This window comes from Micromonospora sp. NPDC005205 (assembly GCF_040608275.1).
Classification (GTDB): Bacteria; Actinomycetota; Actinomycetes; order Mycobacteriales; family Micromonosporaceae; genus Micromonospora.
In genome coordinates, this window is record NZ_JBEXHV010000016.1 from 1 (window position 1) to 110,270 (window position 110,270).

The 110,270-nt window shown below is 71.4% G+C and carries 107 protein-coding genes, 1 tRNA gene and 5 pseudogenes (1 of these 113 running past the window's edge); 47 read left to right on the top strand and 66 right to left on the bottom strand.

All coding sequences use genetic code 11. From position 1 onward, the window contains the following. Window positions 1-148: 148 nt before the first annotated feature. The 11 genes and pseudogenes from ABZU43_RS24950 to ABZU43_RS25000 all read right to left on the bottom strand — a co-directional run bounded on the left by ABZU43_RS24950 (window position 149) and on the right by ABZU43_RS25000 (window position 10,785). Window positions 149-1,150 (bottom strand): amidohydrolase family protein, encoded by a 1,002-nt coding sequence (locus tag ABZU43_RS24950; protein ID WP_355008898.1) that lies wholly within the window; start codon window positions 1,148-1,150, stop codon window positions 149-151. Further along, a complete protein-coding gene (locus tag ABZU43_RS24955) occupies window positions 1,150-1,674 on the bottom strand; it encodes a 3-hydroxyanthranilate 3,4-dioxygenase (protein ID WP_355008899.1) in 525 nt (174 codons plus the stop codon). The genes ABZU43_RS24950 and ABZU43_RS24955 overlap by 1 nt, the downstream gene beginning before the upstream one ends. Continuing rightward, window positions 1,671-2,093 (bottom strand): RidA family protein, encoded by a 423-nt coding sequence (locus ABZU43_RS24960; RefSeq protein ID WP_355008900.1) that lies wholly within the window; start codon window positions 2,091-2,093, stop codon window positions 1,671-1,673. Before ABZU43_RS24960 ends, ABZU43_RS24955 begins: the two co-directional genes overlap by 4 nt. Then, complete coding sequence (locus tag ABZU43_RS24965) at window positions 2,090-2,863, bottom strand: fumarylacetoacetate hydrolase family protein (RefSeq protein ID WP_355008901.1); 774 nt, start codon at window positions 2,861-2,863, stop codon at window positions 2,090-2,092. The genes ABZU43_RS24960 and ABZU43_RS24965 overlap by 4 nt, the downstream gene beginning before the upstream one ends. Beyond that, on the bottom strand, window positions 2,860-3,942 hold the full coding sequence (gene dmpG / locus ABZU43_RS24970) for a 4-hydroxy-2-oxovalerate aldolase (protein ID WP_355008902.1): 1,083 nt from the start codon (window positions 3,940-3,942) through the stop codon (window positions 2,860-2,862). The genes ABZU43_RS24965 and dmpG overlap by 4 nt, the downstream gene beginning before the upstream one ends. Next, on the bottom strand, window positions 3,939-4,874 hold the full coding sequence (locus ABZU43_RS24975; protein ID WP_355008903.1) for an acetaldehyde dehydrogenase (acetylating): 936 nt from the start codon (window positions 4,872-4,874) through the stop codon (window positions 3,939-3,941). Before ABZU43_RS24975 ends, dmpG begins: the two co-directional genes overlap by 4 nt. Then, entirely contained in the window at window positions 4,871-5,668 is a 798-nt protein-coding gene (locus tag ABZU43_RS24980) for a fumarylacetoacetate hydrolase family protein (protein WP_355008904.1), read from the bottom strand. Before ABZU43_RS24980 ends, ABZU43_RS24975 begins: the two co-directional genes overlap by 4 nt. A gap of 20 nt (window positions 5,669-5,688) precedes the next feature. Next, entirely contained in the window at window positions 5,689-7,170 is a 1,482-nt protein-coding gene (locus ABZU43_RS24985; RefSeq protein WP_355009000.1) for a 2-hydroxymuconic semialdehyde dehydrogenase, read from the bottom strand. Window positions 7,171-7,193: 23 nt separating this feature from the next. Beyond that, window positions 7,194-8,531 carry an NAD(P)/FAD-dependent oxidoreductase gene (locus ABZU43_RS24990; RefSeq protein WP_355008905.1) on the bottom strand — a complete coding sequence of 446 codons (1,338 nt, stop codon included), beginning with the start codon at window positions 8,529-8,531 and terminating at the stop codon, window positions 7,194-7,196. 74 nt (window positions 8,532-8,605) lie between these two features. After that, window positions 8,606-9,907: pseudogene (kynU, locus tag ABZU43_RS24995) on the bottom strand (kynureninase); the annotation flags it as partial. Continuing rightward, window positions 9,883-10,785 carry a tryptophan 2,3-dioxygenase family protein gene (locus ABZU43_RS25000; RefSeq protein WP_355009001.1) on the bottom strand — a complete coding sequence of 301 codons (903 nt, stop codon included), beginning with the start codon at window positions 10,783-10,785 and terminating at the stop codon, window positions 9,883-9,885. The pseudogene kynU and the gene ABZU43_RS25000, both read right to left, overlap by 25 nt. A 148-nt stretch (window positions 10,786-10,933) precedes the next feature. On the opposite strand from ABZU43_RS25000, the gene ABZU43_RS25005 reads away from it, so the two are divergent. The 3 genes from ABZU43_RS25005 to ABZU43_RS25015 all read left to right on the top strand — a co-directional run bounded on the left by ABZU43_RS25005 (window position 10,934) and on the right by ABZU43_RS25015 (window position 13,027). Next, window positions 10,934-11,389, top strand: coding sequence for an Lrp/AsnC family transcriptional regulator (locus tag ABZU43_RS25005; RefSeq protein ID WP_355008906.1), 456 nt, complete (start codon window positions 10,934-10,936; stop codon window positions 11,387-11,389). Between the two features lie 264 nt (window positions 11,390-11,653). After that, the gene (locus ABZU43_RS25010) at window positions 11,654-12,178 is read left to right on the top strand and encodes a hypothetical protein (protein ID WP_355008907.1); all 525 of its coding nucleotides are present in this window, start codon (window positions 11,654-11,656) and stop codon (window positions 12,176-12,178) included. Window positions 12,179-12,253: 75 nt separating this feature from the next. Then, window positions 12,254-13,027, top strand: a complete 774-nt coding sequence (locus ABZU43_RS25015) for a class F sortase (RefSeq protein ID WP_355009002.1) — start codon at window positions 12,254-12,256, stop codon at window positions 13,025-13,027. A gap of 23 nt (window positions 13,028-13,050) precedes the next feature. Here ABZU43_RS25015 and ABZU43_RS25020 read toward each other — a convergent pair whose 3' ends face one another. The 3 genes from ABZU43_RS25020 to ABZU43_RS25030 all read right to left on the bottom strand — a co-directional run bounded on the left by ABZU43_RS25020 (window position 13,051) and on the right by ABZU43_RS25030 (window position 14,709). Continuing rightward, on the bottom strand, window positions 13,051-13,461 hold the full coding sequence (locus ABZU43_RS25020) for a type II toxin-antitoxin system VapC family toxin (RefSeq protein ID WP_355008908.1): 411 nt from the start codon (window positions 13,459-13,461) through the stop codon (window positions 13,051-13,053). A 55-nt stretch (window positions 13,462-13,516) separates the two neighbouring features. After that, window positions 13,517-13,795, bottom strand: coding sequence for a type II toxin-antitoxin system prevent-host-death family antitoxin (locus ABZU43_RS25025; RefSeq protein WP_355008909.1), 279 nt, complete (start codon window positions 13,793-13,795; stop codon window positions 13,517-13,519). 89 nt (window positions 13,796-13,884) lie between these two features. Next, entirely contained in the window at window positions 13,885-14,709 is an 825-nt protein-coding gene (locus tag ABZU43_RS25030) for a MerR family transcriptional regulator (RefSeq protein WP_355008910.1), read from the bottom strand. A gap of 3 nt (window positions 14,710-14,712) precedes the next feature. On the opposite strand from ABZU43_RS25030, the gene ABZU43_RS25035 reads away from it, so the two are divergent. After that, window positions 14,713-16,293, top strand: coding sequence for a DUF6194 family protein (locus tag ABZU43_RS25035; protein ID WP_355008911.1), 1,581 nt, complete (start codon window positions 14,713-14,715; stop codon window positions 16,291-16,293). A 15-nt stretch (window positions 16,294-16,308) separates the two neighbouring features. Here ABZU43_RS25035 and ABZU43_RS25040 read toward each other — a convergent pair whose 3' ends face one another. After that, on the bottom strand, window positions 16,309-16,845 hold the full coding sequence (locus tag ABZU43_RS25040; protein WP_030333470.1) for an HNH endonuclease: 537 nt from the start codon (window positions 16,843-16,845) through the stop codon (window positions 16,309-16,311). Window positions 16,846-17,310: 465 nt separating this feature from the next. Between ABZU43_RS25040 and ABZU43_RS25045 the strand changes: the two genes are divergently transcribed. The 3 genes from ABZU43_RS25045 to ABZU43_RS25055 all read left to right on the top strand — a co-directional run bounded on the left by ABZU43_RS25045 (window position 17,311) and on the right by ABZU43_RS25055 (window position 20,493). Further along, entirely contained in the window at window positions 17,311-18,321 is a 1,011-nt protein-coding gene (locus ABZU43_RS25045; RefSeq protein ID WP_355009003.1) for a mechanosensitive ion channel family protein, read from the top strand. Between the two features lie 233 nt (window positions 18,322-18,554). Next, on the top strand, window positions 18,555-19,940 hold the full coding sequence (locus ABZU43_RS25050; RefSeq protein WP_355008912.1) for an MFS transporter: 1,386 nt from the start codon (window positions 18,555-18,557) through the stop codon (window positions 19,938-19,940). Window positions 19,941-20,064: 124 nt separating this feature from the next. Then, the gene (locus tag ABZU43_RS25055; RefSeq protein ID WP_355008913.1) at window positions 20,065-20,493 is read left to right on the top strand and encodes a globin; all 429 of its coding nucleotides are present in this window, start codon (window positions 20,065-20,067) and stop codon (window positions 20,491-20,493) included. A 6-nt stretch (window positions 20,494-20,499) separates the two neighbouring features. On the opposite strand, the gene ABZU43_RS25060 is transcribed toward ABZU43_RS25055, so the two are convergent. The 4 genes from ABZU43_RS25060 to ettA form a co-directional block, all read right to left on the bottom strand. Continuing rightward, complete coding sequence (locus tag ABZU43_RS25060; RefSeq protein ID WP_355008914.1) at window positions 20,500-21,084, bottom strand: YbjN domain-containing protein; 585 nt, start codon at window positions 21,082-21,084, stop codon at window positions 20,500-20,502. 131 nt (window positions 21,085-21,215) lie between these two features. After that, the gene (locus ABZU43_RS25065; protein ID WP_355008915.1) at window positions 21,216-21,965 is read right to left on the bottom strand and encodes a hypothetical protein; all 750 of its coding nucleotides are present in this window, start codon (window positions 21,963-21,965) and stop codon (window positions 21,216-21,218) included. Beyond that, window positions 21,962-22,408 carry a thioesterase family protein gene (locus ABZU43_RS25070; protein ID WP_355008916.1) on the bottom strand — a complete coding sequence of 149 codons (447 nt, stop codon included), beginning with the start codon at window positions 22,406-22,408 and terminating at the stop codon, window positions 21,962-21,964. The genes ABZU43_RS25065 and ABZU43_RS25070 overlap by 4 nt, the downstream gene beginning before the upstream one ends. A gap of 12 nt (window positions 22,409-22,420) precedes the next feature. After that, a complete protein-coding gene (ettA, locus tag ABZU43_RS25075; RefSeq protein ID WP_355008917.1) occupies window positions 22,421-24,097 on the bottom strand; it encodes an energy-dependent translational throttle protein EttA in 1,677 nt (558 codons plus the stop codon). A 210-nt stretch (window positions 24,098-24,307) separates the two neighbouring features. Between ettA and ABZU43_RS25080 the strand changes: the two genes are divergently transcribed. The 4 genes from ABZU43_RS25080 (at window position 24,308) to otsB (ending at window position 29,121) form a co-directional block, all read left to right on the top strand. Continuing rightward, window positions 24,308-24,592, top strand: a complete 285-nt coding sequence (locus ABZU43_RS25080) for a hypothetical protein (RefSeq protein WP_355008918.1) — start codon at window positions 24,308-24,310, stop codon at window positions 24,590-24,592. Then, window positions 24,585-24,971 carry a hypothetical protein gene (locus ABZU43_RS25085; RefSeq protein WP_355008919.1) on the top strand — a complete coding sequence of 129 codons (387 nt, stop codon included), beginning with the start codon at window positions 24,585-24,587 and terminating at the stop codon, window positions 24,969-24,971. Before ABZU43_RS25080 ends, ABZU43_RS25085 begins: the two co-directional genes overlap by 8 nt. Before the next feature lie 143 nt (window positions 24,972-25,114). Beyond that, the gene (locus tag ABZU43_RS25090; protein WP_030333449.1) at window positions 25,115-26,515 is read left to right on the top strand and encodes a trehalose-6-phosphate synthase; all 1,401 of its coding nucleotides are present in this window, start codon (window positions 25,115-25,117) and stop codon (window positions 26,513-26,515) included. A gap of 41 nt (window positions 26,516-26,556) precedes the next feature. After that, entirely contained in the window at window positions 26,557-29,121 is a 2,565-nt protein-coding gene (otsB, locus tag ABZU43_RS25095) for a trehalose-phosphatase (RefSeq protein WP_355009004.1), read from the top strand. A gap of 105 nt (window positions 29,122-29,226) precedes the next feature. Here the strand turns inward: otsB and cobA are convergent, their stop codons facing one another. The 3 genes from cobA to cobC are packed head-to-tail and all read right to left on the bottom strand — an operon-like array spanning window position 29,227 to window position 32,775. After that, window positions 29,227-30,549 carry a uroporphyrinogen-III C-methyltransferase gene (cobA, locus tag ABZU43_RS25100; RefSeq protein ID WP_355008920.1) on the bottom strand — a complete coding sequence of 441 codons (1,323 nt, stop codon included), beginning with the start codon at window positions 30,547-30,549 and terminating at the stop codon, window positions 29,227-29,229. Window positions 30,550-30,589: 40 nt separating this feature from the next. Then, window positions 30,590-31,690, bottom strand: coding sequence for a nicotinate-nucleotide--dimethylbenzimidazole phosphoribosyltransferase (cobT, locus tag ABZU43_RS25105; RefSeq protein WP_355008921.1), 1,101 nt, complete (start codon window positions 31,688-31,690; stop codon window positions 30,590-30,592). After that, complete coding sequence (cobC, locus tag ABZU43_RS25110) at window positions 31,690-32,775, bottom strand: Rv2231c family pyridoxal phosphate-dependent protein CobC (RefSeq protein ID WP_355008922.1); 1,086 nt, start codon at window positions 32,773-32,775, stop codon at window positions 31,690-31,692. Before cobC ends, cobT begins: the two co-directional genes overlap by 1 nt. Window positions 32,776-32,896: 121 nt before the next feature. Here cobC and ABZU43_RS25115 point away from each other — a divergent pair, with 121 nt between their 5' ends. Then, window positions 32,897-35,026, top strand: coding sequence for a transglycosylase domain-containing protein (locus tag ABZU43_RS25115; protein ID WP_355008923.1), 2,130 nt, complete (start codon window positions 32,897-32,899; stop codon window positions 35,024-35,026). An 84-nt stretch (window positions 35,027-35,110) separates the two neighbouring features. Here ABZU43_RS25115 and ABZU43_RS25120 read toward each other — a convergent pair whose 3' ends face one another. Together ABZU43_RS25120 and ABZU43_RS25125 are read right to left on the bottom strand one after the other, a co-directional pair. Then, a complete protein-coding gene (locus tag ABZU43_RS25120; RefSeq protein ID WP_355008924.1) occupies window positions 35,111-35,680 on the bottom strand; it encodes a GNAT family protein in 570 nt (189 codons plus the stop codon). Beyond that, on the bottom strand, window positions 35,677-37,080 hold the full coding sequence (locus ABZU43_RS25125; protein WP_355008925.1) for a cobyrinate a,c-diamide synthase: 1,404 nt from the start codon (window positions 37,078-37,080) through the stop codon (window positions 35,677-35,679). Before ABZU43_RS25125 ends, ABZU43_RS25120 begins: the two co-directional genes overlap by 4 nt. Window positions 37,081-37,285: 205 nt before the next feature. On the opposite strand from ABZU43_RS25125, the gene ABZU43_RS25130 reads away from it, so the two are divergent. Then, window positions 37,286-38,107, top strand: a complete 822-nt coding sequence (locus tag ABZU43_RS25130) for an SURF1 family protein (protein ID WP_355008926.1) — start codon at window positions 37,286-37,288, stop codon at window positions 38,105-38,107. 10 nt (window positions 38,108-38,117) lie between these two features. On the opposite strand, the gene ABZU43_RS25135 is transcribed toward ABZU43_RS25130, so the two are convergent. From ABZU43_RS25135 to ABZU43_RS25155, 5 genes are all read right to left on the bottom strand, one after another. Then, window positions 38,118-39,710, bottom strand: a complete 1,593-nt coding sequence (locus tag ABZU43_RS25135) for an ATP-dependent DNA ligase (protein ID WP_355008927.1) — start codon at window positions 39,708-39,710, stop codon at window positions 38,118-38,120. A gap of 91 nt (window positions 39,711-39,801) precedes the next feature. Next, the gene (locus tag ABZU43_RS25140) at window positions 39,802-40,008 is read right to left on the bottom strand and encodes a hypothetical protein (protein ID WP_030333429.1); all 207 of its coding nucleotides are present in this window, start codon (window positions 40,006-40,008) and stop codon (window positions 39,802-39,804) included. 77 nt (window positions 40,009-40,085) lie between these two features. Then, window positions 40,086-41,429, bottom strand: a complete 1,344-nt coding sequence (locus ABZU43_RS25145; protein ID WP_355009005.1) for a dipeptidase — start codon at window positions 41,427-41,429, stop codon at window positions 40,086-40,088. A gap of 36 nt (window positions 41,430-41,465) precedes the next feature. Beyond that, window positions 41,466-42,611 (bottom strand): M48 family metallopeptidase, encoded by a 1,146-nt coding sequence (locus tag ABZU43_RS25150; RefSeq protein ID WP_355009006.1) that lies wholly within the window; start codon window positions 42,609-42,611, stop codon window positions 41,466-41,468. A gap of 67 nt (window positions 42,612-42,678) precedes the next feature. Beyond that, complete coding sequence (locus ABZU43_RS25155) at window positions 42,679-43,323, bottom strand: hypothetical protein (protein WP_355008928.1); 645 nt, start codon at window positions 43,321-43,323, stop codon at window positions 42,679-42,681. A gap of 357 nt (window positions 43,324-43,680) precedes the next feature. Between ABZU43_RS25155 and ABZU43_RS25160 the strand changes: the two genes are divergently transcribed. After that, entirely contained in the window at window positions 43,681-44,082 is a 402-nt protein-coding gene (locus tag ABZU43_RS25160) for a rhodanese-like domain-containing protein (RefSeq protein WP_355009007.1), read from the top strand. Between the two features lie 194 nt (window positions 44,083-44,276). On the opposite strand, the gene ABZU43_RS25165 is transcribed toward ABZU43_RS25160, so the two are convergent. From ABZU43_RS25165 to ABZU43_RS25175, 3 genes and pseudogenes are all read right to left on the bottom strand, one after another. Beyond that, entirely contained in the window at window positions 44,277-45,836 is a 1,560-nt protein-coding gene (locus tag ABZU43_RS25165) for a cobyric acid synthase (RefSeq protein WP_355008929.1), read from the bottom strand. Window positions 45,837-45,985: 149 nt separating this feature from the next. Next, window positions 45,986-46,948, bottom strand: a pseudogene (locus ABZU43_RS25170) (cobalamin biosynthesis protein); the annotation flags it as partial. A 215-nt stretch (window positions 46,949-47,163) separates the two neighbouring features. Further along, on the bottom strand, window positions 47,164-47,961 hold the full coding sequence (locus ABZU43_RS25175; RefSeq protein ID WP_355008930.1) for a single-stranded DNA-binding protein: 798 nt from the start codon (window positions 47,959-47,961) through the stop codon (window positions 47,164-47,166). A 303-nt stretch (window positions 47,962-48,264) separates the two neighbouring features. Here ABZU43_RS25175 and ABZU43_RS25180 point away from each other — a divergent pair, with 303 nt between their 5' ends. Together ABZU43_RS25180 and ABZU43_RS25185 are read left to right on the top strand one after the other, a co-directional pair. Beyond that, window positions 48,265-48,684 carry an HPF/RaiA family ribosome-associated protein gene (locus ABZU43_RS25180; RefSeq protein WP_355008931.1) on the top strand — a complete coding sequence of 140 codons (420 nt, stop codon included), beginning with the start codon at window positions 48,265-48,267 and terminating at the stop codon, window positions 48,682-48,684. 150 nt (window positions 48,685-48,834) lie between these two features. Continuing rightward, window positions 48,835-49,773, top strand: a pseudogene (locus ABZU43_RS25185) (alpha/beta hydrolase); the annotation flags it as partial. Between the two features lie 253 nt (window positions 49,774-50,026). Here ABZU43_RS25185 and ABZU43_RS25190 read toward each other — a convergent pair. Next, a complete protein-coding gene (locus ABZU43_RS25190; protein ID WP_355008932.1) occupies window positions 50,027-50,722 on the bottom strand; it encodes a hypothetical protein in 696 nt (231 codons plus the stop codon). A gap of 160 nt (window positions 50,723-50,882) precedes the next feature. Between ABZU43_RS25190 and ABZU43_RS25195 the strand changes: the two genes are divergently transcribed. After that, window positions 50,883-50,955, top strand: a tRNA-Arg gene (locus ABZU43_RS25195). A 224-nt stretch (window positions 50,956-51,179) separates the two neighbouring features. Further along, the gene (locus ABZU43_RS25200) at window positions 51,180-51,920 is read left to right on the top strand and encodes an LPXTG cell wall anchor domain-containing protein (RefSeq protein ID WP_355008933.1); all 741 of its coding nucleotides are present in this window, start codon (window positions 51,180-51,182) and stop codon (window positions 51,918-51,920) included. 150 nt (window positions 51,921-52,070) lie between these two features. Here ABZU43_RS25200 and ABZU43_RS25205 read toward each other — a convergent pair whose 3' ends face one another. Further along, a complete protein-coding gene (locus ABZU43_RS25205; RefSeq protein ID WP_355008934.1) occupies window positions 52,071-52,373 on the bottom strand; it encodes a MerR family transcriptional regulator in 303 nt (100 codons plus the stop codon). 706 nt (window positions 52,374-53,079) lie between these two features. On the opposite strand from ABZU43_RS25205, the gene ABZU43_RS25210 reads away from it, so the two are divergent. Both ABZU43_RS25210 and ABZU43_RS25215 read left to right on the top strand, forming a co-directional pair. Beyond that, window positions 53,080-53,577: a SigE family RNA polymerase sigma factor gene (locus ABZU43_RS25210; RefSeq protein ID WP_355008935.1), complete on the top strand. Its 498-nt coding sequence runs from the start codon at window positions 53,080-53,082 to the stop codon at window positions 53,575-53,577. Next, window positions 53,577-54,620 carry a hypothetical protein gene (locus ABZU43_RS25215; protein WP_355008936.1) on the top strand — a complete coding sequence of 348 codons (1,044 nt, stop codon included), beginning with the start codon at window positions 53,577-53,579 and terminating at the stop codon, window positions 54,618-54,620. The genes ABZU43_RS25210 and ABZU43_RS25215 overlap by 1 nt, the downstream gene beginning before the upstream one ends. Window positions 54,621-54,628: 8 nt before the next feature. Here the strand turns inward: ABZU43_RS25215 and ABZU43_RS25220 are convergent, their stop codons facing one another. After that, a complete protein-coding gene (locus ABZU43_RS25220) occupies window positions 54,629-55,063 on the bottom strand; it encodes a VOC family protein (RefSeq protein WP_355008937.1) in 435 nt (144 codons plus the stop codon). Window positions 55,064-55,094: 31 nt separating this feature from the next. Then, window positions 55,095-56,078 (bottom strand): hypothetical protein, encoded by a 984-nt coding sequence (locus tag ABZU43_RS25225; RefSeq protein WP_355008938.1) that lies wholly within the window; start codon window positions 56,076-56,078, stop codon window positions 55,095-55,097. A gap of 328 nt (window positions 56,079-56,406) precedes the next feature. On the opposite strand from ABZU43_RS25225, the gene ABZU43_RS25230 reads away from it, so the two are divergent. The 4 genes from ABZU43_RS25230 (at window position 56,407) to ABZU43_RS25245 (ending at window position 60,264) form a co-directional block, all read left to right on the top strand. After that, entirely contained in the window at window positions 56,407-57,585 is a 1,179-nt protein-coding gene (locus ABZU43_RS25230) for an ATP-binding protein (RefSeq protein WP_355009008.1), read from the top strand. Between the two features lie 49 nt (window positions 57,586-57,634). Beyond that, complete coding sequence (locus tag ABZU43_RS25235; protein WP_355009009.1) at window positions 57,635-58,783, top strand: hypothetical protein; 1,149 nt, start codon at window positions 57,635-57,637, stop codon at window positions 58,781-58,783. After that, on the top strand, window positions 58,756-59,469 hold the full coding sequence (locus tag ABZU43_RS25240; protein ID WP_355008939.1) for a response regulator transcription factor: 714 nt from the start codon (window positions 58,756-58,758) through the stop codon (window positions 59,467-59,469). The genes ABZU43_RS25235 and ABZU43_RS25240 overlap by 28 nt, the downstream gene beginning before the upstream one ends. Window positions 59,470-59,541: 72 nt before the next feature. After that, window positions 59,542-60,264 (top strand): hypothetical protein, encoded by a 723-nt coding sequence (locus ABZU43_RS25245; protein ID WP_355008940.1) that lies wholly within the window; start codon window positions 59,542-59,544, stop codon window positions 60,262-60,264. Window positions 60,265-60,379: 115 nt separating this feature from the next. Here the strand turns inward: ABZU43_RS25245 and ABZU43_RS25250 are convergent, their stop codons facing one another. The 4 genes from ABZU43_RS25250 to ABZU43_RS25265 all read right to left on the bottom strand — a co-directional run bounded on the left by ABZU43_RS25250 (window position 60,380) and on the right by ABZU43_RS25265 (window position 64,282). Next, a complete protein-coding gene (locus ABZU43_RS25250) occupies window positions 60,380-61,132 on the bottom strand; it encodes a lysophospholipid acyltransferase family protein (protein WP_355008941.1) in 753 nt (250 codons plus the stop codon). A gap of 99 nt (window positions 61,133-61,231) precedes the next feature. After that, entirely contained in the window at window positions 61,232-63,292 is a 2,061-nt protein-coding gene (locus ABZU43_RS25255) for a glycogen debranching N-terminal domain-containing protein (RefSeq protein WP_355008942.1), read from the bottom strand. Continuing rightward, on the bottom strand, window positions 63,292-63,663 hold the full coding sequence (locus ABZU43_RS25260; protein WP_355008943.1) for an SCP2 sterol-binding domain-containing protein: 372 nt from the start codon (window positions 63,661-63,663) through the stop codon (window positions 63,292-63,294). Before ABZU43_RS25260 ends, ABZU43_RS25255 begins: the two co-directional genes overlap by 1 nt. 202 nt (window positions 63,664-63,865) lie before the next feature. Next, window positions 63,866-64,282 carry a CBS domain-containing protein gene (locus ABZU43_RS25265; protein WP_355008944.1) on the bottom strand — a complete coding sequence of 139 codons (417 nt, stop codon included), beginning with the start codon at window positions 64,280-64,282 and terminating at the stop codon, window positions 63,866-63,868. Window positions 64,283-64,393: 111 nt separating this feature from the next. Between ABZU43_RS25265 and ABZU43_RS25270 the strand changes: the two genes are divergently transcribed. Further along, a complete protein-coding gene (locus ABZU43_RS25270) occupies window positions 64,394-64,975 on the top strand; it encodes a nucleotidyltransferase family protein (RefSeq protein WP_355008945.1) in 582 nt (193 codons plus the stop codon). Between the two features lie 150 nt (window positions 64,976-65,125). On the opposite strand, the gene ABZU43_RS25275 is transcribed toward ABZU43_RS25270, so the two are convergent. The 4 genes from ABZU43_RS25275 to ABZU43_RS25290 form a co-directional block, all read right to left on the bottom strand. Continuing rightward, on the bottom strand, window positions 65,126-65,566 hold the full coding sequence (locus ABZU43_RS25275) for a PPOX class F420-dependent oxidoreductase (RefSeq protein WP_355009010.1): 441 nt from the start codon (window positions 65,564-65,566) through the stop codon (window positions 65,126-65,128). Between the two features lie 166 nt (window positions 65,567-65,732). Continuing rightward, the gene (locus tag ABZU43_RS25280; RefSeq protein ID WP_355008946.1) at window positions 65,733-66,758 is read right to left on the bottom strand and encodes an aspartate-semialdehyde dehydrogenase; all 1,026 of its coding nucleotides are present in this window, start codon (window positions 66,756-66,758) and stop codon (window positions 65,733-65,735) included. 212 nt (window positions 66,759-66,970) lie between these two features. After that, complete coding sequence (locus ABZU43_RS25285) at window positions 66,971-68,308, bottom strand: pitrilysin family protein (protein ID WP_355008947.1); 1,338 nt, start codon at window positions 68,306-68,308, stop codon at window positions 66,971-66,973. Beyond that, complete coding sequence (locus ABZU43_RS25290) at window positions 68,305-69,594, bottom strand: pitrilysin family protein (RefSeq protein WP_355008948.1); 1,290 nt, start codon at window positions 69,592-69,594, stop codon at window positions 68,305-68,307. The genes ABZU43_RS25285 and ABZU43_RS25290 overlap by 4 nt, the downstream gene beginning before the upstream one ends. Window positions 69,595-69,696: 102 nt before the next feature. Here ABZU43_RS25290 and ABZU43_RS25295 point away from each other — a divergent pair, with 102 nt between their 5' ends. Beyond that, on the top strand, window positions 69,697-70,446 hold the full coding sequence (locus ABZU43_RS25295) for a phosphodiesterase (RefSeq protein ID WP_355008949.1): 750 nt from the start codon (window positions 69,697-69,699) through the stop codon (window positions 70,444-70,446). On the opposite strand, the gene ABZU43_RS25300 is transcribed toward ABZU43_RS25295, so the two are convergent. Then, window positions 70,413-70,631 (bottom strand): hypothetical protein, encoded by a 219-nt coding sequence (locus ABZU43_RS25300; RefSeq protein ID WP_355008950.1) that lies wholly within the window; start codon window positions 70,629-70,631, stop codon window positions 70,413-70,415. The genes ABZU43_RS25295 and ABZU43_RS25300 overlap by 34 nt on opposite strands. A 273-nt stretch (window positions 70,632-70,904) precedes the next feature. Between ABZU43_RS25300 and ABZU43_RS25305 the strand changes: the two genes are divergently transcribed. From ABZU43_RS25305 to ABZU43_RS25315, 3 genes are all read left to right on the top strand, one after another. Continuing rightward, window positions 70,905-71,999 carry a 3-deoxy-7-phosphoheptulonate synthase gene (locus ABZU43_RS25305; protein ID WP_355009011.1) on the top strand — a complete coding sequence of 365 codons (1,095 nt, stop codon included), beginning with the start codon at window positions 70,905-70,907 and terminating at the stop codon, window positions 71,997-71,999. 389 nt (window positions 72,000-72,388) lie between these two features. Beyond that, window positions 72,389-72,622 carry a hypothetical protein gene (locus ABZU43_RS25310; RefSeq protein WP_355009012.1) on the top strand — a complete coding sequence of 78 codons (234 nt, stop codon included), beginning with the start codon at window positions 72,389-72,391 and terminating at the stop codon, window positions 72,620-72,622. A 24-nt stretch (window positions 72,623-72,646) separates the two neighbouring features. Continuing rightward, window positions 72,647-72,841, top strand: a complete 195-nt coding sequence (locus tag ABZU43_RS25315; RefSeq protein WP_091405645.1) for a hypothetical protein — start codon at window positions 72,647-72,649, stop codon at window positions 72,839-72,841. 51 nt (window positions 72,842-72,892) lie between these two features. Here the strand turns inward: ABZU43_RS25315 and ABZU43_RS25320 are convergent, their stop codons facing one another. Genes ABZU43_RS25320 through ABZU43_RS25330 form a run of 3 tightly spaced genes read right to left on the bottom strand, consistent with a single transcriptional unit; the run spans window position 72,893 to window position 74,159 of the window. After that, window positions 72,893-73,429 carry a DUF1360 domain-containing protein gene (locus tag ABZU43_RS25320; protein ID WP_355008951.1) on the bottom strand — a complete coding sequence of 179 codons (537 nt, stop codon included), beginning with the start codon at window positions 73,427-73,429 and terminating at the stop codon, window positions 72,893-72,895. A 53-nt stretch (window positions 73,430-73,482) separates the two neighbouring features. Then, window positions 73,483-73,821: an SRPBCC family protein gene (locus ABZU43_RS25325; RefSeq protein WP_238678168.1), complete on the bottom strand. Its 339-nt coding sequence runs from the start codon at window positions 73,819-73,821 to the stop codon at window positions 73,483-73,485. Further along, entirely contained in the window at window positions 73,821-74,159 is a 339-nt protein-coding gene (locus ABZU43_RS25330; protein ID WP_355008952.1) for a DUF6158 family protein, read from the bottom strand. The genes ABZU43_RS25325 and ABZU43_RS25330 overlap by 1 nt, the downstream gene beginning before the upstream one ends. A gap of 134 nt (window positions 74,160-74,293) precedes the next feature. Here ABZU43_RS25330 and ABZU43_RS25335 point away from each other — a divergent pair, with 134 nt between their 5' ends. Together ABZU43_RS25335 and ABZU43_RS25340 are read left to right on the top strand one after the other, a co-directional pair. Continuing rightward, window positions 74,294-74,716, top strand: a complete 423-nt coding sequence (locus ABZU43_RS25335; protein ID WP_355008953.1) for a hypothetical protein — start codon at window positions 74,294-74,296, stop codon at window positions 74,714-74,716. A 25-nt stretch (window positions 74,717-74,741) separates the two neighbouring features. Next, entirely contained in the window at window positions 74,742-75,074 is a 333-nt protein-coding gene (locus ABZU43_RS25340; protein WP_355008954.1) for a DUF3817 domain-containing protein, read from the top strand. Between the two features lie 316 nt (window positions 75,075-75,390). On the opposite strand, the gene ABZU43_RS25345 is transcribed toward ABZU43_RS25340, so the two are convergent. Then, the gene (locus ABZU43_RS25345; protein ID WP_355008955.1) at window positions 75,391-75,912 is read right to left on the bottom strand and encodes a DUF6232 family protein; all 522 of its coding nucleotides are present in this window, start codon (window positions 75,910-75,912) and stop codon (window positions 75,391-75,393) included. 501 nt (window positions 75,913-76,413) lie between these two features. Between ABZU43_RS25345 and ABZU43_RS25350 the strand changes: the two genes are divergently transcribed. Beyond that, a complete protein-coding gene (locus ABZU43_RS25350; protein ID WP_355008956.1) occupies window positions 76,414-77,391 on the top strand; it encodes an NlpC/P60 family protein in 978 nt (325 codons plus the stop codon). Between the two features lie 72 nt (window positions 77,392-77,463). Here the strand turns inward: ABZU43_RS25350 and ABZU43_RS25355 are convergent, their stop codons facing one another. The 4 genes from ABZU43_RS25355 to ABZU43_RS25370 all read right to left on the bottom strand — a co-directional run bounded on the left by ABZU43_RS25355 (window position 77,464) and on the right by ABZU43_RS25370 (window position 81,782). Further along, window positions 77,464-78,453, bottom strand: coding sequence for a sigma-70 family RNA polymerase sigma factor (locus ABZU43_RS25355; protein ID WP_355008957.1), 990 nt, complete (start codon window positions 78,451-78,453; stop codon window positions 77,464-77,466). Between the two features lie 384 nt (window positions 78,454-78,837). Beyond that, window positions 78,838-79,779 (bottom strand): N-acetylmuramic acid 6-phosphate etherase, encoded by a 942-nt coding sequence (murQ, locus tag ABZU43_RS25360; protein WP_355008958.1) that lies wholly within the window; start codon window positions 79,777-79,779, stop codon window positions 78,838-78,840. Then, window positions 79,776-80,690 (bottom strand): MurR/RpiR family transcriptional regulator, encoded by a 915-nt coding sequence (locus ABZU43_RS25365; RefSeq protein WP_355008959.1) that lies wholly within the window; start codon window positions 80,688-80,690, stop codon window positions 79,776-79,778. Before ABZU43_RS25365 ends, murQ begins: the two co-directional genes overlap by 4 nt. 75 nt (window positions 80,691-80,765) lie before the next feature. Then, window positions 80,766-81,782 carry an NAD-dependent epimerase/dehydratase family protein gene (locus ABZU43_RS25370; protein WP_355008960.1) on the bottom strand — a complete coding sequence of 339 codons (1,017 nt, stop codon included), beginning with the start codon at window positions 81,780-81,782 and terminating at the stop codon, window positions 80,766-80,768. A gap of 158 nt (window positions 81,783-81,940) precedes the next feature. Between ABZU43_RS25370 and ABZU43_RS25375 the strand changes: the two genes are divergently transcribed. Continuing rightward, a complete protein-coding gene (locus ABZU43_RS25375) occupies window positions 81,941-82,633 on the top strand; it encodes an SDR family NAD(P)-dependent oxidoreductase (protein WP_355008961.1) in 693 nt (230 codons plus the stop codon). Here the strand turns inward: ABZU43_RS25375 and ABZU43_RS25380 are convergent. Next, window positions 82,618-83,286 (bottom strand): thymidylate kinase, encoded by a 669-nt coding sequence (locus tag ABZU43_RS25380; protein WP_355009013.1) that lies wholly within the window; start codon window positions 83,284-83,286, stop codon window positions 82,618-82,620. The two genes, ABZU43_RS25375 and ABZU43_RS25380, sit on opposite strands and share 16 nt — an antisense overlap. A 119-nt stretch (window positions 83,287-83,405) precedes the next feature. On the opposite strand from ABZU43_RS25380, the gene ABZU43_RS25385 reads away from it, so the two are divergent. The 5 genes and pseudogenes from ABZU43_RS25385 to ABZU43_RS25405 all read left to right on the top strand — a co-directional run bounded on the left by ABZU43_RS25385 (window position 83,406) and on the right by ABZU43_RS25405 (window position 85,912). Further along, on the top strand, window positions 83,406-84,053 hold the full coding sequence (locus tag ABZU43_RS25385) for a nucleotidyltransferase (RefSeq protein WP_355008962.1): 648 nt from the start codon (window positions 83,406-83,408) through the stop codon (window positions 84,051-84,053). Then, a complete protein-coding gene (locus ABZU43_RS25390; protein WP_355008963.1) occupies window positions 84,050-84,325 on the top strand; it encodes a hypothetical protein in 276 nt (91 codons plus the stop codon). Before ABZU43_RS25385 ends, ABZU43_RS25390 begins: the two co-directional genes overlap by 4 nt. Window positions 84,326-84,335: 10 nt before the next feature. After that, entirely contained in the window at window positions 84,336-85,112 is a 777-nt protein-coding gene (locus tag ABZU43_RS25395) for a metallophosphoesterase (protein ID WP_355008964.1), read from the top strand. Further along, a complete protein-coding gene (locus ABZU43_RS25400) occupies window positions 85,103-85,246 on the top strand; it encodes a GPGG-motif small membrane protein (protein WP_007464364.1) in 144 nt (47 codons plus the stop codon). Before ABZU43_RS25395 ends, ABZU43_RS25400 begins: the two co-directional genes overlap by 10 nt. A gap of 176 nt (window positions 85,247-85,422) precedes the next feature. Continuing rightward, window positions 85,423-85,912, top strand: a pseudogene (locus tag ABZU43_RS25405) (TspO/MBR family protein). A gap of 51 nt (window positions 85,913-85,963) precedes the next feature. On the opposite strand, the gene ABZU43_RS25410 reads toward ABZU43_RS25405, so the two are convergent. Beyond that, on the bottom strand, window positions 85,964-86,737 hold the full coding sequence (locus ABZU43_RS25410; RefSeq protein WP_355008965.1) for a peptidoglycan DD-metalloendopeptidase family protein: 774 nt from the start codon (window positions 86,735-86,737) through the stop codon (window positions 85,964-85,966). Window positions 86,738-86,987: 250 nt separating this feature from the next. On the opposite strand from ABZU43_RS25410, the gene ABZU43_RS25415 reads away from it, so the two are divergent. From ABZU43_RS25415 to ABZU43_RS25435, 5 genes are all read left to right on the top strand, one after another. Further along, window positions 86,988-88,334, top strand: coding sequence for an ABC transporter substrate-binding protein (locus ABZU43_RS25415; RefSeq protein WP_355008966.1), 1,347 nt, complete (start codon window positions 86,988-86,990; stop codon window positions 88,332-88,334). Between the two features lie 71 nt (window positions 88,335-88,405). Further along, the gene (locus ABZU43_RS25420; protein WP_355008967.1) at window positions 88,406-89,452 is read left to right on the top strand and encodes a sugar ABC transporter permease; all 1,047 of its coding nucleotides are present in this window, start codon (window positions 88,406-88,408) and stop codon (window positions 89,450-89,452) included. A 1-nt stretch (window position 89,453) separates the two neighbouring features. Then, complete coding sequence (locus tag ABZU43_RS25425; RefSeq protein WP_355008968.1) at window positions 89,454-90,422, top strand: carbohydrate ABC transporter permease; 969 nt, start codon at window positions 89,454-89,456, stop codon at window positions 90,420-90,422. A 68-nt stretch (window positions 90,423-90,490) separates the two neighbouring features. Beyond that, window positions 90,491-91,537 (top strand): LacI family DNA-binding transcriptional regulator, encoded by a 1,047-nt coding sequence (locus ABZU43_RS25430; protein WP_091405707.1) that lies wholly within the window; start codon window positions 90,491-90,493, stop codon window positions 91,535-91,537. Window positions 91,538-91,567: 30 nt separating this feature from the next. Continuing rightward, window positions 91,568-93,241 (top strand): glycoside hydrolase family 13 protein, encoded by a 1,674-nt coding sequence (locus tag ABZU43_RS25435; protein ID WP_355009014.1) that lies wholly within the window; start codon window positions 91,568-91,570, stop codon window positions 93,239-93,241. 125 nt (window positions 93,242-93,366) lie between these two features. Here the strand turns inward: ABZU43_RS25435 and ABZU43_RS25440 are convergent, their stop codons facing one another. From ABZU43_RS25440 to xylA, 3 genes are all read right to left on the bottom strand, one after another. Further along, complete coding sequence (locus ABZU43_RS25440) at window positions 93,367-94,800, bottom strand: MFS transporter (RefSeq protein WP_355008969.1); 1,434 nt, start codon at window positions 94,798-94,800, stop codon at window positions 93,367-93,369. Between the two features lie 95 nt (window positions 94,801-94,895). Further along, the gene (gene xylB / locus ABZU43_RS25445) at window positions 94,896-96,323 is read right to left on the bottom strand and encodes a xylulokinase (RefSeq protein ID WP_355008970.1); all 1,428 of its coding nucleotides are present in this window, start codon (window positions 96,321-96,323) and stop codon (window positions 94,896-94,898) included. A gap of 9 nt (window positions 96,324-96,332) precedes the next feature. Then, window positions 96,333-97,520, bottom strand: a complete 1,188-nt coding sequence (xylA, locus tag ABZU43_RS25450) for a xylose isomerase (protein ID WP_355008971.1) — start codon at window positions 97,518-97,520, stop codon at window positions 96,333-96,335. 78 nt (window positions 97,521-97,598) lie between these two features. Here xylA and ABZU43_RS25455 point away from each other — a divergent pair, with 78 nt between their 5' ends. Together ABZU43_RS25455 and ABZU43_RS25460 are read left to right on the top strand one after the other, a co-directional pair. Continuing rightward, a complete protein-coding gene (locus ABZU43_RS25455; protein ID WP_355008972.1) occupies window positions 97,599-98,837 on the top strand; it encodes an ROK family transcriptional regulator in 1,239 nt (412 codons plus the stop codon). 93 nt (window positions 98,838-98,930) lie between these two features. Beyond that, window positions 98,931-99,005, top strand: a pseudogene (locus ABZU43_RS25460) (hypothetical protein); the annotation flags it as partial. Between the two features lie 47 nt (window positions 99,006-99,052). On the opposite strand, the gene ABZU43_RS25465 reads toward ABZU43_RS25460, so the two are convergent. After that, on the bottom strand, window positions 99,053-99,679 hold the full coding sequence (locus ABZU43_RS25465; RefSeq protein ID WP_355008973.1) for a MarR family transcriptional regulator: 627 nt from the start codon (window positions 99,677-99,679) through the stop codon (window positions 99,053-99,055). Window positions 99,680-99,776: 97 nt separating this feature from the next. Between ABZU43_RS25465 and ABZU43_RS25470 the strand changes: the two genes are divergently transcribed. Next, a complete protein-coding gene (locus ABZU43_RS25470; protein ID WP_355008974.1) occupies window positions 99,777-100,907 on the top strand; it encodes a PP2C family protein-serine/threonine phosphatase in 1,131 nt (376 codons plus the stop codon). A 7-nt stretch (window positions 100,908-100,914) separates the two neighbouring features. Here ABZU43_RS25470 and ABZU43_RS25475 read toward each other — a convergent pair whose 3' ends face one another. The 7 genes from ABZU43_RS25475 to ABZU43_RS25505 form a co-directional block, all read right to left on the bottom strand. After that, on the bottom strand, window positions 100,915-102,381 hold the full coding sequence (locus ABZU43_RS25475; protein ID WP_355009015.1) for a sugar transferase: 1,467 nt from the start codon (window positions 102,379-102,381) through the stop codon (window positions 100,915-100,917). Window positions 102,382-102,612: 231 nt separating this feature from the next. After that, window positions 102,613-104,370 (bottom strand): substrate-binding domain-containing protein, encoded by a 1,758-nt coding sequence (locus tag ABZU43_RS25480; RefSeq protein ID WP_355008975.1) that lies wholly within the window; start codon window positions 104,368-104,370, stop codon window positions 102,613-102,615. A gap of 158 nt (window positions 104,371-104,528) precedes the next feature. Continuing rightward, window positions 104,529-105,566, bottom strand: coding sequence for a lactonase family protein (locus ABZU43_RS25485; RefSeq protein WP_355008976.1), 1,038 nt, complete (start codon window positions 105,564-105,566; stop codon window positions 104,529-104,531). Window positions 105,567-105,653: 87 nt separating this feature from the next. Beyond that, window positions 105,654-106,256 carry an ATP/GTP-binding protein gene (locus ABZU43_RS25490; protein ID WP_355008977.1) on the bottom strand — a complete coding sequence of 201 codons (603 nt, stop codon included), beginning with the start codon at window positions 106,254-106,256 and terminating at the stop codon, window positions 105,654-105,656. Next, a complete protein-coding gene (locus ABZU43_RS25495; RefSeq protein WP_355008978.1) occupies window positions 106,237-106,626 on the bottom strand; it encodes a DUF742 domain-containing protein in 390 nt (129 codons plus the stop codon). Before ABZU43_RS25495 ends, ABZU43_RS25490 begins: the two co-directional genes overlap by 20 nt. Further along, window positions 106,616-107,038 (bottom strand): roadblock/LC7 domain-containing protein, encoded by a 423-nt coding sequence (locus ABZU43_RS25500; RefSeq protein WP_355008979.1) that lies wholly within the window; start codon window positions 107,036-107,038, stop codon window positions 106,616-106,618. The genes ABZU43_RS25495 and ABZU43_RS25500 overlap by 11 nt, the downstream gene beginning before the upstream one ends. After that, a complete protein-coding gene (locus ABZU43_RS25505) occupies window positions 107,038-109,542 on the bottom strand; it encodes a nitrate- and nitrite sensing domain-containing protein (RefSeq protein WP_355008980.1) in 2,505 nt (834 codons plus the stop codon). Before ABZU43_RS25505 ends, ABZU43_RS25500 begins: the two co-directional genes overlap by 1 nt. A 287-nt stretch (window positions 109,543-109,829) precedes the next feature. Between ABZU43_RS25505 and ABZU43_RS25510 the strand changes: the two genes are divergently transcribed. Further along, on the top strand, window positions 109,830-110,270 hold the 5' portion of the coding sequence (locus ABZU43_RS25510; RefSeq protein WP_355008981.1) for a hypothetical protein. It continues 153 nt past the right edge of the window; 441 of the gene's 594 nt are visible here — the first part of the coding sequence; it begins with the start codon at window positions 109,830-109,832; its stop codon lies off the right edge, out of view.

A 110,270-nucleotide genomic window follows, 5' to 3' on the forward strand; every position in this document is an offset into this window, starting at 1 on the left:
GCCAGGCACCATCCACCGGCAGACCCAAGATCCCTACCAACTGACACATGTATCGGGACTTCACCACTGACAGATGTCATGGGACTGAATAGTCACGCTCGAACGGAAAGTGTCCAAGATCTGCGCATGCCGGCGACGTGAGCCGCGCTCAGCCGTGCAGGAAGCGCAGGGCGTTGGTGGACAGGAGCTTGTCGCGTTGGTCCTCGCTGAGGAAGTCGGCCGCGTGAACCACCGCGCCGGCCGGCCGTTCACCCAGCGGGTACGGGTAGTCGCTGCCGACCAGCACCCGATCCTCCCCCAGGGTGTCGACCAGCAGCCGCAGGGCGGGCGGCGCGAAGACCACCGAGTCGACGCTGAACCGGTCGAGGTAGCTGCTGGGCGGGCCGGCGGACGCGCCCCGGACCAGGTCGCCACGGCGGTGCCAGGCGTTGTCGGCGCGGCCGAGCCAGAACGGGAAACTGCCGCCGCCGTGCGCGAAACAGATCCGCAGCGTCTCGGGCACCCGGTCGAAGACACCGCCGAGGATCATCGCCAGCACCGACAGGTGCGTCTCGGCGGGCATCCCGGTGAGCCAGCGGGCCATCCAACGGTCCAGTCGTGGCCCGCCCGGCATGTCCCACGGGTGGACGAAGACGGGTGCGCCCACCTCGGCGCAGTGCTGGAGGAAGGTGACCACACCGGAGTCGTCCAGGTCCCGGTCGCCGACGTGGTTGCCGATCTCCACGCCCACGTGCCCGGCGGCGAGGCTGCGGTCCAGCTCGGCGCAGGCGGCGTCCGGGTCCTGGAGCGGCACCTGGCAGAACGGCACCAGCCGGTCACCCCCGGCCGCGGTGACCTCCAGGGTCAGGTCGTTGAAGATCCGGGCGACCTTCACCGCCTGGTCGGCCGGGCGGTCGTAGCTGAAGAAGACCGGGGTGGGCGAGACCACCTGCACGGCCACGCCGTCGTCGTCCATGTCGGCCAGTCGGCGCGACGCGTCCCAGCACTCCGCGCCGACCGGGCGGAACTCCGTCTCCCCCACCATGATCATGGCGGCGCGCTCGGAGTCGACCCGCAACCACGGCCAGTCGGACCCGCCGCACGCCGCGCCGAGGTCCGGCCAACCCTTCGGTACGACGTGCGTGTGCACGTCCACCACGCCTGCGGGCATCAGCCCTTGCCCGGGTGCAGGGTGCCGCAGTTGGCACAGGTACGCGCCGACTCGTCGGCGTAGAACGCCTGGAACACCGGCGGCAGATCGGCGGCGATGTCGCGGACCTGCAACTCGACCTCGTGCACCTTGTCGCCGCACTCCGGGCAGTACCACTGGAACGTCTCCAGGGTGCCCTCCTCACGGACCCGCTCCACGACCATGCCGATCGAGCCGGCTTCCGGCCGCTGCGGCGAATGCGGGGTGTTTCGCGGCAACATCCACATCTGCCCCTCGCGCACGTGCACGGTGCGCGGCCCTTCCGGGGTGATCAGGTTGATGTGCATGTTGCCCTTGACCTGGTAGAAGAACTCCTCGTACGGGTCCACGTGGAAATCGGTGCGCTGGTTGGGCCCACCCACCACCATCACGATGAAGTCGTCCCCGCCGGGGAACATCTCCTTGTTGCCCACCGGGGGCTTCAACAGGTGCTGGTTGTCGGCGATCCAGCCCGGAAAGCTGAACGGCTCGGCGATCTCACTCACGACTGACCTCCCGAGGGAAGAAGGGCCACGGCCTGGATTTCGATCAGCAGGTGCGGGTGCGGCAACTGGTGTACCGCCACCGTCGTACGGGTCGGTCCGGAGGCGTCGAAGAACTCGGCCCACACCTCGTTGTAACCACCGAAGTCGTTCATGTTGACCAGATAAGAGGTCACCTGGACGAGGTCGTCGAGGTCCGCGCCGACCGAACGCAGCAGATCCCGCACGTTCTCGATGACGGCCCGCGTCTGCACCCGGATGTCGAGGTTGGTGGTGCCGAACCCGTCCACCTCGACGCCGGCGAAGGTGTTGTCCGCGCGCCGCGACGACGTACCGGAGACGAAGACGAAGCCACCGGCGACCTTGACGTGCGGAAAAGCCCCCCGCGGGACGGCGTTCCCGGCCACCACCCGGGCGGTCACGACGACGCCCGCAGCGAGGCCGTGCCGAGCTTCTCGACGACGGCGCGGACGTGGGCGCCGGGACGCAACGGAACAGCGGCGGTGGCGGCACCGGCCAGGAAGACCCAGCCGGACTCCAGCCGCACCCCGTGCCGGCCCGCCAACCGGATGCCCTCGTCGAGCGCCCGGCGCGGATCACCGAGGATCGCCGCCGTCGAACCGACCTGCGCCACCCGCCCGTCGACCTCCAGCAGCACGCCCAGGTTGTCCAGCCCCGCCGGCACCGGCGACCACGGCCCGACCACGAAGGCGGCGGCCGAGGTGTTGTCAGCGACCACGTCGGGCAACGAGAAACGGAAGTCCGCGTACCGGGAGTCGATCAATTCGATGGCCGGGGCTACCGCGCGGACCGCCGTGGCGAAGTCGCCGACCGGCTCGCCCGGCTCGGGCAGCCGGTCCAGCAGGAAGGCCACCTCCGGCTCGACCCGGGGATGGATGTACGCGGCCGGGTCCACGGCACCGCCGTCGGGCACCCGCATCGCGTTGGTGAGCCGCCCCCAGATCACCTCGTCCACGCCGACCTGGGCCATCTTCGCCCTGCTGGTCAGCCCCATCTTCAACCCGACCAACCGCTCACCGGCGTTCAGCCGGCGTTGCAGCAACGCGGCCTGCACGGCGTACGCGGTGTCCACGTCGAGGCCGGTCTCGGCGGCGAGTTGCGGGATGGCGGTGGCCGTGTCGGCCGCCGTGCCCAGCTTCTCGGCGATCCCGACGATGTCCACGCCGATCATGCTGTGCCACCTTCCGTTCGCGACTGCTCCTTGTCGGCCAGGTCGAGGGCCACGTCCACGATCATGTCCTCCTGGCCGCCGACCATCCGGCGGCGGCCCAGCTCGACCAGGATCGACCGGACGTCCACGCCGTACTTCGCGGAGGCCCGCTCGGCGTGCCGCAGGAAGCTGGAGTAGACACCCGCGTACCCCAGGGAGAGCGTCTCCCGGTCCACCTGGACCGGCCGGTCCTGCAACGGGCGGACGATGTCGTCGGCCGCGTCCATCAGCGCGAACACGTCACAGCCGTGCTTCCAGCCGTGCAGCTCGGCGACCGCGACGAAGACCTCCAGCGGCGCGTTGCCGGCGCCCGCGCCCATGCCGGCGAGGGAGGCGTCCACCCGGACCGTCCGACCGTGCACCGCGTCGGGGCCGACCGGCGCGGACCCGGTGACCCGACCGTGCTCGACGGCGAGCACGCTGTTGGCCACCCCGAGTGACAGGTTGTGGTGCGCGTGGATGCCGATCTGCGTCTCCGGGGCGAGGACCTGCCGGTACGCGTCGACCCGCTGCGCCACGTCGGACATCAGCAGCCGACCGCCGGAGTCGGTGACGTAGACGCAGTGCGCCCCGTACGACTCCATCAGCTTGGCCTGCCCGGCCAACCCGGCCGGATCGTTCATGTGCGACATCATCAGGAACCCGGCGACGTCCATGCCGTTCTCCCGGGCCCACGAGATGTGCTGGGCGGAGATGTCCGCCTCCGTGCAGTGGGTGGCGATGCGCACGCTGGTCACCCCGAGCGCCTTCGCCGCCTTCAGGTCGGCGATGGTGCCGATCCCGGGCAGCAGCAGCGTGGTCAGCTTCGCCGTGGTCAGCACCTCGGCGGCGGCGGAGATCCACTCGGCATCACTGGCCGCGCCGTGGCCGTAGTTGACGCTGGAACCGGCGAGCCCGTCACCGTGCGCCACCTCGATGGCGGCCACCCCGGCGGCGTCCAGCGCGGCGGCGATGGTGCGTACCTGGTCGACTGTGTACTGGTGGGCGATGGCGTGCATGCCGTCGCGCAGCGTCACGTCCTGGATGTAAAGGTCGGTCATGGCGCGGCCACCTCCGAGGAACGCAGGGCGACCAGCCGCTCCGCGGTGCGCAGCGCGGCGGAGGTCATGATGTCCAGGTTCCCGGCGTACGCGGGCAGGTAGTGCCCGGCGCCGGAGACCTCCAGGAAGACCGACACCTGAAGAGCGGTGAGCCGCCGCCCGAGCGTCGGCAGGTACGCCTCGACCCGGTCGAACTGCACGTCCTGCTTGAGCCGGTAACCGGGGACGTACTCCTGCACTGTCGCCACCATGTCCGCCACCGAGGCGGCGATGGCGTCGGTGTCCGCGTCGGCGTCCGGGCAGAGGCAGTAGACGGTGTCCCGCATCAGCAGCGGCGGGTCCGCCGGGTTCAGCACGATGATCGCCTTACCCCGCTCGGCACCGCCCACCACCTCGATGGCGCGGGCCGTGGTCTCGGTGAACTCGTCGATGTTGGCCCGGGTTCCCGGCCCCGCGGACTTCGACGCGATCGAGGCGACGATCTCCCCGTACGCCACCGGGGTGACCCGGCGTACCGCGGCGACGATCGGCACTGTCGCCTGTCCGCCACAGGTCACCATGTTCACGTTGGGCTGATGCAGGTGCTCGTCGAGGTTGACCGGCGGCACCACGTACGGGCCGATCGCGGCCGGGGTCAGGTCGACCACGGTGCGGCCGAGGGCGCGCAGCACCTCGTCGTGGCGTCGGTGCGCGCCGGCCGAGGTGGCGTCGAACACCAACTCGACGTCGGCGAACTCGGGCAGCGCGACGAGCCCGTCCACGCCGTCGGCGGTGGTGGCGACGCCGAGCCGGCGAGCACGCGCCAGGCCGTCGGAGGCCGGGTCGATACCGGCCATCGCCACCATGCGCAGGCTGTCGCTCAGCCGCAACACCTTGATCATCAGGTCGGTGCCGATGTTCCCGGAACCAAGCACCGCTATACCGGTGGTCACGCGGAGGTCTCCTTGCTGAAGCAGGTGCGCACCGAACCCAGCCCGGAGATCCGGGCCTCGTACGCGGCGCCGGGGGTGACCGGCACCATCGGGCCGAGCGCCCCGGAGAGCACCACGTCCCCGGCACGCAGCGGGTCACCGGCGCGGGCGAGGGTGCCAGCCAGCCACAGCAGGGCGTGCAGCGGGTTGCCCAGGCAGGCGGCGCCCGCACCCACCGAGACCGGCTCGCCGGCGTACTCCAGCACCATCCCGCACAGTCGCAGGTCCACGTCGGCGAGCCGGCGCGGCGTGGTGCCGAGCACGAAGAGCCCGCTGGAGGCGTTGTCGGCGATGGTGTCCACGATGGAGATGTCCCAGGCGGCGATCCGGGAGTCGACGATCTCGATCGCCGGCAACACGTGGTCGACCGCGCGGATCAGGTCGACGGTGGTGAGCTGCGGGTTCGGGAGATCCTTGTCGAGAACGAACGCGATCTCCGCCTCGACCCGAGGCTGGAGCAGTCGGTCGATGGGCACCTCGACCCCGTCGCCGACCGCCATGGCGTCGGTCAGCATGCCGAAGTCCGGTTGGAACACCCCGAAGGTCTCCTGCACCGCCCGGGAGGTCAGCCCGATCTTCGCGCCGACCCGGCGTTCGCCGCGGCCCTGCCAGGCCCGCGCCTGGAGTTGCTGCACGCGGTACGCGGCCTCGACGTCGCCCTCCGGCAGCAGCCGGCCCCGAAGCGGCGCGCACGGCTTACCGGTGCTGCGGGCGTCGGCCAGCTCCCGGTTGGCGGCCTCGATGTCAGCTTCCATGCCCGCTCCCTCGCTACGGCTCACGACAGGTCCACGCAGACGTTCGTGAGTTCGGAGTAGAAGTTCAGCGAGTGCACGCCGCCCTCGCGACCGATCCCGGACGCCTTCACCCCGCCGAACGGGGTACGCAGGTCCCGCAGGAACCAGGTGTTGACCCAGACGATGCCGGCGTCGAGCCGGGCGCCGGCCCGGTGCGCGACGCCCACGTCCCGGGTCCACACGGTCGCCGCCAGGCCGTACTCGGTGCCGTTGGCGAGGGCGTACGCCTCGTCCTCGGTGTCGAACGGCGCGACGTGCACCACCGGGCCGAAGATCTCCTCGCGGTTGGTGCGGGCGTCCGGGCCGAGCCCGGTGAGCACCGTCGGCTGCACGTACGACCCGCCGTCGCGGGTGTCGCCGAAGGTGGGCGTACCGCCGCCGGTGAGCACCTCGGCGCCCTCGGACCTGGCCAGCTCGTACGCCCCGAGCACCTTCGCCCGGTGCTGGTGGGAGATCAGCGGCATGGTGGCGGTCGCCTCATCGGTCGGCCAGCCGTACGCCAGCTCGCCCGCCCGCTTCGCCAGTCGGGCGGTGAACTCCTCGAAGACTGGCCGCTGCACGTAGATGCGCTCGGTGCAGAGGCACACCTGACCACCGTTGGTGAAGCTGGACCGCACCGAGCCGGCCACCGCGGCGTCCAGGTCGGCGTCGGCGAAGACCAAGCCGGCGTTCTTGCCGCCGAGTTCGAAGCTCACCGCCTTCACCCCATCGGCGGCGGCCCGCATGATCGCGCCGCCGGTGGCCGACTCGCCGGTGAAGGTGATCGCGTCGACGCCCGGGTGGCGGGTGAGGAACTCGCCCGCCGAGTCCGGCCCGAAGCCGTGCACCAGGTTGAACACACCGGCCGGTACGCCAGCGGCGGCCATCACCTCGGCGAGCACCGTCGCCGAGGCGGGAGTCTCCTCGCTGGGCTTGACCACGACGGCGTTGCCGCAGGCCAGCGCCGGAGCCACCTTCCAGGTGAGCAGCAGCAACGGCAGGTTCCACGGCACGATGACCGCGACCACGCCGACCGGCTTGCGCAGCGCGTAGTTGAGTGCCCGACCGCCGGTCGGGGTGACTGTGGTGAACGACTCGGTGGGGGCGGTCGCCACGATCTCCGCGAACGCGCGGAAGTTCGCGGCGCCGCGCGGGATGTCCAGGGTGCGGGCCTGGGCGATGGATTTGCCGGTGTCGGCGACCTCGGCGGTGACCAGGTCGTCGAAGCGGCGCTCCAGCTCGTCGGCGACACGGCGCAGCACCTCGGCGCGCTCGCGCTCCCCCATCCGGCCCCACGGCCCCCGCAGCGCCGCCCGGGCGGCGGCCACCGCATCGTCCACTGTCGACTGCGATGCCTCGTCCACCTCGAAGACCTGCTCCCCGGTGACTGGGCTGGCCTTGGCGAACGCGTTCCCGCCGTCGACGAACTCACCGGCGACGAAGTTACGCAACCGCTGCGGACCACTCGGCGCGTGGCCGGCCATCAGCCGCGGATCCCAGTTGCCGGTCATGCGCGCCTCCCTCGGCCCAGTGCCGCGCCGATCACGCCGACCAGCAGCAGCGCGGCACCGCCGACGACCGCCCCGAGCACCAGGTGCTGTTGGCGCACCCGGCGGCGCACCTGGGCGTACGGGGTGGTGGAGAACGACACCAGCTCGTACTGGGAAACGTACCGGCCGGGCAGTGCCCGTTCCAGTGCGTGCTCCACCCGCCGTCGGGTCTGGAAAACAGGGGAGGCGACCTTGTCCCGCATCTCCACGAAGTTGGTCAGCGCCATCGCCGCGATGGCCTCGGCGTTCTCCTGCCGGCGCCGCTGGAACAGCGGCAGCGCCGCCAACCAGTCGTCGGCGCACTCGTCCAGGCAGCGGTCCAGCTCCACCACGTCCTCGAAGGCGCAGTTGGCGCCCTGACCGTAGAACGGCACTATGGCGTGCGCCGCGTCGCCGAGCAGGCCGACCTTTCCGCTGACCTGCCACGGGGTGCAGCGCACGGTGCCGAGCACGCCCACCGGGTTGTGCTGGTAGTCGTCGACCAGGTTCGGGGCCAGCGGGACCACGTCCGGGTAGTGCTCGGTGAAGTGCCGTTCGATCTCCGCCGGGCTGGTCAGCGAGGCGAAGCTGCCGGCACCGTCGTTGGGCCAGAACAGCGTGCAGGTGAAGGAGCGGTCCGGGTTCGGCAGCGCGATCATCATCGAGGTGCCGCGCGGCCAGATGTGAAGCGCGTCCGGGTCCAGGGCGAAGTCTCCGCCCAGCGGCGGAATCGTCAGCTCCTTGTAGCCGTAGTCGAGGAAGTCCACGCTCTCGTTCAGCAGCCCGTACGCCAGCAGTTGCCCACGCACCGCGGAGCCGGCGCCGTCGGCGCCCAGCACGACCGACGCCTTCGCCGCGACCGTGCCCTGCGGGGTCTCGAAGCTCAGGGCGCCGTCGGTCGGGTCGAGCCCGACCAGCCGGTGGTCGAAGACGACCCGCACGCCCGGCAGCGCGGCGGCCTCGTCCAGCAGGGCGTTGTTCAACGCGCCCCGGCTGATCGAGTTGATCGCCCGGTCGCCGGCCGCGCTGTACGACTGGAACTGCTGCTCGCCCTCGACCGGGTGGATCATCCGGCCGCGCATCGGCAGCGCGTCGGCCATCACCTGCTCGGCCAGCCCGATGCGGCGCAGGGCGTCCAGGCCGCGCTCGGAGAGCGCCAGGTTGATCGAGCGACCGCGTTCGGCGGTGCCGGCACGCGGGTCGGAGCGGCGCTCGTAGAGGGCCACCGGGTAGCCGCGCCGGGCCAGGAAGCAGGCAGCCAGACAGCCGGCCAGCCCGGCACCGATGATCGCGATCTCGTCACGCCGCGCGGTCATGCTGAGCCGCCTTTCGTTCGCGACTGCGGGGCTCGCGACCCCGGCTCACTCCTCGCGCTCACAGAGGTCGCCCCCACCGTTGCGGCGAGCGCCGCGGCGGCCCGCCAGCAGTCGAGGTACGTGGAGTACAGCGGCACCGGGGCGAACCGCACGACGTCGGGTTCGCGGGCGTCGGCGATGACCCCGTGTTCGTACCGTAGGCGTTTGGTCAGCTCGGCGGCGCTGCCCGACCCGATGCGCACGGAGAGCTGGCAGCCTCGGCGGGCCGGGTCACGCGGGGTGACCACCCGCAGCGGCCGGCCGACGGTCACCTCGGCGAGCAGTGACTCCAGCCAGCCGGTGAGGCGCTGGCTGCGCGCGCGCAGCGCGGTCATCCCCACCTCGTCGAACAGCTCCAGCGAGGTACGCACCGGGCCCATCGCGAAGATCGGCGGGTTGGAGATCTGCCAGGCCTCCACAGTGGCCGGTGGTCGGGACACCGGCGTCATCTCGAACCGGGTGGCCGCCGCTGTGCTCCACCACCCCTCGAACCGCTGGAGGTTCTCGTCGCCGAGGTGACGCTCGTGCACGAAGACGCCAGCGAGGGCACCCGGGCCGGAGTTCAGGTACTTGTAGGAGCACCACGCGGCGAAGTCGACGTCCCAGTCGTGCAGGGCCAGCGGCACGTTGCCGACCGCGTGGGCCAGGTCCCAACCGACAACCGCACCGGCGGCCCGGCCGGCAGCCGTGATCGCGGGGATGTCCAGCAGCTCACCGGTGAGGTAGTTGACCCCGCCGAGCAGCAGCAGCGCCACCCGGTCGCCCTCGGCGGCCAGGTAGTCGGTCACGTCCTCGGTACGCAGGGCGTCCTCACCCGCGCGCGGACGCAACCGGACCACTGTGTCGTCCGGGTCCAGGCCGTGGAACCGGGCCTGGCTGCGCACGGCGTAGCTGTCCGAGGGGAAAGCAGCGTCCTCGATGACGATGCGGGTGCGCGCGCCGGCCGGTCGGTAGAAGCTCACCATCAGCAGGTGCAGGTTGACGGTGAGCGAGTTCATCACCACGGCCTCCGCGGGCCGGGCGCCGACCAGTCGCGCGGCCGGCCCGGTCAACAGCTCGTGGTACGGCAGCCAGGGGCGCTCCGCCTCCAGGTGCCCCTCCACGCCGAGCCGCCCCCACGCGTCCAGGTCGGCCAGGAGTTCGTCGCGGGTGGCCCGAGGTTGCAGGCCGAGCGAGTTGCCGGCCAGGTACGCCGACTCGGGGTGGTCGCCGCCGTCGGCCGGCGGCACGTGGAACAGGTGCCGGTGACCGGGGTCGGCCTCGTCACGGCGATGCGCTTCTTGTTCTGGGGTTTGCATGTCTCGCTCTCCGGTCACATCGCGGTGCGGGCCGACCATAGCTCCGGGAAGACCACCCGGGCCATGCTGCGCTGCAACCACGCCAGGCCGGCGGAGCCTCCGCTGCCGACCTTGGCGCCCATCGTCCGCTGCACCGCCTTGACGTGGTTCCAGCGCCAGTCGCCGAACTCCTCGGCGACAGCGCTCAGCGCCTCGCCGAGCAGCCGCAGGTGATTGTCGGGGCTGGCGTCGTCGTAGATCCGCACCCAGGCCGCCTCCACCAACGGGTGCGGGTCGTGTTCGACGGCCACGTCCCGGTCGAGCAGGTCGGCGGGGAGGTCGAAGCCGCGCCGGGCGAGCAACGCGAGCACGTCGTCCCAGATGCTCGGGGTGGTCAGCGCGGCGCTCAGCTCGGCATGCACCTCGGCCTGCCGGCGGAACGGGCGGATCAGCGTCGGGTCGCGCAGCCCGAGCAGGAACTCCAACTGCCGGTACATCGCCGACTGGAAGCCGGAGGCCTCACCGAGCAGATTGCGGAACCGGTTGAAGTCGGCCGGGCTCATCCAGCGCAGGCCCTGCCAGGCGGCGTTGAGCCCCTCCAGGTGCAGTTTGGCTCGGCCCAGCGGGGCCAACGCCTCCCAGATCTGGTCGGCGTGGATCAGCCGCTGGGTCTCGCGCAGCTCGTGGCAGGTCAGCCCGAAGTACAGCTCCATGATCTGGCTGACCATCAGGAAGGACATCTCGCCCGGGTCGCTGCTGAGCGGGTGCTGCATCTTGTGCAGAGCGCTGGCCTGCACATACGCGTCGTACGGCACCATGTCGGCGAACTCCAGCGTCGGTTCGCCACCGGTGCGCTCCGCCTGCGCGACACGCTGCCCAGGGGTCACCGGTCGCACCGTGGCGCGGCGGTTCGGCGCCCGCCGCTCCGTCTGATCCACCATCTCTTCTCCCTCCCCCGGACTAGCCGACGTCATGATCTCGCGGTCGGATCGGCCTGCGGAATGCCGAATCAACGGCTTCCGCCGGCTTCTCCTGGCAAACCAAAGGCAACTAGGCGAAGTCGGTTCACGAAAGTAAGGTCTGAGCGTGGACGACATGGACTGGGCGCTGCTGCGCGAGTTGCAGGCCGACGCGCGGCTCTCCTTCAGCGAGTTGTCCCGGCGGGTGCACCTGTCGCCACCGTCAGTAGCGGAGCGGGTTCGCCGGCTGGAGGAGGCCGGGATCATCACCGGCTACCACGCCCACGTCGACCTGAGCCGCGCCGGCCGCACAGTGGTCGCGCTGATCCGGATGTCCTGCTACGGCGCGCGGTGCATCCTGCACGACCCGGCGGTGGCCGACTGGCCGGAGATCCTGGAGATCCACCGGATCACCGGGGACGCGTGCAGCGTGCTGAAGGTGGCGGCCGGCTCGATCGGCGCGTTCGAGGGGGTCATCGACCGGCTCGCCCCGTACGGCCAACCGTCGAGCACGATGGTCCTCTCCTCCCCCCTGAACTGGCACCCCGTCACACCCCTCCCCCTCCCGTCCCCGCCCCGCTGACGCAACCCCTCCCTCCCTGCGCCCTCCCCACGCCCTCCCCTCCCTCCCCAACGCCCTCCCCCGCCCTCCCCTGCGTCGATCTTGCAGTTTCTGCTGCCTTTATGTTCTTTGTGCGGGCATTCGTCGGTGCAGAAAGTGCAAGATCGCGGGTTGGGGCGGTCGGGTGAGGGCGAGGGCCGGGCGGGTTTGGCTTCGGGGTGCGGGGAAAGCAGCGCGCGTGCCCAGGGGAGGGTTCCGGCGGTCGTCGCCGGTTGGGGGGAAATCATGCAGGCAGTCCGCACGATCAACCGCGCGCTCTCGTCCGCACTGACACTGGTGGGACTGGTCGGGGCGTTCGTCCTGTTGTCGGTCGCACCGGCGCGAGCCGGCGAGAACGTCTTCGTCGAGGTGACACCCAACAGCGTCCAGGCCGGCAGCCGGGTCAGCATCAAGGCGAGCTGCGACAACGACAACAACAACAGGCAGTCCAGCGTGCACTCCGACGCGTTCGGGTCCGTGACGCTGAGACCCGACAAGGGCTTCCTCACCGCGCAGGCCACTGTTCCACGCGACAAACCGGCCGATCAGTACCCGGTCGACCTGCGGTGTGAAAACGGACAGACGTCGTCGACCACGCTGACCGTGCTGAACATGGCCTCACCCAGCAAGGGCCCGGCGACCGGTGGTGGTGGGATGGCCGGCGGTCGCGGCACCGGCTCGCTGCTGGTGTTCGGTGGCGTGGCGTTGGTGGCCACCGCGATCGTGCTCGGGATGGCCGGCGGCCGACGTCGACCGGGAGCCGGCTCCTGAGCCGGATCACCCATGACCCGCAGATCCGCGCGGGCGCGGCCGGACCGCCGCGCCCGCCTCCGGGCCGGGCCGGCGCTGCGCGCGTCCGGCCGGCTGGTGGCCCGCGTCTCCGGACGGCTGCGACGGGTCGCCGGGCAGGCCGTTTCGGCAAGCGTCACCACCACCGATCCGGCCGCCCGTCCGCTACCGCCGCGACCTCCGGCCGGGCCCTCGTCGGCCCGCCACCGGTTCGTTACGAGCCCCGGGTTGCCGGTGCTGGCCATCGCCGCGTTGATGGTGCTGATCGTGGCGATGCTCGGCGTCGAGCAGGTGACCGGGATGAGCCTGCTGCCGGATCGGCTCAGCGCCGGGCTGCGACCGCCGCCGAAGAAGTTCCCGGTGCTGCCGGCCGCCGACCCGACCAGCCTCGTCATCGACAAGATCGACGTACGGGCGCCCGTACACGACGTGGGTATCGCCCCGGACGGCACGATCGCCGTGCCGGACGCTGCCCGCGCCCAGGAGGCCGGCTGGTACGACCAGGGGCCCACCCCGGGCCAGTACGGTCCAGCCGTGATCGTCGGGCACGTCGACACCACCAGCGGGCCGGCGGTCTTCCACAAGCTCCGCGAGCTGCGCTCCGGTGACGAGATCGAGGTCACCCGCACCGACCAGCGCGTGGCGGTCTTCGAGGTCAACTCGGTGGAGAAGTTCGACAAGGGCCGACTGCCGGTGGACGAGGTGTACGGCGACTTCAGCCGCCCGAGCCTCCGACTGATCACCTGCGGCGGCCAGTGGGTCGGCGGCGAGACCGGCTACGCGGACAACGTGGTGGTCTTCGCCTCGCTGGTCAAGGAGCGTTCAGGGTGAGGTCGGGCAGATCGGCACGGGGGTCAGTTCTGCCCTGGGCTTGCCACGGGCAACCCTGCGGCCTTGGCGCACTCGAGCAGTCGCCGGTCATAACTGACGAATGCGATGAGCGCCGCTCCGGACTCGTTTGTCAGAACCTGGGCCGTGGCAAGGTGGATGGCGTCGAGGCTGCGTAGCGTGGGCTCGGCGAACGCGGCTGCGGTCGCACGGACAGTGCCGTCGATCTCCAGCCGGAAGAGACGCCCGACGGCCGCCGGAACGCCAATCAACGCTTGCGGGGCTGATCGGCGCAACGCTCTGGGCACTTCAACCTCGACGAGGGCTGAGGAAACCAGCGGGACGTCACCGTAGCCGTTGAGCCAGGCGACGAGGTCGGCGCTGTACGCCTCCTGACGAACAAGCTTGACGACCGCAGCGGAGTCAAGATAGATCACCAGCGCTCCTCGTCGCGCATCTCGGCGAGGGCGGCAGCAGCGGAGTCAAGATAGATCACCAGCGCTCCTCGTCGCGCATCTCGGCGAGGGCGGCAGCAGCGTCCACGTCCTCAGCACCGAGCTTGGGCGGAAGCGGAACAGGACCGCCGCCGGTTGGAGCGACAGCCCGCCCCGCCGCGACAAGCTTGGCCAGCACCGACCTGTCGTCACTGACCGGAACCAGTCGGGCGATCGGGTGCCCGCGATCGGTGATCTCGACCGTCTCCCCGCCCCTCACCCGAGCCAGCACCTGACTCGTGTTCTGGTTCAGCTCTCGAACCCCGATGCGCTCCATGGAGATAGTGTAGAACTAAATGTTCTACATTCCGAGTCCGTTCACCACGTAGCGAAAGACGGCGGCCAGTGGGTCGGCGGCGAGACCGGCTACGCGGACAACGTGGTGGCCTTCGCCTCGCTGGTCAAGGAGCGTTCAGGCGGTTGACCGGCGTCGACGTACTCGGCGAGCCGGGCGGCCCCGGTGAGCATGGCCCGGCCTCGCTCGGTGAGCCGTTGCCGCCACTGACGCAGCGAGGCGGCGAGCGGCTCCGCACCGCCAGCCTCGCGTACTCGACGCAGCACGCCCGCGATGTGGTCGAGCCGGTAGCCACCGCGGCGCAACAGGTGGGCCAGTTCGGCGTCCCGGACGTCGTCGGGAAGGTAGAGCCGGTAGTGGGTCACCGGATCACGTACCGGTCGCAGCACCTCGGCCCGCTCCCATTTGCGCAGTGTGGCCGCCTGCAGACCGAGCCGGTGAGCCAGCACGCTGATCGGCACGGCTTTCTGGCTCTGCGGTTGCGGTCTCGTTCCGGTGAGCGTCAACACCGCCGCCTCGACCGCGTCCAGGGTCTCCCGATCGCGCTGGAGCAGCGCATGCCCCTGGTCGATGGTGCGCAACGCCGCGTCGATCTCGCCCCGATTGATGGCCCGCATGATCTCGCCGCTGGCCGCATAGCCGTGGCCCGGGATCAACGCAAGGTAGGCGCACAGCGCCTTGACGTGCAGTTCGGTGAAGCGACGGTAGCCGTTCGGCGTGCGCCGGGCCGGGGGCAGGACGCCGTCTCGTTCGTAGTTGCGCACGGCCTGCGCGGAGAGACCGTGAGCGCGCGCGAGGTCGACCGGTCGGCGTACCCCCGGGTTTGAAGGTTTTGTGGCTGTCACCGCGCTCCACTGCTCATGAGTCTCAACCGCTGGTTCAACGATACGGTTCATGGAATGCCACCTTTTCTCGACCTGCTGGCGGTTACCCCGGACCTGCTCGCTCTCGGCGAGCCGACGCACGGTGAGTCCGCCTTCCTCCAGCTCCGCAACGAGGCCTTTCTGTCGCTGGCCGAGCACGGCTACCGCTCGATCGCCGTGGAGAGCGACCGGACGGCCGGGCTGATCGCCGACGAGTTCGTGCAGGGCGTCGCGGCCGTGACGCTCGACCAGGCGCTCGCCGCAGGGTTCAGCCACGGGTTCGGGGCAGCCCCGGCCAACCGGGACCTCCTGCTGCGGATGCGGGAGTGGAACGCCGGGCGGCCCGTCGCCGAACGCCTGACATTCCACGGCTTCGACGCTCCGGTCGAGTTGGAGAGCGCCCCGAGCCCGCGCCGTCACCTCACCCAGGTCTGCCAGTTCCTCGACCTGGACCGGGCCACCGAGATCGACGACCTGATCGGGGACGAGGGACGGTGGAGTGACACGGCCGCGATCTGGGAACCGGGCCGATCGGTCGGGCGCTCGACCGACGCCCAGCGATTGCGGGTGCTCGCCGACGACCTGCTGACCGAGCTGTACCTGCGGGCGCCGTGGAGGTCAGCGGGCTGGCAGACGGCGTTCGTGCACGCCACGGCCGCTGTCGCGTTGCTGCGTTACCACGCCGCGGCCGCCGCACGACTGGCTCAGGAGGAACGCTTCGCCCGCCTGGCCGGAGTCCGGGACGCGCTGATGGCCGAGAACCTGCTCGCGATCCGATCGGTCGAGGCACACCGCGGGCCGACACTGGTCTTCGCGCACAACACGCACCTTCAGCGCCACCCGAGCACCATGGCGCTGGCCGACACGCAGGTGTCATGGGCCGGCGCTGGCGCGATCATCGCGTCGTTGCTGGGCGACCGGTACGCCGTGATCGCCGGCAGCCTCGGCGCGAGCCCGGCACTCGGCATCGGGCCGCCAGCCGCCGACACCTACGAGGGCCGACTCCAGCAGGAGAGCAGCCTTCCCCGGTACCTGCCGACGTCCGACATCGAAGCGGCCGAGCAGCGAACGCACGACTACCGCTACTTCCCGCTGGACCGGGCCACCATCGACCACGCCGACGCGGTCCTGCACGTCCCTACCGGTGTCGACACGGCCATGCTCGCCGATCGGATCGCCGCACTGCCCGACGTCGAGCAGCTCGTGGCGAGCGACGAGAACGGGTCCCCCGAGGCGGCCTGGGGCGACCGGTTCTTCTTCGTCGGCCCGGACCGCCGCCAGCCGTTCGCCACCATCGTCGAGCATGACGTGCCCGGCTTCGACGAGGCCGCACAGCTTGACCGCCCCGGCGTCTTCCGCCTCAACCTGGACCTGGGCCGGGCCGAGTTCGAGCGCCTGTTCGGCTTTCCGCCCAAGGCATTCGAGGAGCACCGGCACGAGTTCGACTTCGCCCGACTGGACACGCTCGTACCGCACCCGGGCTACGCCCAGTACGGCTTCGCCAGCATCGTCATGCCCGGTCCGCACCTGCTGCCCGAGGTGGACCGGCTGCTGACGATCGCGCACGACCGTGCCGTGCGTCGCCGCGAGCGGGCGGCGCGGCGGACCGCCGGGTAGCGCGACCGACCGGAGTCAGGCGGCTGCCTCGGGCTCCCGCAGGTCCAGCCAGTCGGCCCAGCGGGGGTCGGGGGCGCGGTGGCCCAGCACCCGCCAGGCGGTGCCCTTCGGGGCGGCCGGCAACGCGTGCAACCGCCAGCCCATCTCGGCCGGGGTCTTGTCGCCCTTCGTGTGGTTGCACCGGGCACACGCGGCGACCACGTTCTCCCAGGCGTGCCGGCCACCCCGGCTGCGCGGAAAGACGTGGTCGATGGTCTCTGCCGGGCCCCGGCAGTAGGCGCACCGCCACCCGTCCCGGGCGAAGATCGCCCGGCGGGACAGCCCGACATGCGTCCGGTACGGCACCCGGACGAAGCGCGTCAGCCGGACCACGGACGGCACCGGCAGCGCGTCCCGGGCGCTGTGCAGGATGCCGTCGCCGTCGGCGACGCAGACCGCCTTGGCGGAGAGGACGAGGATCGCGGCGCGGCGCACCGACACGACACACAGCGGCTCGTAGGTGGCGTTGAGGACCAACGCGCCGGAGCCCACCGTGGGTCGTATGTCAGGCATCGCGCTCACCCTCCCGGTTCAGCGGCTGCTGCGGACCGCCGTCGACCGGGGCCGGGCACAAGGGCCCACACGGTCGACGCCGGGCCGATCACCGACGTCCGTTGCGCCAATAGTCCCTGATCGGACCCCGGATTGCACGTACTAATCTCCGTTCTGGTAAGCGGATCACCCACGCCGGGACGCGATAGATGCCGAACCCACCGCTCCGGCCGGGTTGCTCCACACGACTGGCACCCCAACCCGGTTTCGTCGGTGCGCCGCGCCGGGGTGTCACCGCACCAACAGGCGGTAGCCGATCGCAGCCGAGAAGAGCGCGAACAGCCCCTGTCGGGTCGACGCGCACGCTCCACCTCTTTCTCGCCGTGCTCGCCACGCCGGTCCGCCGGCCGGTGGGTCGGCGGCGGACGCTCGGACTCCTTGCGGTACGAAGACATAGTGAGTGCCGCCAGCGTGACGCCCCTAGCCCTGTCCGACGCCGTCTCGGTGAGCTGCCAGGGCAGCACCTCCTGCGAGTGGATCTACCGGATCACCGGGTCGTCCTGGTTCGCCGAGGGAAGCTACTGGATCCTGCTCAAACCGCTTCGGGTGCTGCTGATCCTGGCCCTGGCGATGGTGGCCCGCTGGGCGCTGCACCGGACGATCAACCGGTTGGTTCGGACGACCACCAACGGCGCGGTGCCGACGATGCTACGGCCGCTGCGCGAGCGCGTACCCACCGCCGCGGTCGACCCGGCCGAGTTCGTGCCCGAGCGACGGAGGCAGCGGGCCGAGGCGATCGGGTCGGTGCTACGCAGCCTGACCACCGCGTTCGTCTTCGGCATCGCGCTGCTGATGATCCTGCGGGAGTTCAGCTTCGACCTGGCCCCGCTGCTGGCCAGCGCGGGGATCGCCGGTGTGGCGCTGGGCTTCGGTGCGCAGAGCCTGGTGAAGGACCTGATCGCCGGCCTCTTCATGCTGATCGAGGACCAGTACGGAGTGGGTGACAACGTCGACCTGGGCGAGGCGATGGGCGTGGTCGAGTCGGTCGGCCTGCGGGTCACCACGGTGCGCGACGGCCGCGGCGTGCTCTGGTACATCCGCAACGGCGAGATCATCCGGGTGGGTAACAAGAGCCAGGGTTGGGCGCTCGTGGTGGTGGACCTGCCGATCGGCTTCAACAGCACCGAGGAGGCGACGGCGGTGCTACGGACCGCGGCCGCCTCGGTCGCCATGGACCCGGAGCTGTCGCCGGAGATCGTGGAGGCGCCCGAGGTGCTGGGTGTCGAGCAGGTGACTGTGGACGGCGCTGTCATCCGCACAGTGGTGAAGACGACCGCTGACGGGCAGTTCGCGGTGGGCCGGGAACTGCGTCGGCGTCTCGCCGAGGCGCTGGAGAATTCGGGGATCACCGCGCAGATCGCTGCGGCCCGCATCTATCCCGGTCTGTCGACCCGGCCGTTGTCCGAGGGCGAGACCGGTCAGGGTGGCGCCACCTGACACCGCCCTCATTGTCCGGCAATTCAGGGGTCGCGAGCCGGCCGGCCCCTCGGGTATCGTCCGTTCGTTCAGTCGGGGAGGCGACGAACGACCCGTTCGACCTAGCTAGTTGTCAGACGATCGGGCAGAATCCGGAGCACGCGTTCCCACCGAAGCGTGATCACAACCTCGCTGATCCGTAGATCTGACGAGCGCTTCCGACCGGGCTGCCACGAGCGGCCGAGCCGGGGCCGATGGAGGCGACGGTGCCTGACGAGCGACCTTCCGCGGAAGGCCCCGCCACATTCCGCGACGTCTTCGGCCAGCACGAGTTCCGGGCCGTGTTCGTGGCTGGTGCTCTCTCCTGGGTCGGCGACTACGTCGCGAAGGCCGCCGTCACCCTGCTCGTCTATCAGCAGACCCGGTCCGTCGCGCTCTCCGCGGCTGCCTTCGCGGTCAGCTTCCTGCCCTGGCTGCTCGGCGGTCCAGTGCTCGCCGCACTCGCGGAGCGGTACCCGTTCCGACGGGTGATGGTGGCCTGCGACCTCATCCGGATGGCGCTGATGCTGGTCATCGCCATTCCGAGCCTGCCGTACCAGGCGGTGCTGGTGCTCATCTTCGCCGCCACGCTTGCGAACCCGCCGAGCCAGGCGGCGAAGTCCGCGCTGATCCCGCAGTTGCTCACCGGGGACCGGCTGGTGCTGGGGCTGTCGCTCAACGGCAGTGTCGGGCAGGCCGCCCAGGTCGTCGGGTACGTCTTCGGCGCCGCTGTCGCCGCTGTCGACCCGGAGGCGGCGCTGCTGTTCAACGCGGTCACGTTCGGTCTCTCGGCGCTGCTGGTTCGCCTCGGCGTGCGCCACCATCCGGCGATGATGAACCCGGAGCACCGCAGCCACCTGCTGCGTGAGACTCGGCAGGGGTTCGGCATCGTGTTCCGCACACCGGTGCTGCGGGCCATCGCGGTGCTGGTGTTCAGCTCGATGCTCTTCTCGATCGTTCCCGAGGGTCTGGCCGCGGCCTGGGCCAACGACGAGGGACGTGGTGCGCTGAGCGCGGGCACCGCACAGGCAGCGATCATGGTGGCCAACCCGATCGGCTTCATCCTCGGTGGGTTGCTGGTGAGTCGCCTGTTCGGTCCGGCTCGCCGGCTGAAGCTGATGCGGCCGCTCGCGGTGCTCGCCCCGTTGATGCTCGTACCGGTGCTGCTCGACCCCCCGCCGCTGGTGGTGGCACTGCTCGCCGCGCTCTGCGGGTTCGCGGTCGCCGGCATGATGCCGATGGCCAACGGGTTGTTCGTCCAGGCGCTGCCCAACGGCTTCCGAGCCCGCGCCTTCGGGGTGATGGCCACCGGCATACAGGTCATCCAGGGCTTCGCGGTACTGGTCACCGGGATGCTCGCCGAACGGTTCCCCATTCCTGTCGTGGTGGGGGTCTGGAGCGCAGCCGGGGTGGTGCTGATGACGGTGGCCACGCTGCGGTGGCCGGACCGGGAGACGGTGGACGACGCGATCACTGCCGCCTCGTTGGCCAACGCCGCTCCGCCATCCCCCGGCCTCGGCGACCCAGCCGGCGACCGCCCGGTGGAAGGCAGGCCCAACCCGCATACCGGTGACGGCCAGCGCCGGCACGCTGTCACCTGACCCGTCGAACCGACCTTCGCCCGGGCAGGCCGGGGTGCCGACATTCGGGCTTGTCGACCCGGCGTGATCCGACGCACGCCGTGCGGGTCGGGTCGGCACCGGACGCACCTGGCAGGATGGAACTGTGACTTCCGCAGGTGAATCCGACCGTCCCGGTGCGTCGATGACCCTCTTCGAAGCGGTCGGCGGCGAACCCACCTTCCGCAAGCTGGTCGACGAGTTCTACGCCGGGATCGCCACCGACCCCCTGCTGCGACCCATGTACCCGGAGGAGGACCTGGGCCCGGCCGCGGACCGGATGACCCTGTTCCTCATGCAGTACTGGGGCGGGCCGAACACGTACTCCGCTCAGCGGGGGCACCCTCGGCTGCGGATGCGCCACGCGCCATTTCGGATCGGAGCGGCCGAACGGGACGCCTGGCTGCGCAACATGCGCCGCGCCGTGGACCGGCTCGACCTTGAGCCGGAGATCGGCGCCACCCTCTGGGACTACCTGGAGCGGGCCGCGTACTTCATGGTCAACGTCGAGGACGACCCGGCCAACGGCGGCTGACCCAGATCAGAGCAGCGCGCCCTCGTCGTGCAGCCAGTCCACGAAGCTGGTGGCGACCGCCGCGCCGCAGTCGAGCATCTCGACCAGGAGCGCGTCGTGAGTGCCGGCACCCAGGGGCACCTGAAGCTCGGCGTAGATCGGTAGCTGACCGCGCTCGGTCGGGTCACCGATGTACGCCTTGCAGAACCGGCGGGTGTGGTTCCACTCGTTGACCACCCGGTAAGCCCGGTCGGCCCAGTCCGGCGGGACCGTGGCGTGCGGGCGTGCCCGCATGACCAGGATCTCGTCCTCCGGCCCTTCGAGGGTGACCAGCACCGCGTGCCGCTCCCACATCGCCAGCAGGTTGCCGTCGCCGTCGGCCAGGTAACGCACGTCGAGAAGATCGAGTGCGTCACAGACCCGGCGCAGACTCACCGGCTCGACGGTGGCGGGCGTATCGGTCAGCACGGGCCGCTCGTTGGACGGGCAGTCGTCCCCCGGCTGGCGAGGACTGGGCGGCCCGATCCGGACCGCGCTATCGACTGTGATCCCGCTTCGGGTTTCCGGTTCGCCGCCGTCGGCGGGACCGGGGCGCCATGACCACCACGGCATCGCTCGCGCACCTCACTCCCCAGCGGATCCAGTCGCCTACGGTGCGTTGGATCCGAGGATGGACGGTACCCGGACAGCCGGGTTGAAGCACCCCCCCAACGACCGCCCCTGACCAGAAGAATGATCCGGGGTCATCCGTTCGGACGAGCGCTCAGGGGTGTCACGGCAAGATCCGTGGCCTTCTGCAACCACGCCGCTCCGTGTGGTCCCACCAGGCCCACCCAACGACCGGCCACCCGCACCTGAACGGCGTCCCCACCCTCGCCGGCCGCCGAGCCGTGGGCGGCACCGAGGAAGCCCATCCGCACCACCCCCTGCACCAGCCGCTGCGGCACCTCGACCGGCGTGGCAGGCGTCCCGTCGGGCATCCCGTCCGGGGTGATCAACACCGCCACGTGGTCGAGCAACGCGTCACGCAGGGCCCGCTGGCCCACGGCACGGCCGGCCACACCCTGCTCGCTCGCCGTTCGCAGGGTGCCCGCCGCCGCGTCGGCGATCCGTCGCAGGTCGGCAACGGGCAGCGCCTCCACCTGGCGGCTCCGCGTCGGCGGCAGCGGCCACCGCCACTGGGCGTCCCGGCGGGTCGGCAGGCTCGCGCCGCTCCGCTCCAGTTCGGCCAGCAGCTCCGCGGCTGCCACAGTGACGTCCTCCGCGACGCCGTCGGCCGGCCCACCGGCAACCGTGCGGACCACCAGGACCTGCCACGGCAGCCGGGCCCACAGGGCGATCCGGCCCGGTGCGCCGGCCGGCCGCAGCCGGACCGGTGCGACCGGATCCAACCGGACCAGCCGGGCCAGGAAGGCCCCCGCGTCCGCCACCCCTTCGACACCGTGGGTGGGCGCCGCCGTCCGGCCCGGCTCGGCGGTGCCGGGCCGGGTCACGCCACCCCGCCCTCTGGCGCGTACGTGAGCAGGAAGTCCCGCTCCTCGCTGGTGATCCGCCGGGGCACCTGGCGGGTCAGGTCGAACGGCACCAGCACCGAGCGGGCCCGGCTGGCCAGCACCTCACCGTCGTACAGCTCGTAGGCGACGGTGAACCGGGAGGCCCGGATCTCCTCCACCCACAGCTCGATCCGCACTGTGGGGGCAGCCTCCGCGGTGGCCCGGCCGAGCGCGTAGTCGACCGGGCGCAGGTAGTCGACCTCGTGCCGGCGGATCACCACCCCGTCGGCGAACGAGCCGACGCCCCAGGCCCGGCCGCCGGCGAACATCAACGCCACCCGCGCCTCCTCGTACAGGGTGAGGAAGCGCGAGTTGTTGACGTGGCCGTACGCGTCCAGGTCGGACCAGCGCAGGGTGCAGTGGTAGACGAAGCGGTCAGACACCTTTTCGGCCGGTCAGTCGCGGGTCAGCTTGCGGTAGGTCACCCGGTGCGGTCGGGCGGCCTCCGCGCCGAGGCGGTCGATCTTGTTCTTCTCGTACGCCTCGAAGTTGCCCTCGAACCAGAACCACTTGGACGGGTCCTGGTCGTCGCCCTCCCAGGCCAGGATGTGCGTGGCGACGCGGTCCAGGAACATCCGGTCGTGGGAGATGACCACGGCGCAGCCGGGGAACTCCAGCAGGGCGTTCTCCAGGCTGGACAGCGTCTCCACGTCCAGGTCGTTCGTCGGCTCGTCGAGCAGGATGACGTTGCCGCCGATCTTCAGGGTCAGCGCCAGGTTGAGCCGGTTGCGCTCGCCGCCGGAGAGCACCTTGGTCGGCTTCTGCTGGTCCGGGCCCTTGAAGCCGAACGCGGCGATGTACGCCCGCGACGGCATCTCGACCTTGCCCACCATCAGGTAGTCCAGCCCGTCGGAGACGACCTCCCAGACGGTCTTGTCGCCGTCGAGGCCCTCACGGTTCTGGTCGACGTACGACAGCGAGACGGTGGGGCCGACCCGGACCTCGCCGCCGGTCGGCTCCTCCAGCCCGACGATGGTCTTGAACAGCGTGGTCTTGCCGACGCCGTTGGGGCCGATGATGCCGACGATGCCGTTGCGCGGCAGCGAGAACGACAGGTTGTCGATCAGCAGCCGGTCGCCGAAGCCCTTGCTGAGCTTGTTCGCCTCGATCACAGTGCTGCCCAGGCGCGGGCCCGGCGGGATCTGGATCTCCTCGAAGTCGAGCTTGCGGGTCTTCTCCGCCTCGGTGGCCATCTCGTCGTACCGGTCCAGGCGGGCCTTGGACTTGGTCTGGCGGGCCTTGGCGTTGGAGCGGACCCACTCCAGTTCCTCGGTGAGGCGCTTCTTCATCTTGGCGTCGCGGCGCCCCTCGATGGCGAGCCGGGCGGCCTTCTTCTCCAGGTAGGTGGAGTAGTTGCCCTCGTAGCCGATGGCCCGGCCACGGTCCAGCTCCAGGATCCAGCCGGCCACCTTGTCGAGGAAGTACCGGTCGTGGGTGATCGCCATGACGGTGCCGGCGTACTTCGCCAGGTGCTGCTCCAGCCAGGAGACGCTCTCCGCGTCCAGGTGGTTGGTGGGCTCGTCGAGCAACAGCAGGTCGGGTGCCTCCAGCAGCAGCTTGCAGAGCGCCACCCGGCGACGCTCTCCACCGGAGAGCTGGGTCACGTCGGCGTCCGGCGGCGGGCAGCGCAGCGCGTCCATCGCCAGTTCGAGCTTGGAGTCGACGTCCCAGGCGTCGAGGTGGTCGAGCTCCTCCTGGAGCTTGCCCATCTCCTCCATCAGCTCGTCGGAGTAGTCGGTGGCCATCTGCTCGGCGATCTTGTTGAACCGCTCCAGCTTGGCCTTGGTCTCGGCGACCGCCTCCTCGACGTTGCCGAGCACGGTCTTGGCCTCGTTGAGCGGGGGCTCCTGGGCGAGCATGCCGACGGTGTAGCCGGGCATGAGTCGGGCCTCGCCGTTGCTCGGCTTGTCCAGCCCTGCCATGATCTTGAGGAGGCTGGACTTACCGGCGCCGTTCGGACCGAGCACACCGATCTTGGCTCCCGGCAGGAAGCTCAACGTGACGTTGTCGAGCACGACCTTGTCGCCGTGCGCCTTGCGCGCCTTTTCCAGGACGTAGATGTACTGGGCCACGGTGCGGGCTACCTCCGTCGGTTGCTGTCGCTGATCGGCGGCGCGGCGCGGGCTGCGAGGACCGCCCGCCGCCGCCGGCCGGGAGCCGGCCGCGCGCACGCCATCGTCAATCCTGACAGGTACGGCGCGCTTCGCCCACATCACCCCGCCCCAGGAGTACGCGGGCGCGCCTCCTTGCCGAGCCCGGTATCACTCACTAGCGTCTTCAGTATGACCAAGAAGATCGCCATCAGCGTGCCGGATGACGTGGCGGAGCGGCTGGCCCTGGAACCCAATGTTTCCGCCTTCATCACCGACTCCGTTCGTCAGCGAATGGCCAGCGAGCACACACGGCGAGCGCTTCGACGGGTGGGCTTCCAATTGACGAACGAAGGCCTCGCCGAGGCGGGCAGGAAGCTCGACGAGGCACACGCGAAAATCACCCCGGAGCTGCGATCCAAGGCTGCCGCCCTGCTGGGCGAGGCTTCTCGTGGACGGATGACCATTCGTGACTGATGCCGGCCTCGTCCTCGACACGGGCTGCCTCCTCGCCTACTCGGAAGGCACGGAGGCGGTCGGGGAGCAGATCGCGAAAGTCGCGGACAGGGGACAACGGGTGATCATCCCGGCGCTCTGCCTGGCAGCCGCGTATCGCCAGGTGACCAGCGACGGCTGGCCGCTGCTCGACATCGTCGGCGACCTGGGACCGGTCATGGTCACGCCCGTCGAGCACGACATGTGCGCCATCCTCGGCGGCTGGTCGCGAACCCTCGGCGGCATGGACCTGGCCCAGGCTGCGATGGAGGCAGCTCGGGCGATGACGCCGATCATGACGGATCGGCGGGAACTGCTGGGTGAGGTGCTGCCCAAGGAATGGCCGATAATCGACCTCTGACCAGCGCGCTTGTCGACAAGATCACCTTTAGGGTTCGGTCGCACCGAGGCGGGTAGGAGACTCCGGCACTAGGCACAAGACGCCGCAGCTACGCTCAGTACGCTCATCGCGGTGGACCCGTCAGTACCCGGAGGTGGCCGATCGTGACCGTCCGTAGCTCCTTTGTCGTAGTGGCGAACCGTCTGCCGGTCGACGAGGTGAGCACACCCGAGGGCCGGCAGTGGCGACGCAGCCCTGGCGGGCTGGTCACCGCGCTGCACCCCGTACTCGCCGAGCACAAGGGCACCTGGGTCGGCTGGGCCGGTGGCACCGGCGCGGCTCCCGAGCCGTTCGACCTGGAGGGGATCCGGCTGCACCCGGTCCCGCTCAGCGCCGAGGAGTTGGAGCGGTACTACGAGGGCCAGTCCAATGCGACGATCTGGCCGCTCTACCACGACGCGGTGGAGACACCGGCCTACAAGCGCCGGTGGCGGGAGGCGTACCGCCTGGTCAACGCCCGGTTCGCGGAGGCCGCAGCCGACGTGGCGGCCGAGGGTGCGACGGTCTGGGTGCAGGACTACCAGCTCCAGTTGGTGCCGGCGATGCTCCGTGAGCTCCGCCCGGACCTGCGGATCGGGTTCTTCCTGCACATCCCGTTCCCGCCGATCGAGCTGTTCATGCAGATGCCGTTCCGCACCGAGATCCTGCGCGGTCTGCTCGGCGCCGACCTGGTCGGTTTCCAGCAGCGGCTGGCCGCGCAGAACTTCGTCCGGCTGGCCCGGCACCTGCTCGGGCTGCGCTACGAGGGGCAGATGATCCAGGTCGACGGTCGGCAGGTGAAGGCGGGCGCCTTCCCCATCTCGATCGACACCCAGGAGATGGAGCGGATGGCCGCCGACCCGGCGATCCAGGCCCGGGCCAAGCAGATTCGCGCCGAGCTGGGCGACCCGAAGACGATAATCCTGGGCGTGGACCGGCTGGATTACACCAAGGGCATCGAGTTGCGGCTCAAGGCCTTCCGGGAACTGCTGGCTGACGGAAAGTTGACAGTTCCCGACGCGGTCATGGTTCAGGTCGCCACACCCAGCCGCGAGCGCGTGGAGCACTACCAGGCACTACGGGTGAAGGTCGAGCGCGAGGTCGGCCGGATCAACGGCGAGTTCGGCAGGGTCGGCGTGCCGGCGGTTCATTACCTCCATCAGTCGTACAGTCGCAGTGAGCTGGCGGCGATGTACGTTGCTGCCGACGTGATGATGGTGACCCCGCTGCGAGACGGAATGAACCTCGTGGCGAAGGAATACGTAGCATCACGTGCCGACCAGGGTGGCGCGCTCGTACTCAGTGAGTTCGCCGGCGCCGCCACGGAGCTTCGCCAGGCATTTTTGTGTAACCCGCACGACCCGGACGCGGTCAAGGACGCCCTCCTCCGGGCAGTGCACGTGGAGAAAACCGAGGCGCGCCGCCGGATGCGGACAATGCAACGTCACCTGCGTACCCACGACGTGGGCCACTGGGCCAAGTCTTTCCTCTCGGAACTCGGAGTTCCCGAGGCGGAGGCCGAGTGAACACGTCCCTCAACGATGGGGCGGCAGTCGCCACCGGGGTCATGGACCCTGAGTTGCGCTCCGCCATCGGCCGGATAGCCCGGGTCCCCCAACTCCTTGTCGCCTGCGACTACGACGGCACACTGGCGCCGATCGTGGAGGACCCGAGCACTGCCGTTCCACTGCCCGAGTCAGTGGCCGCGGTCCGCGCGCTCGCCGCGCTGCCGCAGACCACGGTGGCGGTGGTCTCCGGCCGGGCGCTGCGCGACCTGGCCGCCCTCTCGCGGCTGCCCAGCGAGGTGCACCTCGTCGGCAGTCACGGCTCCGAATTCGACATCGGCTTCGTCGAGCGGCTCTCCCCCGAGCTGGTCGCCGTACGGACCAAGGTCCGCAACGCGCTGCGTGAGATCGCCGCCCAGCACCCGGGCATCCGGCTGGAACGCAAACCGGCGAGCGTCGCGATGCACACCCGTGGGGTCGACCCGCAGATCGCCGCCGCCGCCATCGAGGCGGTCCGCAACGGTCCGGCCACCTTCGACGGCGTCACGGTGACCCAGGGCAAGGAGGTCATCGAGCTCTCCGTGGTGGCCACCCACAAGGGCACCGCACTCGACCAGTTGCGGACCCAGCTCGCCTCCAGCGCGGTGCTGTTCATCGGCGACGACATCACCGACGAGAACGGGTTCGCGCACCTGCACGGTCCCGACCTCGGCATCAAGATCGGTCCCGGCGACACCGAGGCCAGCTACCGGGTGGCCGACCCGCTGGAGGCCGCCCGCGCGCTGGCCCTGCTGCTGGAGACCCGGCGGCACTGGCTGTTCGGTGAGCGGGCGGTGCCGATCGAACGGCACTCCATGCTGGCCAACGGTCGTACCGTCGCTCTGCTCACCCCCGAGGCCAAGGTGAGCTGGCTCTGTCACCCCAAGCCGGATTCGGCGGCGATCTTCGCCGACCTGGTGGGTGGCAGCCCGGCCGGTCACTTCAGCGTCGCCCCGGAACGTGGGGGCATCCCGCTGGGCCAGCGCTACCGCTCCGGCACGATGACGGTGGAGACCCGGTGGTCCGGGCTCACCGTCACCGACTGGCTGGACAAGCCGGCCCGGGAGACCACCCCCGGCGACAGCCCGGCGGTCCTCACCGGCGACTCGACCCTGGTCCGGGTGCTGACCGGCAGTGGCAAGGCCACTGTCGAGTTCGCGCCGAGGCCGGAGTTCGGCCAGGTGGCCGTCCAGTTGCAGCCGCTCGGCGACGGCCTGCTGGTGCTCGGCTCGAACGAACCGGTCGCGCTCTACGCCCCCGGCGTGCAGTGGGAGGTCGGCAACGACGGAGGGTACGAGACCGCCAAGGCGACCGTCGACCTCTCCGCCGCCGGTGGGCAGGTGGTGCTGGAGCTGCGCTTCGGCACGCACAGCCTGGAGCACCACCGGGTGCCGATCCACGAGCGGCAGGCCGCGGCCGAGCAGCCCTGGAAGGACTGGGTGGCCTCGCTGCGGTTGCCGTCCACCTCCCGCGAGCTGGTCGCGCGCAGCGCCCTCACCCTGCGCGGGCTCTGCCACGAGGCCACCGGCTCGATCCTGGCCGCGGCAACCACCTCGCTCCCCGAGGAGCTGGGCGGCGTCCGCAACTGGGACTACCGCTACTGCTGGCTGCGCGACGCGGCGCTGACCGCCCGCTCGCTCGTCGACCTGGGCTCCATCGAGGAGGCCGAGGCGTTCCTGCGCTGGGTGGACGGCTGCATCGAGCGCACCGGTGGGCACCCGGAGCGGCTGCACCCGCTCTACACGATCGACGGCTACGAGCTGGGTGCCGAAGCGGTCATCGACACGCTGCCCGGGTACGCCGGCTCCCGGCCGGTCCGGGTCGGCAACCTCGCCAACCACCAGTTGCAGCTGGACGTCTTCGGCCCGATCGCCGACCTGATCGCGGCCGTCGCCGACGCTCGCGGTTCGGTCCGCGACGACGAGTGGCGGGTCCTGGAGAACATGGTCGAGGCGGTCCGCCGCCGCTGGCACGAGCCCGACCACGGCATCTGGGAGGCCCGGCTGCCACCCCGGCACCACGTCTTCTCCAAGGTGATGTGCTGGATGACAGTCGACCGCGCGCTGCATGTGATGCGCGAGCACGGCGGCGAGGACCGGCCCGAGTGGAAGGACCTGCGCGACCGGATCGGCGCGAACGTGCTGGAGCACGGCTGGCACTCCGACGTCGAGGCGTACAGCGTCGCGTACGGGGACGAGGACATGGACGCATCGTCTCTCTGGATCGGCCTCTCCGGCCTGCTCCCGGGCGACGACCCGCGCTTCCTGTCCACCGTCCTAAGGATCGAGGCGGACCTGCGCAGCGGCCCGGTCGTCTACCGCTACCACTGGGACGACGGCCTGCCCGGCCGTGAGGGCGGCTTCCACATCTGCACGGCGTGGCTGATCGAGGCGTACCTACGCACCGGCCGCCGCACCGACGCCGAGGAGCTGTTCGCGCAGATGGTGCTGACCGCCGGCCCGACCGGGCTGCTTCCCGAGCAGTACGACCCGCTCGCCGAGCGCGGCCTGGGCAACCACCCGCAGGCGTACAGCCACCTCGGTCTGATCCGCTGCGCCCTGCTGCTGGACAACATGCTCAAGCAGTAGTCGAAGGAGAGACCACGACGGGCCGGAGCAGCGCTGCTCCGGCCCGTCGTCTGTCCCGGCTCCCGGCTCCCGGCTGCCAGCTCCCGGCGGGATGCAGCGACTCCCTCAGCCGTCGAGGGTGTTGACCACGTCGCCCACCACGACGACGGCGGGCGGCCGTACCTCGGCCGTGAGCACGTCGGCGGCCACCGCGTCGAGCGTCGACCGCAGCACCCGCTGGGTGCCCGTCGTGGCTTCCTGAACGACGGCCGCGGGGGTCTGCGGCGACCGACCGTGGGCGATCAGGGTGGCCGTGATGGCGGCGAGGTTCTTCAGCCCCATCAGGATCACCAGGGTGCCGTGCAGACCGGCGAGGGCGTCCCAGCGCACCAGCGAAGCCGGTGCGTCGGGTGCCAGGTGTCCGGAGACGACAGTGAACTCGTGCGCCACGCCCCGATGGGTGACCGGGATTCCGGCTGCGGCCGGGGCGGCGATCGAGCTGGTCACCCCGGGCACCACTGTCACCGGGACACCGGCGGCAGCGCAGGCCAACAACTCCTCGCCGCCGCGCCCGAAGACGTACGGGTCACCGCCTTTGAGCCGCACCACGAACGCGCCGGCCAGGGCCCGGTCGACCAGGATCTGGTTGATCTCCTCCTGGGCCCGGGACGGGCCGTAGGGGATCTTCGAGGCGTCCACCAGCTCGACGTCCGGGCGCAGCTCGTCCAGGAGCAGTCCGGGCACCAGCCGGTCGGCGACCACCACGTCGGCCTCGGTGAGCAGCCGCCAGCCCTTCACGGTGATCAGCTCCGGGTCCCCCGGCCCCGCCCCGACCAGCGCCACCCGCCCGACCTGCCGCCCGCCCGTCACACCGGCCTCGGTCAAACCGGCACCGAGCCCGCCAGGCGGCGCAGCAGCGGCACCGGCCTGGCCAGACGGCGCAGCAGCAGCACCGAGCCCGCCAGGCGGCGCAGCGGCGGCAGCGGCGGGCGCCAAGCGGACCGCCAGAAGGTCGCGGACGGCGTCGCGGACGGTCATCGCCCGGTGCGGGTCGCCGCCGCCGAGCACCGCCACGGTGACCGGGCCGTGCCGGGTCACGGCCGGTGTCCAGGCGGTGGCGGCCGTCCGGTCGTCGGCCCGGACGCAGAAGATCCGCCGCTCGGCGGCGACGGCGCTCACCGAAGCCGCCGCCATCGGGTCGTCGACAGCGACCTGGACCAGCCAGGCACCGTCCAGGTCCTCGGGCACGAACCGGCGCGGCACCCAGTGCAGCCGACCCGCGTCGGCCCGGGCGCGCAGCGCCGGAGTCAGCTCCGGGGCCACCAGCAGGACGTCCGCGCCGGCGTCCAGCAGCGCGGGTACGCGCCGGGTGGCGACCGCGCCGCCACCCACCACGACCACCCGCCGCCCGTGCAGCCGCAAACCCAGGGGGTACGGATTGGAGGTCACGCCGCACCACCGAGGCGGACGGCTCGTTCGCGGCGCGTGCTCACTTCTCGGCCACCCCTGCGGAGTCGAAGGTGGCCACCTCGTGCAGCACCCGGACCGCGCCGGTGACCACGGGCAACGCCAGCAGCGCGCCGGTGCCCTCACCGAGGCGCAGCCCCAGGTCGATCAGCGGGTCGAGGCCGAGGTGGCGCAACGCGACAGTGGCGCCGGGCTCGGCCGAGCGGTGGCCGGCGACCATGGCGCAGACCGCGTCCGGGGCGAACGCGGCGGCGGCGAGCGCGGCCGAGACCGCGATCACACCGTCCAGCAGCACCGGTGTGCGGCGCGCTGCGGCTCCGAGGATCAGCCCGGCCAGGGCGGCGTGCTCCAGACCACCGACGGCGGCCAGCACCCCCAGCGGGTCGGCCGGGTCGGGGGTGTGCCGGGCCAGCGCGGCCCGCACCACAGCCACCTTGCGCGCGTACGTCGGGTCGTCGACCCCGGTGCCCCGACCGGTGGTGTCGAGTGGGTCGGCGCCGGTGAACGCGGCGATGAGCACGGCGGCCGGGGTCGTGTTGCCGATGCCCATGTCCCCGGTGAGCAGGATGCCGGCACCGGCGTCGATCAGTTCGTCGGCGATCCGGATGCCGGTCCGCACCGCCGCCAGCGCCTCGTCCCGGGTCAGCGCGGCCGTCACTGTGAGGTCGTTGGTGCCCCGGCGGACGGACGAGACAACCAGCCGAGGCACGGCCGGGTCGAGCACGACCGGGTCGGCGGCCGGGTCGAGCACGGCCGGATCGGTGGGCAGCGGGGTGGCCACGCCGACGTCGACCACGGTGACCGAGGCGCCGGCCTGCCTGGCGAACGCGTTGACCACCGCTCCACCGGCCAGGAAGTTGCCGATCATCTGCGCGGTGACCTCCTGTGGCCAGGGACTGACCCCCTGGGCGTGCACCCCGTGGTCGCCCGCGAAGATCGCCACTGCGGCCGGCTCGGGCAGCGGTGGTGGGCAGACTCCGGCCAGGCCGGCGAGGCGTACCGAAAGCTCCTCCAGCGCGCCCAGCGAGCCCGCCGGCTTGGTCAGCCGGCCGTGCAGCGCCCGGGCGGCGGCCATTGCCGCTTCGTCCGCCGGGCGGATCGCCGCGATAGTGGTCTCCAGCATCATGCCTCCATGGTCTCGCGCAGCACGTCGATGAACTCGTCGGTGGTGTTTCGGTCGCGTACGGCCACCCGCAGCCAGTCGGGGCCGAGACCGGGGAACGTGTCGCCTCGGCGTACCGCCCAGCCGCGCTCGCGAAGGGCGGCCCGGATCGCTGTCGCGCCCGGCAGGTGCAGCAGGACGAACGCGCTGGCGGGACGGCCGACGACGCGTACACCGGGCAGTTCGGCGAGGCGCGCGACCAGGTGCTCGCGGTCGGCGGCGAGGTCGGCGGCGATCGCGCGTTCGGCCTGGACCGCGACGGCGCTGGCGCAGGCCGACGCGGCCGCCAGCGCGGGTGTGCTGACGGCCCAGAGCGGTTGGACGGCGGCCAGCCGGGACAGCAGCTCCGGCGCGCCGAGCAGGTAGCCGATCCGCAGCCCGGCCAGGCCCCACGTCTTGGTGAGGCTGCGCACCACGAGCAGCCCGGGCAGGTCGCGGCGTTCGGCCAGCGACTCCGGTTCGCCGGGGTGCCCTGAGGTGATGGTGGTGTCGGCGAACGCCTCGTCGACCACCAGCACCCGGCCGGGGCGGGCCAGCGCGGCCACCGCCTGGGCGGGGTGCAGCACCGAGGTCGGGTTCGTCGGGTTGCCGATCATCACGAGGTCGGCGTCGGCAGGCACCCGGGACGGGTCGAGCCGGAAGTCGTCGGCGGCGTCGAGCAGCACCCGCTCGACCGGGTGTCCGGCGGCCCGCAGCGCCGCCTCCGGCTCGGTGAACTGAGGGTGCACCACCACGGGGCGACGCACGCCGCGCAGCGCCTGGGCGATCAGCACGAACCCCTCGGCGGCGCCGGCGGTGAGCAGCACCTCGTTCGGGTGACGGCGGTGTCGGGCGGCGACCGCCGCCCGGGCCGGCGCCGGGTCCGGATAGCGGGCCAGGTCGGTCAGGGTCGCGGCGATCGGGTCGGCCAGCCAGGCGGGCGGTCGCGCCCGACGGACGTTGACGGCGAGGTCGATCAGGCCGGCGGTCGCCTCCGCGTCGCCGTGGTGGGCGAGGTCCGGCTCGACCCCGGCGGGTGGGGCGACAGCGCTCGGCTGATCAGACATGTCCGCGATCCTGCCGGGAAGGTGGCCGGTGGGACAGCCGATCTCGGGGTAAGCCGCGTCACCACTCGCCGGTTTAAGAGTTCTTCTCATGTACGAATCGGAAATGTCATAACTTGACCAGGTGAGCAACCGACCCCTTGCTGCCGCTGGTCGTCTCGTCCCTCTCCTCCGCGCCGGGCTGATCGCCGGAATCGTGATCGCCGCCGTCGCCTACCCGGTCGTCGCCCTCACCGGGCTCGGCGCGAAGGCCACCGCGCACGCCGTGGACCAGAAGACCCGGGTGCTGAAGACCGCCCTGCCCGCCGAGACCTCGTACGTCTACGGCCCGGACGGCAAGACCGTGCTGACGATGTTCTACGAGGAGTACCGGCAGTACACGAAGCTGTCGGACATGTCGCCGAACATTCAGCAGGCGATCATCGCCGCCGAGGACTCCCGCTTCTACCAGCACCACGGCGTCGACCCGAAGGGCGTGGCCCGGGCCTTCGTCTCCAACGCCCGCTCCGGCGGCTCCCAGGGCGCCTCGACACTGACCATGCAGTACGTCCGGATGGCCCTACGGGACAGCGCGACCACGCCCAAGGAGGTCCAGGAAGCCACCCAGCAGACCAGCCTGCGCAAGGTCAAGGAAATGCGGATGGCGCTGGACCTGGAGAAGGAGATCAGCAAGGAAGAAATCATGGAGCGCTACCTGAACTCGGCGTACTTCGGGCACCGCGCGTACGGCATCTACGCCGCCAGCGAGATCTTCTTCTCCAAGACCCCGAAGGACCTCACCCCGGTCGAGGCCGCCACCCTCGCCGGACTGGTCAAGTCCCCCTCGGAGTACGACCCGGCCGACTCCGACCAGAAGGAGGCCACCGGGCGGCGCAACTACGTGCTGGACCGGATGAGCCAACTCGGCTACCTCTCCCCCGACTCGGCCACCGCCGCCAAGTCCGAACCGATCCGGCTCAAGCTGACCACCCCACCGCACGACTGCGCCGCGGTGGCGGAAAAGTACAACAGCTGGGGCTTCGCCTGCGACTACCTGAAGAACTGGTGGAGCGCCCAGCCCGCGTTCGGGGCGAACCGGCTGGAACGGATGGACAACCTGCGCCGGGGCGGCTACCGCATCGTGCTCAGCATCGACCCGAAGATCCAGGAGGCCGCGGAGAAGAACGTCGGCACCAAGGAGGCCACCGGCAGCCCGTTCGCCAACGGAATCGTGGTCTCCGAGCCGGGCACCGGGCGGGTGAAGGCCATGGCGGTGAACCGGACGTACTCGCTGGACCTGGCCGAGAACCCGCAGAGCTCCAACCCGGAGGCCGGGCCGAACGTGAAGGCCAACTATCCGAACACTGTGGCACCGCTGCTCGGCGGCGGTGACCTGGCCGGCTACCAGGCCGGATCGACGTTCAAGATGTTCCCGATGCTGGCCGCGCTCGACTCGGGCATGACCCTCTCCACCTCGTTCAACGCCCCATACCGCTACCGCTCCGAGGTCTACGACGGCTGGGCGCCCTCCAACGCCAGCGGCGCCATGTCTGGTCAGCAGACCATGTGGTCCGGCTTCGGCAAGTCGGTGAACACGTACTTCGTCTGGCTGGAGGAGAAGGTCGGCGCGGACCGGGCGGTCAGGTTGGCCGAACAGCTCGGGCTGCGGTGGCGCACCGACGTCGACCGGGACCACGCGTCCCCGGACAAGGCGAAGAAGTGGGGTGCGTTCACCCTGGGCGTCTCCGACGCCACCCCGCTGGAGATGGCGAACGCGTACGCCGCCATCGCTGCCGACGGCCGCTACTGCGAGGCCATCCCCGTGCAAGCGATCATGAACCGGGACGGCACGCCCGCCACGTACGCCACAGCGGGTGGTCTGCACCGTGAGGTGGCCAAGCCGCGCTGCCGGCAGGTGGTCAGCGCGGACGCGGCACGGGCGGCCACCGACGCGGCCCGCTGCCCGACCGGCGACACCCCGGCGCGCGGCAGCTGCGGCGGCTGGTCCACCGCCGACAGCGTGCGGGGCACCGTCGGACGCCCGGTGGCCGGCAAGACCGGTACGACCGACAGCACCCGGTCGGCCTGGTTCGTGGGCTACACCCCGGAGTTGGCTGCGGCGAGCTTCATCTCCGACCCGGACAACCCGTTCAACGCGGTCGGTGACGGGCAGTCCCAGATCCCGATCAAGGCGGTTTCGGAGACCCTACGCGACGGTTTGAAGGGCACCCCGACCCGTCAGTTCACTCCACCGTCGGACGCCATCGTCGGCTGACCAGCGCGCGAGTCAGCGCAGGTCGGCGGGGCTCAGCGCAGGTCGGCGGGGCTCAGGCTCAGCGCAGGTCGGCGGGGCTCAGGCTCAGCGCAGGTCGGCGGCGACGAACGACCACAGCTCCAGATCCACCCGGCCGCCGCTGACGAACCCGGCGTTGCGCAGCAGCCCCTCGTAGCTGAACCCGGCCTTCTCGGCGACCCGGCGCGAGGCCAGGTTGCCGGGAGCCACCCGCAGCTCGACCCGCTGGAAGCCGTGCTCCAGGATCAGCGCGATGGCCACCGCGTCGACCGCCTCGGCGGCGAAGCCGAAGCCCCGCGCGTGCGCCGCCATCGCGTAGGAGATCTCGGTGAGGCGGGCGCCCCAGTCGGTGCGCCGGGTCCACAGCGAGCCCACCACCTGGTCGTCCTCCCGCCGGAGCACCGCGTAGTGGTCACCCTCTCCGCTGTCGCGCCGCTGCCGGGCCAGATCGGTGCACCAGGCCAGCCCGTCGATCGGGCCGGAGTCGCCGGGCAGCGGCAGCCAACGCCGGGTGAGCTTGTCGGCGAAGATCTCCCCGGCCGCCGCCGCGTCGGCCGCTGTGAGCTGCCGCACCTCGGTACGCGGGGTGGAGACGGTCAGCGCCGGGAATCGGCGCACCGCCACCTGACCGATCACACCGACACCTCGCCCGACTGCGCGGGCACCACCTCGCTCGTCGGATCGGCCGCCGCCGCGGCGACCAACCGGGCCGCCGTCGCCGGATGGCTCGCCCAGTGCAGCGTGAGCTGCGAGGCGTGCACGTTGCGCCAGACGAAGCCCTCGGGCGTGCCGCCGTCCCAGCTCCAGGCCGGGCGCTGACCGGCGCGGGGGGTGAGCACCGCGCGGTGTGCCTTGTGCCCGACCAGCACCGTGCCGGTGGCGGCGACGACGCTGTCGGTCTGGGCGGTCGCCTCCCGGTAGCCGGCCACCACCCCGTCGCGGCTGACGCCCACCGCGTCCAGGACACCGCACATCGGCAACCCGTCCAGCTCCCGGGCCAGCCAGAGCAGCCCGGCGCCCTCGGCGATCACCGGACGCCCGGTCCGCGCCAACTCCGCCACCGCGATGCAGAGCCGCCGGTTGGCCGACAACTGCTCGGCGTACGCCTCGGGCAGCGCGCCGCCGACGACCAGCGCGCGGGTGCCGACCGGCAGCGCCTCGTCGCGCAGCGGGTCGACGACGACGACCTCGGCGCCGGCGGCCCGGAGCAACTCGGTGGTCTCCGGGTGGCTGAAACTGCCGCCCGGCCCACCGGCCACCGCCACCAGTGGGCGGTTCGCCGGGGGTGTGAACGTGCCGAGGGCCTCCTCGGGAGACCAGGCCGGCGTCGGCAGCGGCGGGGCGGAGCGGGCCAGCCCGAGCAGCCGTTCCAGGTCGACGGTGGCGGCGACGGCCTCGCCCAGCCGGCGGACCGCACGGACGGCGTCGGCCGAACCCTCGACCACCGGGGCCACGCCGTGTCGCCGCGACGGCAGCACCGCCGGCAGGTCCTGTCGACGCAGCGCGCCGTAGACCGGCACCCCCACGTCGTCCAACGCCTCGCGCAGCATCCCCTCGTGCCGCGACGACGCCACCCGGTTGAGGATCACCCCGCCGAGCCACAGCTGCTCGTCGTACGAGCGGAAACCGTGCACCAGGGCCGCCACCGACTGGCCCATCGCGGCCACGTCGACAACGAGCACCACCGGGCTGCGCAACGCGGCGGCCGCAGCGGCAGTGGACTCCTGCTCGGGACGGCCACCGACCGAGTCGTACAGGCCCATGCTGCCCTGCACCACGGCCAGCCCGGCACCGGCGGCACCGTGCGCCACCAGCGGGGCGAGCCGGTCGAGGCCGACCAGTCGGGGGTCGATCACCCGACCCGGCCGGCCGGAGGCGAGACCGAGATAGGCGGCGTCGACGTGGTCCGGCCCGAGCTTGAACCCGGCGACGTCGACCCCTCGCTCGGCCAGGGCGGCTAGCAGCCCGATCGCCAGCGCGTTCTTACCGTGCCCGGAGGACGGCGCGCTGAGCACCAGGCGCGGCACGACGGTCATCATCGACTCCTCGCGAGCGGCGGCGGGTACGCGACGGGACGACCAAGGCCGATCCGTCGGCGTGACGATACCCGCCCGGCTGGAGGCGCGAGCACCGCCAACCGGGGTGCCTGGCCCGGCCCTGGCCGGACGCCCGGTCGCCGGTCCCGGCCCATCCGGCCCGGTCCAGGTCAGTGGCGCCGGTCATACGAGTAGCCTCGGTGCCGTGTACCGGTTCCTGCTGAGCCCACGCTGGCTGGGCGCTCTCGCGCTGACCCTGGTCGCGGCCGCCGTCATGGTGTTCCTCGGCAACTGGCAGCTCGACCGCTACCGAGGGCGCACCGAGGTCAATGAGCGGATCGACGCGGGCCAGCGAATGGCTCCGGTGCCGCTCACCGACGCGCTGCGCGCTCCCGCCGGGGGCGCGGGGACGGCCGGTCCGGCGCCCGCCGAGGACAAGGTCTGGACCCGGGTCACCGTCACCGGCCGGTACGACCCCACGAACTCCGTGCTGGTCCGTGGCCGCACGGTGGACAGCCGGGTCGGTTTCGAGGTGCTCACCCCGTTGGTGCTCGCCGACGGCACGGCGGTGCTGGTGGACCGGGGCTGGATCCCGCCGGCGCCCGGTGGGGCGACCGCCCAGCCGTCGGTGCCCTCCGTGCCGACCGGCGACGTGACTGTGGTCGGCCGGGTGCACGAGACCGAGAGCGGCGCCGGCGCGGTGGCTCGACGCGACGGGCTGCTGGAGATCCGGCGGATCGGGGTGTCGCGGCTGGCTGGCCAGCTTCCGTACCCGGTCTACGGCGCTTACGTGCTGCTCGACGAGCAGACCCCGGCAGCCGATCCGGTGTTCAAGGCGGTGCCGGTCGGGCACGCCAACAACTGGCAGAACTTCGGCTACGTCGTGCAGTGGTGGCTGTTCGCGGTGATGGCGCTGTTCGGCTACGGCTGGGTGGCCCGTCGGGAGGCCCGCCGGGCCGCCGGAATCGGCACCACCCCGGCTCCGCTGGACCGGGCCGCCGAACCGACGCCGACCGCTTCCGCCTGACCTCGCCCGGTCAGCCGGTGACGCGGCCGGCGTGGATGGCCCGCACCGCGTCGATGGTGTCCGCCTCCGCTGCGGACTTGTCGTCGCGATAGCGCACCACCCGGGCGAACCGCAGCGCCATCCCACCGGGATAGCGCGAACTCGTCTGCACCCCGTCGAAGGCGATCTCCACCACCTGCTCGGGCCGGACCCGGACCACCCAGTCGCCGCGTTCCACGGCGAGGTCGAGAAACCGTTCGGTCTGCCACCGCAGCAGCTCGTCGGTGAGCCCCTTGAAGGTCTTGCCGAGCATCACGAAGTCACCGGTGCGCGCGTCACGCGCACCCAGATGAAGGTTGGACAACCAGCCCTTGCGTCGGCCGCTGCCCCACTCGACGGCGAGCACCACCAGGTCGAGGGTGTGCCGTGGTTTCACCTTGACCCAGGCGGCACCGCGCCGGCCGGCGTCGTAGGGGGCGTCCGGCGCCTTGACCACAACGCCCTCCTGCCCGGCGTCGAGCGCGACGGCGAACGCGGCGGCGGCCTGCTCCGGGCCGTCGACCTCCATCCGACCGACAAGCAGCGACGAATCCACCGAACCGGCGAGGGCGGCCCACCGCTCCCGGCCGGGACTGTCGATCAGATCCTGGCCGTCGAGGTGCAGCAGGTCGAAGAAGTACGGGGTGAGCACCGTGGCGCCCGTGCTGGCAGCCGCCGCGAGCACCGCCGGAGCGACAGGTGTGCGCCCGGTGGTGCTGGGGGTGGTGCGTCGGGCGGCCCGGCTCGACGTCTGCTGGAACGGCAGTGGGCGGCCGGTCTCGTCCAGGCCGATCGCCTCGCCATCGAGGACCAACTCCCGGCCCGGCAGGGCACGGACCGCCGCGACCACCTCGGGCACCCGGGTGGTGATCTCGTCGAGGCTGCGGGTGAACACGGCAATGTCGGTGCCGGAGCGGTGCACCTGGATGCGGATGCCGTCGAGCTTCACGTCGACCACCGCCGGCGTGCCGGTCGCGGCGAGCGCCTCGTCGACCGAGGGGGCGCTCTGCGCGAGCATCGGCGCCAGCGGGCGGCCGACCTGTAGACCGAAGCCGGCCAACTCGGCGGCCCCTCCGGCCAGCGCGGCCACCGCCACCGCCCGGAGATCACCGGCGAGCAGCAGCGCCCGGCGGACCACCGCGACCGGCACCTCGGCGGCCCGCGCCACCGCGTCCGCGAGGAGGCCGGCCTGGGCGCCCTGCCGTAGCTCGCCACTGAACAGGCCGGTGAGCAGCCGCTGCTCGTCTGCCGTCGCCGCCGCGTAGAGGGCGCCGAGCAGCGCCCGACGCCGAGCCTGTGAGCCCGAGCCGTGCACCGCGGCGAGCTGCGCGATGGCCGCGTCCACGCCGGCCACAGTCAACGTCGGCTCGGCGGCCGGCGGCGGCAGGTCACGCAGACTCGCGTAACCGACGCCGGTCTGCCGTTGGCGCAGCTCACCGGCGAGATAGCCGGCGCCGGGCTCGACCTCGCCGGGGTCGAGCCGGCGCAGCGCGTCAGCGAGCAGCTCCACCTTGGCGCGCCGGCCGCTGGTGGCGCCGACGGCGGCGGAAGTGGCTGCCAGATCGAGGAACCGCACGCAGCTCATCCTGCCAGTCACCTCCGACACCGCCCGGGCATTGCCGTGCCCGGGCGGTGTCGGCAGGGTGCCGCCCACTCACTGGACGACGGATCAGGGCCTAGGCGGAGACGGGTTCCTCGATGCGCAACCCCCGGGCGCGGACCTCGCCGGCGACCCGGGAGAGCACCGAGTCGAGGGCGACCAGTGCGGCGGAGAGCTCACCGAGCTGTTCGTTGAGCGTGTCCTCGGACCACGCGGAGACATCGACATCTCCCAGCGCGCTGACAGCGGCCCCCAACCGGGCCATCACCTCGTTCGTACTCATGTACGAAAGGCTATAACAGCTGACCATCCGACACGCCGTAAACTCCCAGATCAGGCCCAAAGTTGCCGTTCTGATGCCTAACTGCTCACCGCCGCCACGTTGCGCAGGAGCAGTGCCTCGGCCAGGCAGACCCGGGCGAACTCACCCAGGTGCAGACTCTCGTTCGGGCCGTGCGCGCGGGCGTGTGGGTCCTCCACGCCGGTCACCAGGATCGCCGCCTTCGGGAACATCTCCTGGAAGGTGGCGATGAACGGAATCGAGCCGCCAACGCCGATGTCCACCGGGTCGGTGCCGTCCCAGGCGGTCCGGAAGGCCGAACGGGCGGCGTCGAACATCGGCCCGGACGCGTCGATCACGCACGGGTCACCGTCGTGTTCGAAGGTGACGGTCACCTGTGCACCCCACGGCGCGTGCTGCTCCAGGTGCGCGCGCACCGCCGCGTACGCCCGCTTGGGGTCGTCGCCCGGGGCGAGGCGGATGCTGAGCTTCGCCTTCGCGGCCGGGACCAGAGCGTTCGGCGCCTCGCCGGTGGACGGCGCGTCGACACCGAGAATGGCCAGCGCCGGCTTGGTCCAGAGTCGGTCGGTGATCCAGCCGGTGCCGATGAACTGCACGCCCTCGGCGAGCCCGGCCTCGGCCCGGACCCGGTCCTCCGGGTAGTCGACGGTGGCTCCCTCCCGGCCGACCAGGCCGTCCACGGCCACGTCACCGGCGTCGTCGTGCAGCGTCGCCAACAGCCGGACCAGCGCGGTGAGCGCGTCCGGCACGGCGCCGCCGAACATGCCGCTGTGCACCGCGTGGTCCAGCGTGCGTACCTCGACGAAGCAGTTGACGATGCCCCGCAGCGAGGTGGTCAACGCCGGCACGCCGATGTCCCAGTTACCGGAGTCGGCGATCACGATGACGTCCGAGGTGATCGCGTCGCGGTGCTCGGCCAGCAGTTGCTCTAGCGAGTCGGAGCCGTACTCCTCCTCGCCCTCGATGAAGAGGACCACGCCGACCGGCAGCGCGTCACCGTACGCGCGCAGCGCCGCCACGTGCGCCATGATGCCGGCCTTGTCGTCGGCCGCGCCCCGGGCGTAGAGCCGGCCGTCCCGTTCCACCGGCTCGAACGGGTCGGACTCCCACAGCGACCGGTCGCCGACCGGCTGGACGTCGTGGTGGGCGTAGAGCAGCACGGTGGGCGCGCCGGGCGGGGCGGCCCGACGGCCGATCACCGCCGGCTGGCCGCCGGATCGCACGATGTCGACGTCCAGGCCACAGCCGCGCAGCAGCTCGGCGACCGCCTCGGCGGAGCGTTCCACGTGTGAGTGGTCGAAGCCCTCGAAGGCGATGCCGGGGATGCGGACGAGTCGTTCCAGGTCCGCCCGGACGCCGGGCATCTCCCGCTCGACGGCGGCCCGTACCTCGGACTCGGTCATGATCGGTGAGGTCATGACCGGCATCGTATGCCGGCCTTACCGGGGTGTGCCGGCGGAGCCCGTACCGTCACCGCTGTCCGCGGGGCCGGCGCCGGCCCGCGCGCCCGGGGCGGCCCGCCCGGCGCGGTGTGCGCGGCCCGCCGCCTCGGTGGCGGCATCCATCCAGGAACGCGCCCGACCGGCGGTGCCGCCCACCCACTCGCCGACGTCGCTCGCGCCGTCGCCGAGCCGGCGCAGCAACCCGACCAGTGGGTCGGTCGACCGGCTGAACTCCTCCCGGTACGACTCGGCAGCAGCCTTGATCTCCTCCGACACGCTTGTCGAGCTGTCGTCCTCGCGGCGCGGATAGTCCCTCGCCAGCACCCGCCCGTACGCCCCGGAGTCGATCCACTGGCGCAGCGACGCCGCCCGTGCCACCGGCACCGGGTGGGTGCTCCACGCGGTCATCCGGATCTTGTGCAGGCTGTCGCGCAGATCGCCGCCACCGGCGTACTCGGCGGCCTGCTCCAGGAAGGCCGTGGTGTCGACCTGGGACAGGTCACCGCCGCCGGCGAGCTTCATCAGAAGCCGCAGCGCGGCGGCCGGGTCCTGCCCGGCGAGCAAGCCGGCCCGGTCGGCGGAGAGCTCCGCCTTACGCCACCACTCGAGCATCGCCGCGATGATGGCGCGCAGCGCGATCGCGCCGACCGGCAACCAGCTCAGGTTGGCCGCCCACCGGGTGAGGATCATGAGCATGGTCTTGTAGACCGCGTGCCCGCTGCCCACGTGGCCCAACTCGTGGCCGAGCAGGCAGCGCAGTTCGTCCTCGTCGAACTGCTGCACGCAGGCGGAGTTCAGCACGATGAACGGCCGCTCCAGCCCGACCGCCTCGGCGCCCAACCAGGGCGACTGGGTCACGTACAGCTCGGGCAGTTCGGCCACGTCGAGCGCCGCCGCGGCCTCGGTGTAGCGCTGCCACACCGCCGGATACTGCCGGTGGTCGACCCGGATGCCGGAGGCCAGCACGGACAGCCGGAAACCCCGCTCGTTCCACATCCCGAAGAACGCCCGCACCACGTCGTCGAAACCGCGCAGCTCCCGCAGCGCGACCAGGGCACCCCGGTCGGCCGGGTGCTCCCAGGCCCGCGAGCTGATGCCGGTGAGGGTGATCCGACGCCGCGCTGGCGCGTCCGCTGCCGTCATGGTGGCTCCCCGTTCGCCGTAGCTCTCCGCATCGTGCCGCAGACCGTGGCCCACGTCCATGCCCCGCTCATCGCAGCCGCACGTAGTACCGGTCCGCGTCGTACGGCAGTGTCGGCGCGCCGTCCACCACCAGGTCGGCGTGGGTCGCGGTCTCATCGACGGCGAAGTGCGCCCGCTCGCCGTCATGCCAGCGGCGCAGCTCGGGCAGGATCTCCGGCCCGTCCCGGGCCACCGCGCGAGCCAGCCGCAGCGACGCGGGCGCGGTGACGAACACGGCCAGCGTCAGCTCCGGCCGGACGACCGCCCGAGCGGCGCTGACCCCCTCGACCACCAGCACCGGAGCCACCGGAACCGGAACCGGCCGGGGCAGGAAACACCGCCGGACCCAGCTGTACCGCCGGTAGGCACCCGGCTCACCGATACGCAGCGGGGCGAGCACCCCCTCGTCGAGCCGGGGCCAGAAGGTGACCTGGTCGTCCCACCCGTCGAGCAGGTCGTCGGTGTGCACCACCGGCGGTCGGCCGCCGAGCGGTCCCGCCAGGGCATCCGCGAGCTGCGCGGCGAACCGGCTCTTACCCGCGCCACTCGGCCCGTCGACCGCGACCAGCCGGGTCCGCCCCAACCGCGCCGGGCCCGCGAGCACCCGACGAGCCAGTTCGGCGTACGCCTCGACAACCGCCACGGTCGGCAGGCCAGTCTCCGGGTTCAGCACAGCCTCCGAGTGCAGCGCGGCGTGGCCAGGCGCGACCTGGCGAGACGCGACTTGGCCTGGCCCGACCTCGCGTGGCCCATGACCCGAAGTATGCCGCGACGGCCGCTGACCACGGTGATCGACTCGGCTTCCTTGAAGTCGCGGTATCCCTGTCGGCCGGACACCGCGACTTCATTGAAGCCGAGTCGATCATGCCCGGTGGGGCGGCGTGGTGGGTCACCCTGACACGTCCGGCTGACCGCCCCGGCCGGCCACCGTCACGTCCGGGGGAATTGGGGCGGCGACGGGTGACGGGCGGCCCGTTCGCCGCCCGGGGTGCCACCGAATCGGCATGATCGGGTGGTGCTCCGAGACGTGATGAGCCCCGGTATAGACGCCCTACTCGAACAGGCCCGTGCCGGGCTGCACCGACTGACTCCGCAGCAGACCGTCGAGGCGGTCCGCGGCGGCGCGTTGCTGGTCGACACCCGTACCGAACTGCAGCGCCGCGAACAGGGCGACCTGCCGGGCGCGGTCGTCGTCGACCGGACCGTACTGGAGTGGCGCCTCGATCCGGCCAGCGCCTGGCGGATCCCGGAAGCCACCGGGTACGACCGGGAGATCATCCTGGTGTGCCGACAGGGTTACAGCTCCAGCCTGGCCGCCGCCAGCCTGCAGACCCTCGGGCTGCGCCGGGCCACCGACATGATCGGCGGCGTGGACGCCTGGCTCGCCGCCGGCCTGCCCACCACCGACCGTCCCGCCGACATCCGCCCTTAACCCCGAACCGAACCCTCTGCCCCAAACCCCGACCCACCTCTGCCCCAGCCCCTGACCCTGATCCTGACCGGTCGATCATGGAGTTGTGGTGGAGGACGTAAGTGGCCAGTCGGGGTGCAACGGGCACCACAACTCCATGATCGACCAGGCCGGCGCATTCGCGGTGGGCGAAGGCAACGGGCTGGGCGATACAGCTAGTTCTCGGACGTGGGTTTGACCGGTGGAGGGCCGGGTGGGATGAAGGGCAGGTCGGCGGGTGGGCCGGCTTCGATGAGACGCCAGAGGGCATCGGTGTCCAGGTGTTCCTCGACCAGGTCGCCGAGCAGGTCGAGTGACTGTTCCCGGGCGGCGGCGAAGCTGGTGGCCGGTGCGACCCGAAACCCGCTGCGACCGGCCAGACGAGCGGCCTCGGTGAGGAACCACCGGCGGAACTCGTCGGACTCGAACGCCCCGTGCCAGTGCGTGCCGTGCACCACGCCGAGCACGACGCCCTCTGCGACGCCGTCGTCGCTGGTCAGCAACGGGGTCAGGCTCGGGTCGGCCTGTGAGACGTACCCATGGTGGATCTCGTAGCCCCGCACCGGAAGGCCACCGGGGCCGGTGCCCACCGACTGCCGGACGGTCTTGCGCGGGTCGAAGGTGATGTCGATGGGCAGCAGACCGAGCCCCGGCACGCTGCCCTGCCGGCTCTCCACCGGATCGTGAATGGCACGGCCGAGCATCTGGAAGCCACCGCAGAGGCCGAGCAGGGGCTTGCCGGCTGCCACATGGGTGGCCACCGCGTCGGCGAGACCGGTCTCGCGCAGCCATCCGAGGTCGGCGACGGTGGACTTGGAACCCGGTAGGACGACCAGATCGGCGGCAGCCAGTTCGGCCGGTTCGATGGTGAGGCGCACCCGGACGCCCGGCTCGGTGGCGAGCGCCTCCACGTCGGTGGCGTTGCTGATCCGGGGTAGGCGGACGACGGCCACGTCCAGCCATTCGCTGCCGTGCGGGGCGGCGGGTCGACCGAGCACCCGACCGTAGGCGAGTGAGTCCTCCGCGTCGAGCCACAGGTCCAGTGACCAGGGCAGCACCCCGTACGTGGGACGGCCGGTGACCTGACGCAACATGTCCAGACCCGGCTGGAGCAGCCCGAGGTCGCCCCGGAACTTGTTGATCACGAATCCGGCGATCAGCGCCTGGTCGGCCGGGTCTAGCAGTGCCACGGTGCCGAACATCGAGGCGAAGACACCGCCCCGGTCGATGTCGCCCACGACGATGGTGGGCAGGTTGGCGTGCCGGGCCAACCCCATGTTGACGTAGTCACCGGCCCGCAGGTTGATCTCCGCAGGGCTGCCGGCGCCCTCGCAGATCACCACGTCGTACGTCTCGCGCAGCTCGGCCAGCGCGGCGTACGCGGTCTCGGCGAGCCGGGGACGCAACTGCCGGAAGGTGCCCGCGGTGATCGTGTCGACCGCCTCGCCCAGCAGCACCACCTGACTGGCCAGGTCGCTGCCCGGCTTGAGCAGCACCGGGTTGAACCGCAGGTCGGGTGCGAGCCCGCACGCCGCGGCCTGCATGGCCTGGGCGCGCCCGATCTCGCCGCCACGCCCGTCCGCCCCGACGACCACCGCCGAATTGTTCGACATGTTCTGCGCCTTGTACGGCGCCACCTTCACGCCCTGCCGGTGCAGCCAACGGCAGATGCCGGCGGTGAGCACGCTCTTGCCGGCGTCGGACGTCGTGCCGGCCACCAGCAGCCCGCCGCTCACCTCCCACTCCCCCGGCGCACCCCGACGACCCTGCCCATACCGACGGCCCGCAGCCCGTGCTCACCGGCACCGGCCGACCGCAGGGCCCCGGCCACGCCACCCCACCCGCGCCCTCCGGCCATCTCCACCGACCCTCGCCGGCCCACGGCACCGGTCAGTGCACGCCTGCTCAGCGCACCAACCAGCCGGCCGAGCGTCACCGGGTACGCGGCGGCCAACCCGACGGCGGCCAGCCCCACCGCGCCGGAGATCCGGGCGGCCCGCTTCAGGTGCCGCGCCTCGGGGCGGGGACCGTCGCCGAGGAACGGCCGCACCTCGGAGCGCCCGAAATAGACGTTTCGACCACCGAGGCGGACCCCGAGCGCGCCCGCCATCGCCGCCTCGCACTGACCGGCGTTGGGGCTCGGGTGGTCGTTGCGGTCCCGCCGCCACACCTGCCAGGCGTGCTGCCGGTCGCCGTGCGCGACCGGCGCGACGGCGATGGTGAGCAGCCCGGTCAGCCGGGACGGCAGGAGGTTGAGCGCGTCGTCCAGCCGAGCGGCCGGCGTGCCGAACCGCGCGTAGCGCGTCGACCGGTGCCCGACCATCGCATCGAGGGTGTTCGCCGCGCGGTAGCCCAGCAGCCCGGGCAGACCAGCGACCGCACCCCAGAGCAGGGGAGCGACCACCGCGTCGGAGGTGTTCTCCGCTACCGACTCGACTGTGGCACGGGCCAGCTCCGACTCGCCCAGCGTCGACGGGTCCCGCCCGCAGAGGTGACCGAGACGTCGCCGGGCAGCGGGCAGGTCACCGTCACGCAGCGTACGACCCATGACGGTCGCCTCGTGCCGTAGCGTGCGGCCGCCCAGCACGGTCCAGGTGCCGGCCGCCACCAGCACCGCCCGGGTCACCGGCCGGTGGCGGGTAGCCGCCGCGGCGACCGCCCCGAGCAACACCGGCCCGCCCACGGCCAGCGCGGTGAATGCCGTACCCGCCGTTCGGTCCGGGCGGTAGAGGTGGCGCTCCAGCGCGCCCGCTGCCTGCCCGAAGCCGGCCACCGGGTGCCACCGGCGGGGGTCACCGAGCACCCTGTCCAGCGCGTACCCGGCCAGCAGCCCCACCGCGTTCGCCATCGGCGCTGTCCGTCGCACCCGCACCACCTCCGGCCGGCCAGCCTAGACGAGCATTCCGTGAACCAGCCCAACCCACGGTGCCGCACCGGCAACGAGAACCCGTGAGTGACAGGTCGACAAACCCGCCGACGTCCTGTCACGCGGGGTGACGACGCTGGTCGCGCCGCCACCCCGCCCCCGTCGTGCCGCTCAACCGCGACGGCCGAGCCGATCGGTCAGGCTGGTTGCGGAATCCGGCCCCGACCACGCCGCCCTCGACCGGGCTGCGCCGGCTCCGGCTGCCCCTCGTCGGGCACCGACCCCAACTCGTCGTCCAGGTCACCGTCGGCGTTGTCGTCGTCCACCTCGGGCGACGGGGCCAGCTCGTCGTCGAGTGCCGGCGCAGCGTCGGCCGGCCCGCCCTGTCCGCCGCTCGCAAGTGCTCCGCCGTCACCGAAGACGCCGCCGCTCGGAGGGCTGTCGTCGTCCGCCGGGACGTTGCCGAACGGGCTGGTTCGCAGCTCCGCGTAGTCGGGCAGCTCGAAGTCGTCGTCCAACGCACTGCCGTCGGGCAGCACTGGCGCCTGCCCGGCCGGCACCGGCTCGGTGGGCTCGCCGTGCACCCGGCTCTCGGCCTCCGCGTCCTCCACCGTGCTGGTCGCCATGCTCGGCCGGTTGCGCAGGAAACGGGCGCGCCCCCGGGAGAGGTCATGGCCGACGGCCACCGCCTCCAACTCGTAGAGCGTGCGGTGGTTACCGCCGTCGTCGGTCCAGTCGCGGGTGTAGAGCCGCCCGCAGACCACCACCGGATCGCCGACCATGACGGAGGCCGCCACCCCCTCGGCGAGCTTGCGCCAGCAGTTGACGCGGACGCGGAGCGAATTGCCGTCAACCCACCGGCCGCTGTCCCGGTCGAGTCGCCGGGCGGTGGACGCGACCTTGAAGTTGGCCACCAGGGTGTTGCTCTGGGTCGTACGCCGCCATTCGGGCGTAGTCAGCACATTGCCGACGATTGTCACGTAAGTGTCGAACATCGTCCCTCCAGGGGGATCGGGGCCTGCCAGCGCGAGTCGACTCGACACGAGCATCGACACTGAAGGCGCCCTTCGTGAGCACCCGTCCCCGACCTGTGGATGACGAACCCACCTGTGGACAACGCCCTGATCAAGCCCTGCTGTGGTACGCCCGACCCACCCGACCCGCCGTCCACGGTTTCCCAGGCCGCCCGAACTGGGTAAGGACTTGATCAACGCACCACCGACAGCTCCACGTCGACGAGAGGTCAGCGCCATGATGATCACTACCATCGGCTCCGCGAACGCTTCCGAGGCGCAGCGATGAGCGCCGTGGCGAACCCGGCCACCGTGGCTGAATGCCTGCGGGTGGGCGCCGGGTTCTCCCAGGGCGACCGCAACTGGATCGCCGAGCAGTTCGGCACCCTCGACGCCCGGCTCGCCAGCTTCCACGCCGACGCCACCGAGCTGGAGGTGTCGGTGAAGGACCGGGAGGCGCGCGGTCAGAAGGTCACCCTGGAGTGCTGGATCGCCGGCCGACAGAAGATCGTCACCACCTCCACGGAGGAGGACCTGCACGCCGCCCTCAATGACGTCCGGGACGACCTGCGCCGCAAGCTCAACGACGCCAAGACCCGCCAGGAGCCCCGGCACAACAAGCACCTGCGCGACGTCCCGCAGCCGCAGATCGACGCCGACGAGCCCGTCGACCCGGCCCTCCGCGCCGACGCGGAAACCGCCTGACCCACGCCACACCCCCGCGATCTTGCACTTTCGAACGCCGAATGGCGGCAATCACCCCTTACGCCGGGACACAAAGCGCAAGATCGCGGGGGCGAGCATCGGGCGGGCGTGGGCTACCGCTGGGTAAGTTGGCGGCGTAGCGTCGCGTTCGTGGAACCGGACGTGTTGGGGCCGCCGTACGAGCGGCAGACGATCGACCTGGGCACCGACGACGAAGGCCCCGTTGTCGCGACGCTGGTCCGGCGGCGGGCCGAGCGCCCCACCGGGCGGGCCGTGCTCTACGTGCACGGCTTCGTCGACTACTTCTTCCAGACTCACCTGGCTGACTTCTTCGCCGAGCGAGGCTGGGATTTCTACGCGCTCGACCTGCGTAAATACGGCCGGAGTCTGCTCCCGGCCCAGACCCCGAACTTCTGCCGCGACATCAGCGACTACTTCCCCGAGCTGGACGCCGCCGCCGAGGTCATCCGCAAGGACGACGGGCACGACACCCTGCTGGCGATGGGCCACTCCACCGGTGGCCTGATCATCTCGCTCTGGGCGGACGCCCGCCGCGACACCGGCACCATCGACGGCCTGGTGCTCAACAGCCCCTTCTTCGACCTGAACGCCCCCTGGGCGGTCCGTCGACCCCTCGCGGCCGCCGTGTCCCGGCTGGGCCGCAGGGCGCCGCACCGCATCCTGCCGTTCGGGCTGGGCACTGTGTACGGCGAAAGCATCCACTCCGACCACCGCGGCGAGTGGACCTACGACCTGGCGTGGAAGCCGCTGGCCGGGTTCCCGGTCCGGGCCGGTTGGCTGAACGCGATCCGCACCGGGCAACGCCGGCTGCGCGCCGGGCTGAACATCCAGGTGCCGGTCCTGCTGGCCTGCTCGACCCGGTCATTCCGGGGCACCAAGTGGCACGACAACGCGACCCTGGCCGATGCGGTACTGGACGTCGAGCACATGGTCCGCTACGCGCCCCGCCTCGGTCGCCACGTCACACTGGCGCGCTTCGACGGCGGGTTGCACGACCTCACGCTCTCCGGCCCGGCCGTGCGGACGAAGGTCTTCGACGAGGTGGGCCGCTGGGCCGAGGCGTTCCTCGCCGCCGGCCCCACCGCCCCCGCCGACGCCGCGCCGACCAATGCCGCCCCACCCGACGCCGCCCGGACCAATGCCACCCCACCCGACGCCGCGCGAACGGACGCGGTCCCAGCTGCTGCCGCGCGAACGGACGCGGTCCCAGCTGCTGCCGCGCCCACCGATGCCGACCGCACTGACACAGCGCCGACCGACGTACAGCCGGCCGACCCGGCGAAGGCGACGACGGCCGGCGGCTGACCAGGCCGGGCGCGGTTCAGACGTCGCCGGGCGTCGCCGGAAGGACGGCACTGATCCGGTCGAAGGTCGCCACCGGGTGCGCGCCGACACCGGGCAGGACCAGGCCCAGGCAGTACGGGGAAACCTCACCGGTGGCTTCGGCCTGCACGATGAAGACCGGCGCGCCGACGTACCCCGGGGGCAGCTCGGTGGTGATCAGCACGGCATCCCCGTCGCGGACCACCCGCTCGATCGCGACCTCCAGCGGCCGCGACCCGTCTTCGCGTACCCCGTGGGCCAGCACGAAAGCGGAACTGGTGTCGGCGCCGAGGCGGGCGACCACCTCGGGCCCGGCGGCGATCCCCGCCGGCACCGGCTGCACGCGCCACCGCCAGCCTCCGTCGCCGGCATACCGGTGCAGGCCGGCGGTCGGCAACACGGCGACCCCGTCGCCCGCGAAGCGGGCCCAACCGGGCACGATCTCGGCCTCGGAAATGACGGCCGGGGCCACTCCCGCCGGCTCGGTGACGCTGGCCCGCAGGGTCAACTCACCACCCGAACCGCCCACCAGGTCGGCCGCCGTCAGCAGCGACTCTCCCACCGGGTCGTCGCCACCACGGAAGAAGAACGCGGTACCGACGTCGCCCGATGACCGGTACGGCAGGATGGCACGACCGACGACCTGGCACAGCTCGTAGGCGACGTCGCTCTCGGCGTCGGAATCCAGCAACACCAGCCAACGGTACGGTCCACGGCGAGGCCGTCCCGCGGTAACCCGGATGCCCGCTCCCCGGCGGACGTGAGACCCTGCTCGGCAACGTGGACGCGGGCACCCTTTTCGCCGTCGGGCAGTGGGACGGCGGTACCCTCTGGGCGCGACATCCACGCCACACGCGCCCGTAGCTCAGCGGATAGAGCAGGGGACTTCTAATCCCAAGGCCGCAGGTTCGAATCCTGCCGGGCGCACTTCACCACAGCAGGTCAGCGGCTTGCCGTGCCCGGTCGAGACGATCACCGCGGCGGCCTCTCAGCACGGTTCGGGGCGAGGCACCGGACGAGCGGGAACCTCGTCCTGGGCGCAACGATCTGAAGGCGGCCGCGACGCAGGCGGGGACGTCTATCCATCTTGCCCTTTCGCGCACTGACGGTAGTATCTCCGTGTTTTTGCTTGCAACGGGGAGGAAGACCACATGCGATGGAAGTTCCCGGCCGGCGCCCTATTGGCGCTGGCCTTTTTGATTCCGGCGGCACCGGCGGTGGCTCAGATCGAATCGCCCGGGCTGAACGAGGCCTGCCAGACGGTCGAGCGCAAGACGTACAAGGACATCCGCGAGCTTTTCACCATCGACCTGGACACCGCTCCCGAGCAGGAGGTACGGGTGTTGGCCGCCCAGATCCTGTCCGCGGCGAACGCCGACGCGTTGCCCATTCTGCCGGGTGCCATTCAGGAGGCACTGAAGGGCACTGATGAAGAGCTCCGCGCGTTCCTCAAGACGAATGTGCAGGCAGCCTGGTCAACGGCTCTGCGGATCACTGTGGTTCGCACGCTGACGGATGCTGGCCCCAACGTGGAGGCGGCCGCGCAGACGGTGCTCCGCGAGGCGGCAGTCGATGCCTATCTGGCTTACCTGAACGACGGCCTGTACGCCGCCCGTGAGCTCGACTGCGCGTCTCAGCCCACCCCGACGCCGACGTCTCAGCCCACGCCGAGCGCTACGCCCAGCGCCTCGACGACCGCTGCACCGACTCCTACTGCCTCCGCCAGCCCGGGTGCCCCCGGCGGCGAGGGTGGCGAGGGTGGCGAGGGCGGTGGGCTGCCCGTTACCGGTGCCGACACCGCGACCGTGGCCGGCGTTGGCAGTGTGCTCCTGCTCCTCGGCGGCGCGGGCTACCTGATCGGGCGCCGACGCCGTTCACGCTTCGTGGCATAGCTCAGCCTGATGCGCCCGGCTCGATGCTTCGTCGGGCCGGGCGCTTCCGCGCCGTGCTTGGCCGTAGTGGATGCGGCGGCACGCTCTCACGCAGCCGAGACCAGCATGATCCACGCGGCTGTGACCGCCGCCATCAGCGCCGCAACCAGCTCAGCCCTGCTGGTGGCGCTCGTTGCGCCGAAGCGCCTCTTCGAGTTGGTCCTCAAGAATGATGATCCGGCAGGCCGAGGCCATGTCGGTGCCCTGGTCGCACATCTCCCGGGCTCTCGCGGCAAGGCGCAGTTGGTAGCGGGAGTAGCGGCGGTGCCCGCCACTGGAGCGCTGCGGGTCGATCAGTTTCGCTTCGCCGAGTCGGCGTAGGAAGTCCTGCGAGCAGCCGAGGATCTCGGCGGCACGGCCCATCGTGTAGGCGGGGTAGTCCTCATCGTCGAACATGTCGTCGGGTTGAGCCATGGAACCTCCATCACGAGGGCCCCGGTGCTCGGAAGCACCGGGGCCCAAGGGTTGTGGGTCAGGAACACCATCTACCGACAGAACGTCGGCTTGTCTTGTCCGCACCAGCCGTCACTGACGACTTCGGGTGCGAGGATCGCATAAGCGTGACCGAAGACCACCTCTCGTTCGATGGAAACTGCGGTGTCCGCGCCCAGCCCACGAAAGCGACTGGCAGCGGGCGATCCAACGGTGTAATGCCCTCCCTTGCCTCTGATTTCCTCTGTCGTACTCCGTGCTGTCCGTCGGTGTCCGAGCCCCACGCGACTTCATGGCCCTGACACGTGCGACGAACCTTTCTCACCTCGGGTGAAGCCCTGAACAAGCGTCGGCCCCACCCGCTGTCACACGCCTTCCACGTACTACCTAGCGACGGCAACTGCCCGTCGCCGAGCTGAGCAGGCCCTACAGCTTCCTGGGCTCCACTCCTTCGCCCTCGTGCGGGGCGGCAACGTCAGCGTCTTTGTTTGCTCTCTCGACCCCAGGAACATTAGCCGGCGCTGGCACGGATGTCTAGCGCTTCGCTCATAGATTTTTTCCCGACATGGACGGAGGTAGCCCCGCCGACGCCTCGACAGGCAGGCGCGTCCCGAGGTTGGTCGGCAAGCTGCGCACAAAGTGCCCGGCGGGTGTCTACGGGTCGGTCGGCCTACGGCGTTAATAGGGCGTGACGTTCGAGGAGTACGCGTTCGCTCGCACTTCGGCGCTGGTGCGGCTCGCCCGGCTGCTGACCGGTGACGAGCACCGAGCCGAGGACCTGGTTCAGGAGGTCCTCGCCCGGGCCTACGCCCGGTGGGGGCGCATCTCGCGGACGGACCAGCCGGACGCGTACGTCCGGCGCATGGTCGTCAACACCCACAACTCGTGGTGGCGTCGGCTCAGCAGCCGGGAGATCTCGGTTGCCGCGGTGCTCGATCGGGCCGGCGGGGTGGACGAGGCCGCCGGGGTTGCCGAGCGCGACGCGCTGTGGCGGTTGGTCTGTGATCTGCCGGCACGTCAGCGCACCGTGATCGTGCTGCGCTACTACGAGGATCTGGACGACACGTCGATCGCCGAGATCCTCGCCTGTTCGACCGGGACGGTACGCACACACGCCAAGCGGGCCCTGGCGGCGCTGCGTCGACGACAGGGTGCGGCAACCCACGCATGGGCAGGAGACCTCTGATGTTCAGTGACCTCGACGAGCAGCTTGCCACCACGCTCAGGCATCGGGCGGGAGGCGACATCGACCCGACGCCGATCGTGCAACAGGCCCGGCATCGGGGCCGGCGGTTGCGACTGCGGCGGCGGGGGCTGATCACCGGCGGCGTGGCAGCGGTGTGTGTCGCTCTCACCTCGGTGGTGCTGGCGATCCCGGGCGTTCGGAGCACCGATGACCCGGTCATGCCGGTCGCGGCCCTGATGCTGCCGGAGGCGCAGAGCGACGGGACCGTACGCCCCGAGGAGGTCGGCGCCGATCCCGCGACGGTGCACTTCACGACGGACAACCTGGTGAACGGTGCCGACCTCGCCTCGTGGCGCACCGGGCGCGGCATCGAGAGCGTCGAGTTCCGGGGTCCGAGCGGTCAGGCCCGTTTCGTGCTGGGGCGCACCGAGGCGTTGCTCGACGGGCTCCCGCAGACGCTGTCCTCGCAGGGGCGACCGCAGGGACGGACCGAGATACGGGTCGGCGACCGCTCGGGGGTCGCCTGGTTCGATCCGTCCGGCGACCGGAAGCTGTGGTTCGTCCGCTGGCAACCCGCCGACGGGCTCTGGGCCCAGGTGGAAACCTACGCGACCACCCTTGACGACGCGACGGGTACGGCGAGCCGGATGCGGTTCGACGGCGCCCACCGCTGCGTCGTGCCGTTCCGCCTGGAGTCGCTGCCGCCCGAGGGACGGCTGCTGGAGTGCTCGGTCACGCTCGGCCGGTCAGCGCGGGACTTTTTCGTCGAGGGCGCTCTGGTGGTCGGTGACGCGTCCGGCCGTTGGCTGACCGTTCGGGCGCAACTCGCCCCGAACAGCGACTACGCCCGGCGCGGAGATCTTGTCGCCGGCCCCTACCGGGCCCGCCGGCAAGGTAGGGACGTGCTGGAGATGGTGGTCAAGTCCTGCTACGTCGAGGCGTTCCGCAAGGGTCGGGGGAACGGCTACACCGAGGCGGAGGGCTTGGCGATCCTCGGCGGGTACCGGCCGGCCCGCGACCTCGACCGCCTGGAGACCTGGTGACACAGTGCTCAGGCTGAGGACGCCGCCACGCAGAATTCGTTGCCCTCCGGGTCGGCCATCACCACGTGTTGCTGGTCGAACTCCGCCAGGACCCGTCCGCCGGCGCGCGCCAGCCGCTCGGCCTCAGCCCGGATCCGCGCCCACTGCTCGTCGGAGTTGCCGTGGCCGGGCACCCGGATGTCGATGTGAAGCCGGTTCTTCGCCGTCTTGGGCTCGGGCACGTTGAGGATGGAGAGGTAGGGGCCGACACCGTCGGGGTCGCACAGCCACGCGCCGTGCTCGGGAAGGTCGTCCTCTGGCAGGTCGAACTGCGCGTGCCACTCCGCGCGGGTGGCGAAGGGCGGCGGTGGTGGCTCGTCGATGTAGCCCACGGCCTCCTTCCAGAAGGCGGCGAGCACCTGTGCGTCCGTGGAGTCGAGGGTGAGGGAAATCCGAGCTGCCATGACCGGGACGGTAGCGCGTACCCCCGACTTTCTAGACGGGCCCCAGCAAGGCGGCCAGAGCGGCGTCGCCCTGGCCAAGTTGCGCACCGCCCGTCGCTGGCGCGACCAGGAACCGTTGGCAACCGTCGAGTTCCACATATCGGTCGGGGCCCGCCCCTTCGAGCGGGCGCAGCACCGCGAAGCGGCTCGCCGGGGTGGCACAGTCGACCACCGCCCGGCGGTTGGACAGCCCCCGGAGCACGCCCGCCTGACGCTCGGCCGGCAGCGGGCCGCCGTACACGAAATCACCCGGCGGTTTCTCGCCCTCCTGAAGCGACGCGGGCACCTCGTAGACGCAGAGGCGCAGCGGCCCGGCGGTCGAGCGGGCCGGCGGAGGCGGCCCGGGGCGGCCGTTGCGGGTCTCCACCCACACCAGGTCCGTCCACTGCTGGGCGCACCCGGCGGCCTCGGCCGCCGCGGATTCGACCTGCCGGATGGTACGCGTGTCCACAGTGGTCCACTGCGGCCCGGCCAGAGCGGCGATCACCTCGGGGCGCGGCTTGTCGCAGGAGTCCGTCGGGATGTGGGGCCGAAGCCAACGCCCCCGCTCGTCCACCAGTGCGAGCCACGGCGGAATGACCATGTCGAGGGTGCAGGCGACCTCCCCGTCGGCCTGTTCGTCGGGAAGGCGCAGCGCGGTGAGCAGCCGTGTGATCTCCTCGGCGCGTCGCTCGGTGGCGACCTGCTCCTGGCCGCCGTTGGGCCCCGGCCGAATCTCCCGCCCGCAGACCACCGCCGCGACCGGTGTGAACGTGGGGTCGATGCGACCGATCGTCGGCTCGTCCACGGCCGGTGGCGACGCCTCCGTGGTCATCTCGCCGGCCCTGGGCGCCTCCGTGGCGCAGGAGGTCCACCCGTCGACGATCTGAGCCGGAGCGGGCTCGTCGGCCCGACCCGGCCCAACCTCCGTGCCACCGCAGCCGCCCAACGTCATGCCGAGCAGTGCCACCGCGAGTGCCGTACGGGACGAGCGCATCCGGCTCACCACCTTTCCATCCGGGGATGAGACGGACGACGGGCACCCGCGGTTCCGGTCGGGTGGTCGCTCCATCGCACCCGGTGATCGACTCGGCTTTCATGATGTCGGGTGGTCGGCCGGCTCCGGACACCCCGACTTCCGTGAACGCGAGTGGATCACGCGCGCACGCCGCGCTGGGGCCTCCTTCAGCCCGCTGCACAGAGTGACACATTAGCGACACTCCGCACACAAGGGATGACCCCGTCACGGTCCGCCATGCTATTGTCCGATGTCGATCTACGCCGCGTGGACCCGGACCGGGTCGTTGTCGGAAGGACACTTCCCGATGCCGGCCGTTGCCACCCCAACCGTGCCGCCGCCCACGCTGGACAATCCGGCCGGCGGGGCCCTGGGCCTCATCTTCACCACGTTGCCAGCGCTGCTGCGGCTGAGCTGCGGGCTGTTCGGCGCGGCGGTCGCCGTGTCGGTGCAGACCCCGCCGGTGCAGCAGGCGGTGCTGCTGCCCGCCGTGGGAGTGCTGACCGGCTGGTCCCTCTGGTACGCACACCGCGCGTTGCGCCACGGCATCGGCCCCGGCCTCGCCGGCGGTGACGTGGCGGTCACCGCGCTGACCTGCCTGCTCATCCCGGTGCTGGTGGCGCCCGAGGTGCTGCCCGGCGAGGGCAGCTGGATCGCCGTGCTGGCCAGCACCACGGTGATCAACACACAGGCCACGACCTCGGCACGTTGGTCGATCCCGGCCGGGCTACTCGTGATAGCCACCTACGTGACCGGGGCGCAGGCCGCCGGCAACCCCATTGAAGCCCGGGCGCACGCGGCCACGCTGCTGGTGCAGACCGCCTGCACGGCGATGATGACGGCGGTCATGCGCCGACGCATCGGTCGGGCCGACCGCGCCTTCGTCGAACACCAGCGGCTGACCCGGGAGGCGTTGGTAGCACGCGCCGCCCGCGAGGCCGAACGCCAGCAGAACCGCGACCTGCACGACACGGTGCTCGGGACGCTGACCATGGTGGGGCTGGGCGCGGTGGCCGGGCCTTCGACAGTCTTCCGGGACCGCTGCGCGGCCGACCTGCGTACCCTCGTCGCACTCACCGACGTCGGCCCGGTGGCCGGCGACGGCCCGGTGCCGCTCGACGGGCGGTTGCGGTTGGTGGCCGGCCGGCTACCCGAGCTTGCGGTACGGCTGGACCTGGCGTCCTGCGCCGTCCCGGTCGGCGTGGCCGACGCGATCAGCGAGAGCGCCTACGCGGCGCTGTCCAACGTGGTCCGCCACGCGCCGGGCGCCGGGGCCACGCTGCGGCTGACCCGCGACGCCATCGGCGTCGTGGTCGAGGTCGCCGACGACGGCCCCGGCTTCGACCTTGCCACCGTCCCACCGCACCGGTACGGGTTGCGCGAGTCCATCTGTGGCCGGATGGCGACTGTCGGTGGCCGGGCCGACGTGCACTCGGCCGTCGGCGTGGGCACCCGGATTCGGCTGGAGTGGCCCGGTGTCGGCTGACCTGAACGCCCCGGCGCACCCCACCGACGCGCCGGAGACACCGAACTGGATCAGCGTTCCGACGCCTCGGGAACCGGAGTCCCCCGCGGCGCTCGCCGCCCCGGCCGCCGTGGCGCACGCGTCCGACCGGGGTGCCCGGATCGCCGCCGTCGCCATCGCGTTGGCCTGGCACGTCGCGATCGCGCTGCCGGCGGTGCTGTCCGCCCGTGCGGAGTTCGCCGCGCCAGCGGTGGTGCTCGGCGCCTGGGTACTGGTCGCCGTGACCGGCGCGATCGCCGGGGTACGGCTGCTGCGAGGTTCGCCACTGCCGCCGTGGCCGCTGGCCGGGCTGCTGCTTGTCGTCGACGCGGCCGTCTTCGCCGCGGCCGGTGAGCGGCAGTTGTTCACCGCCGCCAACTGGGTGTGGGGCACGCTCGGCTGGTTCTTCGTGCTGGCGGTGTGGGGCCGGCGCGTCGCGGGGCTGATCGCGCTCCTCAGCACCCACGCGTTGATCGCCCTGGTCGCGGTGCTCGGGCACGGCCCCGATCCGGCCGACGTGGCCCGCTACGTGATGTACGTCTACGGCACGTTCTCGCTGCCGGTGGCGGTCTTCGTGGGCAGCACCGTCATCGTCGGCCTGGCTCGGGAACGGGCCGCCGTGTCGGCCGCCGGTCACGCGATGGCCGCGGAGCGGGACGCCGCCGAGCGGGGCCTTCGGGAACGCCGGGACCGGCTCGCCCTGGTCAGCTCGGCGGCCGGGCGGGTCCTCGGTGACCTGGCCGCCGGCCAGGCCGACCCGGACGACCCGGAGGTGCAGCGCCGGTGCATGCTGGCCGCCGCCCGACTGCGCCGGCTGATCGCCGAGTCCGACGATGTGCCCGACCCGCTGTTGCACGAGTTGCGAGCCGCCGCCGACCTGGCGGAACGCAACGGCCTTCCGATCGACCTGGTCACCATCGGCACCCCGCCGCCGCTGCCGGTGGAGGTCCGCCGCCGGCTGGCCGACCCGCTCACCGGCACCCTCGCCGACGCCCGGGAATGGGCGCGTCTGACAGTGGTCTCCGGCTCGGACGAGGTGGTGGTCAGCCTGGTCACACCGGACCGGGAGGGGCCGGAGTCGACCGGCCCGCCCCCCGGGGAGCACTACGACGGGCCGGTGGAGTACCTCTACGAACGGGACGGAAACATCAGATGGGCGCAGACCCGGTGGCGGCGGTGACCGGCGACCGGCCGGTCGGGGTGGCGATCGTCGACGACCATCCGGTGGTGGTCGAGGGGGTCCGCGCCTGGCTCGCCACCGAGCCTCGCCTGACGGTGCTCGCCACCGGCGACGACCCGGACGCGGTGCTGCGGGCGGCGCCAAACGCCGACGTCATACTGCTCGACCTGCGACTGCACGGGCGGATGGCGTTGGACAAGTTGGCCGAGCTGAGCGCCGCCGGCCGGCGGGTGGTGGTCTATTCGGAGCACACCGACCCGCAGACGATGCTCGCCGCGCTGGACGCCGGGGCGGTGGCGTTCCTGGCCAAGCACGAGGGCCGGGAACACTGCGTGGAGACGGTGCTGGCCGCCGCGAGCGACCGTCCGTACGTGCCGCCGGCGCTGGCCGGTGCGATGGTCGGCGACCCACGGCCGGACCGGCCGATGTTGTCCGACAAGGAGCGTGAGGCGCTGCTGCTCTGGTTCCAGTCGATGTCAAAAGCGTCGGTGGCCCGGCGGATGCAGATCAGCGAGCACACAGTGAAGCAGTACGTCGACCGGGCACGGATCAAGTACACCCGGGCGGGGCGACCCGCCGCCACAAAGGCGGCACTACTCGCCCGTGCGATCGAGGACGGTCTCGTCCGCCCGGAGGAGATCGGCATCTACCGGTCACAGGCGGCGCACGACCGGCCGACCCCCTAACAGGCGTCATGACAGGGGCGCTCCGGTCCGGAAGGCTTTCTTACACAGCCAGCTGACCGGAAGGTCGTGACGATGCACGCCGACGCGTCCCCCTTCTTCATCGGTCCTCACCGGTTCGACGCCACCGACGACGACGTGGGCCCGACCCTGGACCGCCGCTACAACCTGCGACCCATGCCCGGCGAGCGGTTGCTCGGGCGACACCGACTGCTGGTCGCGGGCTACCTGCTCGGGCCGAGCGAGGTGCGACGCCGCTGGCAGTTGCCCGAGCCGGTCGCGGTGACCGTCACCGACCAGCGGATCTGCTGGGTGGGCAGTGGCTCGCACCTGTCGCTGGTCGCCGACGGCACGCACCGGGCCCGGCCACCGGCTCGACTCAACGGCCTGATGAGCGGTCAGATCCGCTGGCAGTGGCCGTCCCGGTTGGAGCTGCCGACGAGCGCGCCGGACGTCCCTGCCCAGCTGCTGATCGTCTGCGACGCGCTGCGCACCATTCAGCAGCCGGCGCTGGCCTTCAGCGGAACGACAGCCGAGGTCGTGGCGCTGGCCCGGCAGGTCCGCCGGGCGGTTGCCATGTTCCGGCTCAACCGTCCACAACTGGTCGACCTCTCGGCCCAGGAGCGCGACGTGCTGCTGCTGCGGGCCGGCCCCGGTCTGCTCGCCGGCGACACCCGGATCACGCTGCCCGGCTCGTTGCCGGTGGAGTTCCACTCCCGGGACGACTACTACCGCTCAAGACCGGATCCGACCTCGTGGGGCGGGCTCGCAGGCGGCGCAGCATCCGGGCAGCGGTGACACCGACCGTCCGCGTCGGCAGAGAGCGTTCTGCCCCGGCGTGGAGCGATCCGTCCAGCTAGGGCGTGCGTCGAAGCCCCGGGCCCGCCGAGAACGTCGACACACGCCTTCAGCGTCAGGCGCTGGGAGCGGGGTGTTCGGCGGCGGCGTCCAGAGCGGCGGCCTCCTCCGGCGTGGGCGCGCTGCCGCCCAGGTGCGCGGGCTGCCACCAGGTGTCGTCCGGGCCGGCCGGGGTGTCCGGATAATCCCGCTGTGCCCGGTCGACGAGGGCGCTGAGGCGAGTGGTCAGCTCGGCGGCCAGCACGTTCGGGTCCGGGAAGTCCGCCGGGCTGATCGGCTCGCCGATCAGGATCGTGATCGGCGTGTGCCGACGGGTCAGAGTGCGCGGGCGGCCCTTGGTCCAGAGGCGCTGGGTGCCCCACAGCGCGACCGGCAACACCGGCACCTTCGCCGAGCGGGCCATCCGGACCGTGCCGCTCTTGAGCTCCTTGACGGTGAACGACCGGCTGATCGTCGCCTCGGGGAAGACGCCGACGACCTCGCCCTTCTTGAGCGCGCCCACGGCGGCGCGGAACGAGGCAGCGCCGGCCTGCCGGTCCACCGGAATGTGCCGCATACCGCGCATCAGCGGGCCGGAGATCTTGTGCGTGAAGACCGAATCCTTGGCCATGAACCGCACCAGGCGGCCCGATGCGTTCGCGCCCAGACCGGCGAAGATGAAGTCGAGGTAGCTGACGTGGTTGCTGGCCAGCACCGCCCCGCCCGTGCGGGGTACGTGGTGGGCGCCCTCGATGGTGATCTTCAGGTCGAGGACCCGGAACAGCGTCTTGGCGGCGGCGATAACGGGCGGGTACACGAGCTCCGGCATTCGCAGAATCTACCCTGACCGGCTGGGGATCGGCTGGGTGGCGACCCGGCGGCGGCGACGCGGGCGGCGGCGCCACCGCCGGTTCGGCGGCCGAATCGGTCAGTCGGCGAGATTGTCCAGATCCAGTCGACCCCGGGCGAAAGCGTCCACCCGGCCCCAACGACCGGGGATGTCCAGGACCTCGATGCGGCCCATCCCCACCGGCAGCCGTGGCTCGACCGCCAGGTGACCCTCGTGCGGCTCCAGACCGAGCATGGTGCGCAGCAGCAGCAGCGGGGTACCTGTCGACCAGGCCTGCGGGCTGCACGCCGTCGGGTACTCCACCGGGAACTTGGTCAGCTCCCGCGGGTAGCCACCGAACGCCTCCGGCAGCCGGCCGTCGAAGTACGTGGCCGCGTCCAGGATGCCGTTGGCGATGGTCGCGGCCTCCTCGGCAAAGCCGTACCGGCGCAGACCCCAGGCGATGAACGAGTTGTCGAACGGCCAGATCGTGCCGTTGTGGTAGCCGATGGGGTTGTAGCGAGCCTCCCCCTCGGCGAGGGTGCGCACCCCCCAGCCGGAGAAGAGCCGCGGCCCGACCAGGTGCGCGGCGAGCTTCTCCGCCCGCTCGGGTTCGACGATCCCGCTCCACAGCAGGTGGCCGATGTTGGAGCTGAGGATGTCGCACTGCCGGCCGTCCGGGTCCAGGGCCAGGGCGAAGTACCCGCCGTCTTCCACCCACCAGTCCCGGTTGAACCGCTCCTTCAGCTCCGCCGCCTCCCGCTCCAACTGGTCGGCGAACTCCGGGTCACCCCAGAACTCGCGCGCCAACCGGGCCGCGCGGACCTTCGCGTCGTACGCGTACCCCTGCACCTCGCAGGTGGCCCGGGGGAACGGCGGCAGCGTGCCGTCGGAGTAGGAGATCGAATCCCAGGAGTCCTTCCAGCACTGGTTCTCCAGGCCGGTGTCGGTGTTGCGTCGCTCGTACCAGATGTAGCCGGTGCCAACCAGGTCGGCGTAGTTGTCGATCCACCTCAGCGCCGCCCGGGACTCCTGCTCCAACTCCTTGACCAGCGCGACGTCCCCGCTCCACTTTTCGTACTCGTCGAGCAGCACGATGAACAGCGGCGTCGCGTCCACGGAGCCGTAGTACGGCGAGTGTGGCTGCTCCTCGAAGGCCGCGGTCTCGCCGTAGCGCATCTCGTGCAGGATGCGCCCCGGGTCCTCGTCCCGGAAGTCGTCGAACCGGCTGCCCTGCAGGGACGCCAGGATGCGCAGCGTCGTCTTCGACAGCTGCGGGGTGAACGGCAGTGTCTGCAGGCAGGTGAGGATGCTGTCCCGGCCGAACATGGTCATGAACCAGGGCAGACCGGCGGCCGGCAGGGTGGCACCGCCCAGCGACAGCGGCGAGAAGCGCAGCGCCGCCAGGTCGATCAGACTGCGCCGGTACGTGCTCGCCACCCGGCCGTGTTCGCTGTTGACCTTCGGTGCGTCGGCGATCCACTGCTCCAGGTCGTGCTGGAGGGCGAGCCGCTCGGTGCCGTGTTTGCGCAGGCCGAACCGCAGGTCCCGGCCACCGGGTCCGACCGCGTAGGTCTGGACGTCGATCGAGGCATCCCACTGCTCGTTGGGCTCCAGGTGCACTGTGTACGCGAAGCCCTTGCTGTCGTACCGGGCCGACGTCGACGACGAGATGACCGTCTCCCGCCGGAAGTTCCCCCGCCGGTACCCCAGCCGCAGCCGGTCCGACTCCACCTCGGTGTAGATCTCGCCCTTCTTGTTGAGGATCTCGTCCTTCACCTGGAACAGGTCGGCGAAGTCCGACGCCGCGTCCATTCGGACTTCCAGGTCGACGGGCTTCTCGTCGTGGTTGAGGATGGTCAGCTGCTCACAGAAGCTGCCGCCCACCGCGCGCTCGCGGATGATCGACAGCTTCGCGTCCACGTAGTGCGTGGCCATCCCCGGGACCAGGAAGAATCGCGACTCGAAGTACTGCAGGTCGTCGTAGGAGAGCGAGTTGAGTCGCTCACCGTTGATGGTCAGCACCCAGGTCGACAGGAACCGGGTGTCGATGGAGAAGAGCCCGGTGGGCTCGCTCGGCGTCGCCTCGATGTCACCGGTGTCCTCGCAGACGACGAACGTGTTGCCGTCCAGGATCCGGATCGTGTTGCTCTGCCCCATCAGTGCTCCTCCCCCGCGAATCGCCGACGCGGCCCGCGGGCGTCCGGGGAACCCGGAAAGATCCGCTCCACCTGTACGACGAGGCGAGCGTCACCGGACACCGTCATGTCCCCCCGCAACAGCGCGGCCAGGCCGTGCTCGCGCCCCGAGGCGATGTCGTCGAAGAGGACCGGGCTCGCGCCGATCACCGTGTCGGCCTCCTGGTCCTCCTGACTGACGTTCAGCCGGCCGTGATCGATCCTCAGCAGCCAGTGCCGGGTCTGCGCCCCCTCGTGCAGGTCGATCCGCAGCGTCCCGGAGGTCTTGGCCAGCAGAGGTTCGTACCCCCGCCGGTCCAGGTCCTCGAAGAACCTCGTGGTCGCGTCCACCATCGGGTCCACTCCTCCCAGTTGCCGGGCCGGGGATCCCACCCACTGCGCTCGCGTCGCACGGACGGCCGGCGTGTTGCACGTCCCCGCACGGGTCCCCGCCGCTCCCCCGCTCAACCTCGCCCGATCCGGGTGAGCAGGGGGTCGAGACGCCACGCGCCGGCCCTCCCGGAAGGGAGAGCCGGCGCGCGCCGCGGCGGACGGGTCAGTTGTTCGGCTCGTCGGCGCTGATGTCGGCCAGGACCGACTGTGGTTCGCGCTCGACAGCGAGGTCACCCATCGACACCAGGCCGACCAGGCGCCCGTCGTCGATCACCGGAAGTCGGCGTACGGCGTACGTCCGCATCAGGTCCGCGGCGGCCACGGCATCGTCGTACTGACTCACCGTGATCACGTCGCGAGTGGTGATCTGGTTCAACCGGGTCGAGCCCGGGTCCATGTTCTCCGCGACGCCTCGGACCGTGATGTCCCGGTCCGTGACGATGCCGACCACACTGTCACCGTCGGTAACCACCACATCGCCGATCGCACTGTCACGCATCTCCTGCGCGGCTGCGATGAGTGTGTCGTTGCCGTCCATCGTCACCAACCGGGTCGTCATGAACTCTCCGACCGTTGTCATGGTGCTCCCCTCTCGGTGTCGGCACGGCCCGTCTACCCGCCGCCTGGGAGGGGGTAACGCCAACTGCCTGCCGGGCTCTCCGTGTGGGTGTCCGCTGCCTACCGTGGGCGCATGATGACGGGCGAGGAGGAGCTGCGGGATCTGGTCGCCGGCAGCAACTGGCTGACCCGGGCGCTGGCGGTGGTGCGTGATTCCGGGCTGCCGGACGCCTGGATCGGCGCTGGCGCACTGCGCGACCTGGTCTGGGGCGAGCGGTACGGCAACGGGTTCGACCCGGCGCGGGTCCGCGACGTTGACGTGGTCTTCTTCGACCCGGCGAGGCTGACCCGAGCCGACGACGACCGGGCCACCGCGTTGTTGAAGGGGATGTGGGCGCAGCCGCCGTGGGAGGCTCGCAACCAGGCGGCTGTGCACACCTGGTACGCGGCCACGTTCGGCGGCGACCCGATCGAGCCGTACCGCAGCGTGGCCGAGGCGGTCGCCACCTGGCCCGAGTACGCGACAGCGGTGGCCGTCCGCCTGGACCAGGCCGGCCGGCTGGACGTCTGCGCGCCGTATGGTCTGACGGATCTGCTGGGCGGGGTGTGGCGGCACAACCCGGCCCGGGTGGACGTGGCCCTGTCGCGGCAGCGGTTGGCCCGGCACCGGCCGGCGCAGCGTTGGCCCGGCGTGACAGTGATCGAGCCAGGCTGATCGACTGTGGCGGGCCAGCCTGGGCGGCAGGTCCGCCTGAGCGGCAGGTCCGCCTGAGCGGCAGGTCCGCCTGGGCGGCGGGTCAGCCTGGGCGGCGGGTCAGCCTGAGCGGCAGGTCCGCCTGGGCGGCGGGTCAGCCTGGGCGGCGGGTCAGCCTCGGGGCGGCATGCCGTAGAGCCGCTCGACGTGCAGGCGTAGCACGATCCGGCCCTCGTCGACCATGGCCTGGCGGTACTCGTCCCAGTCGGGGTGTTCGCCCCTCAGCCCCCGGTAAAGCGCCACCAACTCCTCGACCGTGTCGTCGTCGAGTTGGCTGGCCGGCGGAGTCAGCTCGGCGCGACCTTCGACCACCGCGTACGCCCAGCCGTCCTCGCTGCTGACGTGGAAGCTGGCGCGTGGGTCGCGGCGCAGGTTGGCGGTCTTGGCACGGCCGTCGGTGACCGAGACCCGGATCAGGCCCGCGTCCCGGTCGAAGGAGTAGACCACAGTTGACAGCTGTGGACGCCCGTCCCGCTTGATCGTGGCGAGCACGCCCATCGAGCGGCCAGCCACCAGATCGGTCAACGCCTGCTGGGTCCGGTCATCCGGCATGGTGTCCTCCAGGTTGGACGATCGTCTCCGACCCATCCAAGCACGACCTGCCGGCCCCTGCGGGCGACCACCTGGAACAGCAGGGCGACCACCCGGAACGGCACCGAGCCCTCGCCGACGTACGGCGGGGGCTCGGTGATTGTCCGATGTTCGGCGACCGTGCCGGTCAGCGGCGCTCGGCGGCGACCAGCTCGGCGAGTTGCACAGCGTTCAGCGCGGCACCCTTGCGCAGGTTGTCGTTGGAGCAGAACAGCGCCAGCCCGTACTCGACGGTCTCGTCGGCGCGGATCCGGCCCACGTAGGTCGGGTCCTGGCCGGCGGCCTGCAACGGCGTCGGGACGTCGGTCAGTGCCACCCCGGGCGCGTCGGCCAGCAGTTCGTGGGCGCGCTGCGGGGTGAGCGGCCTGGCGAAGCGGGCGTTGATCTGGAGCGAGTGCCCGGTGAAGACCGGCACCCGGACACAGGTGCCGGAGACCAACAGGTCGGGGATATCCAGGATCTTGCGGCTCTCGTTGCGGAGCTTCTGCTCCTCGTCGGTCTCGAACGAACCGTCGTCGACGATCGAACCGGCCAGCGGGAGGACGTTGAAGGCGATCGGCTGGGTGAACGAGCGCGGCGCGGGGAACTCCACGGCCGACCCGTCGAAGGCCAGCCCAGCGGCGTGCTCGGCCACCTTGCGGACCTGCTCGTCCAGCTCGGCGACGCCGGCCAGCCCGGCGCCGGAGACCGCCTGGTAGGTGGAGACGACCAGGCCGACGAGGCCAGCCTCGGCGTGCAACGGACGCAGCACCGGCATCGCGGCCATCGTGGTGCAGTTCGGGTTGGCGATGATGCCCTTGGGCCGGTCCAGGGCGGCGTGCGGGTTGACCTCGGCGACCACCAGCGGAACCTGCGGGTCCATCCGGAACGCCGACGAGTTGTCGATCACCACGGCCCCGGCCTCGGCGACCCGGGGGGCCAACTCCCGGGCGGTGCCCTTACCGGCCGAGAAGAGCACGATGTCCAGCTCGGAATAGTCCGCGGTCGCGGCGTCCTCGACTGTCACCTCGCCGTCGCGCCACGGCAGCGTACGCCCGGCGGACCGCGCCGAGGCGAACAACCGCACCTGCTCCGCTGGGAACTCCCGCTCCGCCAGCACCTGCCGCATCACGCCACCGACCTGGCCGGTGGCCCCCACAATGCCGATCCTCATGCCCGCGAGGCTACCGACCCCACCCCCGAAACCGGGACCCCTTTCCCACCCCCCCGGGTCCACCTCACACCGCGCCCCACCCCCTAGCCCCCATTCCCGCCCGCACCCCCGTCGATCATGAAGTTGTTGCCGCGACACACCGTGTCGAGTGACAACAACCTCATGATCAACCGGGTGGGGCAGGGCGCGGGGGCGGGGCGGGGCGGGCGGGGTTAGGGGAGGAGGTCTCCCAGGGCGGTGGCCTCCAGGTCGTCGCGGATCACTGCGGCGTCGCCCTCGATGACCAGGGTGAGAGCTTCCGGGTGCAGGTGGGTGGCTGCCGCCGCGGAGACCTGGTCCACGTCGGCGGAGAGCAGCGACTCGCGCAACCGCGCGTGGTAGTCGTCCGGCAGGTCGTGCACCACCAGGGTGGTCAGCGCGGAGGCGATCGCCCGAGGGCTCTGCAACTCGACCGAGAGCTGCCCGGCCCGCCAGGAGCGGGCCACCTCCAGCTCCTCCTCGGTCACCCCGGTGGCCTGGGTACGGGTGATCTCGCCCACCGCCTCGACCAGGGCCGGCGCGGTGACCGCCGTCTGCACGCCGGAGCTGACCGCGAACCGACCGAACCGCCGCGACGCGGCGAAGTCGCCCCGGATGCCGTAGGTGTAGCCGTGCACCTCCCGCAGCAGGTGGTTGAGTCGGGAGGTGAACGCCCCGCCGAGCACGGTGCCGGCGAGCGTCATCGGCACGTAGTCGGGGTGCGCCCGGTGCGGTGACGGGTGGCCCAGCCGCAGCGTGGACTGCACCGAGCCGGGCCGGTCCACCAGGATGATCCGGCGACCGCTGTGCAGCGGCACCTCGATGGAACCGCCGCGCTCGGCGGGGCCACCACCGGTGCCGGCGAACGCGGCGGCGGCCAGCGCGTCCAGGTCGATCCGGTCCAGGTCACCGGCGACGATCAGGGTGCCGGGGCGCAGGAACCACTCCGAGTGGAAGACCGTGACGTCCTCCACGTCCAACCCGGCGACCGACTCCGGGTCGCCGTGCATCGGCCGTCCCCAGCGGTTGTGGGCGCCGAACAGGTCGGCGCGCAGCGCGGCGTCGGCGCGCGGGCCGGGGTTGGCCCAGTCCATCCGGAGCGCTGTCGCCTCGTCGTCGCGGACCCGGCGTACGTCGGCGGGGTCGAGCTTCGGCGTCCGCACCGCCTCGGCGAGCAGTTCAACGGCGGCGCTCAGCCGGTCCACCGGGATCACCACGCTGGCCTGGAACGAGTCCCAGTCCAGACCGGTCGACAGAGCGGTGCCGAGCCCTTCGACGGCGAGCGCGTATGCGGCGGCGTCCCGCTGCGCGGTGCCCTCCTCCAACGCCTTGGCCAGCACGCCGGACAGACCCTCCTTGCCGACCGGCTCCTGGCCCGCGCCCACGTCGAGCAGCAGCAGGGCCACGGCGAGGTTCTGCCCCGGCAGGTGCGCGGCGACGACCTGACCACCGGCCGCGGCGCGGCGGACCACCGGCGGGAACCGGTACGGGCGGGCGGCGCCCGGGCCGGGACGGTCGGCGATCAGCGTCATGAGGTCTCCTCGGGCAGGTAGGACAGGGTCACCCGGTCGGTGGCGAGCACGTCGGCGGCGGCCTCGGCGATCTGCTCGGCGGTGACAGCGAGCAGGGCCGGCAACTGCTCGGCGATGCGGGCCGGGTCACCGAACTGCGTGGTGTACCGGCCGAGCAGGTCCGCGCGGCCGTCGACGGTGGACAGCTGACGCCACCACCCGGTGCTGAGCAACGCCTTGGCGCGATCCAGTTCGGCGGCGGTGACCGGCACTGTGGCCAACTCGTCGACGACCTCGGCCAGCCCTTCGGCCAGCCGCTCGGCGCTCACCCCGGGGCGGGCGGTGGCGGTGGCGATCAGCGGTGCGGGGGCGTGTGCGAGGTCCACCCCGTACGCCCCGACCAGGTCCGGTTGCGCGATCCGCTCGCCGTCGGCGAGGCGCTGGTAGAGCCGGCTGCCCCGGCCGCTGCCCAGGATGGTGGCGAGCACGGTGATCACGTTGTATCCGGGGGTGCCGAACGGGTAGCTGCGGTGGGCGATGTAGACCCGTGGCGCCGGCACGTCGGCGCTCACCGACTCGACGGCCGTCTGCCCGGTGGCGGGGACGGTGCGGCCGTCCGGTGCCGGCGGGATGTCGTCGCGGGCGGGCAGCGCGCCGAAGTACTTGTCGGCGAGCGCGAACACGTCGGAGGCGGTGGCGTCGCCGACCACTGTTAGCACGGCGTTGTTCGGCGCGTAGTAGGTCTGGTGGAACGCCTGGAAGGTGGCCAGGTCGGCGGCGTTCAGGTCGGCCATCGAGCCGATCGTCGCGTGGTGGTACGGGTGCCCCGGCGGGTAGAGAAGCGGCAGCAACCGCAGCCAGGCGTCGCCGTACGGCACGTTCTCGTAGCGCTGCCGGCGCTCGTTCTTCACCACGTCCCGCTGGTTGTCCAGCGTCTCCTGGGTGAGGGCGGGGACCAGGCCGCCCATCCGGTCAGCCTCCAACCAGAGCGCCAGCTCCAGGTGCTCGGCCGGGACCGTCTCGAAGTAGTTGGTCCGGTCCGGGTTGGTGGTGGCGTTGAGCGAGCCGCCGGAGCCCTGAATCAGCTTCATGTGCTCGGTCTTCGCCACGTTCACCGAGCCCTCGAACATCAGGTGCTCGAAGAGGTGGGCGAAACCGGTCTGCCCGGCCGGCTCATGTCGGGAGCCGACGTCGTACCAGAGGTTGACGGCCACTGCGGGCGCGGTGCGGTCCTCGCTCACCACCACGCGCAGGCCGTTGTCCAGTCGGGACGTCTGAATGGGCCAGGGGTAACCGCTGTCGGGCATGCCCCGACGCTATCCGATCTCGGAGGCGGAAAGGTGACGTGCCGTCGGTCGGCGAGCCGACCCGGGCGGCTTCGGAGCCGCCGCGCGGGGTACCGGAGAGCAATGACCGTCACCCCGCCTCCGTTCCGGTCCGCCGGCCGGGCCGCCACCGCCGTCGAACGCGCCAGCACCGCACTCGGCCGGCTGCGCCGCGGCCGGTTGCTGCATCCGGCCGGTCGCTCGTTCGTCGGCGAGACGGTGATCTGGGGTACGCCCGGACCGCCCACCGGGGTCGCGCTGCTGGATCAGCCCGGCCGGTACCGGACCACCATCCGGCTCTCCAAGGGGACGCCCACGCCCGGCAGTTGGCCCGACGTCCTGGGCCTCGCGCTGCGCCTGCACAGCGACGGCGGTCGGCCGTTCGATCTGCTGGTCAGCTCCAGCGGCGCCGCCCCGGTGCTGCGGAGCCTGCCGCTGCCGCGACGCCGCTTCACCGGCACGTACAGCACGATCACGTGCTACCGCGCGGGCCTGCGCCGCCTCTGGCTGGCCGCGCTGGCCGACCCCGACTCGGCCGACCTCGGTCGCAGCCTGGCCGCGGCGTCCGCCGCGACCCGGACGGACACCCCGCGCCTGGTGCTCGCGGTCGCGTCGGCGGTGGGGCCCTGGCGACTGGTCGGGCAGGTCAGCCTCGGCGCCCAGCTCAGCGCCGAGGAGGACGGGGCGCTCGCGTTCGACCCGGTGCGCAACCTGCCACCCGAACTGCGGGTGGCAGGTCCGCTGGCCTGGCTGCGTGACCAGACCTACCGGGGGTCGCGCCGGGCACGCGGGGCGACCGCTCAGTCCGGCGGTTCGACCGCCACCACTGTCTGATCCGAGGTACGACGCTCCAGCACCGTGTCCGGAGCGGCGTTCTGGTCAGCGGTGCGGATGTCCGACTCGGCGAGGATGGCCTCCGCCTGCGCCTCCGGGTCGTCGCTGCCCACCGCCTCCTCCTCGGGCAGGAGGTGGTGCGCGCGGGACTCCACCCGGTCCTGATCGCTCTGCTCGTGTGTCATGGCACCCCTGTTACCCCGACCGCGTCCCCGGCACGCGATCTTCACCCCGCATCTTGGGACGACAGCACGGGGGAAGGCGTCCGGTCGGGTACGCTGGCCCGGTGACGCGTTCCTATCGATGGTTTAGGCAGCCGGCTCGCACGCCGGTGACTTCACCATGAACTGATGTCACCACGGACCGAGCCGGCTGGGCAGGAGCTGTCGTTCCTGCCCTTTTGCGTACGAGCAGCCGGCTCGTCCCGGGCACCGGCCCCGGGCACGGTCGGCGAAAGGATGCCCACCGTGACGACCCCGGAGACCGATCGGGTCAGCGATCAGCGGATCGACCGTGTCGTGCCGCTGACCACGCCCGCCCTGCTGCACCACGAGTTGCCCCTGGACGCCCCGCTCGCGGCGGCCGTGTTGACCGGCCGCCGCGCGGTCGGTCGCGTGCTGGACCGCGAGGACGACCGCCTGCTGGTGGTGGTCGGTCCCTGCTCGGTGCACGACCCGGCCGCCGCCCTGGACTACGCGCAGCGTCTGCGGACGGCAGCCGACCGGCTCGCCGACGACCTGCTGATCGTCATGCGGGTCTACTTCGAGAAGCCGCGCTCCACCGTCGGTTGGAAGGGCCTGATCAACGATCCCGGCCTGGACGGCAGCGGGGACGTCAACACCGGTCTGCGGCTGGCCCGGGCGCTGCTGCTCGACGTGCTCCGCCTCGGCCTTCCGGTGGGTTGCGAGTTCCTGGACCCGATCACCCCGCAGTACATCGCGGACACGGTGGGCTGGGGCGCGATCGGTGCCCGCACGGTGGAGAGCCAGGTGCACCGCCAGCTCGCCTCCGGCCTGTCCATGCCGATCGGCATGAAGAACCGCCCGGACGGCAGCATCGGCACGGCCGTGGACGCGATCCGCGCCGCCGGAGTGCCACACGTCTTCCCCGGCATCGACTTCTCCGGCACCCCGGCGATCATGCACACCCGGGGCAACACCGACGGGCACCTCGTGTTGCGCGGTGGGGGCGGCCGACCCAACTACGACGCCGAGTCGGTCGCCGGGGCACTCGACCTGCTCCGCGCCGCCGACCTGCCGGAGCGGCTGGTGATCGACGCGAGTCACGCCAACAGCGGCAAGGACCACCGTAACCAGCCGCTGGTGGCCGCGGACGTGGCCGCCCAACTGGCCGCCGGTCAGCGCGGGATCACCGGCGTGATGCTGGAGTCGTTCCTGCTGCCCGGCCGGCAGGAGCTCGACCCGACCCGGACGCTGGAGTACGGGCGGTCGGTCACCGACGCCTGCCTGGGTTGGGACGACACCGCCGAGGTGCTCGACCACCTCGCCTCGGCCGTGCGGGCCCGTCGGGCCACAGTGCCCACGACGGTGTGACCGCCGACACCACGACCGGCGGAACACGAACGGGGGTCGGCTCGTTGACTGGGGTGTCGGTGTGTCCAGTGTCCCCGGGCCTCACCTAAATAGCCTTCGCGGAATACCGTCCGGCTGGAGCCGCGTAGTGCCACTCGCCGAGAGGCGACCTGCACACCGACACCAGCGCCGCCCCCGGCCCACAAGGCCGGGGGCGGCGCTGTCGCTCTGCCCGCCCCCGCCCCCGCTCTGCTTTGTGTCTCCCTTTGCTCTGCACCCCTCCGTGCACCACGCACGGCGCGTGACCGTCGCATCGGCGGGTGCAGAGCAAAGGAAGGGTTGCGGGGCCGTCGGCCCACGCGCGCAGGCCAGCCGACGGGGTGACGTTTGACCGATTCCGCCCCGGGTAGCTGATCGACGTGACCGACGACTCACCACTGGCCGACGAGCCGGACACCCGGGCACTCGACGACCTGCTCGACGGCATCTTCCGGGGCCAGGAGCGGGTTGAGCAGGCGGAGATCTACCGTCAGGCGGTGGCCGCAGAACTCCCGCCGGAGCTGCTCGCCCGCATAGACGCGCTCCCCGAGGGTGAGTACGCGGTGGACGAGGCCAGTGACCTGCTGGGCGGCTCGGTCGGCTGAGCGACCGCGGAAGGGGACACCGACATGACGCACCACGAGGACCACGACGAGAAGGTGCCGGCGCTGGGTCAGCCCCCGAAGGGCAGGGACACCACGCCCGAGCCGGACTTCGCCAACGAGCACGACCGCACGGCGGTGGATCGGGACATCATCACCGGAGCGGACGAGGACGAACGGGAACCGGAGTCGCCGCACGGTTGGTCCGGCATGCAGCGCTGACGGCGTACGAAAAGGGGGGCCGGCGCAGGCCGGCCCCCCTTTTTTGGCTTTTCAGTCGTCGTGCCCACCCTCGGCGGCCTGCTGCGCCGTCGCGTACGCCATCTGGAGGAAGTCGGACGCGGCGACCGCCGTCAGCGCTGTCGCCACCAGGCGGGTGAGCCGGGGCGCGAGGACCAGGCCGCCGGTCAGCCCGGTAGCCACCCAGACCGCCAGGCAGAACGGGCAGCTCAGCAGCTCGCCGATGGCATGCCGGGTGGGGCTGCCCGAGTCGCGGACCTGCTCCATCACCTCGCCGCTGCCGATCGGGCGGTCGTAACGGGTGAAGGGTGCCCGCAACGGGCTGGTCACCGCGTCCTTGGACAGCAACCGGCTCAGCTTGTGCGTGGCGATGGAGAGCAGCACCACGTCGGACGGCGCGGGACGCTCCGGCACCGGCCGGCCCGTCGCCTTGACCAGGCCGGCGAGAGCCCCGGTCACCCCGGCGTAGGCGCCCATCGCCACCAGATAGCCGCCGAGCGGCCGGTGCTCATGCGGCGCGTACGCCCGGCGCAGCCGGGCCGCCTTCTGCCGCAGGCCAGTGTCGCTCACCCGATCTCCTCACGTGTCGTGGTGGTGCGGGAACGGCGTCGCGCGTGGCCGACTCAGCCGGCCTGGAGGTTGTCGGCGACCTCGCGTGCCAGGTTGGTGAGCGCCTCGTCGGCCAGCTGGTCCGGGCCGGGCCCGCCGGACCCGTCGGCCAGGTCCAGCTGGATCCGCGCGCCACCGGAATCGGCCGGCTCCACCCGGATCTCCGCAGACCAGTCGTCGGCGTCGCCGTCGCCCCAGCGGGCGCGCAGCTCCTCGCCGCTGATCTCCGCGGCGGGGCTGCCGTCGCCGCGCAGCGGCTCCGGCAGCCAGGCCGAGGCACGGTCGGGGTCGGTGGCTGTGCTGAAGACCACCTCGGGTGGCGCGGACATGCCGCGCACGGCGCGCGCCGGCATCACGCGTCCCGCAGGCGGCTGGGATCGACCTCGCGACCCGGGTGTCGGGCCAGGTACTCGGTCTCCAGCTCCGCCGTGCGCCGGAGGTGGTTCGCGAGTGCGGAGTCGGCAGCGTGCCGCAGGGTGTCCAGGCGGGTTCGGTGCAGGCTGTGCATCTCGCGGATCAGGTCCTCGTCGGAAAGCTCCGTCGGGTCGATGCCGAGCAGGTCGCCGTCGAGGCCGGGAGCGCCGGACGGGTCGGCGAGCTGATCGCCGCCCCACTCGGGCACCCGCTGCTCCGGGCTCGTATCCGCGCTGCCGCTGGACGCAAAGCCGTCCTCACGTACCGATCCGGTCATGATCGCCCCCCTTGATCTCGTTTGGGCTGGCGTCTAAACGATTGCCCAGGCGCGGTGATGCCAAACCAGGCCGGCGAGGCGATGACTACGACACGGTGTCGGAGACCGCTGGCGTCCCCGGTACCCTCAATGCCATGAGGCGGCTCTGGACCCCGGCGTGGATCGCACGCCACGTGGCCATGGTCGTGCTGGTCGTGGGCTTCCTGGGGCTGGGCTGGTGGCAGATCAGCCGGGCCACCGCCGGCAACAGCCTGAGCTGGGGGTACGCGGTCGAGTGGCCGATCTTCGCCGGCTTCGTGGTCTACGTCTGGTGGCGTGAGGTTAAGCTGGCCCGCCGCAGGGCGGCGGAGGCCAACGCGCCACCCGCGGATCCGGCCGTCGAGCCGGCGCCGGCGGTCACCACCGGGTCCCGACCGGGGGTACGCCGCCCGGTGCGGGTGTCCCGGGTGCCCGCCACCGGCGACGTCGTCGAGGACAACGACCTGGCTGCCTACAACCACTACCTGTCATGGTTGAACGCCAATCCGGGCGCCCGGCCCGGCGACTATCCCGGCTGAGCCGGGTTCGGAAGGACGGACGAAGGTGGGCGCTGCCCTTACCCGGTACCGAGTGATCGCCTGGATCGTGGGCGTGGTGCTGATCCTGCTGGTCGTGGTCGGCATGCCACTCAAGTACGCGTTCGACAATCCGGTCGTCGTGGAGACGATCGGGCCGGCGCACGGCTTCCTCTACATGATCTACCTGGTGGCCGCGTTCGACCTGAGCCGCCGAGCCGACTGGCCGCTGAAGCGGATGCTGCTGGTGATGCTGGCGGGCACGGTGCCGTTCGTCTCGTTCTACGCCGAGCGCCGGGTCAGCGCCTGGGTGGCCGCACCGCAGGAGGAACGGACTCCGGAGCCCGTCCTCCCAGGCTGACGGTGAGCGGGCGTGAAGATTGGTTGCACCGACCTTCACGCCCCTCGGCGGGGTGATTCTTCGTCACGACATTCTCGTGCTGGCATGGCTGGGCGCGGCGAAACCACCGCATCGGCGCGGCCACGCCACGGTGAAACGAGTCGATACCCGCAGCGCGCTCAACATACTGAGCCGATCTTCCGGCGCCCATAACCAAGATCAGCGAGTTCACACCCGATGCGTCAACGACCGAAACACGGCCGGCTGGGGCGTAAGGGTCTGCACTGCCCAGAATGGTCAGCCCGTCAGAGGGCCGCCTGGGGCCGGTTGCGCCGCATCAGCGGTTGGGCCGCCACGGGTCCGCTTCGGCGATCGGGTCGACCCAACTGCCGTAGCGGTTGACCTCCCGGGCCCGGAGCAGCGACCGGGTGACCTGGCCGAACTGCCGTTCGTCGTCGGCGCTGAACAGCAGCACCTCCGAGCCTTGGTACCACCCCCACAGTTCGTGTGGCGGTGGGCGCCAGCGATCGCCGACCAGGGCGAGAGCGGCCGGGAGCAGGAACACGGCGCCGAGAATCAGGTACGCCCCGGCGGTGAGGCGGTGCAGACCGCCGGTGAAGCCGAGAAGCACCCCCACACCACCGAGCATGCTGGCGGTGATGACCACGGCCCGGACGGCGATCCGGTCGTGCGGACCCCGGGTGGTACGCAGATGGGTCAGGTCGGCGACCCGGTAACTGCTCCGACCGATGGTGAACCGGTCGACGGTCACGATGATGCCGGGTCGCGCGTACAGCAGGGTCGACCGGGCGCCCGGCACCGTTCGCGGCGGTCGCGTCTTTGCGCCTTCACGATTCACGGTTCCTCCCGAAGGGGACGGTTGGCCGAGTGGGCCCGCTGGCGACAGTCATCGCTGCCTGCCGACGGGATTCCCGGCTCCGGACTTCATTGTGTTGCGGCACCGCCAGTCGACCTGGACATTTACCGGGTCACGACAGCTCGCCACGACTGGGTGAGATCGCCGATAAACCGCATCCATTTCAGCTTTTATCGGTTATGGCGACCAGGAATCCGGCGGCATAAGCCCGGAACGACGAAAGTCACATATCTGTCAGTACGCCGTGAAAAGGGCGATGTTGCCTCGTTCACAGGTGTCATCAGCCACGATGGCGCCACCCAGCCCACCGACCCGACCCGCAACTCTCCCAACTTTCGCCCCTGCTTCAACTGCGAGTCACATCCGTCCCGGGTTAGGTTGGGCGAGCCGGTCCGGCCCAGTGCCGTCCGCCCGGGTGGCCCCGGCCGGTGTCGTCGAGGGCGTCAGCAGCCCCGGCGGCCGTGGGAGAGGGGCCTTCCGCTCTTGTCATCCCTGAGAAATCTGCTGCGCACCGTGGCGCTGGTCGGCATGTCGGCCGCGCTGATCGCACCGACGGCGGTGGCCCAGGCCGAGCCGTCCCCCGCCGACCTGACCCGCCGGATCGAGACGTCCTCGGCCGAGTTGGAGCGGGTCGTCGAGTCGTACAACAAGTTGCGTGAGGAGATCAAGACAAACGAGGCCGCCGTGGCCCGATTACAGACCCGCATCGGCCCGCTCGAACAGCAGGTCGAGCAGAGCCGGGCGGACGTGGCCGAAATCGCCTCCACGGCGTACAAGAGTGGCGGTCTGCGCACCGCGGACGCCCTGCTGCGCGCGGGTGGCTCGGCTGCGCTGCTGGACCGGCTCGGCACGATCGAGCAGTTGACCCGCCAGCGGCAGGAGCGCATCTCCGGCTTCACCACCGACCAGCGGCGGCTGCTCGACGAGAAGGCCCGCCTGGGCACGACCTTGACCCGGCAGGCCGCACAGGCCCGTCAGCTCGCCACGGCCAAGAAGCAGATCGAACAGGACCTGGCCAAGCTGTACGAGCTGCGCCGGCAGGCGTACGGGGCCGCCACTGAGCGACCCGAGCCCAAGGCAGCGACGACCGAGGCCAGGAACGTGCCCGCCGTGTCCGGTGCTGCCGGAACAGCGGTGCGTTACGCATTCGGGGCGATCGGCAAGCCGTACAAGTGGGCGGGCGAAGGGCCGGACGGCTACGACTGCTCCGGGCTGACCCTGGCGTCCTGGCGGGCGGCCGGCAAGTCGCTGCCGCACAGCGCCCGGATGCAGTGGAGCGCTGTCGCCCACATCGGCCGGGGGGAGCTACGCCCCGGCGACCTGATCTTCTACAGCGGGCTCGGGCACGTCGCCCTCTACGTCGGCGACGGTCAGGTGATCGACGCGCCCAGCGCCGGTCGCAACGTGCTCAAGCGTGGCATGAACATGATGTCCATCCACGGTTACGGCCGGGTCCGCTAACCACTGTCAATGACGGCGAACGGCCGGCGTCCCCCTATCGGACGCCGGCCGTTCGCCGTCATTACTACCAGGTCAGGCCGCCTGCAGCCCCTCCGCCCGGGCCAGCTCACGGAGCCGGCCGAGGGCCTGGATCTCCAGTTGCCGGATCCGCTCGCGGGACAGCGAGAACCGGGAGGCGACCTCGGTGAGCGAGTGCTCCCGACCGTCCTCCAGCCCGTAGCGGGCCCGCATGATGCCGGCCGACCGGTCGTCGAGGTGGTTGAGCAGCCCCTCGATGCGCTGCCGCTCCAGACCGCTGAGGACGATGTCCTCCGGCGACGGCGCGTCACTGTCGGCGACCAGGTCGCCGAGGCTGGTGTCGCCGTCGTCGCCGACCGGGGTGTCCAGCGAAACGGTGTCCTGCGACCAGCGGCGCAACTCGTTCACCCGCTCGACGGTGACGCCGAGGGATGCCGCGATCTGCTCCGGCTCCGGGTCGCTGCCCAACTCACGGGTCAGCTGCCGGGCCACGTTGCGCATCCGGTTGACGTCCTCCACCAGGTGCACTGGCAGACGGACGGTGCGCTCCTGCTGGGCGATCGCCCGGCTGATCGCCTGGCGAATCCACCAGGTGGCGTAGGTGGAGAACTTGTAGCCGCGCTCGTAGTCGAACTTCTCGACCGCCCGGACGAGGCCGGTGTTGCCCTCCTGGATCAGGTCCAGCATGGGCATGCCGGAGCGCACGTAGCGCCGGGCGATCGACACGACCAGTCGGAGGTTGGCGCGGATGAAGAGGTCCTTCGCCCGCTCGCCCTCGACGACCAGCCACTCCAGGTCGGCCCGGTCGACACCGGCGCGGACGGTCTCCTCGCCGAGCAGGTGCTCAGCGTAGAGGCCGGCCTCGATCGCCTTGGAGAGCTCTACCTCCCGGGCGGCGTCCAGCAGTGGCGTCCGGGAGATCTCGTGCAGGTAGACGCCCACCAGGTCGCGTTCCTCGGCGACCTGATCGGTTCGCATGCCGATGTTCTTGTCCACGTTGCCCACGGTCCCCTCGCTCGCGCCGGTTGCCCGGTTCCTTGCCATTCCCCACACCTGTCAGCCCCTGGTAACTTCTGCTGTGCCCATCGGTGCTGACACCTACACAACAGATGAGACGTGTCGGGGATTCCTCGTCGTGAGTCGAAAGTGTCACGAATGCCTGAGTAGTAGCTGAGAGCACGATCCATGTTTGCTGTCAGCACCCCATCGGGTGGCTCGCCACTGGGCACCACGTACGGGTTTACCGCACCATGGCAACACCACCCGCCGTGGGGGCACAGCGACCCGGGTCACCACCGGGATGCGATCCTGGTCACTGCCAGATACGCACCGGTGAGCCGGTCGGTTCATTCACGGGGGTGTTATTACCCTCCGGCCAGATGAACAATCCGAGGGCCCGTTCGCTTCCCGGGGGACGGGACGGGGGTGCTATGAGGCGAGCAGGGCGAGGGCGCCGCGCACCTGGTCGGCCGAGCGGGCCAGCGCGGCCCGGGCAGCGTCGATCTCGGCACCCGAGACGAGGGCGACGAGCGCCGTCTTCAGGTCCCCGTCGGCCTCGGTGAGGGCCTGCTGGGAAAGCTCCTCCGAGCAACCGGTGGCCTCGACCAGAATCGAGATCATTCGTCCGCGAAGTTTCGCGTTGGTGGCCACCATATCGATCATGAGGTTCGAGTAGACCCGGCCCAGACGCACCATGACGGCGGTCGAGAACGTGTTGAGCACCAGTTTCTGCGCTGTGCCCGCCTTCATCCGGGTCGACCCGGTGACCACCTCGGGTCCGGTGTCCACCCCGATGAACACGTCGACCGACCGGGCGGCCTCCGCCTCCGGATTGGCGCAGAGCAGCACCGTCGAGGCGCCCTTGGCGCGGGCTGCGGACAGCGCCCCGAGGACGTACGGGGTGCGCCCGCTGGCCGCCAGACCGACCACCAGGTCCCCGGCCCGTACACAACTGGCCGATTCGACCGCGCCGCCCCGGTCGTCGTCCTCGGCGTCCTCGACGGCCCGCCACATGGCGTCCGGGCCTCCCGCGAGGTGTGCGCAGAACCAGTGTCGGGGCGAGTTGAAGGTGGGGGCCAGTTCGGCCGCGTCGAGCACGCCCAGGCGGCCGGAGGTGCCGGCCCCGAAGTAGTGCACCCGGTGACCGCCGCGTAGCGCCGCGACAGCCAGGTCGACGGTGGTGGCGATCTCGTCGAGCACAGCGGCGACCGCTGCGGGCACCCGCCGGTCCGCCTCGTTGATCACGGTGAGCACGTCCCGGGTCGACATCAGGTCGAGGTCGACGCTGAGCGGGTTACGTCGTTCGGTGGGGGCACCCACCCGGACCGTGGGGCGAGCGGGCCGTGCGGGCATCTCCGCACCGGCCGTCATGCCCGCCTCCGGTTGGCACCCACCCGGTGCGACTGGACCGCCTCGGCGGTCGCCTCCAGGGCCTTGCGGGCCCGGGCGCGGTTGCGGGCGGCCACTCCGACGAAGAGGCAGTCGACCACTGTGAGCTGGGCCAGCCGGCTGGCCGTCGCGCCGGAGCGGTAGGTGGTCTCCCGGGCCGCCGTGGTCAACACGAAGTCCGCCACGTCGGTGATCGGCGAGCGCGGGAAGTTGGTCAGCGCCACTGTCACGGCACCGCGGGTACGGGCCTGCTCCAGCACCTCGATCACGTCGGAGGTGGTGCCGGTGTGCGAGATGCCGATCGCCACGTCTCCCCGGCCCAGGAGGGCGGCCGACGTCAGCGCGGTGTGCACGTCCGGGAAGTAGAAGGCGATCCGGCCGATGCGGTGCAGCTTCTGCTGGAAGTCCGAGGCGACGAACCCGCTGGCGCCGGCCCCGTAGATGTCGATCCGAGCGGCACCGCTGATCGCCTCGACCACCTGCTCGCAGACGGCGGGGTCGAGTTGCTCGGCGGTCTCCTCGACGGCGCGGGCGTCGTTGAACGCGATGGTGGCGATGATCTGGGCGAGGTCGGCACCGGGCGGGATGTCACCGCCGACGACGCGGGCGTCCGGTGGTTCGATCCGGCGGGCGGCCTCGGCGGCGAGGCGGATGCGCAGTTGGGGGTAACCGTCCATGCCCACCGAACGGCAGAACCGGATGACCGTCGCCTCGGAAGTCTCGGCTGCGGTGGCGAGGTCGGTGATTGTCCGCCGGGCGGCGGCCGCCGGGTCGGAGACGACCAGCCGAGCGACCCGCTGCTCGGCGGGCGACAGCGATGGCAACAGCCCGCTGATGTGGACGATCAGCCCACCGGGCTCGTGACTCGCAGAAATCTTCGGACTCTTCGCCACGGATGAAACTTACTTTCACCAAGCGTGAGCGTCAACTATGACTGTCCGACGTGGGGGAAACTTCGATCGCCGGGATCACCGGTCCCGCACAGCCTGCCACTTCCCCAGGATCGCCGCCTCATCCGCCGGGTCTAGTCCACCCTGCCGGACGGCCGCCGGGTGTGCGGCCATCCACGACGCTGTCGCCCGAACGGTATCGGCCAGCGGACGGACGGTCAGACCGGCGTCCAGGGCCGGTCGGACGTCCCGGTCCATCAGGCCGGCGGTCTCCGGCAGTCGCACCCAGAGCGGCAGCGCCCGCTCCCCCGACCACTCGCGTACGTCGTGGGACAGCAGGAACTCCTGGTCGACCCAGGTGAGGGCCGGATCGGGGACGCCCAGCCCGGCGGCCACCCCGGCCAACAGGTCGGCCCGGGACATCGCCGGACCGGAGCCGTCGTACGTGCCGCCGAGGCCGGTGCCGGCGGCGTACAGCAACCAACGCGCCAGATCGGCGACGTCCACGAACTGCACCCGATCGGTCGGGCGCCCGGGGGCCAGCACCTCGCCACCGGCCGACAGCCGCCGCACCCAGTACGGGAAACGGTCGCTCGGATCCTCCGCGCCGACGATCAGCCCCGCCCGGCAGATGAACGAACGGTCCACGCCCACTCGCTCCCGGACCAGCTCCTCGATGCTCACCTTGCACTCGCCGTACCAGCGGTGGTCCGGGCCGATGGGACCGTCCACGTCCGGCGGGGCGGGCGCCAGGATCGGCGCGTCCGCAGCGGTCTGACCCGGGGTGGTGTAATCCGCGTACACCGAGATCGTCGACACGAATGACCAGTGGCCGACATGGTCGGCGAGCGCGGCGAGCGCGTGCCGGGCGTGGCTGATCTGGCGGGTCACGTCGACCACGGCGTCGAAGCCCGCGGCGGCGAGCGGGACGAGCGACTCGGGATCATCCCGGTCGGCCGCCACGAACCGCGCCCCGGCCGGCACCGCGCCGGACACGCCCCGGGCCGCGCAGGTCACCTCGTGACCCTGTTCGACGGCGAGCTGCGCCGTGGCCCGACCGAGGAACCTGGTACCACCGAGAATGAGGATCCGCATCCGCCGATCCTGCGCCCCCGAGGTCCGGACATCCCAGCCAATCTGCCGACGGCAGACCGCGATCATGAAGTTGTTGCCCCTCGGATCGGCGTGTCACCGCAACAACTTCATGATCGACGGAAGGGCTTGAAGGGGGCGGGGGCACTAGCGTGGGGCTTATGGGACAGGGCAGCGTTCTGGTGACCGGGGGTTTCGGAGGGCTCGGCGGGGCGGTCGTCACCGCGTTCGTCGAGGCGGGCTGGCGGGTGGTCGTACCCGAGCGGAAAGCCCGGCCCGGGTCGGAGCCGGCGGTGGCCGGACTGGTCCGCGTGGTCGCGGACCTGGGCGAGCCGGCGGGCGCGGCGCAGGCGGTCGAGGCCGCGGCCGGCGACCCGGCGGCGCCGCTGCGCGCGGTGGTCAACCTCGTCGGTGGGTACGCCAGCGGCGGGTTGGTGCACGAGACCCCGGTCGAGGAGTTCGAGCGGATGCTCACGGTCAACCTGCGGCCGACCTATCTGGTCACCCAGTCCGCGCTCCCGCACCTGGTGGCGTCCGGCGGCGGCGCGGTGGTCTGCGTCTCGGCTCGCGCGGCGGTCACCCCGTTCCGCGGCGCGGCCGGCTACTCGACGGCCAAGGCGGCGGTGCTGGCCTTCGCCAACGCGGTAGCTGTGGAGTACCGCTCGCAGAACGTGCGCTGCAACACGGTGCTGCCCAGCGTCATCGACACCCCGGCGAACCGGGCGGCCCAGCCCGACGCCGACCATTCCCGCTGGGTCACCCCGGCCGAGATCGCGCCGGTGATCCGGTTCCTCGCGTCGGCGGACTCCGCACCGACCAGCGGCGCCACGGTGCCGGTCTACGGGCGGGCCTGAGCCACCACCGGGCCGAGGTCCTCTCCGCCCGGGGCGGACGGCGGTAGCCAGGTCTCCAGGTGCGCCTGGATCTGCTCGGTCACCTCCTCGGCCGGGCGGCCCGCGTCCACCAGCACGAAGCTGGGGTACTCGGGCAGTGCCCGGTAGGCGGTGTCTGCGGCGGTCAACCACCCCATCGTCTCGTGGTCGGTGCCGCGTTCCTCGATACGCCGGTACGCCTCCGCCGGGTCGACGGCGAGCAGGAAGGTCACCTGCGGGGTCGGGAACAGCCGGTAGCCGGCCCGGGCGAGCCGCTCCCAGCGCTGCCCGCCGTGCGCCCGGATGCTCGCGTACTGGCAGGCCGAGTAGCGGTCCATGACCGCCGTCCGGCCGGTGAGCAGGCAGCTGATCAGGGCGATGGCGATGGCCAGCCAGCGCAGTACCGACTCCACGGCCAGCACACCGTCGCGACCGACGAGCCGCTGCGCGTCCGGCCGACCGAGGCGTTGGGCGATCCGACCGAGCCAGCGGCGGCCGCTGGCGTTGCGGCGGTAGGTGGCGGGGCGCCCGGCGGCGGTCAGCGCGTCGGCCAGCCGGTGCGCCTGCGTGGTCTTACCCGAACCGTCGATCCCGATCAGGGCGACGGTGCGCAATCGGGCCTTGCGTCGTCGCATCCCCGATGATCTGGCCACCCTCCACAGGTTATCCGACCCACGCACATGGTCCGCGAGGTTTGTGGTGCTTCATCCCTGTTGACGCCCGACCGAGACACCAGCAGGTGTGGACGACCGGAATGCCGGGTACCGGAGTTCGAAATCCAACCGCCGGTCCACCAACACGACGACGGAGGAACCAGATGGCTGAGCGCGGAGACGAGAGTCTGGTGCACACCCTCAAGAAGGTCGCCGCCGTGCTCAAGCAGTCCGAGATTCCGTTCGCCCTGGGCGGCAGCTTCGCGGTCTACGCTCACGGGGGGCACTCCAGCGATCACGACGTCGACTTCCTGATCCGGGAGGCCGACGTGGAAGAGGCACTGGAGGCCCTGGTGGCCGCCGGTTTCGTCGCGGAGCGTCCGCCGGAGGACTGGCTGGTGAAGGTCTTCGACGACGGCCGGATGGTGGACCTGATCCACCGGCCGATCGAGACTCCGGTCACCGAGGAGACGTTCGCCGACACCGTCGTCCGACCGGTGGACGCGATTCGCATGCCGGTGCTGTCCGCGACCCAGCTGATGGTGCACAAACTGCTCAGCTTCTCCCAGCACTACTGCGACTTCGCCCGCGGTCTGCCGCTGGCCCGCTCACTGCGGGAGCAGATCGACTGGGAACGGGTACGCAAGGAGACGCAGCACTCGCCGTACGCCGAGGCGTTCCTGGTGCTGCTGGACCGGCTGGAGGTGGTGTCGGCCGCCGGCACCCAGCCAGGAGAGGGGACATCGTGACCCACCATCGGGACATCGACACCGGGCCACCCGACGAGTACGTCGAGGCGGAGATCCAACGGCTGCTCGTCGAGGACCCCGCGGTCGCCGAACAGGGAATCACAGTGGTTCGACGGGAACGCGCCCTCGTGCTCTACGGCGAGGTGGAGAGTCCGCACCGACGGGACGAGATCCTGCGTCGGGTGTCCGAGCGCTTCCCGGACGTGCCGGTCACCAGCGACATCGGGGTGATCCGCGCCCAAGCGCCCACGGAGATCGAGCAACTGCCCTGAGGGAGGTTCCATGGTGATCCGGATTGCCGCTGTGGGCGACGTGCATCTGGACAAGGACGTGGTCGGCCGGTTCCGACCGGCGCTGGAGGAACTGCCGGAGTGCGCCGACGTGCTGCTGTTGGCCGGGGACCTGACCCGGCACGGCACCGAGGCCGAGGCGCGCTGCGTGGCAGAGGAGTTCGGCGGCTTGGCCGTACCGGTGGTGACAGTGCTCGGCAACCACGACCACCAGTGTGACCAGGTGCCACAGGTGGTCAAGGTGCTCCAGGACGCGGGCATTACGGTGCTGGAGGGCAACGGCGTCGTGCTGGACTGCGCGGGTGGCCGGCTCGGCATCGCCGGCGTCAAGGGCTTCGGCGGCGGGTTCGCCGGGCGGTGCGCCAGCGACTTCGGCGAGCCGGAGATGAAGGCCTTCGTACGGACCACCACCGAGAGCGCCGACCGTCTCGGTGCGGCGCTGCGCTCGCTGGACTGCGACATGCTGGTCGCGCTCACCCACTACTCGCCGGTGCCGGACACGCTGGCCGGCGAGCCGTTGGAGATCTACCCCTTCCTGGGGTCGTACCAGCTGGGGCAGGCGATCGACTCGGCGCCCACGGCGCTGGCCGTGCACGGGCACGCGCACGCCGGCACCGAGCGCGGCACGACCCCCGGCGGGGTACGCGTCCGCAACGTCGCGCACCCGGTGATCAAGCAGGCGTACAGCGTCTTTCACGTTGGCGATCAACTCGACACCGACCAGGTTTCCCCGATCGGCCAGTCGGGTAGTCAGAGGTCATGGAGCTGATTCTCTGGATTCTCGCAGTCGTACTCGTGGTCGCCGGCATCCTCGCGCTGTTCCGCCGGCAGATCCTGTGGGGCATCGTCCTCATCGTCGTCGGGCTGTTGGTCGGCCCGGGTGGTGTCAGCATCTTCAATTAGCGCTCGTACCTCTAACACCGGGACCCGTCGGGGTCGCCGCGACCGGAGCTTCGTCCTCCCGACAGAAGCACCGGCCGCGGCGATCCCGGCGCTTTTTTGTGGCTGCCGGCCCGGTGAACCGCCCTTCCGCTCGGCGGTTTGAGCCGACCCCGAGGGGAAATATCTCGACCATGGAGATGTCTCAGGACGCGCCGGCTACCTCCGGGCGGCGGGCGTGGTTCGCCCTCGCCGGTTTCGCGGCGGCGGTCTTCGTCGCGGCCGCGATCGGCGGCCTGGGCGTGCAGGGCACCACCGGGGAGTACGCGAACCTGCGGCAGCCCGGTTGGGCCCCGCCCTCGTGGCTCTTCGGCCCGGTCTGGTCATTTCTCTACGCGCTGATCGCGGTGGCCGGCTGGCTGGTCTGGCGCCGGGTCGGCTTCTCCCCCCGCCCTCTGGGCGTGGACCGCTCAACTGGTGCTCAACGCGATCTGGACCCCGCTGTTCTTCGGCGCCGGGCAGTACGGTCTCGCGTTCGCCGAGATCGTGCTGATGTGGCTGGCGATCGGCCTGACCGTGGTGCTGTTCGCCCGGGTGTCCCGGGTGGCGACGGCGCTGCTGCTGCCGTACTGGGCCTGGGTCACCTTCGCCGCCGCGTTGAACCTGGCGATCTGGCAGCTCAACAACTGACCGCACGGTCCCCGGCGGCGACGCCCGCCGGGGACCGTGACAGTCACCGGGTCAGCAGCGGGGCACGCCCGGGATGTAGCCGTCGGAGCCGGTGTACACGTACGCGTCGGCGATGTAGCGGCCGGAGCCGATCCGGTCCCAGATCGAGCTGGTGCCGTACGTGCCGGTGACCGTGGTGCCACTGGTCTGGCAGGCGATCGTCACCCGGGTGCCGTCGGCGACGGTGCCCACCGAGGCGTACCCGGTGCCGGGGCCGGAGCGGACGGTCAGCGGCGTGCCGCTGGTGTCGACGGTGCCGTTGCCGCCGCCCGAGGAGCACCCGTTGTTACTGGTGTAGCTCTTGGTGCCCCAGTACAGCGCGAGGCTGCCGTTGAAGCGGACCTGGATGTCGGCGCCGTTGAGGCGCTGCTCGTAGTGCAGGTGGGGGCCTGTCGATCCGCCGGTGCTGCCGACCCAGCCGATCACCTTGCCGTACCCGACCGTCTGCCCGACGGAGACGTTGAAGCCGCTGAGGTGGGCGTAGTACGTGCTGTAACCGCCCCCGTGGTTGATTCGGACGTACTTGCCGTAGCTGGTGCCGCCGAGGTCGGTCACCCGGTCGACGGTGCCGGGGGCGCTCGCCACCACCGGGTCGCCCTGGTCGTCGGTGCGGTTGAAGTCGACGGCGTACGCCGGGCTGTGGTCCGACCGGGTCTGCCCGGACCAGGACTGCCCGCACGGGAACGGCACCCTGAAGGTCGGCGCGGCCAGGGCCGGGGTCGCCGGCACCAGCGCTCCCCCGACGAGGAGACCCGTCACCAACAGGCTGATCCACCGCTTTCGCATACAGCTCCTCCTATGTCGAAAACCTTCGATGCGGTGAGGCTAGCCTGACAGATATCGTCAATCTTCGAAAGAGTCCTCAGCTTGTCCCGGACGCGCGCCCACCAGGCAGCCCGCAGGTTTCCGGATTGTTACTCGCTCGTGTCTGACAGGGGGTGGACCGGGCCGGATGCAAGCGCTTACATGTGTGCACGCCCAATCGGACCGGCGACGGGTCACCAGCACGACCGCGCCGGCTAGGAAGGAGGACGGCATGGCGGTCTTTACCAGACCACGCCAGGCCTTCGTGATCGCCGGTGTAGTCGGGCTGGCGCTCAGCGCCACCGCCTGCGGTACCGGCGACGACAAGAAGAGCAGCAAAGCGGGTTCCGCGGAGTGCGCCGCATACGACAAGTACGAGGGCCACGACGGCAAGAAGGTCTCCATCTACGCGTCCATCCGTGACGCCGAGGCCGACCTGCTCAGGAACTCCTGGAAGTCGTTCGAGGACTGCACCGGCATCGAGATCGACTACGAGGGCAGCGGCGAGTTCGAGGCGCAGCTCCCCGTCCGGGTCGACGGTGGCAACGCCCCCGACATCGCCTTCGTGCCGCAGCCGGGCCTGGTGAAGCGTTTCGCGGACGCCGGCAAGCTGAAGTCCCTCAGCGCCGACACCAAGGCCCTCGCCGAGCAGAACATGCCGGCCGACTGGCTGAAGTACGGCACCGTGAACGGGACGCTCTACGGCGTACCGCTCGGCGCCAACGTGAAGTCCTTCGTCTGGTACTCGCCGAAGACGTTCAAGGAGAAGGGCTGGGAGGTTCCGACCACCTGGGACCAGCTCATCGCCCTGAGCGACAAGATCGCCGCCAGCGGCATCAAGCCGTGGTGCGCGGGCGTCGAGTCCGGTGACGCCACCGGCTGGCCGGCCACCGACTGGATCGAGGACGTGGTCCTGCGTACGCAGGGTCCCGAGGTCTACGACCAGTGGACCACCCACGCCATCCCGTTCAACGACCCGAAGATCGTCGACGCGGTCGACCGCGCCGGCAGCATCCTCAAGAACGAGAAGTACGTCAACGGCGGCTTCGGCGGGGTCAAGAGCATCACCACCACCGCCTTCCAGGAGGCGGGCCTGCCGGTGACCACCGGCAAGTGCGCGATGCACCGACAGGCGTCGTTCTACGCCAACCAGTTCCCCGAGGGCACCAAGGTGGCCGAGGACGGCGACGCCTTCGCCTTCTACTTCCCGGCCATCGACCCGGCCAAGGGCAAGCCGGTGCTGGGCGCAGGCGAGTTCGTCGTCGGCTACGCCGACCGTCCCGAGGTCCAGGCCGTGCAGACCTACCTCGTCTCGGCGGAGTACGTGAACAGCCGCGCGAAGCTCGGCAACTGGGTCACGGCGAACAACAAGCTGGACATCGCCAATGTCGCCAGCCCGATCGACAAGCTCTCCGTCCAGATCCTCCAGGACAAGACGGGCACCTTCCGCTTCGACGGATCCGACCTGATGCCGGCCGCCGTCGGCGCGGGAACGTTCTGGAAGGGCATGGTCGAGTGGCTGAACGGCAAGGCGACCGCCCCGGTGCTCCAGGGCATCGAGAGCAGCTGGCCTAAGTAATCCCCGGCGGTGGCCCGGTCCGCTGACGCGGGCCGGGCCACCGGCCGCGGTGGACCCGGAAGGGAGGGTTGATGGAGTTCGACTTCGCCGATCAGCAGCCGAAGCTCCTCATGCTGATGTACGGGCTGGTCGCCTTCGTGCTGGTGGTGGGTGGTCTCCTACTGCTGCTCGACGTGGTGCCGGCCTGGTTCGCCCGGCGACGGGAGGCGCAGCTCGTCGCTGCCTCGGTTAGTGGTGCTCCACTTCCCCGTCGACCCAAGCAGCGGGAGGGGATCTTCGCGCTCTTCTTCCTGCTGCCGACGCTGCTGCTGCTCACCATCGGTCTGGTCGTGCCGGCCATCCGCACCGTGCTGCTCTCCCTGATGAACAGGACCAGCACGGAGTGGGTGGGGTTGGACAACTTCGGCTGGATGTTCTCCGACGACGCGATCGTCCGGGTCCTGATCAACACCCTGATCTGGGTGCTCCTGGTCCCGCTGGTAGCGACCGGTTTCGGCCTGATCTACGCCGTACTGGTGGACAAGGCCCGCTTCGAGTCCGTGGCCAAGTCACTGATCTTCCTGCCGATGGCCATCTCCTTCGTCGGCGCCAGCATCATCTGGAAGTTCGTCTACGCCTACCGAGGTGAGGGCGACCAGATCGGTCTGCTCAACCAGATCGTGGTCAGCCTGGGCGGTGAGCCCAAGCAGTGGCTGCTCGAATCGCCGCTGAACACGCTGCTGCTGATCGTCATCATGGTCTGGATCCAGGCCGGCTTCGCCATGGTGGTGCTCTCCGCCGCGATCAAGGCGATCCCCGGCGACATCGTCGAGGCCGCCCGGCTCGACGGGGTCAGCCCGTGGCAGATGTTCTGGCAGATCACCATGCCGAGCATCCGACCGGCGCTGATCGTCGTGATGGTGACCCTCACGATCGCCACGCTCAAGGTCTTCGACATCGTCCGGACCTCGACGAACGGCAACTACGACACCAGCGTGATCGCCAACGAGATGTACAACCAGGCGTTCCGGTACAGCGAGAACGGGCGGGGTTCCGCGCTCGCGGTCTTCCTCTTCCTCCTGGTCATCCCGGTCGTGATCTACCAGATCCGTAACCTCCGTCAACAGCGGGAGGGCTGAGATGACCACCGCAACGCCCACCGTCGCCGCCGGCACCCAGAAGACCGACGGCACCCCGACCAGCGCGGCCGGCCGGGTCCGCAAGCGGTTGAACAGCCGCACCGCGACGCTCGTCTCGATCGTCATCGCGGTGGTCTGGACCATCCCGACCTTCGGGTTGCTCGTCTCCTCCCTCCGCCCGGAGGACGAGATCAAGACCACCGGCTGGTGGACGGCCTTCACCAACCCGCAGTTCACCTTCGAGAACTACGAGCAGGTCCTGTTCGGGCGCTCGTCGTCCTCCGGGCAGCTCGCCGGTTCCTTCATCAACTCGCTGGCGATCACCATCCCGTCGGTGCTGTTCCCGCTCGCCTTCGCGTGCCTCGCCGCGTACGCGCTGGCGTGGATCAACTTCCGCGGCCGGGACTGGGTCTACATCGCGATCTTCGCGTTGCAGATCGTGCCGTTGCAGATGGCCCTGGTGCCGCTGCTGAGGTTCTTCTCCACCGGGGTCAGCCTCGGCGGCGTCACCCTGATGCCGGCCTGGGACCTGGTCGACGAGCAGAAGTTCGCCCAGGTGTGGTTCGCCCACACCTGCTTCGCGCTGCCGTTCGCCGTCTTCCTGCTGCACAACTTCATCTCGCAACTGCCGGGGGACCTGATGGAGGCGGCCCGGGTCGACGGGGCCACCCACCCGAAGATCTTCCGCACCATCGTGCTGCCGCTGATCACCCCGGCGCTGGCGGCGTTCGGCATCTTCCAGTTCCTCTGGGTCTGGAACGACCTGCTGGTCGCGCTGATCTTCGCGGGTGGCGGTGACGAGACCGCTCCGCTGACCGTCCGGCTCGCCGAGATGGCCGGTACCCGGGGCAACGAGTGGCAGCGCCTGACCGCCGGTGCGTTCGTCAGCATCGTCGTACCCCTCATCGTGTTCCTGTCCCTGCAGCGCTTCTTCGTGCGAGGTCTGCTCGCCGGCAGCGTCAAGGGCTGACCGCGCGCCCGCCGCCGCCTGGCCCCTCGGGCGGCGGCGGGCGCTCCGGGCACCGAGCGGGGGAAACCGTGACGAGGATCGATGATGTGGCCCGGCTGGCCGGAGTCTCCACGGCCACCGTCTCGCGGGCGCTGCGCGGACTGCCGACGGTCTCGGCCGCCACCCGGCGCCGGGTGCTCGCCGCCGCCGAGCAACTCGACTACGAGGTCTCGCCGAGCGCGTCCCGGCTCGCCGGGGGCCGGACCGGCACGGTAGCGGTGGTGGTCCCCCGGATCACCCGCTGGTTTTTCAGCACCGTCGTCGAGGCGGTCGAGGAGTACCTCCACCAGTCCGGCTACGACCTGCTGCTCTACAACCTGGGCGGCCGGGAGCAGGTCCGCCAGCGGGTCCTGCGGACGGCCAACCTGCACAAACGGGTGGACGCCATGATGCTGGTCGCCACACCGCTGCGTCCGGCCGACCTGACCGCGCTGGCCACGCTGGAACTGCCCGGTGTCACCATCAGCTCGGGCAGCAGAGTGCCCAACTGGCCGTGCGTACGGATCGACGACGTGGCGGCCGCGCGGGTCGCGACCAAGCATCTGATCGACCTCGGCCATCACCGGATCGCCCACATCTCCGGCGACCCGGACGACGAGTTGGCCTTCACCACCCACCTCGACCGACGCCGGGGTTACCAGGCGGCGCTGCGCTCCGCCGGCCTGCGACCCGACCCCACCCTGGACATCGAGTCCACCTTCACCATCGACGGTGGCAACCGGGCCACCGCCGAGTTGCTGGCCCGCGGCGAGCCACCGACCGCGATCGTCGCCGCCTGCGACGAGATGGCGATGGGCGCGATGACCGCCCTGCGCGACGTCGGGCTGCGGGTGCCGCAGGACGTCAGCGTGGTCGGCATCGACGACCACGACCTGGCCGGTGTGCTCGGGCTCAGCACCGTCGCCCAGCCCGCTGCCGAGCAGGGCCGGCTGGCCGCCCAGATGTTGCTCGACCCGCTCGGGGCCCGGCCTCCGGGGCCCATCGTCAGTCAACGGGGTGCCGGTTGCGACACTCCGGTGGTCCTGCCCACCCGGTTGGTGGTCCGGGACTCGACGGCACCACCCCGGGCACACTGAAGTCCACACACCGCAACACAGGAGACGACCCTGAACACCGACCCGACGCAGCAGACCCCCTCCGGTCCCCCGGCCACCGGCTGGTGGACCGAGGCCGCCATCTACCAGATCTACCCCCGCTCGTTCGCCGACTCGGACGGGGACGGAATCGGTGACCTGCCCGGCATCACCGCCCGCCTCGACCACCTGGTCGAGCTGGGCGTGGACGCGGTGTGGCTCTCCCCCTTCTACCCCTCGCCGCAGGCCGACGCCGGCTACGACGTGGCCGACTACCGCGACATCGACCCGCTGTTCGGCACCCTCGCCGACGCGGACAAGCTGATCGCCGAGGCCCGGGCCCGCAACCTGCGGGTGATCGTCGACCTGGTTCCGAACCACACCTCGTCGGCGCACCGCTGGTTCCAGGCCGCGCTGCCGGCCGCGCCCGGCAGCGCGGAACGGTCCCGGTACGTCTTCCGGGACGGCCGTGGTCCGGCCGGCGACCAGCCGCCGAACGACTGGCAGAGCGTCTTCGGTGGTCCGGCCTGGACCCGGACGGTCGACGCCGACGGACAGCCCGGCCAGTGGTACCTGCACCTGTTCGACACCGGGCAGCCGGACCTCAACTGGGACAACCCGGAGGTGCACGCGGAGTTCCTGGACGTGCTGCGCTTCTGGTTGGACCGCGGCGTGGACGGCTTCCGGGTCGACGTCGCGCACGGCCTCATCAAGCAGGCCGACCTGGCCGACTGGCAGGAGCCGCAGGAAATCCTCTCCGGTAACGAGATCGACAAGCCCCGCCCGCCGATGTGGGACCAGGACGGCGTGCACGAGATCTACCGGCAGTGGCGGCAGGTGTTGGACAGCTACCCCGGCGAGCGGGTGCTGGTCGCCGAGGCATGGGTGGAACCGGCCGAGCGGCTGGCCCGCTACGTCCGCCCGGACGAGATGCACCAGGCGTTCAACTTCGAGTACCTGCTCGCCGCATGGAGCGCACCGGCGCAGTACGCGGTGATCACCCGTTCGTTGGAGGCGACCGACTCGGTGGGCGCACCGACGACCTGGGTGCTGTCCAACCACGACGTGGTGCGGCACGCCTCCCGGCTCGGCCTGCCGATCGGCACCGTACGCCCCAATGGCATCGGCATCGGCGACCCGCAGCCGGACGCCGCACTCGGTCTGCGCCGGGCCCGGGCGGCCACCCTGCTGATGCTGGCGCTGCCCGGCTCGGCGTACCTCTACCAGGGTGAGGAGCTGGGGCTGCCCGAGCACACCACACTGCCCGACGAGGCCCGGCAGGACCCGACCTGGGCACGCAGCGGGCACACCCAACGCGGCCGGGACGGCTGCCGGGTGCCGATCCCGTGGGAGGCCGACGCCCCGTCGTACGGCTTCGGGCCGACCGACGCGAGCTGGTTGCCGCAGCCCGCGCTCTGGGCGGAGTACGCGCTGGACCGCCAGCGCGACGTGCCCGGTTCGACGTACGAGCTGTACCGCACGGCGTTGCGGTTGCGCCGTGCCCACGGGCTGGGTCGCGGCACCCTGGAGTGGTTGTCCTCGGGTGACGAGGTGCTGAGCTTCCGCAACGGTGAGCTGACCGTGCTGACCAACTTCGGTGCCGCCCCGCTGCCGGTGCCGGCCAACGCCGAGGTGCTCGCCGCCAGCGCGCCCCTGGACGACGACGGTGCGCTCCCGGCCGACGTCACCGTCTGGCTGCGGGGCTGATCCGCACGCCGTGAGGGGCCAAGATCCGCGCAACATCAGGGATGTTGGCCCCTCACGCTCGCCCAAGGCAGCACCTTCCCTGATGTTGCGGGGATCAGGGAGAGTACGTCGGCGGTCAGAGGCGGTCAGAGGCGGTCGGCCCGGGCGTGCAGCAGGTCGTGCACGTTGTCGATGTCCGCCGGTGAGGTTCGCGAGGCGAGCCAGTACATGACCCCCGTCGGGATGAAGAAGAGCTGGAACGCGGCCAGCCCGACGGCGAAGTTCAGCGGTGGCGGGAAAGCCGCTCGCAGCGCCTGGAAGGCCACCCCGACCAGCCCGTTCCCGGCGGCGCGACCGACCCCGTTCACCAGGTTGCCCAGGCTGTAGACAGTGCCCCGGTGCTCCGGTGGGTTGACGTCGGCGATCAACGCGAACCAGTTCGGCGAGTTGGCCGACGTCAACGCGAGCGCCACGATGGCGGTGAGCAGGCTCAGCCCGACCGACGGCTCGGTGAACACACTGGCCAGTACCGCACCCACCACCGCGCCGCCGCTCGCGCCGTCCGGCACGTCGATGGTCACCGGCACGAAGAACAACACCAGGTAGAACGGCAGCGCGGCGAGGATGCCGATCGAGGCGACGAGTGCCCGACCTCGCGGAGTACGCCGTTGCACGGCGTCACCGATCAGCCCGCCCACGATGGACAGCACCCCACCGAGCTGGAACAGGGTGGCGAAGACGCTGCCCACCACCACAGCTGTCGACGTGGAGTAGCCCTGGGCCTCGGCCCGTTCGGCGAACAGCACCGGCAGCCAGACTAACGAGCCGAACGCGGCCTGCGCGGTCAGACCCTGCAGGATCAGCCACCGGTTGGTCCGTCGGGCCAGGATGCGCGGCAGGTCGGCGCGGGTGATCCGGTAGTCGTACTCGGCGCCGGCGTCCAACCTGCCGGCCAGTTCCGGCTCGCTCTGGCCACGCCGGACGTCGTACGTGAACAGGTAGGCCACCGTGGCGACGAGGCCGACGCCGGTCAACAGCAGGAACGGCCGACGCCAGTCGGCAGCCCCGAGCAGCCCACCGAGGAGAGTGCCCGCGAGGGTGCCGACCCCCTGGGAGAGCCCCCAGAAGCTCATCACCAGCCCGCGTCGGGTCGGCGAGATCAGGTCGGTCACCACGGAGAAGCCCACCGAGCCGACCGCGCCGAGACCGACCGCAGCGACCAGTTGCGCGGCCAGGAACGTCAGGTAGCCGCCGGCGAGCGCGCTGCCGCCGGTGCCCGCCGCCCAGAGCAGGGTGCCCACCATGAGCAGCGGTTTGCGGTTGGTGTGGTCTCCGACGTACGCCCAGCCGACCGCCGCGACCGCGCTGACCAGGAAGCTGACCGCGGTGACCACGCCGAGCAGCCGACCGGACACGTCGAACGCGTCGGAGATCGGGCCGTACAGCGGGGGGACCAGCCCGATCGCCACGTTGTCCAGCGAGGCGAGCAGCACGAACACCGCCACGCTGTACAACCGGTGCGCCCGCCCACCGCCCCGACCGTGCGGGCGCAGGCCGGGCCCGCCACTGGTCACCGTCATGACCGGCAGCCAACCAGACCGTGTGCAGGAGGTCGTCACGCGGGTGGGTGCCGGTCACCGTCGACCGGCACCCACCCGCGCGTCGATCCCGACGGTCAGCGCCGGTCGAGCACCAACCCGCGTGCCGCGGCGTACTGGTCGCGCACCGCGGGGACGGCCGCCGCCGCGTACTCCTCGGTGCCCTCGACCGCCCAGACCGGTGGCGCGTCGCCGCCCAGGGCGACCCAGGCGGCCTGACGGGCGGCACCGTCGGCGACGTACTCCCCGGCCGGCGGGACGACGACCGGGCAGCCGAAGACCTGCGGGGCGATCTGCCGCACCGCGGCCGACCGGGCCCCGCCGCCGATCAGGATGACCCGGCGAGCGGTCGCGCCCTGCGCGGTCAGCGCGTCCAACCCGTCGGCGAGCGCGCAGAGCATGCCCTCCACGGCGGCCCGCGCCAGGTGCGCGGGGGTCGACGTACGCAGGGTCAGGCCGTGCACCGCGCCGGTGGCGAGCGGTCGGTTCGGCGTCCGCTCACCCTCCAGGTAGGGCACCATGACCAGCCCGTCCGCCCCGGCTGGCGCGGAGAGCGCCAGCTCGGCCAGCTCGTCCAGGTTGACGCCGAGCATCGCCGCGGCGGCGTCCAGCACCCGGGCCGCGTTGAGCGTGGCGACCAGCGGCAGGAAGCGACCGGACGCGTCGGCGAAGCCCGCCACCGCACCACTCTCGTCAGCGGCGGGCACGTCGGCGACGCTGAACACGGTGCCGGAGGTGCCGATCGAGACGATCACGTCACCGGGCCCGGCGCCGACACCGAGCGCGGCGGCGGCGTTGTCCCCGGTGCCCGCACCGAGCAGGGCCCCGCCCGGCCCACCCAGTACGTCGGACAGCTTTCCCGCCGAATCCGCCGGACCGAGCACCTCGGGCAGCACCAACCGCCGGCCGAAGCCCCGCTCCAGCAGGTCCAGCCGGTACTGCCCGGTGGCCGGCGACCAGTAGCTGGTGCCGCTGGCATCACCCCGGTCGGTACGCAGCGCGTCCAGCCCTGGTGCTCCGGCGAGCCGCCAGGTCAGCCAGTCGTGCGGCAGGCAGACGGCCGCCACCTGGGCTGCCCGCTCCGGCTCGTGGGTGGCCAGCCAGCGCAGCTTGGTGAGGGTGAAGCTGGCCACCGGAACGCTGCCGGTGGCCTCGGCCCAGAACCGACTCCCGGCCGAGCCGCCGCCGGCCTCCTCGATGAGGTCGGCGGCGGCGTCGGCGGACCGGGTGTCGTTCCACAGCAGCGCCGGGCGGACCACCCGGCCGTCCTCGTCGAGACACACCATGCCGTGCTGCTGGCCGGCGACGGAGATCGCCGCCACGTCGGCCAACCCGCCGGCCTGGTCGGCGGCGCTACGCAGCGCCTGCCACCAGGCTTCCGGGTCGACCTCCGTGCCGTCCGGGTGCGGTGCCCGGCCCTGCCGGAGCAGGGCACCGGTCTCCGCGTCCCGGATCACCACCTTGCAGGACTGGGTGGACGAGTCGACGCCCGCGACCAACGGCATGGCGGGGCCTCAGCGGGCGCCGAGCAGGTGCTCGACGGCGAGCTGGTTGAGCCGGACGAAGGCGAAGCCCCGGGCGGCCACCGCGTCGACGTCGACGTCCTCGAACGCGGACCGGTCGGCAAGGAGCTCCTCGTAGCCCTCGCCGTCGTTGAGCGTCGGCGTGCTCAGCTCGCCGACCTTGCTGGCGGCGAGCGCCTCGACCACCTCGGGGTCGGCGCGGAACGCCGCTGCCCGCTCCTTGAGCAGCAGGTAGGTGCTCATGTTGGCCGCCGCGGAGGCCCACACGCCGTCCATGTCCTCGGTGCGGGACGGCTTGTAGTCGAAGTGCCGGGGGCCGTCGTAGGCCGGACCGCCGTTGGGGCCGCCGTTCTCCAGGAGGTCCACCAGGGCGAACGCGTTCATCAGGTCACCGTGGCCGAAGACCAGGTCCTGGTCGTACTTGATGCCGCGCTGGCCGTTGAGGTCCAGGTGGAACAGCTTGCCCTGCCAGAGCGCCTGGGCGATGCCGTGGGCGTAGTTGAGCCCGGCCATCTGCTCGTGCCCGACCTCCGGGTTGAGGCCGACCAGCTCGGGGTGCTCCAACTGCGAGATGAAGCCGAGCGCGTGCCCGATGGTCGGCAGCAGGATGTCGCCGCGCGGCTCGTTGGGCTTGGGCTCCAGCGCGAACCGCAGGTTGTAGCCCTTGTCGATGGAGTACTGGGTGAGCAGGTTGACGGCCTCGCGGTAGCGGTCCAGGGCGGCGCGGACGTCCTTGGCGAGGTCGTACTCGGAGCCCTCGCGGCCACCCCACATGACGAACGTGCTGGCACCCAGCTCGGCGGCCAGGTCGACCTGACGCAGCACCTTGCGCAGCGCGTACCGGCGGACGTCGCGGTCGTTGCTGGTGAAGCCGCCGTCCTTGAAGATCGGGTGGGTGAAGAGGTTGGTGGTGACCATCGGCACCACCAGGCCGGTCTCGTCGAGGGCCTTGCGGAACCGGGCGATGTGCTGGTCCCGGGTGGCCGCGTCGACGCCGAACGGGATCAGGTCGTCGTCGTGGAAGGTGATGCCGTACGCGCCCAGCTCGGCGAGCCGGTGCACTGCCTCGACCGCGTCGAGCTCGGGACGGGTGGCGTCACCGAACGGGTCGCGGGCCTGCCAGCCCACGGTCCAGAGCCCGAAGGAGAACTTGTCGGCGGGGGTGGGACGGGGTGCCATGAGCAACCTCCGGGGTGGTGTTGTCCGCTATTTGTTCAGCGATTGAATTATTTGCCCACCCTATGGCACTGTCAAGGGGTGAGCCTCACCCACGCCCCTGCCGGCGCTGTCCGTCAGGGCAGCCTGCGCGAGCTCAACCTCGCCCTGGTCCTCGGCCGGATCGCCACGGCCGACCGACCTCCCTCCCGGGCCGACCTGGCGACCGCGACCGGCCTGACCAGAGCCACCGTGTCCGCGGTGGTCGAGGACCTGCTCGCCGGCCGGCTGGTCAGTGAGTCCGACCCCGCGCCCCGCTCGGGCGCCGGCCGCCCGGCGCGCGGACTGGTCCTGGCCGATCAGGGGCCGGCCGGGCTCGGGCTGGAGGTCAACGTGGACTACCTGGCGGTCTGCGTGGTGGACCTCGCCGGCCAGGTCCGGCACCGCACCGTGCACCGGGCCGACCTGCGCCCGGTGGCCCCCGCCGACGCCCTGGCCCGCCTTGTCGAGATGGCCGGGGCAGCCCGCGAGGACGCCGCCCAGCGCGGCCTCACCCTGGTCGGGGCCGCCCTGGCGGTGCCCGGCCTGGTGGACGACGCCGGGCTGGTCCGGCTCGCGCCGAACCTCGGCTGGCATGACGTGCCGGTGCCGGCGCTGCTCGCCGAGCACCCTCCGCTGATCGAGCAGGTGCCCGGCATCCCCGCACTGGTGGTGGACAACGAGGCCAACCTCGCGGCGCTCGGCGAGCTGCACTCGCAGCCCACCGGCAGGTCAAGCTTCCTGCACATCTCCGGCGAGGTGGGCATCGGTGCCGGCATCGTGCTGGACGGCGCGCTGTTTCGCGGCGTACGCGGGTGGAGCGGCGAGATCGGGCACCTTCCCGTGCACCCCGAGGGCCGTCCGTGCCGCTGCGGCGGGCAGGGCTGCCTGGAGCAGTACGCCGGCCAGGAGGCGATCGTGGCCGCCGCCGGGCTGGCCCGGGCGGAGCTTCCCGCAGACACCGCGACGGCCCGGTTGGCCGAGTTGGCCGAGGCCGGCGACGCCGACGCGCTGCGGGCGCTGCGCGACGCCGGAACGGCACTCGGCGTCGCGGTGGCCGGCGTCGTCAATCTGCTCGACCTGGACACCGTGGTGCTCGGTGGCGGCTACGCGGCGCTCGCGCCCTGGCTGTGCCCCCCGGTCCTCGCCGAGATCGGTGCCCGGGTGCTCACCGCGGCCTGGTCACCGGTCACGGTCCGTCCGTCGACGCTCGGCGCGGAGGCCGCCGCGGTAGGCGCCGCCGGCTCGGTGGCCCGCCGGATCGTCGCCCAGCCCGCAGGCTGGCTGGCCCGCGCCGGCTGATCGCCCCGCGCTGACCGGCTCCGTGCCCGGGCTGGCCGAAGCACTGGCCGGCGCTTCGCCGAGAGCCTGGTTCACCTCGATCCGGGCGATCTGCTGCTCGCGTACACCGATGGGGTGACCGAGGCGCGCGACCCGCGCGACGCGGCGATGTTCGGCGAGGCCCGGCTGCGGGCCGCGCTCGTGGCGGCGGCCGGGCGACCGCCCGGCCGGCTCGATCAGGCGGTACGCGCCACCGGCGGGCCGCCGCCCGGCCACTCCCTGGTGGTGCCGACCGATCGTTCCGGACCGCCCGACGAACCCGTCCACCCCGTTCGGGTCTGCCGACCCGAATCGCCCGACCAGTCCCCCGACCGCCCACCGGGCCGGTCCGGGCCGTCCGGCCAGTCCCCCTGGTCCGTCGGCTCATCCGACGCCGGCGCGTGCTTCGCCTGCTGGCGGCGGGCGGTCTCGTCGAACTCCCGCATCCCGCGCAGCAGCGCGTCGCGGCCCTCCCGGCTCATCCCGGCCAGCACGGCGGCGAGTTGGCCCTGGCGGTCGGCCCGCAGCTCGGCGACGAGCCGGCGAGCCTCCGGGGTGAGGTGCAGCGAGATCTCCCGCCGGTCGAAGCGGCCCGGCTCACGCTCCAGCATGCCGGCGGCGACCAGCCGGTCGCAGAGACGGCTGGCGGAGCTGAGCAGCATGTCGAGTCGGGTGGCGAGCCGACGCAGGTTGATTCCGTCGTACTGCTCCACCACCATCACCGCCCGCAACTGGGCTCCGGACACGCGGTTGGCGGTCCCCTCCCGAGCAGACTCCCAGATGCCCAGCAGGGCAGCGGCTGTCACATCCAGTGCGGCAGCCATACTCGTCTCAGGGTCCGTCGGACGGTTCAGTTCGGCCATGGTGGCCCGAGAGTACTCCGAACCTCCTGGTGGTCGAGCTTTCAGTGAAGGACTGACGATGAGCGAACCGGTCAATCGGGCACGACGTGCCTTGAACGAGACACCAGCTGACCGGCTCGTCGGTGGCATCGGGGACGTGCTCGCCCAGTCGTACGGGATCACCGACGTCGAGCTCTACCAGGTCGACTACCGGATCGCGGAGCTGCTGCCACTCGGCGAGGACGACTCGATCACCAGCCCCGGGCACCCGGCCTGGCGCGCCTTCGACCACCAGTCGCCGATACTGGCCGACGGCACTGCCTGGATCCCGGTCACCATGCGTGGCGAACGTCGAGGGGTGCTGCGCCTGTCACCCGTTCCGGACGACCGGGACGTCGTCGCCGCGCTGGCCGAGATCGCCACCGCGCTCGCCCACGAGGTGGCGGCGGTCTCCGCCGGCACCGACGTCTATCTGGCGGCCAAGCGCACCCAACGCCTCACCCTGGCCGCCGAGATGCAGTGGGACCTGCTCCCCGGCCGCAGCCGGATCCGACCCTCGTTCAGCCTGGCCGGGCAGTTGGAGCCGGCGTACGCGGTGCGCGGCGACAGCTTCGACTGGTCCGACGACGGGGAACGGGTCTGGTTGTCCACCATCAACGGCACCGGTGAGGGGGTGGCCGCGTCCCTGCTCACCTCGCTGGCCACCCACGCGCTGCGCAACGCGCGTCGGGCCGGGCTGAGCCTGGCCGACCAGGCCGCCCTCGCCGACCAGGCCATCTACGACCTGTACCGGGGCGAGCAGCACCTCTCCGCGTTGCTGATGGAGTTGGACCTTCGCTCCGGGATGATGACGGTGGTGGATGCCGGCTCACCCCGGCTGGTCCTGCTCCGCGACGGGGACGTCACCGAGCAGCCACTGGAGGCGCAGTTCCCGCTGGGCATGTTCGAGGCGACCGACTACCACGAGCAGAAGTTCCCGCTGCAGCGCGGCGACCGGGTCTTCGTGGTCAGCGACGGGGTGGTGGAGGCCACCGGTCAGCACATGCGCTACGGCGAGACGGCACTGGACCGGTTCCTGCGCCGGACCGGGCCGATGGCCCCCCTGGACGCCGTCCGGTCGCTGATCGGTGATCTGCGCGCGTTCGTGTCGGGTGACCTGGTCGACGACGCGGTGGTCGTCTGCCTGGACTGGACCGGCCCGCAGCCGTGACCGGTGGTCAGTACGCGCCGCGGCCGTTCAGCACCGCGCCGAAGGTCTTCCAGAGGATGGTGAGGTCGGCGGCGAGGGACCAGTTCTCCACGTAGTAGAGGTCCAGCCGGATGCCGTCCTCCCAGCTCAGATCGGAGCGGCCACTGACCTGCCACAGGCCGGTCATTCCGGGCTTGACCAGCAGCCGTCGGGCCACGTCACCGTCGTAACGGGCCACCTCCGAGGGCAGCGGCGGGCGGGGCCCGACCAGGCTCATCTGCCCGAGCAGCACGTTGACCAACTGCGGCAGCTCGTCCAGTGACCATTTGCGCAGCAGCCGGCCGACGCGGGTCACCCGGGGGTCCTGGCGCATCTTGAACATCAGGCCGTCGGTCTCGTTGCGCGCGGTCAGCTCGGCGAGCAGCGCGTCCGCGTTCACCACCATGGTGCGGAACTTGAACACGCCGAACTCCTGCCCGCCCCGGCCGACCCGGACCTGCCGGAACAGCACCGGGCCCCGGCTGTCCAGTTTGATGGCCAGCGCGATGAACGCGATCAGCGGCAGCAGCACCGCCAGCGCCAACGACGAGACGGACCGGTCGACGAAACCCTTCACCAGCTTGCGCACCCCGCGGAACTCGGGCGCCTCGACGTGGATCAGCGGCAGGCCGGCGACCGGGCGGGTGTGGATGCGCGGGCCGGCGACGTCGGTCAGCGCGGGTGCCACGACCAGGTCGATGCCGGTCCCCTCCAACTGCCAGCCGAGTCGGCGCAGCCGGGCCGCGGTCAGCTCACCGGAGGCGGTCACCGCGACCGTGTCCGCGCCGATGGCGGTGGCGGCCTCCGGGATGCCCCGGAAGGACCCCACCACCGGCACGTCACCCAGCCGCTGCGCCACCGGCGCGAGCAGCGCGTCCGGGATGCAGGCGCCCACCACCTGGTAGCCGGCGTACGGCTCGCGGCGCAGCGTGTGGACCAACTCCAACACGTGAGCGGTGTCGCCGACCACCAGCACCTTGCGGGACCAGCCGGCACCCAGCGAGCGGGCCCGGTGCAGCCGCTTACGGGCGGCGAACCGCGCCACCTCCAGCCCGACGGTGCCCACCGCGAAGGAGATGCCCAGGAAACCCCGGGAGACGCCGACATCGGCGATGTAGCCGATGATGGCGATCGCCCCGGCCAGGCGCAGGCTGGCTGAGCTGACCCGCCGGTACTCGTCCGCACCGTAGCCGATCACCCGGTCGTCGTAGCAGCCGAGCGCCTTGAGCGAGATCAGCCAGGCCAGCACCAACCCGGGGGCGACCAGCACGTACGGGATTTCCGAGCCGGTCGGCTCGTCGTCACCGAAACGGGCGACGTACCCGATCAGCAACGCGATGATGAGGATGGTGGTGTCCAGCACCACCAGAACGCGGACGTAGGACCGTTCGTCGGCGCGCGCCACCAGCCCGGCGCGTCGATCGTCCGGCTCCGCCGACGTGGCGGGGGTCAACAGTGTCGCCACGCTCACCGGCCCTCCCACTCTGTACAGGATGGCCCCGGCCGACGGGTCGGTCCGGAGGCGGACCGACTATGCCGGAACAGTCGACATCCTGCCTTGACAACTATGACTGCCGATTGCTTCCGACGTATTGCCGTCACTTTTCTTCAACAACCTGGTGGCCGAAAAGGGGCCTGCCACACCGAATCGACGGTACGGCAGGCCCCTGGACGTCTGAGCGTCGGATCAGCGCGGCGCTGGCGGACGCCGTGCGATGGCGCTGAGGAAGATGCTGCCGATCTCGCTCGGGTCCTTCGTGACGAAGACGTCGCCACCGGTCACCTTGGTGATCGACTCCAGCTCTGCCTTGCTGACGCCCTCGCCGATACCGATCATGATGACCTGGACCGGCCGCTCCGGGTCGGCGATCTGCTTGAGCTTGCTGAGCAACTGCTGCTGGTTGAGGCCGTTGTCGTCCTCGTTCTTGCCGTCGGTGAACAGCACGATCGAGTTGACCCGGCCCGGCTGCCAGTTTTCCTGCACCGCCTGGTACGCGGCCAGCATGGTGTCGTAGAGGCCGGTGTCACCGCTGGAAGGCTTGACGGTGGCGAGCGCGCCCTCCAACTGGGCCCGCTGACCGGAGAGCGGCCCGATCGGGACCAGCTCCCGGTAGTCCCGGTTGCCGACGAGCCTGGTGGAGAAGGTCCACAGGCCGATCGACCAGGAGTCGTCGAAGAGGCCGAGGCCGCGACGGGCCGCGTCGACGGTCACCTCTTCCCGGCTGCGGTTGTTGGCGCTGGGCACCGGGTCCTTCATCGAGCCGGAGACGTCGATGACGGCGAGCATCCGACCGGACTGGGTGGCGATCGACCAGCTGGAGACGACCCGCTGGATGGCGGCCGGGTCGAGGCCACCCGCCGCGGTGCCGCCGTTCGCCGGTGCGGTCGGCGCGCCGCCGGACGGGCTCGGAGCACCCTGTGGCGCCTTGAAACCATCGCCCCAGTTGCCGTCCGGCGCGCGCAGCGACTGCGCGGCGAGCCGGTTACGGAAGGTCGGGCTGGTGAGCAGCTCGTAGAGCACCTTGGCCGCCGACGCCTTGCTCGGCTCGATGCCGGGCAGGACCGCGTACGGGTAGTCCAGCGGCATCGGCGCCGGCTCCATGTAGAGCGCGGCCAGCGGCACCGGCGGCTTCTTGCTGTTGTACGCGATCACGTCTTCTTCGGACAGAGCCGCCGCGCCGAGACCGCTCGCGATGGACGTCGAGTCGTTGGCCGTGGGGAAGCGGGCCAGCAGGTCGTTGCGGAGCGAGGAACGCCCGGTGGCCAGTGCGCGGAGCGCCCCGACGGTGTTGCGCTGGGCGTCGCCGCCGGCGCCGTTCGCCGCGGCGGTCAGCGAGAGAAGACCGGACAGACCCGCAGCGTCGCGGGTCGGCTCGACGATTCCGGTCCGCAGCGGAGAGCTGGTGTTGTTGACCTGCTTGAGCAGGTCGGTCCAGTTGAACTTCTTGTCCGGCCAGCCCAGTCGGGTGGCGATCGGCTCGGGCATCGCGACGACGATCGGGCTGCGCGCGATGGACTGGCCGTTGGTCGGAGCGAACGCCGTCGCGTCCTTCTTCAGCCGCAGCAGCCAGGTCGAGGAGTCGGGCACCCAGACGTCCGGGCTGACGGCGGTGCCACTGGCCTGCCCCACACCGGCCAGCAGGGCCCCATGCTTGGCCGCCACCACGGCCGCCACGTCGACCGGGTCGGACGCGGACACGTCGACGCGGATGCAGGTCGGGCCCACCGCCGCGCCGTCCTTCACCCACTGGGACGCGGCAGCGTCCACCGCTGGCGCGAGTTCGGAGGCGACCGCCACGGCTAGTCGGATCTCTCCCGAGCAGCTGGGCTGGATCAACTCCTGGTAACCGAACCACGCGCCCGTCGTCACGACGAGCACACCCGCCGTTGCGGCGGCGGCGGCTAGGTGGAGTTTCGAACGCATGCGATGGCGGCCTGCTGACACGGTGACCATCTTGCGTACTAGGTGCCGTCTCTGCCACATCCGTTCGGACTAAAGTTACGGAGGAGAAACAGTTGACCACTTTTTTGCAACACAGAGTGACGGGGCAGCCTCGCGGCGTTGCCAAACCAGTGCCACCCTCACGTCTTCTTAGCGAGCGTTCAGGGCAGGACGCACGTCGGGCTCGGCACCGGCACCGGCTCGCCGGCCGCCTCCAGGACGCCGGTGTCGGCGTCGCGACGGAACACCCGCACCATGTCCGCCCGCTCGTCGGCGACGTAGAGGTGCTCCCCGATGAGGGCGAAGTGTCGGGGCCACTCCCCTCCGGTGTCCACTTCGGCCACCAGCTCGGGCAACTCCCCGGCCACCGCGAAGACCGCCAGCGTCCCCACCCCACGGTTGGCGACGTAGAGGAACCGCCCGTCCGGGGCGACCGCGACCTCCGACGGCTGGACGTGACCCGCGCGCTCGCTCGCCTCGACCCGCCCGCGCTGGTGCAACGCGCCGTCGTCGGTCAGCTCGTAGGCGGTGACCGACGCGTCCAGCTCACCGACGACGTAGCAGCGCCGTCCGTCCGGGTGCCGGGCCAGGTGCCGGGGGCCGGTGCCGGGCTTCGTCCGCATCCGGGGCGCGCGCGGCACCAGTCGTCCGGTCGCCTCGTCCAGGTCGTACCGGTAGACCGAGTCGGTGCCGAGATCCACGCCGAAGATCGGCCCCTGGCCCGCACCGGGCGAGACCATGTGGGCGTGAGCGTGGTCCTGGCGCTCCGGGTCGGGGCCGTGCCCCTCGTGCACCACCAGGTCGGTGCGCTCGCCGGGCACGCCCTGCGGGTCGAGCGGGAAGACCGCGATGCTGCCGCTGCCGTAGTTGGCCGCCAGCAGGTGACCGCCACCGGGCAGCACAGCCAGGTGGCAGGGCTCCGCGCCGCCGGTCGACCGACTGCCGAGCGGGTCCAGCGCGCCGTCCGCACCGACCTGCCAGGCGCTGATCTCGCCGTCCGTCAGCTCGTTGACCGCGTAGAGCACCGGCTGGGTGGGGTGCCGCACCAGGAAGGAGGGGGACGGGGTGACCGCCACCGTGCCGAGCGGGGTCAGCGCCCCGGTCCTCGGGTCGTGACGCGCGGCGACGATGCCGCTGCCCCGCCCGCCGCTCTGCGCGGTGTAACCCCCGATGTGGACGACCTCACCCTGACCGCTCACGCCCAACTCCTCCGCCGGCAACCTTCGTTGATCCAACCAGAGGCTGCCCGCGTTGCCCGCCCGTTAACCGGGTTTCCGGCCCGGATCTCAGGCCGCCGGCACCGGCTCGCCGCGCTGTCGGGCGACGTGCTCCACCAGAGAGATCAGAACCATCTTCCCGGACTGCCGGTCCCGGGCGTCGCAGAGCACCATCGGTACGTCCGGGTCCAGGTCGAGCGCTCGGCGTACGGTCTCCAGGTTGAACCGGCGGGAGTCGTCGAAACAGTTCACGCCCACCACGAACGGGATTCCCCGCTGCTCGAAGTAGTCGATGGAAGGAAAGCAGTCGGCCAACCGCCGGGTGTCGGCGAGCACCACGGCGCCGAGCGCGCCGAAGGCCAGCTCGTCCCAGAGGAACCAGAACCGGTCCTGACCCGGCGTGCCGAACAGGTAGACCTGAAGGTCCTCGTTGATGGTGATGCGGCCGAAGTCCATCGCCACAGTGGTGGTGGACTTGCCCTCCACGCCGGAGAGGTCGTCGGTGCCGATCCCGGCACCGGTGAGCACCTCCTCGGTCTGCAACGGACGGACCTCGCTCAGGGCGCTCACCAAGGTCGTCTTGCCAGCTCCGAAGCCTCCCGCGATGAGGATCTTCAGTGCCAGCGGGATGGTGGTGCTGGTGCCCACCTGGTCATAGCGCACGGAGTCCACTGACCACCGCCTTGAGGATGTCGTCGTCGGGAAGGATGCCGGCGGCCGGCGGCTCGTGCACCGCGACCAGGCCCTCGGCGAGGAGATCACCGAGCAGTACCCGGACCACGCCGACCGCGAGGTCCAGCTCGGCTGCCAGTTCGGCCACCGACACCGGCCGGTGGGCCAACGTGACCAGCCGTCGATGCTCCGGCAGCAGATGCGAGTGGCTTGTCGCGTCGACGTCCGAACCGGCCAACACGAACGCGACCAGGTTGAATCCGTCGACGGCGGGGCGTACTCGGCCTCCGGTGAGGGTGTACGGGCGCATCACCGGGCCGGCTTCACCGTCCAGCCACTCGTGCTGCGGCCCGGGCGGTTCAGTCCGCATCTCCGGCACCCGCCGCCGATCGGGCTGGCGCGGCGAGGCTCTCCCCCACGCGGATCACCAGCATCGCCATCTCGTACGCGACCAGCCCGATGTCCGCGTCGGCGTCGCTCACCACGGCCAGGCAGGCACCCTGCCCGGCGGCGGTGACGAAGAGGTACGCCTCCTCCATCTCCACCACTGTCTGCCGGACCGGGCCGCCGTCCACGTGCCGGCTGGCGCCTCGGGCGAGGCTGGAGAAGCCGGCGGCGAGCGCACAGAGGTGCTCGGCGTCGGAGCGCTCCAGCTCGGCCGAGCAGCCGAGCAGCAGGCCGTCGGCGGAGAGCACCACCGCCTCGCGGGCGGCGGGTACCCGTTGCACCAGTTCGTCGAGCAACCAGTCCAGGCCGGCGCTCTGCTTCGTCGAATGCCGCACTAGGCGTCCCTCTCAGTCGCGGTCGGGGGTTCGGGGGTCGTCGGCGGGTCGGTGGAGGCCGCCTGGACCGCCGTGCCGGTCGACACAGCCGGGCCGGTCGATGCAGCCGGGCCGGTCGATGCAGCCGGGCCGGTCGATGCAGCCGGGCCGGTCGGCGCTGGGCCGGTCGATGCAGCCGGGCCGGTCGGCGCTGGCGGGCCGGTCGGCGCTGGCGGGCCGGTCGGCGCTGGCGGGCCGGTCGGCGCTGGCGGGGTGATGGCGGTGGCGCGTCCGCGCGCCGTGCCGGCCTGGAGCGCCGCCATCACCTGGCGGACCTCCTCCGGCGAGCGGGGCGACGGCATGTCGGTGACGGTCGAGCGGGGCTGGGCGGCGGGGGTACGACGTCGCACCCGGCGGGGCAGACCATCCAGCTCGTCGTCCGGCTCGTCGGGGGTGGCCGACCCCTCGGCGGGTGCGACGGTAGAGGTCGGCGCTCCGGCGGGCGGGGCCGTGCTGGCGGACGGGGCCGTCGGCGGGCGGGTACGGGGACGGGTCACGGCGCCCCGGCGCGCCGTCCGGGCCAGCCGCCGGCTCGGGTCGGCCGACGCGGTGTCGAGCGTGGCGGGGTCGGGGCCGGCCGGCGGCTCGGTGGTGACCAGGTCGCCGGGGACCAGCACGACGGCAGTCACGCCCCCCTCCCCGGATGGGCGCAACAGCACCCGTACGCCGTGCCGGGCCGCCAGCCGGGCGACCACGAACAGGCCGAGTCGGGCGCTCTGCGCCGGGTCGAACTCGGGCGAGCTGGCCAGTCGGGTGTTGGCGGTCTCCAGTGCCGCGACGGACATGCCCAGCCCCTGGTCGGTGATCTCCAGGGCGTACCCGTCGGCCACCTGCGCCCCGGTGACGGTGACCCGGGTGTCCGGCGGGGAGAAGGCGGTGGCGTTCTCGAACAGCTCGGCGAGCAGGTGGATGACGTCGCCGACCGCCCGCCCGAGCACGCCGGCCGGCTGCACGGCCTTGACGTCCACCCGTTCGTACGCCTCGACCTCGGAAATCGCGCCACGGATCACGTCGACCATCGCGACCGGGTTCCGCCAACCCCGACCGGGCGCGGAGCCGGCGAGGATGACCAGATCCTCGGCGTGCCGGCGCAGCCGGGTGGCCAGGTGGTCGACCTGGAACAGCTCGGCCAGTTCGTCCGGGTCCTCGCTACGCCGCTCCATCCGGTCCAGCAGGTGCAACTGACGGTGCACCAGGCTCTGGCTGCGTCGGGCGATGTTGAGGAAGACCTCGTTGAGCCCGCGACGCAGGGTGACCTCGTCCACCGCGGCCTGGACGGCGGTGCGCTGCACCTCGGTGAAGGCGCGCCCGACCTCCCCGATCTCGTCGTGGCCGTACTCCAGTGGCGGTGCCTCCCGGGCGACGTCGACCTGCTCGCCACGGCGCAGCCGGGCCACCACGTCGGGCAGCCGGTGCTCGGCCAGCTCCAGCGCCGCGGTGCGGACGCCGCTGAGCCGGCGGACCAGGGTGCGGCCGACCCGCAACGCCACCAGCACCGAGACGACGACTGCGACGAGCCCGAGTACGCCGGCGGCGGCCAGCCGCACCAGGATGCGGACCGCCATCGGCACCGAACGGTCGGCGAGAGCGTCGGCCTCGGACAGTTCGAAGTCCCGCAACTGCTGCTGTACCGCGTCCTGGCTGGCCTGCCAGGCCGCGGCGTCGACAGTCGGCCGGCCGGACCGGTTGGGCACGACCAGGGCGTCCTGCATGCTGCGCAGCCGGGTGAACGCCTCGCTCTCGGTCAACCGCTGGTACGCGACCCGGCTGCTCTCGGGCAGGTCTGCCACGGCGCTCTCGGTGAGCCACCGTTGGTTGCCGATGGCCTGGACGAGCTGCGTGTGCTCCCCCTCGGCGAACCGTCCGGCGGTCAGCGCGCCGGCCAGCAGCGCGTCGCTCTGGCCGAGCAGTTCCCGGGAGCGACCCAGCGCGGTGAGCGCCAACGCCTGCCGGTTGATGTCCGGGTCGGTGAGGGTCGCCATGCCGGCGAACGCCTGGAAGGCCGCGGCGACCATGCCGCTGTAGAGGCCGATCGCACCGGCCCGGTCCACCTTGCGCTCGTCGATGAACCTCCGCCCGTCGGGTAGCGCCGCCAGGGAGTTGACCAGCTGGTCGACCCGGGTTTCCAGCAGGTCGTCGGCGGCGTCGCGCAGCGGTTCCCCGTCCACCCGGCGGCGCAGCTCGGCGACCGCCCGGTCGGTGCGCCCGCGCTGCTCGGCGAGGGCGGGCAACTCGGTGTCGCCGGCGAGCTGCACCACCGAGAGTCGGCGTTCCCGTTGCAGCTCGGTGACCACCGTCTCGCCGGGGCGACCCAGGTCGTACAACAGGGTGCGGGCGGAGAGAAGGTTCAGGGCGGGACCGAAGGTCAGCGTGGTCGCGAAGATCCACAGCGCCAGGAGCGCGGTCACCGGCGCGACGACCAACGCGGTCAGCTTCGAGCGGATCGGCCAGTCGCGGGTTTTCATCAGACCTCGCCCGTACAGGGTGGCAGGAGGGGTGCCGGCACCGCCGGGCACCGCGCCTGCCGGCTGCGCGCCCGGCCGCGTCGCCGGGCACCGGCGCGGGCGCCTTGGGCAGGATACGTAATCGGAGGCTGTTTCACTACCGCCCGTGTCGTCACCGCCCAAGCGCCGCTTCCGGGATGAATCAGGCCTCGGCTGGTGAGTGGTTGCGCCCCTCGTCAGGAAAGTGTCTCGGATCGGGATTGGCGATCACTGCGCGGAGGGAATAGCAGAGGGCGAAGGAGGAGCCCATGTCGCCCACGCAGATAGTCGTCATCGTGCTCGTCGTGCTGGTGATCGTCGCGGTGCTGGCCGTGGCCGCCCGCTCGCTCAACAACCGCCGGGCCCTGCGCAACCGGTTCGGGCCGGAGTACGACCGGGTGGTGGCGGAACAGGACAGCCGGTCCGCCGCGGAGCGCGAACTGCGCGACCGGGAACGCCGGCATGCCGAGCTCACGCTCACCCCACTCACCCCGGAGTCCCGGGCTCGCTACGCCGCGGCCTGGGAGGAACTCCAGGTCCGCTTCATCGACTCCCCCGGCGAGACGGTGGGCGACGCAGACGTTCTGGTCACCCGGCTCATCGAGGAGCAGGGCTACCCGACCGGTGACTTCTCCGACCAGATCGCCCACCTCTCCGTCGAACACGCCCGCACTCTGACCAACTACCGGGACGCGCACGAGATCCACCTG

What these genes read in the sequence shown, in the direction of transcription:
- ABZU43_RS25245 (WP_355008940.1), top strand. Translation starts at nt 59,542, where the DNA reads ATGCACGCCGACGCGTCCCCCTTCTTCATCGGTCCTCACCGGTTCGAC.
- ABZU43_RS25250 (WP_355008941.1), bottom strand. Translation starts at nt 61,132, where the DNA reads ATGCCGGAGCTCGTGTACCCGCCCGTTATCGCCGCCGCCAAGACGCTG.
- ABZU43_RS25125 (WP_355008925.1), bottom strand. Translation starts at nt 37,080, where the DNA reads ATGACCGTCGTGCCGCGCCTGGTGCTCAGCGCGCCGTCCTCCGGGCAC.
- ABZU43_RS25300 (WP_355008950.1), bottom strand. Translation starts at nt 70,631, where the DNA reads ATGACACACGAGCAGAGCGATCAGGACCGGGTGGAGTCCCGCGCGCAC.
- ABZU43_RS25355 (WP_355008957.1), bottom strand. Translation starts at nt 78,453, where the DNA reads ATGGCAAGGAACCGGGCAACCGGCGCGAGCGAGGGGACCGTGGGCAAC.
- ABZU43_RS25470 (WP_355008974.1), top strand. Translation starts at nt 99,777, where the DNA reads ATGAGCGAACCGGTCAATCGGGCACGACGTGCCTTGAACGAGACACCA.
- ABZU43_RS25025 (WP_355008909.1), bottom strand. Translation starts at nt 13,795, where the DNA reads ATGGAGCGCATCGGGGTTCGAGAGCTGAACCAGAACACGAGTCAGGTG.
- ABZU43_RS25305 (WP_355009011.1), top strand. Translation starts at nt 70,905, where the DNA reads ATGCCCACCGTGACGACCCCGGAGACCGATCGGGTCAGCGATCAGCGG.
- ABZU43_RS25415 (WP_355008966.1), top strand. Translation starts at nt 86,988, where the DNA reads ATGGCGGTCTTTACCAGACCACGCCAGGCCTTCGTGATCGCCGGTGTA.
- ABZU43_RS25335 (WP_355008953.1), top strand. Translation starts at nt 74,294, where the DNA reads ATGAGGCGGCTCTGGACCCCGGCGTGGATCGCACGCCACGTGGCCATG.
- ABZU43_RS24990 (WP_355008905.1), bottom strand. Translation starts at nt 8,531, where the DNA reads ATGACCGCGCGGCGTGACGAGATCGCGATCATCGGTGCCGGGCTGGCC.
- ABZU43_RS25175 (WP_355008930.1), bottom strand. Translation starts at nt 47,961, where the DNA reads ATGTTCGACACTTACGTGACAATCGTCGGCAATGTGCTGACTACGCCC.
- ABZU43_RS25030 (WP_355008910.1), bottom strand. Translation starts at nt 14,709, where the DNA reads ATGAACCGTATCGTTGAACCAGCGGTTGAGACTCATGAGCAGTGGAGC.
- ABZU43_RS25330 (WP_355008952.1), bottom strand. Translation starts at nt 74,159, where the DNA reads ATGACCGGATCGGTACGTGAGGACGGCTTTGCGTCCAGCGGCAGCGCG.
- ABZU43_RS25495 (WP_355008978.1), bottom strand. Translation starts at nt 106,626, where the DNA reads ATGCGGACTGAACCGCCCGGGCCGCAGCACGAGTGGCTGGACGGTGAA.
- ABZU43_RS25215 (WP_355008936.1), top strand. Translation starts at nt 53,577, where the DNA reads ATGTTCAGTGACCTCGACGAGCAGCTTGCCACCACGCTCAGGCATCGG.
- ABZU43_RS25420 (WP_355008967.1), top strand. Translation starts at nt 88,406, where the DNA reads ATGGAGTTCGACTTCGCCGATCAGCAGCCGAAGCTCCTCATGCTGATG.
- ABZU43_RS25205 (WP_355008934.1), bottom strand. Translation starts at nt 52,373, where the DNA reads ATGGCTCAACCCGACGACATGTTCGACGATGAGGACTACCCCGCCTAC.
- ABZU43_RS25395 (WP_355008964.1), top strand. Translation starts at nt 84,336, where the DNA reads ATGGTGATCCGGATTGCCGCTGTGGGCGACGTGCATCTGGACAAGGAC.
- dmpG (WP_355008902.1), bottom strand. Translation starts at nt 3,942, where the DNA reads ATGACCGACCTTTACATCCAGGACGTGACGCTGCGCGACGGCATGCAC.
- ABZU43_RS25050 (WP_355008912.1), top strand. Translation starts at nt 18,555, where the DNA reads ATGGAGGCGACGGTGCCTGACGAGCGACCTTCCGCGGAAGGCCCCGCC.
- ABZU43_RS25225 (WP_355008938.1), bottom strand. Translation starts at nt 56,078, where the DNA reads ATGCGCTCGTCCCGTACGGCACTCGCGGTGGCACTGCTCGGCATGACG.
- ABZU43_RS25140 (WP_030333429.1), bottom strand. Translation starts at nt 40,008, where the DNA reads ATGAGTACGAACGAGGTGATGGCCCGGTTGGGGGCCGCTGTCAGCGCG.
- cobT (WP_355008921.1), bottom strand. Translation starts at nt 31,690, where the DNA reads ATGCTGGAGACCACTATCGCGGCGATCCGCCCGGCGGACGAAGCGGCA.
- ABZU43_RS25375 (WP_355008961.1), top strand. Translation starts at nt 81,941, where the DNA reads ATGGGACAGGGCAGCGTTCTGGTGACCGGGGGTTTCGGAGGGCTCGGC.
- ABZU43_RS25150 (WP_355009006.1), bottom strand. Translation starts at nt 42,611, where the DNA reads ATGACGGCAGCGGACGCGCCAGCGCGGCGTCGGATCACCCTCACCGGC.
- ABZU43_RS25280 (WP_355008946.1), bottom strand. Translation starts at nt 66,758, where the DNA reads ATGAGGATCGGCATTGTGGGGGCCACCGGCCAGGTCGGTGGCGTGATG.
- ABZU43_RS25220 (WP_355008937.1), bottom strand. Translation starts at nt 55,063, where the DNA reads ATGGCAGCTCGGATTTCCCTCACCCTCGACTCCACGGACGCACAGGTG.
- ABZU43_RS25230 (WP_355009008.1), top strand. Translation starts at nt 56,407, where the DNA reads ATGCCGGCCGTTGCCACCCCAACCGTGCCGCCGCCCACGCTGGACAAT.
- ABZU43_RS25465 (WP_355008973.1), bottom strand. Translation starts at nt 99,679, where the DNA reads ATGGCTGCCGCACTGGATGTGACAGCCGCTGCCCTGCTGGGCATCTGG.
- xylA (WP_355008971.1), bottom strand. Translation starts at nt 97,520, where the DNA reads ATGGCACCCCGTCCCACCCCCGCCGACAAGTTCTCCTTCGGGCTCTGG.
- ABZU43_RS25255 (WP_355008942.1), bottom strand. Translation starts at nt 63,292, where the DNA reads ATGGGGCAGAGCAACACGATCCGGATCCTGGACGGCAACACGTTCGTC.
- ABZU43_RS25040 (WP_030333470.1), bottom strand. Translation starts at nt 16,845, where the DNA reads ATGCCTGACATACGACCCACGGTGGGCTCCGGCGCGTTGGTCCTCAAC.
- ABZU43_RS25260 (WP_355008943.1), bottom strand. Translation starts at nt 63,663, where the DNA reads ATGGTGGACGCGACCACGAGGTTCTTCGAGGACCTGGACCGGCGGGGG.
- ABZU43_RS24950 (WP_355008898.1), bottom strand. Translation starts at nt 1,150, where the DNA reads ATGCCCGCAGGCGTGGTGGACGTGCACACGCACGTCGTACCGAAGGGT.
- ABZU43_RS25380 (WP_355009013.1), bottom strand. Translation starts at nt 83,286, where the DNA reads ATGCGACGACGCAAGGCCCGATTGCGCACCGTCGCCCTGATCGGGATC.
- ABZU43_RS25160 (WP_355009007.1), top strand. Translation starts at nt 43,681, where the DNA reads ATGAGCCCCGGTATAGACGCCCTACTCGAACAGGCCCGTGCCGGGCTG.
- ABZU43_RS25010 (WP_355008907.1), top strand. Translation starts at nt 11,654, where the DNA reads ATGCAGGCAGTCCGCACGATCAACCGCGCGCTCTCGTCCGCACTGACA.
- ABZU43_RS25240 (WP_355008939.1), top strand. Translation starts at nt 58,756, where the DNA reads ATGGGCGCAGACCCGGTGGCGGCGGTGACCGGCGACCGGCCGGTCGGG.
- ABZU43_RS25180 (WP_355008931.1), top strand. Translation starts at nt 48,265, where the DNA reads ATGAGCGCCGTGGCGAACCCGGCCACCGTGGCTGAATGCCTGCGGGTG.
- ABZU43_RS25505 (WP_355008980.1), bottom strand. Translation starts at nt 109,542, where the DNA reads ATGAAAACCCGCGACTGGCCGATCCGCTCGAAGCTGACCGCGTTGGTC.
- ABZU43_RS25290 (WP_355008948.1), bottom strand. Translation starts at nt 69,594, where the DNA reads ATGCCCGACAGCGGTTACCCCTGGCCCATTCAGACGTCCCGACTGGAC.
- ABZU43_RS25270 (WP_355008945.1), top strand. Translation starts at nt 64,394, where the DNA reads ATGATGACGGGCGAGGAGGAGCTGCGGGATCTGGTCGCCGGCAGCAAC.
- ABZU43_RS25285 (WP_355008947.1), bottom strand. Translation starts at nt 68,308, where the DNA reads ATGACGCTGATCGCCGACCGTCCCGGCCCGGGCGCCGCCCGCCCGTAC.
- xylB (WP_355008970.1), bottom strand. Translation starts at nt 96,323, where the DNA reads ATGCCGTTGGTCGCGGGCGTCGACTCGTCCACCCAGTCCTGCAAGGTG.
- cobC (WP_355008922.1), bottom strand. Translation starts at nt 32,775, where the DNA reads ATGTCTGATCAGCCGAGCGCTGTCGCCCCACCCGCCGGGGTCGAGCCG.
- ABZU43_RS25325 (WP_238678168.1), bottom strand. Translation starts at nt 73,821, where the DNA reads ATGCCGGCGCGCGCCGTGCGCGGCATGTCCGCGCCACCCGAGGTGGTC.
- ABZU43_RS25145 (WP_355009005.1), bottom strand. Translation starts at nt 41,429, where the DNA reads ATGACCGAGTCCGAGGTACGGGCCGCCGTCGAGCGGGAGATGCCCGGC.
- ABZU43_RS25440 (WP_355008969.1), bottom strand. Translation starts at nt 94,800, where the DNA reads ATGACGGTGACCAGTGGCGGGCCCGGCCTGCGCCCGCACGGTCGGGGC.
- ABZU43_RS25425 (WP_355008968.1), top strand. Translation starts at nt 89,454, where the DNA reads ATGACCACCGCAACGCCCACCGTCGCCGCCGGCACCCAGAAGACCGAC.
- ABZU43_RS25385 (WP_355008962.1), top strand. Translation starts at nt 83,406, where the DNA reads ATGCCGGGTACCGGAGTTCGAAATCCAACCGCCGGTCCACCAACACGA.
- ABZU43_RS25080 (WP_355008918.1), top strand. Translation starts at nt 24,308, where the DNA reads ATGACCAAGAAGATCGCCATCAGCGTGCCGGATGACGTGGCGGAGCGG.
- ABZU43_RS25275 (WP_355009010.1), bottom strand. Translation starts at nt 65,566, where the DNA reads ATGCCGGATGACCGGACCCAGCAGGCGTTGACCGATCTGGTGGCTGGC.
- ABZU43_RS25035 (WP_355008911.1), top strand. Translation starts at nt 14,713, where the DNA reads ATGCCACCTTTTCTCGACCTGCTGGCGGTTACCCCGGACCTGCTCGCT.
- otsB (WP_355009004.1), top strand. Translation starts at nt 26,557, where the DNA reads ATGGACCCTGAGTTGCGCTCCGCCATCGGCCGGATAGCCCGGGTCCCC.
- ABZU43_RS24965 (WP_355008901.1), bottom strand. Translation starts at nt 2,863, where the DNA reads ATGATCGGCGTGGACATCGTCGGGATCGCCGAGAAGCTGGGCACGGCG.
- ABZU43_RS25265 (WP_355008944.1), bottom strand. Translation starts at nt 64,282, where the DNA reads ATGACAACGGTCGGAGAGTTCATGACGACCCGGTTGGTGACGATGGAC.
- ABZU43_RS25135 (WP_355008927.1), bottom strand. Translation starts at nt 39,710, where the DNA reads ATGAGCTGCGTGCGGTTCCTCGATCTGGCAGCCACTTCCGCCGCCGTC.
- ABZU43_RS25410 (WP_355008965.1), bottom strand. Translation starts at nt 86,737, where the DNA reads ATGCGAAAGCGGTGGATCAGCCTGTTGGTGACGGGTCTCCTCGTCGGG.
- ABZU43_RS25200 (WP_355008933.1), top strand. Translation starts at nt 51,180, where the DNA reads ATGCGATGGAAGTTCCCGGCCGGCGCCCTATTGGCGCTGGCCTTTTTG.
- ABZU43_RS25295 (WP_355008949.1), top strand. Translation starts at nt 69,697, where the DNA reads ATGACCGTCACCCCGCCTCCGTTCCGGTCCGCCGGCCGGGCCGCCACC.
- ABZU43_RS25060 (WP_355008914.1), bottom strand. Translation starts at nt 21,084, where the DNA reads ATGCCGTGGTGGTCATGGCGCCCCGGTCCCGCCGACGGCGGCGAACCG.
- ABZU43_RS25400 (WP_007464364.1), top strand. Translation starts at nt 85,103, where the DNA reads ATGGAGCTGATTCTCTGGATTCTCGCAGTCGTACTCGTGGTCGCCGGC.
- murQ (WP_355008958.1), bottom strand. Translation starts at nt 79,779, where the DNA reads ATGACGGCCGGTGCGGAGATGCCCGCACGGCCCGCTCGCCCCACGGTC.
- ABZU43_RS25370 (WP_355008960.1), bottom strand. Translation starts at nt 81,782, where the DNA reads ATGCGGATCCTCATTCTCGGTGGTACCAGGTTCCTCGGTCGGGCCACG.
- ABZU43_RS24985 (WP_355009000.1), bottom strand. Translation starts at nt 7,170, where the DNA reads ATGGCCGGCCACGCGCCGAGTGGTCCGCAGCGGTTGCGTAACTTCGTC.
- ABZU43_RS24980 (WP_355008904.1), bottom strand. Translation starts at nt 5,668, where the DNA reads ATGGAAGCTGACATCGAGGCCGCCAACCGGGAGCTGGCCGACGCCCGC.
- ABZU43_RS25315 (WP_091405645.1), top strand. Translation starts at nt 72,647, where the DNA reads ATGACGCACCACGAGGACCACGACGAGAAGGTGCCGGCGCTGGGTCAG.